The sequence below is a fragment of the Reticulibacter mediterranei genome (assembly GCF_016587455.1).
Map to the genome: position 1 here is coordinate 2750357 of NZ_BNJK01000002.1, position 114753 is coordinate 2865109.

Sequence of the window (114753 nt, forward strand, 5' to 3'; positions counted from 1 at the left end):
TACTCTATCATGGGGATGATGGAAGCAACGATGTGATCTTTGGCTTCATCGACTCAAAAGTGGACACAGGCGTTGACGGACGTTTTCTTGCCGCCGCAGATTGCTCGCTCTTTGGACGTTTGTATCCCCTCGTGAAAATGGCAGAGAGACCATTTCCCAGGAGCTACCTTTGGGATGTTTCGGGGGACTTCGGCAACGGTATTGGGAACCATCGCATGCTCCTCGCCAACAACGCCTTCTACGCTCTTGGATGGAACCATGGCTGGGGGGAGGATGCGCTAGTGGATGATGAGAGGGATGATGGCAGCGATGCGTTTTTATTCGCCCTTGATCCTCACACTAGCGAGATCCTCTGGCATGCTCCCTATGATGCCAGTTGCGCGCTTGCCGCGGCCTCCCATCTGCTCTTCGTGGTGAATCCCCTTTCGGGGGAGGTTGAGGCTATCGATACGCTGACCCAGCAGCGATGCTGGAAACGGGGAGAGTTGGGTGCTGTCAGTCACCCCTTGATCGCTGACGGACTGCTCTTTGTGTTTGGCAGAGAAGGTCAGATGATCGCGCTCGACGTGCAGACAGGAGCCTTGCGCTGGAAGCAACATGTGGAAGGCGAGATGATCGCGGCTTTCAACACCATCGACGATGGGACGCTCTTTGTTGCGACTCTCCATGTGCTCTACGCCTTGAGTGCTGGATGAGAAGCGAGTATCGCAAAACCGAGGAGACGGAGCACCAGGAACCTGACCAGGGAGGACATGACGCACTCCCATCAGGTAGAGATGCCAGTACAGGAGAGTGATCATCGATGATACATATAGCGAAACGTGAAATCACCTGTAGGATCTTATATTATGGAATTTTCGGCTGCGGAAGAATGTCGAATCTCCGCTACCTCCATCATGCGATCAATCCACGAGCCGTAGGAGAGAGGACCCCACTCGATAAAGAGACCGAACCTGCATACATTGACTGGGTGGAGTTTGATCTCGGCAAAGTTCATGACTTCACTCTTCGCTTTCAATTCTATCAGATGGTTGGACCTCTGATCTTTGATCTGAAAAACCAGATCCCGCTTCTGAAACGCACGGATGGTGTGATCTTCGTCGCCGATTCACAAGCAAGTAAACTGCAAGAGAATATCGTATGTTGGAACGACTTGCAGGAACTTCTCCGCGCAGCGGAGAAGGAACCCGCAGATGTTGTGGATGTCATGCAATGGAATAAGCGCGATCTGCCCGATGTGCTTCCGGTTTCTGCCCTGGAGGAAGCCCTCAATCCGTATCAGGTTCCTGGCTATGAAGCGGTTGCCGTGACAGGCAAAGGGGTGATCGAGTGTGCACGGGTCAGCATCAATACCACCTTACGAAGGCTCTTTCTAGAGAAAAAGGATGACAGCGAAAGCTGATCGTCCTCCCCCCTCGCATGCATCGGCTACTCTATGAGACTACTTGACGAGATGCAAAATCGACCGTTCAATGAGTTTCAAAACCGTCCGTTTTCTGCGACATATGGCGCTGCTTTTTCAGGGCCGTAGCGCGCCAGCTCCGCTAGCGTGAGATGTTCCTTGGCGAATCTCAAAAGTTGTCTCATAATTAAGAATCTCAAAACCTCCCCCTTTGACGGGAAAGATGAGACACAAAGAGGAGCATCTCATGAAAATCGGATATATTCGGGTCTCCAAGCATGAGCAACATGAAGATCTGCAACGGGATGCGCTGGCTGCGGCCAAATGCGAGAAAGTGTTTACAGACAAGCTCTCTGGGGCCGCTGCACAGCGCAAAGGCTTAGAAGAAGCGCTCGCGTATCTGCGACCCGGAGATACGTTTTGTCGTCTGGAAGTTAGATCGAGCTGAACGTTCCCTTGCCCACCTCATGGAACTGCTCAAGGAACTACAACATCGCGAGATCTCATTCGTCAGTCTCACCGAGCAGATTGATAGCACGACTCCTTCTGGCAAGCTGATTTTTCATCTGATGGCAGCCCTGGCCGAGTTTGAACGGGATCTCATTCGGGAGCGCACGAACGCAGGATTAGCGGCGGCCAGAGCTAGGGGAAATGTAGGGGGGCGTCCTCGTAAGCTCCAGTCAAATGCCAAAGTAGCGCTGGCTCGCCAGCTCTTTGCTTCTAAAGAGCATTCGATTCCAGAAATCTGCGCAGCGTTGGGAATCTCCCGTGCTACGCTCTATCGCTATGTCAAAGAGGCGAAACCAGCAGAATAATTGCCAAGAAATCAGCAGCTTAATCTCAAAATTTACAGGATACTGTCGCAAACTTGGGCTCCCGACATTTTCCCCCCGTTTTCCCCGCTAAGGATTCATCGAGGTGCTTCTGCCTGGTTTTCTCCCCGCTAAGCCTGGAAAAGATGGGGGAGAAAGCCCACCTCAGGCGGTTGTATTGACTCCAAGCAGGCTGTATGATACAACCAATGCAAAATTGGAGAAATCATTGGCAAAGGGCATCTATCCGTTTGGGAACCAGTGAGCGGATTCGTCGAGTGGTAATGCAATCAGGTGAGTTCGCCGTCTGCTTGCAAGCAGACGGCGAACTCACCTGATTGCTCAAAACGTGGCCTGTTACAGGCTTGCCGACCGCTCTGGCAGGCCGTCTGTTTCCTGCTGCTCGCTCGGCTTCGAGGGCATGCTTGAACGCGCGCTGGTTATGGCGCGCCTGCCGGGCAGCAGCATGCCAACGATGGCTCCCACAAGTGCCAGGGCAGCGCAGACGCTTATTGCCGGAACAAACCCATGACTGAATGCCTGGGGGGTGCTATAGCTTCCGACTCCAGCGAACACCGCCGCAGGGATCGCGACTCCGAACACTCCACCGAGAAAGCGCAACATATTGAAGGTGCCGGAGGCTTTTCCGATCTCGTGAGGAGCGACCGCGCTCACAACGGCGGTCTGAGCAGCAGGCATCGCCATTGAGACGCCTATGCCAGAGACGATCAGCGGTACGACAAGTCCAGTGTAGATGAGGTCGGGCCTGGCGATCAACGCGATCCAGGCCAGCCCACTGGCTTGTAGCAGCAGTCCGCCAACGATGAGTGAGTGCTCTCCAAGCCGATTGATGAGGGAACCGGCAATTGGTGCGACGACGAACAGCGTCGCGGTCGAGGGAAGCAGTCGTAGCCCGGAGGCGAGCGGCCCGTAGCCCTGCGCGGTCTGGAGAAACTGCGCTAGGAAGAAATTGGTGCCATAGAGCGATGCGAAGAGTAGAAAACCAATTGCATTACTGGCTGAGAAGGTACGGGAGCGGAAGAAGCGCATCGGCACCATGGGTACGCGGGAGCGCACCTCCCAAACGATGAAAGCCACAAGGAGCAGGGCTCCGATCACCAGGGAGACCTCTACCTCAAAGCTGCTCCAGCCAGCATTGTTCCCGCGCACCAGTCCCCACACACCCCCCAGAGAAGCACCCGTTACCAGGAGCAGGCCAACGACGTCGAGAGCCGTGCGCGGTCCGAAGCTCTCTGGGACGCGCAGGAGCACGAGCGCAATGACGAGCAGGCCAATGGGGACGTTGAGCCAGAAGATCCACTCCCAGGTAAGACCCTGAGCAATCGCGCCGCCCACCAGCGGGCCAGAGAGGACAGCCAGCCCGGTGACGCTCCCGAAGATTCCCAGCGCCCTCCCTCGTTGCGCGGGTTCAAACGCCGCCGAGAGCAGGGTCATGGCCAGCGGCATAACCAGGGCTGCCCCACTCCCCTGGATAGCACGCGCGGCAATCAACCAGCTCACATTGCGCGCCAACGCACAGGCGGCTGACGCCGCTACGAACACTCCCAGGCCTACGACGAACATGCGCCTACGTCCGAACCGGTCGCCCAGCGCTGCCCCTGTCATCAGCAGTACGGCAAAGCTCAACGTATAGGCGTTCACCGTCCACTCCAGTTGTTCGATGGAGGCACCCAGGTGCAAGCGGATCACCGGAAGCGTAGTCGAAACGACCAACGAGTCAAGCGAGATCATAAAGGAGGCCAGCGACGTAAGCGCCAGAATCCATGCCTGTGCCGCTCTCTCGTTTCTTTTTTGTATCATTCTTTTTCCTCTAACAAGACTGTAGCAGTTACCACAAAATGCCTATACCCCTTGAGTGGTTAGCGTATCCAAATCTTAGCGTACACTTTTCTGTTTTGGATACGCTGACCCCTATAGAGGAAGAAAAAATGGAGCGAGTTGCCGCGTACTCGGCTCTCGCGGTGGAACGATTGGTTGGGATCATCTCCTCATCCTCTGTGCGCGAACTAGCAGTGTTCTCTCCACCTGGAGGACTAGGGTACGATCTCCATCCCTTTTCCAGAAAGCAGGAACGACTTTCCTGCGCTCTTTTGCGGATCGCTGGCAAGCTCCATCAGGGCGCTGGCAACCAGGTCTGGCGTGACCAGAGGCTGCCCACCCCTCTGGAGAGAGAGAAAGTCCTCGATGGAAAGACCTCGAGAAGCAGCGTAAGCAGAGGCCCCAGTCTTCCCCATATCCGTTTCTGGCATCATATTGCCCGGTGCCAGCGCCAGGAAGCGTAAACCGAGATGCAAGCGATCAGCTTCTTCTTGGGCATACCTGGCAAGAAACATCAGCGTCCGTTTGGAGCCAGCATATCCCCCCGAAAGCGGCGAACCGCCAATGGCTGCCCCGCTGGACATCAGGACGACCGTTGAGCCTTCGGGCAGTGGCGTGTTCAGCGCCGCTTGCAAGAAGAACAGCGCTATCTTTACATCAGTATTCCAGTTGCGCGAGAATTGTTCGAAGCTTTGCTCTCCAAGCGGAGCCATATGAGGGACCGCCCCTGCGCAGACGAGTAACACATCAGGCGAAAGGGCGGCAAACACCCTGGCAGGAGCGCTTTCATGCGTGGCGTCAAGCGCGAGCACCTGGACCCCTGAGCGTTCCTCAGCGACCTTCCTGAGTTCCGCTTCCTGTCGGGCAACAGCAAGCACCTGCGCGCTTTCTGCGTGAGCCGCAGCCACAAGGGCACGTCCCAGCCCTCGACTCCCTCCAATGACGACCACGTTCTTGCCGTGGAGGCCTCGTTCCTTGATACTTTCGTCCATACATCCTTCTTTCTTGTTGTTTTGAAACAGAACAGCTCAATCTTTACTGCTCTTAGGAATGTGCCAGCTTCGCCAAGGCGTTGGCCAGCCCCTCTATCCACTCCTGGTGAGCGTTGAGCATGGGGTTGGGCTTTGTCCGAGCCATCTCCTGGGCTGGCTTCCCGATCTGCGACTCCTGCGTGAGAATCCGCACCCGCCCACCGAACAGATCCTCCAGCAGCCAGGCGTGGTAAGCGTTCAACGCCGTCTCTGCTGATCCGTCTATCCAACCATGCCAGGCGAGCCGTGCTGGCTTGTTGTCAGCGGGCGGCTCATACTCCATGACCTCAGCCTCAACAAGAAAGCCGAAGGTGGTAAACTGGAAGCGGGCACCCAGGTGCAATTCGGGCCCGGCGTCGTGGAAGCGGATGTCCGAGACGTTGCTGTAGTATGTCGGCCAGGCCGCAGTATTCGAGAGACACAGCCACACCGTGGCCACGGTCAGACCGGCCACAATGATCTCATTGGAAACAAAATTATCGGTTGTGCCCGGCGTATACCGCTCAGGCCAGATGATCTCGCTCATGGTATTCATCTTTTTCTCGTGGCGCAGAGAATGCCATCTCTCCCACTGTTTATTCGTCAGGCTTTTTGTAAGCCCAGACAATCAAAGATTGTCGAGAGCCTCATTGAACTGCTGATCCTCTACTCATTGAGGGGTCAGCGTATCCAAACCAGGAAATGGTACACGAAGATTTGAATGCGCTGACTCTCTGGGCAACACTGATCTATCAGGAAAACAGGTGTTGTCATCTATCGTGGTTTTACTGGAGCACCTGCCACTGATACTTGCCCTGAACAAAGGTCACTCGACCAAAGACGGCATTGGCGAAATGCGAAGCAATCCCAATCGTTGCAGGTTTTGCCAGTTCTTCAAGTATGTATTGGCGTGTTCTCTTCGCAAGGTCTGGGTCATGATCGTAGCAGCTCGCCCAATCGGGATGCTCAACCTGCACATTATTATGAAAGATGTCTCCCAACAGAATGGCTCGCTGCTCGCCTACAGAGATCAGGAGCGAGGCGTGTCCAGTCTCGTGCCCTGGTGTCGCCAGAACGGTGATTTCGGGAACAAGCAACTCATTCCCTTCATCAATCAGTTCAATACGCGGCTCCAGCAATTTGAGTGCATCTTCAACGCCGAACCGTGACTCATCAGGGTTCGCAAAGCGCAGCCATTCGGGCCGTCGTACCAGAAAGCGAGCATTGGGGAAGAGTAAGCCTTGTTCACCATCGACTTGCCGGCTAATCCCTCTCACATGGTCAGGATGCAGATGCGTAAAGAAAACGAGGCCGATATCCGCAGGGGTCAGTCCCGCGTTTTGCAGGCTCACAAGAAGCTCGCCACCTTGAAGCAAGGCGTTCCCTTCAATGGCAATTTGACTGGGACCATAGCCTGCATCAACGAGGATAGTGTGGTCAGATGTCTGGATACTATACGCGCCGACACTAGCGAGGATTTGCCCATCCTGATTGAGCAGGTGCCGATAGGGCTGCCAGTCTGCAAGTGTTGTTGCCGGGTACAGAAACGTAGGGTTGAAGAGCGCAGAGCCATCCGGCAGATACGTGACCCGAATGGAACCGAGCGTCATATGTTGTTGTGGTGCCGTTGTGATCATGTTTGCCTTTATCCTTGTCATGAGACCTCTTCCTTATCAGGAACGAGGATGCCCTTGCACGTCGAAGACCAACGTGCAAGGGCATCATACTGTCAAGGTAGCAAGACAATCTTGGAGATATGTGCGATTTTGTGAAAAATCTGCTCAGATGAAGAGATCTCGCTGATACGCTCGTGGAGTCAGACCAACATGGCGTTTGAAAATCTGAGTCAAGTGGCTCTGATCGGCGAAGCCACACGCAGTGGCGACTTGAGCAAGCGATACCTCCCTCTCTTTGAGCAGAAGCTGTGCTCGTTCCACACGTTGGCGCAGGACAAACTCGTGCGGACTGACTCCCGTTGTTAGGCGGAAGAGACGGGCAAAATAATATGGGCTAAAGCCGGTCTGCCGAGCCAGTTCCTCAAGGGAGAGATGCTGGTCAAGATGAGCCTGAACGAAATCGACCACTTGTCTCATCTGCTGAGACGTCAGTTGACCTTTCGGTTCCTCAATCGAAACATTTTTTGTCGTATAATGACGCAAAAGATGAATAGCGAGCATCTGGGCAGCAGTTTGCGCATAGAGGTTTCCCGCAGGAGCGCGCTGTTCCAGCTCTCGCCACAGCGCGAAGCCGATCTGCGCCAGCAGGGGGTCCTCAAACCCAAAGCGTTCCACCAGAGGGATGCGTGTGGGATCGTACCCTGCCACTTCCTCAACAGTGCGAGTAAACAGGTTCTGATTCAAAGTCAAATGGAGTGTCTGCGTTGGTTGAGGGGAGAGGCGTTGTTTGCACAGTTCATGGGGAATCCCAACAGGACGTAGGACCAGACCTCCCTGGTGGAGAGAGAACGCTTTCCAGGGACCTTGCGTGTATCGCTGTTCCACGCGCATAGCTCCGCCATTCGACAAAAGCAGGATAATATCAGATCGCTCTGGTGTCATCCACCTTTTGAGCTGAGTAGGCTCGCGGTAGGCCTCTGCTCTCAATCCTTCCCAACCCGCACCCTTGCTGGAAAGATAGAGAAGCGGAGTGTCATCTGTTTGTTTCAGCACACTGGTTTGTTGAGAAAGAGCTAGGTGCTCGGTCATGGTGATCGCTCCCTTCGGCCGTAGAAAGATAGGGAAAGGCAAGAACCTCATACAAAGCTTTGTTTTGATCCCTCATTTGTCATATGCTACTTGCATTTTGCAAGCGGTATACAAGAAGTATATCCCCTCTTTTTGTCTACAGCAACCTTGCTGCACAGCCCATGAGCATTTTAATATCTTCGAGGAAGAGGAGGGTATTGATAGACGTCGAATGGAGTTCTGCGGAGGAGCGCACGCGAAAGGTGAGTCCGAGTGCGGAAACCGCCTCTTCTGCTGGCGGACAGCGCCAACTTCCATCTCCCTGCGACTGGTAGCGAAATGGGGAGCGTGCAGCGAGCTGCTTGAGGTCATCTTCGGCCACCATGCCGAAAACTGTGTAAAAGAAGAGACATTTGATTGGGGAGATAGTTGTTGTGGTTGAACGAGGAAAGAGAGAAACACAAGAAACAGGACAAATAAGAGCGGGTGAGAGTGTGATACACAAGAAAGAAAGCAAGAAAAGAAGGAAGTTCTGTCTAATCAGCCTTGAAGCGTTAATTGGTTGCCCAACGATCAGCCTTTAGCCAACTGGAATCTTGGGCAAGCGAATATCCTGCATGACTGCCCACACGATAGTCAAACACGACGTTTCTGTCGTGAAGGTGTCAATGGTATCGGTGCGTTGAAAGAAACTTTCAATCGCATTGGTCGTGCGAATATAACGATGCATGACCTGCGGAAACTCGTAAAATGTGAGAAGATGCTCTTCATCCTCACACAAGCTGCGTACTACCTCAGGATAGCGCTTGCCGTATTTGCCTTTAAAGGCTGCTAATTGGGTGCGTGCTTCATCTACGGTCGAGGATTTCCAAATCCCTGCCAATTCAGCTGCCACTTCCTTCTGCTCGCGGCGGGAGATGGCATTCAGCACATTACGCTGCTTGTGGATCACACAGCGCTGGCGTGGTGTTGCAGGAAAAAGAGTCCCAAGAGCTGTGAGCAAGCCGTCATGTCCGTCGCTCACGATCAAATCAATTTGAGCTGCCCCTCGTGTACGCAGATCTTGCAGCAGACAACCCCATCCATCTTTGTTCTCTTCTGCACACGCCCACAAGGCGAGTACTTCTCGCTTCCCTTCAAGATCAACTCCCAATGCGGTCAAAACAATGGTCGCGTCGGATTTCTCCCCGTGTCGCACGGTGAAATGCACTCCATCGAAATACACGACTCGGTAGTGGCTTTGGAGATCACGCTTTCGCCAAGCTTCAAACTGTCCGGTCAACGTTTGGTTCAGACGACTCACGGCGCTTGCACTGGGGGCCACTCCCATGAGGGTATGAGCGACTTCTCCCACTTTTTGCGTACTCACCCCGGCGACAAACATCTGGGTTAAGCCTTCTGCCACCTGTGGTTCATAACGACTGTAGCGTTCAAAGACTTGGGTGTGGAACTGACCTTCTCGATCACGAGGAACACGAAGATCTTCGATGGGACCTGAGGAAGTCGCCAAGTCGCGTGTGTAGGTTCCATCGTTGCGTCATTTTCGCTGACGACAGAGCCATCAGGGCAGATAATTGCCACCGCCAGCGGCCAGGTAGTTCCCGGTCAGGTATCCAGCCTGCGGTGCGGCGAGGAGCAAGATCGCCCCAGCGATATCCTCAGGCTGCCCAAGGCGCCGCAGGGGCAGATTCTGGCTCATGGCTTCTTTGCGCACCTGGATGTACGGAGCCGAAGCCTCCGTCTCGACCGTACCTGGAGCTACGACATTGACTCGGATGCTATGTGGACCCAGTTCAGGCACGAGCGCTTTCATGAATGCCTCGACGCTCGCTTTGCCGGCGGCAAGGGCTCCCATACTTATGTACGGCGCTCGCGCGGCGGTGCTACTCACTGCGATGAGGTTGCCGCGTTTGCGCTCAACCATCAAGGGGACTACCGCACGCGCCGGAACATAGACCCCGACCAGAGAGCGCACAACGATGTTCTGGTATTGCTCCCATGTGGAGTCGAGGAAGGGAGTGAAGATCGACGGACCACGCGCAGCCGTTGACTTGCCGGAATGCTCAACCAGTTTGCTTCCAGCAATGGCGTTCAAGACCAGGGTATCGATTGGCCCCAGTTCCTGCTCCACCCGCTGCACCATTGCTCCAACCTCTTCCGCATTATCCACACTGGCCCGGATCGCGATGGCACGCCCGCCAAACGCGCCAATAGCCTCGACGACTTCTTGCGCCTGCCCGCTGCTATTGTAATAATTAACGCCTACGGCTGCCCCGTGTCGGGCAAACAATAAAGCTGTAGCTGCGCCAATACCACGGCTAGCTCCGGTTATCAGCGCAACTCGCCCCCGCAATAAAGATGCGCCAGGAATGGTTGTGTTTGTATCAACTGTTTCACCCATCGTGTTCTCCTTTTGTACTCTTCTTCGCCCAGTATGAGGCAGGCGGAAGAGGGATTTGGGGGCCCTCCTCGACCTGCTTTTCTGCAAACGATTCACGTGCGCTCGACCCGCCGAGCATGCAGCCATCCCGCTTCGGGATCAAGGCCCCACCCAATAATGCGTACTGGGGTAATGCGAATCATCGCCTCATCGACTGGATAATTCGCACCAAAAAGAGCGTTTCCTCCGGTCCCGACCGTGTCGGCGATCCCCCGGATCTCGACTCCACGCGGAGGCCCTGGAGGCAAGACGTCATCGATCACGAGAGCGACATGGGGGTTGTTCAGGATGTTGCGAAACTTCTTGCTCCGACTGAGATACTGTCCACCAATGTAAATCACGTCTTGCTCCGCATCATAGTGGAACCCAACCGGTGCGATCTGGGGGGTGCCTTCAAGCTGCACTGTGGCAAGACGCGCCAGGCGCTGGCTCCTCAGATACTCAATCTCCTTGTCAGTAAAGACGCTCATGCTTCGTTTCTCCTTTTCTCATTGGCAATATGCAGAACAATACGACCTCGCCCATGACCCGTTTCACTGAGGGCCTGGGCCTGGGCCGCCTCTTCCAGGGGAAAGACTTTGCCTACCTGGGGAAGCAAGAACCCAGACTCGATAAGTGTGGAGATCTCTCGGAGTGGTTCCGTCAAGTGGCCCGACGAGACACGTTGAGCTAAGACGGTGCTGGCCGTGCGAACTCCGTACTTCGCCGCCATCTCCTTCGCGCTCGGATGGCCAACGGCGACGAGTATCCCGCCCGGTTTGAGCAGCGGCCACGAGCGATCCTGGATCTCCCCACCAAGAGGGTCCACGACCACATCTATCTTATGGACCACTTGCTCCAAAGGCGTGGTCGCGTAATCAATCACGGTCTCAGCTCCAAGCGTACGTACAAACTCCAGGTTCTTGGAGGACGCGGTGCCGATCACATGCGCACCGATCCTTCTCGCAAGCTGGACCGCATAGTTGCCCACGCCACCTGCCGCGCCATGGATCAGCACCCGTTGCCCAGCGTGCAGATCGGCCAGACCGAAGAGGGCCAGCCAGGCAGTTGAGGCACCGACAGGGACGGAGGCCGCCTGATCGAAGCTGAGATGGTGAGGGATGCTGGCAAGCCCTTCTGCAGCGACCACGGCATAGTCGGCATAGGCTCCCATTGCACCTCGCCCGTAGACTGCCTGCCCGACTGTGAAGCCGGTGACGCCCGGACCGAGTTGCTCGACCGTTCCCGCCAGCTCGCTTCCCGGCGTGAAAGGCAGGGGGACAGGTCGTACATCCTTGAAGAATCCTTTGCGGATCTTCCAATCGATAGGATTGACGCCAGCGGCGTAGACGCGCACAAGAACCTCACCAGCAGCCGGTTCGGGGTGCGGGACATGTTCCAGAACGAGTTGCTCTGGACCGCCGTACGTATAGAAACGGATGATTCGCATCAGATCATCCAGCATACCTCCTCCTTCTCTGTGGTGAGCCCACTCAATGAGTGGGCAGAGCAGAACATTTTCAAATTAGCCGGCTAACTCCTGCGCAAAAAAAGAAGGTCACAACCTTTTTGTATAGGCTCTGTCTGATATGGGTCGATCAGGAACTGCTGGTCAAATTCTCGTGGACTTGCAGGAGCAAACGGCGCAGCACAATCCGTTCCTCAACGCTCAACCCTTGAGTCAGTCGCTGCTCCATGCTCGTCCAGATAGCGCGCACGTCGCGTTGGCAAGCATTGCCCTGCTCTGTGAGGTACACGCGGGAGAGATGACTGTTTTCTGCATCGGGGTGACGCTCGACCAAGCCTGCCTTTTCCAGACGATCCACCATTTTCGAAACGGTAGGTGGCTGCACGCACATGCGCTCTCCCAACTGTGATTGGGTGAGTCCCTCCTCTTGCCAAAGATGCCATAAAAACGCTTCCTGTCCTGCATACAAGCCGATTTCGGCCAGCGCATCGCTCATCTGGTTACGCTGAGCCTGACCAATTATACGGAGCAAGAAGGTAAGACTCTCATATTCGGGTTTGTCGTTCAAGATGACCTCCAAGTTAGCCAGCTAAATAGACTATATCCTCCCGTGGGGAATTTGTCAAGCCCTTCGGAGCGGATCAGTGAGGAAAGCGTTCTGTTTTCCGAAGAGAGATCATATGGTTGGAGAACCAAGGCAGAGGAACCTCTTTGAAAAGGCTTTGCTTTACACAACAATCGGTATGCGATCTTTTTTCCTCCCATTTTTGGTTCTCCGTCATCTTCTGTGCAAAAATCTCATCAACAGTATGCTGAAAAAAAGGATCTGCTCTGGAAGCGGACGGCGAAAGAGAGAAAGTTCTCATAAGCTCATCCTGCACACAAGATGACGGAGAACCCAAACTCTCGGTACGATGGCGTCTCGAAGTCCGCATCCGTCACTGGATACAAGAGGACCTGGAAATCGATTGGTGGTCCACCCCGTTCTTTGGCGAGCAAGGTAGTGACGGTCGCCAGGGTTCCTCCGGTCCCCTCACCTGCAACCGTCAGGTGGGATGGATCACTGCTGGCAGTTTCGCAGAAACTCGCGTGCGGAAGTTGGCAAGCAGGTCCAGAGAGGCGATCCATCCTGAGATTGGCACGCTTTGAGAAAGGTCAGAGTATGCGAGTCGAGTTGCATCTGATGGTGATCACCGGGCTTTGACATGGCCCTCATCCTTTCTGTACTCCGAGTTGAAATGGAGTCGTGCCTGTCCCTGTGGGCTTCCGAACAGCCTATCCGCGACGGCGGGAAAGAGACGGACACCGAGCAGCAGGAAGCGCCAGGAAGAGGGGACGACCAGCACACGCAGGGGATGTTCTAAAACGCTGGCAACGGCCTGAGCCACGATCTCTGGTCCAGGCAGTCTGCCTTTCATCTGGGCGGTGAGGGCGGTGCGGATGTAGCCGGGTTCGATCAGCGAGACGGCAATGCGTCTGCTCCACAGCTCTCGCCGCAAGGAGTCGCTGAGTCCTCGAATTCCAAACTTTGTGGCAGAATACATGCCATTGGTCCCCATCTCTCCGGCAATGGAGCCAATGTTGACAATGGCCGCACTCCCATCGTGCTTCATATACGGTAGGGCGGCCTGGATGAGGCGAGCGGGAGCGAGCAGGTTGACCATCACCATCGCTTCGAGCACCTCATCACTGGCGTGTTCAATGATGCCTGCCTCCCCGATTCCGGCGACATTGACCACCCCGTCGACGCGACCATATGCCGTGACAGTTTGGGTCACGAGGTGATCAATGCTCTCGCGGCTGCGTACATCGGTGGGAACTGCGAGTACCTTGTGTCCCAGTTGAGTGAGATCGCCCGCCATCTGGTTCAGTTCTTCGACACGACGAGCAGCCAGAACCACGGTTGCCCCCCGTCGCGCCAGTTCGCGTGCGATGGCTGCGCCAATGCCGCTTGATGCTCCCGTCACGATGACAATACTCTCGGCGATGTTCATGGAACTTCCTTTGATCGGTCGAACCCCATCTCGGCCTGTCATGATCAGAAGACGCTTCGCGATGTTCATGGGACCTCCTTTGTTTTCCTACAAGTCTGTGCAAGAAGAAGCCTCTTCAGCACAGGCTTATTCAACGGCAAGAACAAGCTTGCCGCGTACATGTCCACCCTCGCTCAGCTTATGGGCCTGAGCCACCTCTTGCGGCGGGAAAACCGCATCGATATGGACATGAAGTTGGCCGGTGTCAAACAATGGAGCCATCGCGGCCAGTTGCTCCCCCGATCGATGTACTGGGGTGAACACAAATGTCACGTCATATTGGGGCGCGAGTGGATCGCCAATCGCTTGTACTCCTGCATGACCTGGCAGAGAAACAATGATGCCACCGCTTTTCATCACCTGAAACGCTTGTCTGAGTACCTCCCCGCCAATTGGATCCAGCACGATATCAACACCCTTCACCCTCTCAACAAAAGACTGCTTCGTGTAATCGATCACGACATCCGCACCCAGATGATGCACAAAATCCATGTTGCGGGTTGAGGTGGTGCTCATCACTTTCGCTCCCTTCCATTTGGCAAGTTGGATGGCTAAATGACCAACACCACCGGCACCGCCAGGGATAAAGATGGTCTGTCCTGCTTGCAGATGCGCGGTCTCGAAGAATGCCTGCCAAACTGTTAGTGCGGCCAGTAGAGCGGCTGCCGCTTCCTGATGCGTCAAACGAGTTGGCTTAAGCGCAATATCTGTGACTGGGGCGCTGACATACTCACTATATACGCTTTCCCCTCCTGGGGGAAGCGGAGCATCCCATACACTTCATCTCCTGGCATGAATTGAGTGACCCCTTCTCCAAGAGCGACTACTTCGCCTGAAATGCCCCAACCCAGGATATAGTGCGGAGGCAACAGTTGAACGATCCCTTCAAGAAGAACGGAGAGCACAATGCCTACCATCACTGTCCCCAGGAGGAGATGAAGTCTGCCTGTTTCTCTCTCTTGTACCCGAAACTGTTTCATACCTTCTGGATCGAAGATGATATCCACGCCCCGTCCGTCGGTCAGCTTGTGGACCTCATCGACGAAGTTGGAGGTCATCCGATTCACAACATGATCAGCTCCAATGCGTGTGCAGAACGCAACCTTCTCTTCGCTGCTGGTTACTGCAATGACTGTGGTACCCAGTGCCTTGGCCAACTGGATCGTGGCTCCCCCAGAGCTCCCAGCTGCACCAAGCACAAGGACTACCGAGTCTGCGGTAACGGAAATGCGGTCGGTGAGGGCATTGTAGGCGGTTTTGAACCCGATCAGGAACCCGGCCGCCTCTTCGTCGCTCAATGTGCTTGGGATGGGTCGTGTAGACGCTTCGCGCACGTAGGCGTAATCCGAGTACCCTCCCCACGCTTCCTGAAAAGGGGTGATGCCCATGACTCGGTCTCCGACAGAGAATACCGAGCCCTGGGGAACGCTGACCACTGAGCCTGCGACCTCCTGTCCCGGTATCGCCGGAGGAGCGGTGAGTAATGGAAACTTGCCCTCAGTCGTCAGTAGATCAGGAAGTCCAACTTCACATGCATGCGCCTTGACCAGGAGTTGTCCCTTCGTTGGTGGTTGCCACGTCACGTTCTTGAGACGAAGTACCTCTTGTGGCGAGCCGAATGTCTCAGCTTGCCACGACCGCCCTTGATACGTGCTCATGTTTCTTCTGCTTTCTCGATCTTCAGCTTCAATCAGGCATGCCAGCGACATAGCTCTATGGCAGTTCGACAAACTCGATCTCGTACTTGGTCACCAGCCGTTGCAGCTTTTCCATATCAGGAGGCGATGGCGCAGGAAGAATGTTGGTCTCTGCCGGCGTTCCCATCTCTTCTACAAAATGTTCAAAGCCCAACGTCCCTCCAGGGGAGGTGATGATTAAGATTTTGAGCGGGGTGCTTCCCTCCACTTGAAAGGCATGTGGAACTCCTTGTGGTAGGAAGACAAAGGTCCCTGCCCCGCCTCGCCACTCCTGCTCTCCACAGCGGATGCTGACCTCTCCTTCGAGTACATACAAGGCTTCATCCTGGTGCCGGTGCCGGTGAGCAGGAGGCTCAGCCCCCGGCGGGACAATCTCCACGTGGAGACCGTATGCTTGTTGTGTCTGCTCACTCTTGGCCTTGATGATCGAGAGGGTTCCTAAAAACCAGACGGCTTGCCCTTCCTGATCAGCCAGCACATACCCTCGTTGTGTCTGTGTCATCTCTTTCTCCTTACATCCGTTTTTTTACAAAAATGCTTTCGACCTATCATCATCTCTCACTGTCCAATATTCCTTGTGTGAGCCGATCCGCAGACAGTTATAGCCTGTGCTCTCTCTGTAGGAGTTCAGCCGCACGCTCACCGATAATGACGCAGGGAGCCTGCGTATTGCCAGTGGTCACTCGTGGCAGGATCGAGCCATCCGCCACACGAAGGTGGCTGACGCCATACACTTTCAACTGGCCGTCTACTACCGACATGGCGTCTCGGCCCATCTTAGCCGTGCAGGTCTCATGCCAGACGGTCATAGTGGCATCTCGGATAAACTGTTCGAGAGCCGTGCCTTTCAAGTTGCCTGGCATCACCTCACGCTTGTTGAAGGGGCGAAGCGCGGCGGAGTTGCCGATCTCACGGCATAGTTCCACACTAGCTATTGCAGCCTTCATATCGTCTGGGTGCGACAGAAAATTGGCCTCAATCTCAATGGGGTCAAGTGGACCCGGCCCCGTCAAACGCAAATGGCCTCAACTCTTTGGGTGGACGACGCCACCACGTGCAGTCTACCCGACTTCCGGTAGGCCAAACCTTGCGCTATTCTCAGAGCTCGACAAAGGAACTTCAGCCTGGTTTGTCTGCAAGTCTGGACTTTCTAGCCGAGAATCGCTTTTCCAGAAGAAGGTGGCTTCGGCCAGGGTGTTGCGTGGCGGAAGCGCTTCTCGATACTCCCAAACACAGTCAAAAACCACATGATCTTGAAAGTTCTGCTGCTGCTCTCCTTTCATGGAACGACAAGGGGACATTTGTCTACCATTTCTCATGGTGGATATGAACCATAGAGTGCTGTTGCTTCACATCCACTACAAGAAGTATAGAGGGACGCCTGGCTGAATACACTATGCATCAACTCGCATGTCACCTCCCACCTCACGTTGCATCCTTCCCTGCTGCGAGTCAGGCAGAGCATTGATTTCACACGGGCGAGAGGCTCGTGATTCACCCGTAAATCTGCTATGATAGGGGAAAGAAGCAAAGAGGGGAGATGGAGTCGGCTAGCCACTTTTCCATCTCCTGACAGGCATTGACCCAAACGGCGCACATGCCCGACAGAGATCAGCAGAGCAAAGAAATTGGGGAACAGTACTGTCCATGACCTTCCATCTCAACTTCCCATCACCCTGCGTGTCCGTGTTCGGGTGGGTCGCACAGAAAGGAGCTTCCGGTGAAGAGATCTTCGTATGGAGAGCGAGACTATGCTTTCGGCCAACTGATGTTGAGGCTGCGCCTCACGATCAGACTCACTCAAGCAGGGCTGGCAGACCTACTCGGGGTCTCCCGGCATGCCATAGGAAAGTGGGAGGTGGGCGAGAGTTATCCCAAAGCCGAGCATCTCAAAGCTTTCATTGCCCTCTGTCGGCAACGACAAGCCTTTGCTGCTCCGCGCGAGGCCGAGGAGATCCGCGCGCTCTGGCATGATGCGCATCAGAAGGTGCTGCTCGATGAGTCGTGGCTGCACGCGTTGCTCAGCCAGCAGACGCCCCCTCGGAGAGCAGTCACGGTTGAGCAGACCACTGACGCAAACCCGCTCAGTGCTGGTGAGCCGCAGGTGGATTGGGGCGAGGCACTTGATGTCCCCAGCTTCTATGGGCGAGAGGAAGAACTGGCGCTCCTCTCCCGCTGGGTAGTCGAGGAGCACTGTCGGGTGGTGAGTGTGCTGGGCATGGGTGGGATCGGCAAGTCAGCGCTCTCCGTCACGGTGATGCACCAGGTGGCGACGCAGTTCGAGGTGGTAATCTGGCGTTCCCTACGTGATGCTCCCTCCTGTTCCACACTGGTGGAGGAGTGCCTGCAGGTGCTCGCCCCAAAGCTGATCCCAGACCGCTCGGAATCCCTGGAAGGACGCCTGCGCCTCCTGTTGGAGCAGTTGCGCGCTCGGCGGATATTGCTCGTGCTAGACAATCTGGAGACGCTCCTGGAGGAAGGGGAGGGCACAGGCCACATTCGTGCAGGTTTTGAGAGCTATGCTCGACTGTTGCAACAGATGGGGGAGACAGCGCACCAGAGCTGTTTGCTGCTGACCAGTCGAGAGAAACCGGCGGACCAGGTGCCGATGGAAGGGAGCCGCTTGCTGGTGCGTACTTTGCGCCTGGCAGGGTTGGATGGCCAGGCAGGTGCTCATCTCCTGGCAGAGAAAGAGGTGGTAGGGTCCCTGCAGGACCAGGTACACCTGGTCGAGGTGTACCGGGGCAACCCGCTGGCCTTAAAAATTGTCGCACAGACGATTGTGGACCTCTTCGGGGGCGAGATTGTCTCTTTCCTGGAGCAAGGCGAGGTGGTCTTTGGTGGAGTGCGCGAACTGCTGAACACACAATTTGAGCGTCTCTCGGCACTCGAGCAGAGCGTGTTCTATTGGCTGGCGATTGTACGCGAGCCGATGAGCCTGCAAGACCTGCTCTCAGCCCTCCGCTTGCCCAGGCAGGCCTCGCAGGTGCTGGAAGCTCTTGATGGGTTGGGCCGCCGCAGCTTGATCGAGCGAGGACAACGGGCAGGAAGCTTCACGTTGCAGTCAGTGGTACTGGAGTACGCAACGGCGCATCTCATTGCAGAGGCAGCCAGCGAGATCGAGCAGGACAGGCTCTCCTGTCTCATCTCTTATGGGCTGTGCCAGGCTCAGGCGAAGGAATACGTGCGAGCGATTCAGGAGCACCTGTTGGTAGTTCCTCTTCTTATGCAGTTGCAGAGCACATCCCCGGGGCACGCCAATCTGGAGGCGCGGTTTCTCTGGTTGCTCGACTCCTTACGTGACCTTCCCCAGACGTCTCAGGGATACGGACCGGCCAACCTGCTGTCGTTGCTGCGTCTGCTACGCGGGGATTTGCGTGGCCTGGATCTCTCACGTCTGGTCCTGCGAGGTGTCTATCTCCAAGGCGTCCAGATGCAAGGAACAAACCTTTCCAGAGCGGTTTTCCAGGACTGCATCTTTACTGAACCCTTCGATGCCATTACAGCGATCTCCATGAGCCAGAACGGACAGTACTGGGCCGCCGCCACCTGGCGGGGAGAAGTGCGGATATGGGAACGGAAGCAGGAAGTAGGCCAGAGTCTGCGCCTGGCCTGGCAGGCACATAGTGCTACGGTGCCCACGCTGGCTTTCAGCCCAGATGGATGCCAGCTTGCCAGCGTGAGTTGGGATAACACGGTCAAGTTGTGGGAGGTTACTAGTGGCAGGCTCCTGTGGACGGGCTGGCACACTGGCGGCATTAATTGGGTGGCCTTTTCTCCTGATGGTCGGCTCCTCGCCAGTTGCGGCAATGATATCCTCATCAAGTTCTGGGACCCTCAGAGCGGCACGAACGTACAAACGCTCTCCGGCCAGGACGGCATGGTGTGCTCTCTCGCCTGGAGCCCGGATGGAAAGATGCTCGCCAGCGGTTGCTATGATAGGAGCATTTGGGTCTGGCAGATCCATGAGGCTCAACCGGCGACCTGTACGCAGCACCTTTTGGGACATACCCACTGGGTGACAGGGCTGGCCTTTGCACCTGAGAGTACACACCTTGCCAGCGCGAGCGAAGATGGCACCGTCAAGCTCTGGGACCTATCGAGTGGAGAGTGTCTCCAGACGTTCTCTGAGCATACGGACAGGGTGCTACGCTTAGCCTGGAGCCCAGATGGACGGACGCTTGCCAGTGGGAGTTTTGATCAGGCGATCTGGCTCTGGGATCTTGAAGCAAGGAGACCTCGGACGATCCTGCGTGGGCATACCTCTATCGTCTACACGCTTGCTTTCACACCCGACAGCCATCACCTGTTTAGTGGAAGCGACGACGGCACAATACGTATCTGGGATGTGGAAAGCGGACGGTGTCTTCGCGTGATTGAAGGCCACGCGCCCTCCCTCTTTGACCTTGACTGGAGTCCGGAGAGCACCAGGCTTGCAAGCAGTGGCGCGGACACCCTGGTGACGCTGTGGGATGGATCTGGGACAAGAGCGCCCAGGATATTGCGTGGACATCGTTGGACCGTGCAGGGGGTGACTTGGAGTCCTGATGGTCGGTTCCTGGCGAGTGCAGGATATGACAATCGCGTAGCGCTATGGGACGCAGCCACAGGTGTGTGTCTGCATACGCTTGAGGACCCTGATGCGGTTGACACGATGTTTCTCGGGGTGGCCTGGAGTCCGGATGGACATCTTCTAGCATGTGGGAGCTATCTACGTGGAGTGCATGTGTGGGAGATGACGACCTGCACCCGCCTCTGGGTGGGGCAGACGCAACAGCCAACCTTGATCCGTCGGATTGCCTGGAGTTGGGATGGGAAGCGCTTGATTGGCGGGGGCGATGATGGGTACATCTATGTATGGGACGCCGCCGATGGGACACAACAGCACCAATTGGCGGGACACGGGGGAGCCGTCATGAGCATAGCTTGGAGCCCTGATGGGATGCGGCTGGCCTCTGGTGCTGGTGGCAGAGAGGGTGGGGAACTCTTCGTGTGGGAGACGCACAGTTGGAAGTGTGTGCAAGCGCTCTTCGGACATCCTGGGGTGATCTTTGCGGTGGCCTGGAGCCCAAGTGGAGAGATGCTGATCAGTGGCGATGGCGATGGCATACTCCGGTGGTGGGAGGTGCAGAGCGGAATGTGCGTGCGAGTGCAAAAGGCGCATCAGGGGACGGTGCACAGACTCAAAGTAAGTCCCGATGGGAGCATGCTTGCCAGTTGCGGAGATGATGGAGCCATCCGACTCTGGGATATCGAGAGTGGCGAGCCTCTGAAAACGCTGCGGCGGGATCGCCCCTATGAGCGCGTCAATATCACAGGCATCCAGGGTCTTACCGAAGCGCAAAAGGCATCACTACGCACTCTTGGAGCCTACGAGGAAACGAATGTTGGCGGGTAAAGGCTTTCGTTTCCTCTGGTGGAGACGAGACTATGAACATCAGACCAACGTGATTGGAAAGCCCCTGCTACGACGGAGTAGGCTGTTTCGGAGAGAGAGCTCAGTTCAATGACGATGGTTTACTGTACTGATTTCTTCTTTTGGGCACTTTCCTCTTCTTGTTGGAGGCGCAATGGGCGCAGATTTTCCAGAGAACGCCCAGACTGCGGTGCAAAATGAATGATAGTCACCGATCAAACGAATATGCTCCCATCCGAGTGGCGCGATGTGAGCCACGGTCGCTTCAGGAATATCCTCGCCCCGTTTGCGCAAGGTAGCAATGGCTTCGTTGAGATGGTATTGTCAACTTGGAAATAGAGCTGAACAATGTGCTAGAATAGCTTCATGAAAACGAATCCTTTTGTTCCAAATTACACAGGTTACCGCTTTCCCCTGAAATCATCAGCCATGCGGTATGGCTGTATTTTCGCTTCTCGCTCAGCTTTCGCGATGTGGAAGAACTTCTCTCACAGCGCGGGATCGTGGTAACGTATGAAACGGTCCGCCAGTGGTGTCTCAAGTTTGGGCAAACCTATGCCAACGAATTGCGGTGTCGCCGTCCTCGTTGTGGCGATAAATGGCATCTGGACGAGGTCTTTCTCACGATTCGTGGTGAGAGACATTACTTGTGGCGAGCGGTGGATCAAGAGGGGAACGTACTGGATATCTTGGTCCAGAGCCGACGCAGCAGACAAGCAGCCAAACGGTTTTTCCGGAAGCTGCTCAAAGGGCTGCAATATACTCCACGTGTGATTATCACTGATAAGCTGAAGAGCTATAGTGCAGCCAAACGTGAGCTTCTGCCTGGCGTGGAGCATCGCCGGCATAAAGGACTGAACAATCAAGCAGAAAATTCGCATCAACCCACGCGCCTGCGAGAGAAGAAAATGCGCCGCTTCAAATCCACCAAGCACGGCACAGCGCTTTCTTTCTGCCTTTGGCCCCATCTCTGGGCATTTCCAACCACGTAGACATCGTTTCAAAGCCTGGGAGTATCGTGTCCTCATGCAGGAAAGATTTCAGGTGTGGAGCGAGGTGACAGCGATGAAACCAGCAGCATAGCACCCCACTACTCCCCACTCTCACCACCATTTTTCTTTCCTCTCATCTTTTTCTGAAAACTCTTCATTTATGCTAATAAGTTGACAATACCCAAAGCGTACATCTACGGGGAAGAAGAGGAACTCATCGAGCATGAAAAGGAGACCAAGAAGCAGGGCCGAGCACTGTACTTCCTGGCTGAGGATGTAGAACAGTATCATCCAGCTATCCAGCGCCGCCCGCGAGGCAGCAAAAACAGCAGATATTTCGTTTAGAGCACGCGAATCATCTGCTGAAAATAAGGAAGAACCGTCATAAGGTCGCCTTGGACTCAGTAGCCTCTCGATGCGACAAGCCTCACCAGCACCGCCATGACGACTACTTCGCCGTTTCCTGAGACAGTTGTTGTGTTTGCTGCTGGAGGACCTGGATCGTGCGCCGAAGGAAATCTTCGATGGCAGCGAGGGCTTCGGGACTATATCTCTCAGCGAGTTCCTCCTCCAACGCTTGCCGCAACGACGCGTAGATCGGCTTGATCTGGTTGGTCTGCTCCTCATTGGGAGTGGGCTTGATGTAGACCCGACGCCGATCGGTCGCGTCCCGTTCGCGTTGAACCACCCCGGCAGTCTCCATGCGGTCGATCATCCCGGTGATGGCCCCGCCTGTCAGTCCCAACTGTTCGGCGAGTTGCCCGGCAGTCAGCGGCCCCATCCGATCAAGCATATCCAGACACCTGAGGTCCATGATGGTTAAGCCGAAGCGCTCAGCAACCACTTGATAAAATAACACCATCCCTGTGCCCAACTCGCGACCCAGCAGGATCGCCGAAGACAATGGTTCGCGTGCCATCATTCACCCCTTGACATTTTTTAGTTTACTAAAGTAAAATATTTAGTGTGCTTAAGTAGCTCACCTGCCCCTCAGTATAGCAGGAAATGCTCCGCAGTCAAGAGCACACGCTCGCAGGATATTGTTGGCTGGGAGAACGCTCTTCTCTCGCAGCCTTGATGTGAGGAGATATCACTCATGAAACTCAACCATATTAATCTGCCCGTTGCTGACCTGGAAGCCGCAGCCCTCTTTCTCGAAACCTACTTTGGATTACGCCGTCGGTTCAACCCTGAACAAAGCGAGGATGATTCGGAACTCATTATCCTTTTGGACGACAATGAGCTGGTCTGCACCTTGATGCAAGCCGATCGGGCGAGCTTTCCTGGCTCGTTCCATATCGGTTTTGTTCAATCAAGTGAGCAGCAGGTGAACGAGATCTATCAGCGCTTGCAAGCGGATGGGTTTCAGGTCAAGCCCCCCCGATGGGTTCATACCTGGACTTTTTATGTGCATGCTCCTGGCGGGTTTACCGTCGAAGTGCTTGCTTACAAAGAGCTTGCTTAGTCCGCTTGACCGATTCTCCAGAGCCTTCTCGTGGTGCGACTTCGGGATCAACCGCGAAGTTGATCCCGAAGAGCTTTCTCAGGGTGGAAGAAGCAGAAGAAAACGTTTTCTCTCCCTCTGTGTGTCAACCTTAGAACGAAACTGGTGGACAAGTTCTTTGAGGGATATTGTCCACCAGGATAGTTGTTGTATGTTCGCTAGAATACTGATTCTCCATCATCTTTCGTGGAACGAGATGATACCTGAAATACTGTTGTTCAGTAAAGCGTCTCTGTAGGCCAGAGGGAGTGAATAATTTCTTAACTACTGCTGTGTTTAGCACGAAAGATGATGGAGAACCAAATAGATGGCTCTCCCGCAGAAAAGGTGCTGCCTCATGCCGCCTTTAACACTTTTTTGGCGCAAGGGTGGAAATGCACTTCGGCCATACATCGAGCGTTTAATGGACTTCAATTTGTTCATTTTTCCTTCGACGGGGCCGTTGCTCCAGGGCAAAATCAGGCCTGCCTCAACGGCCTCAATGTCCGATCTGATGCCCTTTACAAAGGGGTGGAGGTCCGAAAGCGTGCTTTGGGTGACCGACTAAACCGCTGCGTTGGAGGTGCTACGAGATGTGTATGATCGCAGTCCGATGGGCTCCATCCTGGTAGGGATGCCAGGGTAGGAGAAGCGGTTGGCGTGGTATCCACAGCTGTATTCACGGGTAGGATTTGTGCATCAGTACCGAACGTTAGATCGAGAAGAACAGCAGGAGCTGATTGAGCAGCAGGTACGCTCTTTTGGTGGAAGGAGAGGGAACGAGCGAAAGATCGAGAAGGAAGCCCTGGTGCAGATTATCCGTATGACGGGGGAATTTTCGGCAAATGGAACGCGTGTTCTCGCAAATGGAACGCATTCTTGAGATTAATCCAGAGGTCGAACAAGTGAGCCGAGAAGTGGTAGAAGCGGCGCGAGAGCAATTGGTGTTTGGCAAAGGTGTCTCACCCAAGAGCAGGAGGAGGCAGCATTGTTGCCAGCGCGGGAGGCGCGCATTGCATCATTATTGATGCAATGCGCGCCTCTTGGTGTGCTCTTTCAAGACCGAGAAAGAAAGCACGTACCCTTCTGTCGTTCACAGATGCGGAAGTCGATGGCCTAGATGGTGTCTAAGAAGGCTCCAAAGGCTGATTCATACAGAGAAGGGGGATCAGGTGGTAGGAGAGAGGAGGGTGATGATGAACACGAGGGCGCATATGTGCTCGGAAAGGCTGCGAAGCCGATGGAAGTGTATCCTTCTGATCTTTCTGATGAAGAGTGGGCCATCCTTGAACCCCTCATTCCCCCTGGAAAGCCAGGGGGACGCCCACGAACGGTGAATATGCGTGCGGTCCTGGATGGCATCTTTTACATCCTTCGCGGGGGATGTGCTTGGAGAATGTTACCACATGAGTATCCCCCGCGATCAACAGTCTATTACTATTTTGCCCGATTTCGCGATGAAGGCAGCTGGGAGCAGATCATGACGACACAGCGAGAACGCTGTCGGGTACAGGCTGGACGGGAGCCGACCCCTTCAACTGGGATCATCGACAGTCAATCGGTCAGAACAACTGAGCGAGGAGGACCGCATGGCTATGATGGGGGCAAGAAGCTCTCAGGCCGCAAGAGACACATCCTGGTTGATACAATGGGTCTCTTGCTCAAAGTCGTCGTCCACATCGCCAGTATTTCGGACCGGCAAGGGGTCAAGTTGTTGTTGGAGCCACTGGGGGGCGCCTTTCCCCGCATGAAAAAAGTGTGGTTGGATGCGGCCTATGCAGGCAAAGGCCAAGAGTGGATGGAAGCCGCGAGATGGGGTGGGAAGCTGAGATCGTCAAGCATGCCTGGACGGGCCTGCGAGGCGTCTGGGTGCCCAAGGGGACCAAGGTCAATTGGGAGGAGATCATCCCGCCTGGCTTCCATGTCCTTCCGCGCAGGTGGATCGTGGAGCGAACATTTGCATGGATTGGGAGAAACAGGAGAATGAGCAAAGATTATGAGTATTTGCCCAAGAGTAGTGAAAGTATGGTGTGTCTGACGATGATCCGGCTGATGCTGAAACGACTTGCCAGGGCTGCTCAAACCGCCAGAGAGCAGGCATGGCAAACTCACGCCGCTTGAGGAGCCTTCTTAGACACCCTCTATACCATTGTGCAACCATATGCACCTGACCCAGGAGATGGTCCAGTCTGTGCTTCCTTACCTGCAGCAGTTTGCGCAAAGTGGGTGTCTGGACCCCCACATTCCGCGCGAGCTGCTTTATCTTTTCTTTTCGGATCGATATAAGCAGTCTGCAATAGTGTACGAGAGCAGGCACGAGAAGGGCCTTTCCATCCGCTTCGGCCTCGACCTGACGCCGCGTCTCGATGCTCGGCAGGCGCAGTTGGATGTTGCACGCCTCCAGTACTACACTCAGCTCTCGGAAGCGCGAAGTGTGCTCACGGGCAAAGAGGACGAGCGTCTCGATTACACAATGCACCTTTCTCAAGTGCATGTTGAAACGCTCCTTCCCTACCTGACGGCCTTTGTCGAATCTGGCCAGCTGACGACGGACGTCGAGCGCATCCCTGAACGAGGAAGGCCCGGGATACGCGGAAACCTCGTTCATAGTGATAGAGGGTTCCACGTATCCCGGGCCTTCCTCTCAGAAGAATCAAACCGTGATCGCCAATGGCTCGCCAGGTGCCAGAACCCGCACAGATGTTGCGGGGGAAAGCGTGGCGGTGGTTTGCTGGAATTGCTGCGTCAGCGCAGAAGGCTTGCCTGCGTACTTCAAAACCAGCGTATCCACGATAGGCCCTCCATTGAAGGTATAATGGATCGGCACAGCGTAACGAGGCTGAAGAATCCGGCAGAGTTCGGCAGCATCAGCCGCGTCCATGACCACCTTGCGATTGCCAGATGGGCGAATGCGCAGACCGTTGATGGCAAGCAGCGCCACATCGATCTGCGGACAATGCGCCGGAATCTCTGAGAGTTCAGGAATGAGCAGTGTGTCACCACCAAAGTAGACCGTTGCGCCACCAGCTTGCAGCAGATACGTGATCTCCGGCACGCCATGTTTCCCAGGCACGGCGGTTACGGTGATCGGGCCGAAGCTGGTGGTTTCCCAGGCGTCCATCTCAACCACATTGGTAAAACCGACCTGGCGCGCGGTCTTGGCAATCCCTCGCTTGACTGCCATCGGTACCTGCTTGTCGGGATAGGCCTGAAAGGCTTGCATATCATAATGATCGTAGTGTCCGTGGCTGACCACGACTCCAGCGAGGCGGGGCAGCTTCTCCAGCGTGATGCCATACGGCTCGCCATGATAGTAGCCAAATCGTTCTGAAAACCAGGGATCGGTGAGAACCTGGAAGCCGTCGAAGTCGATCAGGACACTGGAATGCGCGATGCGCACAAGGGTGACGGTTGCCATAACGATCTCCTTTCGTTGTCTTGCTTGTTCTTTCTCCTTCAGGATGGCTCTCTCTTATCAGCTTTCCTTTTCTCTGCATAGGCTCTCTGCAAAAAGTTGAGGCACACCCTGAATCAATCGATCTCAATCTGCTTTGTCGGCTACATTTTGAATAGTGGTACGATTGCTAGCTCTCTCACGTAAGGATAAAGCGGGAAGGACTCCAGAGTCTTTTGTACCTCATCCTGTGACTCTCCCCGTATCACAAGCCAGACGTGTGAACGGTCAGCACTGAGATAGAGTGTCTGTATCGTTCCTTGCTCTTGTAAGACATGAATATGCGCCTGCTCCTGGGGCAAACGGGCGAGAATCTCTTCTTGATCGTGTGGGTAAAAGCTGCCGCTCACCATAAATTCCATGTGTACGATTCCTCTTTCTTTTTTTGTTTTGCTACGCTACCGTTCGTCCTGGGAAGACACAACGGTGATGTCAGTTGCTGACATCACCATAATACCCTATACTAGAAGTGATGTCAATGACTGCCATGAAGGAGGGTGAATATATGGGCCGATGGGAACCCGATGCCAGGGGCCGACTGGAGCAGGCCGCTCTGGACCTGTACCAGGAACGCGGGTTTGAGCAGACGACGGTGACGGAGATCGCTGAACGGGCTGGTCTCACTGAGCGGACATTCTTCCGCCACTTCGTCGATAAGCGCGAGGTGCTGTTCGGGCAGCAGGACTTGCTGCGCACTATTTGTGTGCGTACCATCGAAGCTGCGCCTGCTTCCACTCTGCCGCTCGATGCAGTTGCCACAGCCCTGGAGGCCCTCGTGCCTGTGTTCCAGGAGCGTCATGAACTCGTCCGGCAGCGTCAGGCGGTGATCGCTGCAAACCCAGGGCTCCAAGAACGCGAACTGCTGAAAGAGGCATGGCTCACCTCGGCCATGGCCGAAGCGTTGCAAAGACGTGGCGTGACGAACCCTGCCGCGAGCCTTGCCGCAGAAGTCGGAGTCATCGCGTTCAAAACAGCGTTTGACCACTGGGTCAACGAACCCGACGCGCAAGATCTGTTACGACTGATCCAAGTATCCCGCGACCAGCTCAAGGACATCGTCGCTGGCACATAACCACGCATGCGCGTCACTCCCAGGATTCTGCGGAACCGGTCCACTCTTGGTGAAAGTGTAAGAAGAGCAGCTCTTTTGCTTTTCTTTCCCATGTGGAGACAAAAGGGGAGCAATCGTCAGAGAAACTCATCCTTCACCAAGTTTGTGCCAGATCCAGATTAAATGACAACAAAGCTATGCGGTACATCTCAAGGCATATACAGGCCACCATTGACCGTCAGATAGCTCCCTGTTATATACCTCGCTTCATCCAGAGCCAGCAGAAAGATTGCACCCGCCACATCTTCTGGACTGCCAATGCGGCGTAGGGGCGTCAGATTCGCCACCATACGCTTGCGCTCAGGTGGCCAATGCGCGTTTGCATCCGTCTCTATCATACCAGGAGCAATGATATTGACGCGTATACCATGTGGTCCCAGCTCTTGCGCCAGCACTTTTACCATCCCATCAACGCCAGACTTTCCCGTTGCATGCGCAATTGAACCTTCCCAGGGGCTACGTGAAGTACTACTTCCAACGGCAATCATGTTCCCATGCTTCCGCTCCATCATCAATGGAGCCACGGCCTTGGCCGGGAAATAGATCCCCGCCAATTCCCCCAGTACCGTATCCTGAAAAGTCTGCCACTCATAATCCAGGAACGAGCCTATGCTAAATTTTGGAACGGCAGCGGCGTTCATGACCAGCGTATCAATTGGCCCCAACGTTCTCTCTACTTCCTTGACCATTGTTTCTACGGCAACCGGATCGTTGACCGAGGCCTGCACGGCCAGCGCCTTGCCCCCCGCAGCCTCGATCTCCGCTACCACTTGCTCCGCCTCCTTGCGGCTGCTATAGTAATTCACCCCTACAGCGGCACCATGGGCAGCAAACAGCTTTGCAGCCGCAGCCCCGATGCCTCGACTGGCGCCTGTGATAAGAGCCACCTTACTGCTCATCCTCTGTCCTATTGCATTCTGTCGATTACTTTCTGACACTCTCTGGCTCCTTTTGTAGATCATTGGCGACCTTATCGCTTACAACTCCAATCCCTTTCCCGATTAATTGGTTATCACTTACTCCCTCTATCAAGACATGAGCTAGATCAATTCTCCTGGTAATTGGCTCCCTTGGATACCCTTCTGTTACTCGATAGCTGGAAAGGGCGGGAGCATCTATTAAGCGGGATGGTCGCACTATTGTCCAATCCAGCTCACTATCCATTACCTCTTGTTCCATAAACCGCATGTCCGCATATAATGTTCGCCCAATAATTCCTTTGATGATAACGTTAAAGACAAATCCACCATTCTCATCATTCCCAGGCTTGGTTCCTCCAGAAGTCACACAGATCAAGCGTTTCACTCCATTTTTTTTCATGCCCTGGATGATATTGGCCATTCCAGTTGAGAAGGCTGTAATCGGCTTAAAACTATAAGGAACACCATAGGTTGAGATGACGGCATCCTGGTTGGCAATAGCTTGCTCGACACGACCGGCATCATAAACATCACACTTGACTATCCGTAAGTGAGGATCTTCGATCTGTAGGGAGTCAGGGTTTCGTACCGCCGCCGTCACCATAAATCCTCTTTTAAGAGCTTCATCCAACACTAGTCTGCCAGTTGGACCAGCAGCTCCGAATAGAACAATACGCATCTTTCATCCTTTCTTTTCTCTCTTTTCGCTTAAGCTTCTTTGTGCTCTGAAGAACGAGCCAGTAAGTAAAGCATTATCAGGCTGTTGATAACGACTAACCCAAAGCGGGTGCGGTTCAGGTTAATAAGGTCTTGAACATCTTGAGCGCTGGCTTTTTGCTCACGGTGAATCCGAATATGGATCGGCACGAGCTGTCCAAAGGTATTCGTCACTGCCAGCACATTCAGAGCATTCATGATGAGCGGGTAGCGCAACGGAATATTTGAGGGCCGGATAAAAAGGAATAACAACGTCGTCAATAGATAGACGCTGCTGGGAAGATAGATGGGAACGCCAAGACGTTTGACATACTCTTGATGCACGGAGACAAACGTCTTTTCATCCAGTGTACGGATCTTCTTTAATACGGGATAGGAGATGAACTGTGTATCCCACACAAGCTGTTCCATCACAAAGGTGCTGAAAAGGGTGGCAATAAAAACTCCTTTTTGTAGTTTGGCGTTTTTCACTCCAGCCAAAAAAGAGGTATCGGTCGACTTCGGGGGAATAGGAAAGAAACTCCGCCCAATTTTGGGAAACATATGTACTCCTTCTCACATACGAAAGGCGCTTAAAAGAAGCGGCTATTGCAGTCGTCTCATCTCGGTCCAGGTCAGCTCAGGCCATAATCCATTGCTCCACCTGAGTGGCGATGCGCGAGATCTGATCGCCTTTTTCACTCCCCAGCTGAGAGCCCAGCCCTCTAATCAGGGTCGTAATCGCGATGGCTGTGGTCTGCACATCAAGGTCTGAGCGAAAGACCTTCTGAGTAACTCCGTTTTGGAGAAGAGCGGCCAGGTAGTCCTGCCAGGCTTGATACATTTCCTTGAGGATGACTGCAATAGATGAGTCTCTGAGGGAACGCAGCTCAAGTTCTGCGGCAACGATGAAGAGCTCTGGGAACTTCTCCATGCGATATGTTACGTCAGCAAATTCTTGCCGCAGCATAGCCAAAGGATCGGTGAGCTCTGAATTTTGTTCTCTTAGAGTCGAGAACTGCTCGGTCAAGTGCTCAACGACGGCCTGGACCATCGCTTCCTTGGTGGGAAAGTAATAATGAAGGGTGGCTCCATTTATGCCTGCGCGGCTAGCAACGTCGCGCACACGCAAACCTTCAAAACCTTTTTCAGCAATGATTGAATAGGCAAGAGCAATGAGCTCCTTGCGCCTCTGCTCGCCTCCCATTGGAGCCCTGGTATTTTGAAATGACCTGGCCGATGAATTTGTTGGCAATACCATATCCTCTAACCTTTCGCTATCCATCAAACACTTGTTTGACAAAAGGAATTATACGCGGGCCCAATAAATTTGTCAAGCAAATGTTTGATAGACATTGCCCTGCTCACCATTGATTCCAACAAATTCTCTTCGGCGATCCCATCCCCTGTCAGGTGCCGATGGTCATCGCGCGCAATACACATCAACCGAAGAATGGGAGAGCTTTCAGCATCCGTTTCTCAGCCAGGCACGCCTGAACGCATGCACGCACGCACCTGAAAGTGCAGATGTGCAAACATCTAAGAGTACTCAGAAACCTTGTAAATCAACAAAATAAATGAGGCGGGAATGGAGGGAAAGAGTGAGGGTGGAAAGCGTGGTGAAGAGGGAAAAAGGGAGAAAAGGTGGAAAATGGGTGGAGAAAGGAGAGGAAAGCCTCAGGAAGTCTGGAAAAAAGAGGAGCAGGGAGAGTGCGAAAGAGGGGCAAAAAGCTGTGGAGGGAAAAGGGAAAGGGAACTTGCAAAGTGGAGTGAACCCAAGTGACCGGTTCACGCCCACTTTCGATGATCAGTTTGTGGTATACTGAAGAACAAATGTCGTTTTCTACTCCTCTTCTGATTTAAGCCTAACCCATGATCCAACCAACCCTTTTTCTTGGTCTGCCCGCTCACCTGCATCTGGATCGGATCGAGATCACGCCACAACTGGTGATATTGTCTCTTGCAACGGAAAGAGCAGAAGCCACTTGCCCACTCTGTCAGCAGGCTTCTCATCGTGTTCACAGCCACTACGCTCGCACACTTACCGACCTGCCTTGTGAAGAAAAAGTCCTGCGACTCCTGGTGCTGGTTCGTCGCTTCTTTTGTGCGAACGAGGGATGTGCTCGAAAAATTTTCGCGGAGCGATTCCCTGATTTGACCAGTGTGTATGCACGGCGAACCACACGCTGCAAAGCAACTCTTGCAGAACTTGGCTTTGCACTGGGAGGAAAAGCCGCAGCTGCTCTCTGTACCCATCTTGGTCTGCAAGGCTCTCGTATGACGATTCTGAGAATCCTGCGCCAAACACCCGTTCCAGCCGTGCTGACGCCGACGATGCTTGGTGTCGATGAGTTTGCCTTGCGTCGCGGGAAAAATACGGCACCATCCTCATCCATTTAGAGGATGGTCAGCCGATAGATCTCCTTCCAGACCGCCAAGCTGTAACCTTGGAAACGTGGCTCAAGAATCACCCTGGAGTACAACTCATCAGCCGAGATCGAGCAGGGGAATTTGCGCGTGGAGCCAAGCAAGGTGCTCCAGAAGCGCTGCAAACGGCTGATCGCTTTCACGTGCTGCGCAATCTGACAGAAACAGTGGAACGTGTGCTTCAGCGGCACCGTAAGACTCTCAAAAAGAACAACGTCTGCTGCTCCAGCCTCTGTACTTCTTCGCCACCTGAGGCCTGATCGGGAACGCAAAAAACAGCATGCACGGGGGTTGTGTTGCAAGGAATAAACTGACCTGGTAAAGTGAGGAGAAAAAGGAAGCAAGAACCCACTATGACTGGGCAAACTCCGTTCAAATGGCGCCATTTCCAATCCGACATTATTCTGTTGTGTGTGCGCTGGTACTTACGCTACTCTTTGAGCTACCGCGACCTCGAAGAAATGATGCGGGAACGGGGACTCTCTGTCGATCATACCACGATCTATCGCTGGGTGCAGCGCTACGCTCCGGAATTAGAAAAGCGCTGTCGGCCCCATCTCAAAGCGTGCAATGACTCGTGGTGTGTTGATGAGACGTACATCAAGATCAAAAAGGTGTGGCGCTACCTCTACCGTGCAGTGGATTCAGATGGCCAGACCTTGGAGTTCCTCTTAAGCTCAACACGCGACGCTGAGGCAGCCAAACGCTTCCTCCTCAAAGCGCTGCACGGTGTGTGTTCAGTTCCTCATGCTCGTCTGCTTGAGAAGCCAGTGAGCCAGCCCACTGTTTTGGCTCACCCCACCACTACACCAACTCCGCGAGTGATCAACGTCGATAAAAATGCCGCCTACCCGAAAGCTATTGCTGACCTCAAAGCGGTTGGATTCCTTCCAGAAACTGTCGAACTGAGGTGCGTGAAATACCTCAACAATCTGATCGAACAAGACCATCGGCCCATAAAGCGATGGTCTTGTTCAATTCGATTGTTCAAGTATTTGACTTGCCGCAGTTCAACTGACGCAGGAAGCATACCACTGAATTTAAGTTCTGCAATGGCCTTGGGATACGCAGCGTTCTTATCGACATTGATGACGCGAGGAAGCGACCTAGCGGTTTGGGGAGTTGCCTTTTCCTCGAAAATACCAGAGTGAGGAACCGAACTGACGGAAACTCCAAGTGCTTTCACGAAGAAACGTTTGGCTGCCTCGGCATCTCGGGTCGGACTCAAGAGAAACTCGAGTGTGTTTCCTTCCGAATCGACAGCTCGATAGAGATACACCCAGACTTTCTTCACCTTGATATACGTCTCATCGACTTTCCAGGAGGTGGTGCAGGCTTTGAGATGAGGTCGACAGCGTTTTTCTAACTCCGGGGCATAGCGCTGAATCCAGCGAAAAATCGTGGTGTGATCTCCCTGCATTCCTCGTTCCAACATGATTTCCTCAAGGTCTCGGTAGCTGAGCGAGTACCTCAAATACCAACGTACACACAGCAAAATGATAGCTGCCTCAAAATGACGCCATTTGAAGGGATGCTGCTCTGTCATGGTTGGTCCTATTTTCTTCTTTTCCCACAATCCTAACAGATCAGCTTTCTTTTTACAACACGATCTTTTCAAGTACTCATTATTTTGATGAGCTTATAATTTTTTGCAACACTACCCCTTCTTTGAGCATCAAACAGAGCAAGCGGTCACGACAGCCAGTAGGATCTCCATTCGGCTTCTCTCCCATATGGATACTGTTGACAAAACTCTGGAAATCCTGCTCTGAGACTGTCGGAGGGAGCCGATCTGGTTCCTTGAGTTTGAGTTCCATCCAACGGATGGTTGCTTGCCCTCGACGAGTGTGAGCCAGAAAGTCACCTTCTTTGAGCCATTTTCCTCGGGGAACATCCACATACACGACAGGGGACTCTGCTAGCATGGCACGGCGCACCAGAAAATGATACAGCGCACCAACGGCCTGAAGAATGAGATTGACGCTGGTTGCTGTCAGAGCATCTGGCTGGTAAATGGGAGTAACCCTATGTTCCTCTCGATAGGGATTACAGAGCCAGATGACAAATTCTGTGAGATCGGCGGGTTCGGCTTCCAGCACACTCAGGTGACGATGCGCCAAGAAACGATAGTACCAGGACAAACGAAAGCAATATGCTCTCACTGTAGCTGGAGCGCGTCTGGTCGCGGCTTTCCAATCTAAGAACTCTTTGACCTCTGGGAGAAAATCACATTGGCTATTGACGAGGTAATACATGCGGCCTTGACCTGGAACATCTGCGGCCACCATCCTCACAGGAAACCCATCCACTACCACCACCACTTTCCGTTTCTTTCTGGAGAATCCATTCCTAAGAACAGTATACCGACAGACCCAAATCCTCCTAGAAAGAAACGTTCTTGCCGTTTTTTCGGGAGGATTTATTTTCTAAGGAACATCCAGGGCAGATCGGCGGCAATCCGTTGATAACGGGAATGCACCCGATTGGAAGGAAACTGACACACGGGACAGGGAGCAGTTGGGGCAGTTGTGATGACTACTGCTGTAATACGTTGTGGTTCTGCCTCCAGGTGGAGGAGATGCAGCATGTTCGGATCAGGGAGCAGGGCAGCACTCGTCATGGGCGAACTCCTTGCATTCGTCCATGCCGCTTTACCTTCCCTTAGTATACCAATCTCTTCCCTTCTCTTTCTAGCAAACAAGCAGCGTTTCATCAGAATTGCGGAAGAGCCATTCAGTGAGGTAATTTCTGTATAATTATCTGAGGTAATGACAGCGAACAGATCACTTCCTCTGTTCCGCTCGCGAGTCTGATGATGGAGTGGTTGCCTCTTTGACATATCGGTAAAGGGTAGCACGCGAGATCCCCAACGCAGCACAAATTTCAGGAATGGAATGGCTCTGGTCGTCGAACATCCGCCGAGCCAGGGCCACTTTCCCACTGGTCTTGAGCTTTCGTGGCCGTCCACCAGCGCGACCTCTCGCTCTGGCCGCTGCTAATCCTGCATTGGTCCGCTCACGAATGAGATCGCGCTCAAATTCGGCCAGCGCCCCCATCAGATGAAAGATGAGCTTGCCACCCGCAGTAGTGGGGTTTGCCCACAGTTGGAACAGAAAGTTGGAAGAGAAATCTGGGCCAAATAGGTTGCTGGCCCACTTTTGGCCCACTGACAAAATCGATGTTGCTGGTCGAATACCATTTCGTTTTGGCTGGTCAGAGGGTCCGGTAGGAGATACCCCAGGTAAACGACATACTACAATGGGGCAAAAGACAAGCACACTTGACAACTTCACCCATCACTCGCTATAATAAAGACAAGTACGCTTTACAAAAAGACATGTTTGCTTTACAATTCAAGAAATAGTTAGCATCTCGAAAGGACCGTTCTTGTGATGAACCAGTCAGCTTCAAAAGACCAGTCGGTTTTAAAAACCTATCTGCGCGAATTTCTTACTGCGATGTTCACCTATGCTGTGGTTGTTCTTGTCTCCGTCTCTCTGTTGGAACATAGCCCGTCCGAAGCCTGGTGGCGCATTCCACTGGCATTGACTCCGATGGTCCCTCTCTTCTTTGCGTTGCGGGCGTTTCTGCGCTATTTTCATCAGATTGATGAATTGCAGAAGCGTATCCAATTGGAAGCATTGGCCTTGAGCTTCTGTGTCACCTGTGTGGTGACGTTCGGCTACGGTCTACTTGAATATGCAGGTTTTCCAGCCTTGAACTGGACCTGGGTTCCTACTTTCATGATGACATTCTGGGGTATCGGTACAGCCATCGCATCACTACGCTATAAATGAGCCAATGGGGAATATGATGAAAAACCGATTAAAAGTGTTGCGGGCTGAGCACAACTGGTCACAGGCTCAACTCTCTGCGTTCCTGGGAGTTTCGCGCCAGACCGTCAATGCGCTCGAAACCGGGAAGTATGATCCCAGCTTGCCGCTGGCATTTAAGATTGCGCGCCTTTTCCAACTGCCTATAGAAGCAATCTTTCAGGACGATCCAGTGTGCGAAAGCGAGGCAAAAAATGATTGAAGCGCAGTCTCTTACAAGAATTTTTTGCATACTTTCCTGATCGAATTGGTAAATGAGGCGAAGAGTGGGCAGGTTTTAAGGGTCATGCACACTTTCGGTGGGAAAGCTCATCAATACATGAGTACGACGGTTCCGCCTGGTGCTCAAGAAGGGAAGGATTCCTTTCCAAAGCAAGCAACCTCTACCGAAAGTGTGCATGACCCCACGGGATGCGCAACGAGCTTGTAGCAAGCGAACAATAAAGGAAAGGAAGGGCTAGTTAAAAGCAGAGAGAGATTCTTAGCCCTGTGACTCGCTCAGAGGGAAGATGGATCTCGTTGAAATGGTCTCTTGGTTTGCCAGTTCCTCCTGTCTTAGTTGCTAGCGAGAAAGGCGGGGACGCCTGCTACAGTCACGCGCTGTTGTGGTGGTCCCCACCAAGCATTACGAGCGAGCCGGTCATGCCAACGGAAGCGATGATGGGAACGTACCGCACGTGGTGGACGAGGTGGCGGAAAGGTTTTCTCTGAGAGTGTTGTGAGTGGGATCACTTCGACGTATTGACTACGCCAGTGAGCCATCCAGGTGCGGCGAAAGGCTCGGCCTGCCACATCCACCCACCGCATTGCTCCAAGCACGACCGGCTTGTGCGAAACCTCAGTCGGTGCAGGCAAGAGGCGGCGCACCGCACTGACGCGACGAGCACGATTGCCTTTGGCTCCTCGTCCAAGACATTGCTCTTTGAGAGCACAAGGTTCACAGTCGCTTCGGAAGCCCAGGTAAATGGCACGTTGCGTGAATGCATTTTCTTGATGGATTTCGCTGAGCCAGAGACTTGAACCCGCTGGACAGCGCAGGGTTCCATTCTCTTGCAACACAAAAGCCTCAGCTCCGAATCGCCCAGTTGCCCCGCCGAATGCCGCAGCCCAGCGCCACGGGCCATACTCTTGGGGTGAGTCTTCCCGGCTTTTGAGTGAGGGAGGAGCTTCTTTGGGAGGTGCCCATTCCATCTCACGTACTCCGGCTCCTTGCATCGTCTTTCCCAGTATCAATCGCAAGTTCCACACCCACTGACAGGCAATTTGCCACAGCTCTTGGCCGCACTCGGTGTAGGAACACCAACGATCTGGGTCTTCTTCGAGGTCTTCATCAGCAAGCACCGCCTCGAAGGCTCCTCGTCCATGATACAGATCGAGCACATCCTCGACCAGGAACCCCTCGATAGGCAGGGTCGTAATGAAGAGCTCATAGACATACTCACCCACACGCTTACCCACCGGAACTTTCTTGTTTGGTGCAGGAGCGCGATGTCGAGCCACAATGATGCGGGTTTGAGATACACCTTCATCCAATGGCAGCCAGCCCCCGTCAAATAACTCGACCACTTCATCGCTGTTCGTCCTGGTCATCGTGGCTTGCGGTGGGTGAGCCAACACGCTCTGGATCTGAGGGTGTTCCAGAACTCGATACCCTCTTGCCCGCGTGACCAAATACACGCCTGCCTCAAGCAATTGAGCAATAGCTACCGTGTCACCATATTGCCCATCCAGACGAACTAGAGCGACCTGTGGGGTGAGGGCAAAGTGCTTCAAGTAGGTCGTAATGGCCTGGAGTGCCGAGACCAATTCGCTGCGGTAATCTCCATTGCCTCTGCCTGCATATGTCCCGATCCACTGACGGGTGTGCATCTGAAGTACGGTAGTGCGTGTGCGAACCACCTCCCCTCGTTTGCGTCCCTTGTAACCTGGGGCGCAAACAGCATCGAGTCGGCGTCGGGGGAGAGGGAGCGCCGGATCAGTGGGCAAGGCACGTTGCCGGGCAGCCTGGCGAGTGGCATCCACATCAAAGACGATGTAGCGGCGTTCCTGCCGATCCCAAATCCCGCCAATGGAGTCGCTTGTCCATCCCTCAGCAAAACTGTTCTGTTCGAAGAGCGTGCGAAACGCTTCCAAGCAGAGACGGTCTACGCTCGCTAGGAAACGGCTTACTGTGGCTCGATGGGGAAGGTGAGCACGTCCAAACAGAGCCATGAACACCGTTCCAAAGGGAGTTAAACGGTCAAAGAAATCGGCAAGCGTCCGTTCTCCGCTGATCGCATAGCCTAGTAACACAGCGAGAAAATCAAGCGCTTCATAACTGCCGAAACGGCCTCTCACTAATCGGACTTGATGAGCGAAGGCTTCAAGCAGTCCTTTTGCTGTGAGGTGCTGAGACGCGATGACCACTTCAGCGAACCACGCCGGAACAGAGGGGCGATCCACAGCAGTGGTTTGAACCTCGATGCAACGGTTCGGTATCATACCCAAAGAGACCTCCTTATGAGAGAGTATTGTGTTGCTCTCATTAAAGGTCTCTTTTCTCTTCTTGCTGCTAGCTTGCTGACAGCTCGTTGCGCATCCCGTGGGATGACCCGGTTTTAAGGCGACGAGTGAGCTGGTCACGCGTCAAGAGTGAGCGGCGCAGCCATTGATCGTTGGAGAAGCCGCTCCACACCTCAAGTATCAGTAAGAAGTATTGTCAATGGGGTGTAGTTCATGATGCTCGTTTTCAGTCCAGAGCTTTCCCGTTCTCTTTGTTTGCTGCCATACTCTCGCCATACTTTCAGCACATCTGCTGACTATACTTCTCTCGGAAACTGAAATGATGATGCGAAATTGGTCTTCACTCACTGCTTTTTTCAAGAAAGAGATGCATACCATGATCGATAAGAAAGAACAAAAGACAGAACCCAAAAATGATATTGCTCTTCTTCCACAATATAGCTTGCGCCACATCCTGCTGATCTGGGCAGCAGCGGCCATTCCTATGGGGATTTTGGGATGGGGTGTGGCTCCGGCGTTGGCACACCTCTCCCAGACGCCAGTGCTCGTCCGGCTGGCGGTGCTGACCATTGGATTAGTATGGCAGTTCCTCCTCGTCATGATTTTACTCTATCGAGAAGCAGGTAACCTGCGCTGGTCAACCATACGGCAGCGCCTCTGGCTCACGGCACCTCGCTCTCCACGCACGGGAACACCCAGGGCTCGCCTCTGGTGGTGGCTTGTCCCACTCATCCTTCTGATAGCGATCTACGACCTGGGACTCGGTGGAAGCGTTGATCACCTGTGGGTGTCTGTGTTCCCGTTCTTGGCTGCCCCCTCCGGTTCTGATCTGAGTACGATCCTGGCGACCCCACAAGCCCAGGCACAGTTGGCAGGAGCGTGGAATGTCTGGGGCTCTTTGTCCTGAATGCTCTGTTCAATACGTTTCTTGGGGAAGAGTTGTTGTTTCGTGGCTTCTTATTGCCTCGCATGGCGGGCGTCTTTGGCAAAGGAGATTGGGTGATGAATGCACTCTTGTTTGGTCTCTATCATCTTCACCAACCATGGGGCATTATCAGTGATGTCATTGCGGGTATAGTGTTTGCCTTTCCAAGCCGACGCTTTCGCAGTGCCTGGTTCGGAATCGTTGCTCATTCTGGACAAAGTGTCTATCTGGCTCTCCTGATCCTGGCGCTGGTGCTCAAATAAGCGGAGAGCAGACAAGCGCCCATCAGCTTCATCGATTTCAAGCCCGGTAATGGGAGAGCGCTCCCACCCATTCGGCGCTCAGGCTGCTTTCCGGTTCATACGAAAAGCAGCCCGCATGTATTTCCAACAGTTCATACTCATCCCCGGATGTGGAGCGGCTTCTCCAATGGTCGATGGCTGAGCTGCTCACCCTTGACGCGTGACCAGTTCACTCGCGGCCCTAAAACCTGCTTCCTCCTCATGCTTATTACCACCTGGCTGGAAGGGAATGGCAAAGCCGAAGCTCGTCACCGAGCTGCTCGGCTGGTTTGGAGGCATGGAAGCCCAACCTCTCGATGAGTTCTCGCATGGAGTTGAAGAGAAGCCTGAAACAGATCACTTTTGGGAGCATATCAAATGAATAGGGCCGATGGAAGGCGAGAAAACATGACGTCCGAACCGCCATCTCGCCTCTCAATGGATCGGCTGATCTGGGCGATGATTCCCATCCAGGAGTCAGATCATCTCCGATGTGGAGAAGAAAACAGACGAGCAGGAGAACACGAATATGGCAAGGAAAAGCTGCCGTGCGAAAGCCGCCCCAGAGCAAACGCTGACGTGTCTACAGACCCATTGTGGCTCTTGTGGTTATCCGATCAAGGTGGCATACCGTACGCAGCGAACGATTACTACGTTGCAGGGGAGTTGTCGGCTCATCCTGCGTGCCCGCCGGTGTCGCAACCCGGACTGTGCATGGTATCAGCGCCCCTATCGACCTGAAGAAGAGGGAAGATGGGCCTTACCCCACGGCGAATTTGGTCTGGACGTCATTGCTTTGGTCGGCAGGCTCCGTTACGCCTCTCACCGAAGCATTCCAGAAATCCATCAATCGCTCCGTGATCGAGGAGTGCTAATCGCCGAACGGACCGTGACCCATTTGCTCCAGCGCTATGAGGAATTAGTCGCCCTACGTCTTTGTGCAATGCCTCAGTTGCGCGAGCGGTTCAAGGAGCAGGGTCAGGTGATCCTTGCTATTGATGGGTTACAGCCTGATGCTGGCCATGAGGTACTTTGGGTGTTGCGCGACTGCCTCTCTGGAGAAATCCTGCTCGCTCGGAGTCTGTTGAGTGCTTGTGCAGCGGGCCTCGCTAAGCTCTTGTGCGAGATCCAACAGGGACTTGAGGTTCCCATCCAGGGGGTGATCTCGGATGGACATCGTTCCATCCGTAAGGCCGTGCGAGCCGCGTTGCTAGACGTTCCCCACCAATTGTGTCATTTTCATTACTTCCGGGAAGCAGCCAAACTGGTGTATGAAGCAGATCGACATGCTAAAAAGGAACTGAAGAAACACATTCGTGGAGCCCGTCCACTTGAACGAGCCGTTGAAAAGCGGGACGATGCAGAAGCTGAAGCAATCCGCGGCTATTGCCTTGCTGTCCGCAGCGCGTTGACCGACGATAGCCGACCGCCATTAGAAGCGCCCGGACTCAAGCTCTATGAACGTCTTTCTGCCATTGTGGCCTCACTCACAAAGGTCTCTGAAAAAGGGGCTTGCCGCGTGAGTTAGAACGCATGCGCACTTTTCTGGCCAACGGACTGACGCAGACCGCCGCATGCTGGTCAGATGTCAAACTGGGGTATGCGTGGGTCCGTCGTGCCGCACATATCCTCACCAATGACGAAAATCAGACATCTGCTTAGGTGCGTCAGACCTATGAAGATCTCCTCATAGAGATGGGGCAAGCACCCCTCTCCTCCGAGACCCTGACCGCTATGCTCTCGACGTTTCGCAAAGTCACCAGCAGCTATTGGCCGGGCCTCTTTCACTGCTACGATATGACCGATCTTCCACGCACCAACAATGAGTTAGAGCAGTATTTTGGCTCAGTTCGTTATCATGAACGACGCACGACGGGCCGAAAACAAGCATCTCCGACTCTTGTCGTACGCGGAGCCGTTCGAGTGGTAGCGTCTGTTGCTTCTCGACTCCATCCTTTTTCTGGGCCAGAGCTGTGTCCAGCTGATCTCTCCCAATGGCGGGCTTTGCAGCGCGAATTGAACCATCGTCACGAGGCGCGGAGTCTCCAACATCGCTTCCGCAAGGTACCTTTCAGGAGACTTGCGGCTTTGGAAGAGAAACTCAGCATTAAAAGATTACCGCCGTAGAAAAAAACAGATTTTCAGCGTAAGCGCGAAAAAAGTACATTGGGTTTGAATTGTTCTTCAACTCTTCTGTAGATGGCTCTATGGGTATTGATTTCACCTTTCAGAAGGGATGCGGAGTGGGCTTGAAGAGATGAGTGGAAGAAGCGGAGGTTCCATGAACCTCCCAGGAAAAAGAAAGGAGGAGTGGTGGAAGTTGGACCCATACTCTGTTCTTCCACCGTTGAGACGTATTTTGAGGAACGCTCTCACCTGCGAAGTTGGGGGCGATCCAGTCGGAATGGTGTGAGGACAGATGGAAGGAATCCGTCTTGTGCTGCTGTTGCTAATAATTGCCCGAAGCGCATCCCAAACGGCATCCCATGACCAGTAAAACCACCAACGAAGAATACCTGTGGCAACGCTGGTGCACAATCAACAATAGGATTCCTATCTTGCGTGCATCCCAGGAGACCTGCCCAGCGCTGTACTACACGCAGTTGAGGGCAAGCAAGGGGAAGAGCTGTGGCACGATCTGCTCAATGGCCCTTTGGACTGGAATGGTTGGCACACTTTCCCAGACCCCAATCCCTGCGTTTGGGGCAACCGATCCGCACCCTCCAATCAGAAGCGTGCCAGAAGGGGTTTGCTGCAGATATTCTCCTGTGTTCATGCGGACGCTGAGTGCCATCGAAAAAATGCGATCCATCGTCTGATAGGCTTGCATTTGCTCAAGAACCGGGACAATGATATTCCTCAGTTCTGGCAATAAGGTACTTGTCCAGGCATTGATCGCCACGATGACCCTGTGTGCAACGAGGTTTCCCTGCGACGTGCGCAGGCGTACCTTCTCTCCATCCCGCCCTATTTCAAAGACGTGTGCTTGATAGGCACGCGCCCCAAGGCGCAATGCTGCATGCAGGAGACCCTGAACGAGCCGAGCAGAGTGTAGGAGACCCTGTTCTGGAAGGAAACGCCCGCCAAGAATCTCAGGGGCAAGTGGCGTGTTGATCATCGCCTGAACCTGTGTTCGTTCAAGCCATTGTGCGCTAAATCCATCCTCGCGTAATGCCTCCACCTCCTGGTGTTGTTGCTCTCTGTGGACATCTGTCAGTGCCAATTGGAGCGCACCCGGCTCCCGGTAGTCACACTCGATCAATTCCTCCTGGATGAGTCTACGAAGCAAGGCCCGGTTCTCATACGTGATGTCCATTACGGCGCGGGCCGTTTGCGGTCCAAGGCGAGCAATAGCCTCTGGATAGGACTCGGAGGTCCCTGCTCGCACAAACCCGCCATTACGCCCTGTTGCACCATCGGCAAGTGCAGTGCGTTCAAGCAAAACCACACGGACGCCCGCTCGTGCGAGCCAATAACAGGTTGCAGCGCCTAACAGTCCTCCCCCAACAATAGCAACATCTGCCCCCGATGGCAGGTGAGTGGAGAGGGAGAACGGTGGGCACGTCGATTGCCAATAGGAGACAGATTCTCGGACCATCATACCCATCCTTTCACAGTTTCTGGCAGGAAGCTCTTCCTGCCATCTTTCAAACAGCTTTCATCGGATGCTCTACGTCCTACAGGTCAGGTTTCCCAATGCTCTAGTGTCCACCGAATGAGCGTGATCATATCCTCAACCAACGAACCACGTGGTTCTGGGGTCTGCAATAAGGTGCAGATATTGATCAAATCGAAGAGCTTGATGATCTTTTTCCAGTGAGGGGCAAGACCCCTCCGTGATCGGTAAACCCTTGCAAGCAGGCTGTTTTAAAGGTGTTAGGCAGGAGCCACTCGTACCGGAAGAGATTGGCCAGATCAAAGAGGGAAGAGCCCACAAAGGCAAATTCCCAATCCAAAACGGCCACCACAGAGAAGCGTCCCCTCTCTTGTCGAGCCAGGAGATTAGAGCCACCGAAATCGGCATGCACTAAGGAACGGCTGGCTGCGGTTGTCTGGAGAAGGTGAGCATGCTCAGTGACCAACGCCCATAGACGCGCCGTGAGGTCCGCACCCAGCCAACGCTCAGCCTTTCCTGCAAATAAGCAGGACGAAAGGTACTCCAAATACCCCTTTGCAGCGTTCTCCTCAGCCACTTCATCGATCAGATCATCAAGGTGAAGGCCATCGTGGAAAAAGCCAGGATGGGCAAAAGTATAGGAGCCAATGGTGGCGAGCATTGTCCCAACGCTATATCCTACTTCCACGAGATCCGCCTCTGCGTTGCCTGCCAGCAAATCCTCGACCAGGATGCCTTCGACCCACCGGGAAATCGTCGAGGGATAGGCATAGCTTTTGCCATCTTGATCGGCATACAGCATTTCTGCCAGTGGAACACGTGCATGCAGAAGATTGAAAAGCTCAACCTCTTTTTTACAAGCGGCAGGATCATCCTGAAAAAGGCGGAGAACCAGCGCCTCATAGCGGCCTTCTGCCGTGATTTTATATAAGGTATTATTGCGCCCCGCGTGCAAGAGTTCGGCTGACGCAATCGAGCTTCCCGCGAGCACTGGTTGTAGAAGTTGCCTCAACGTCGCTCGATCTAATTGGAGGAGAGGACGTTGTCTCTGCCAGGTTTCTCTCATGTGATAACTATTCCTTTCTTGCGCGACTCGGTCTCATTGGGGGAAAAAGATCGTTCTGGTCACGCGTCTTGCTGGTGTAGCGAGTCAGGAGACCCTCAGCCCATTCCATGACGCTCACCCGTAGTTCTCTCGGCTCTACCACCTCAGCTGTTGGCCCGAAGCCCAGTAAAGCTGCGCGAGCGGTCTCCATTGTTTCAAAGACCACAGAAACCGTTCTCCATCCAGAAACGTCTGGTTCTGAACGCAAAAGGTGGTCACGAAGTGCTTCTCCAAAAAGCTGGAGCAGGCGGGGAATCGCATCTTCCGAAATGAGGAGCTTAACTGGGTAAGATGGAAGAAAACGAGCACACCACGCGGTCCAGTACTCAGCGAGATGGAATTCCTCTGGTCGGTTAAACGTCTCCTGGAGCACTTCTATCTGCTGGATACGAGCAATTCTGAAGGGGCGGATGGTTTCGTGCGTGGCTCCAATAAGGTACCAGATGCCGGCTTTCACCACGAGTCCCAAGGGATGGACCAGGGGCGTCATGATATTCCCACTTTCCTGCCGATAGACCAGAGAGAGGCGGCGATTCTGCCAGACAGCCTGCTGAACAGTTGGCAAGTGAGGCACCTGATCAACCGGAAAATTCCATCCGGTTGGATCGACATGGAAGCGTTCCTGTATCTCTAGGGCACGTCTTTTGTCTCGCTCAGAGAGCGTGCTTAAGACTTTGGCGAGAGCTACCTCTCGTGTCGTATGCAGATCCAGATCGCCCAGTGGCCTCTGGCCTTCAGAGAAAAAAAGCGTGTGCAACTCATCTTCGTTGAGTCCGACGACGTGGAGATGGTAATCTGACAAGAGGGAATACCCTCCTCCCGGCCCTCCTTCTCCATAGATGGGAACGCCTGCCAAACTGAGATCATTGATATCCCGGTACAGCGTGCGTTCTGAGACCTGGAGCCGCTCTGCCAATTCCCTGGCTGTGAGATGTGGGTGCCGTTGTAGCAGAAAAACAAGAGCAAGTAAACGATCAAATTTCAGAATGATTCTCCTTTGTTGGAAGACACGCGAAACTGCGCTCAGTATAGCAAAAATCCCTGACAAAAAGTGTCAGGAACTGCCCGAAGAATCTCCAATGGATCTTTCTCAAGAACATGCGGAGGGTATGAGGTAAATCGAAGACAGGAAGTAGAGGTATAGACCTCTCTCGCTCAGTCCAACAAACCGTCGTTATTTCTCCTCTGCTCTTCACTGAAATGCCGTTCTAAGACCCTGCATTGTCAAAACGACAACAATTTACACATACAATGGCTATTTCGCGCTTACGCTGAAAGGTTTTTACCCTCCCAATGTACTTTTTTCGCGCTTGCGTTGAAATCCTTGCTCAGTTCGCGCTCATGTTGAAACTGACAAATGCGTGGTGCATGTTCAAGCGCTCCAGTTCTTTTGAGAGCTGTTGTGAGGGAAGTGTCAGCACTGAGAACAAGATCAAGGTAAAATCGCTCTTGTGGTATACTGACGGACATTGAGATCATCGTCATCAGGAGGGAACCATGAACTGCCCGCACTGTATGTCTCTAACCACGAAAGAACAGCAGAAGAAAACCGTGCTTGGCTATCGAACGTTCTGCTGTTCTGCCTGCCGACGTACCTTCAATGAACGAGGTGGTACTCCTTTTAATTACCTAGAATATCCGACAGAAATTGTGCTTCTTGTTGTTCTGTGGCGGCTGCGTTATAAGCTGAGTCTGCGTGATCTCGCTGAGATCTTTCTCGAACGTGGCTTTGTGTTTACCCATGAAGCAGTTCGGGACTGGGAAGCTCGTTTTGCGCCATTGTTGGCGGATCAACTCCGTATCAGGAGACACGGACAAGCGCGAACCTCCTGGTACATCGACGAAACCTACATCAAAGTCCACGGGAAGTGGTGTTACCTCTATCGCGCCATCGACCGGGACGGCAATCTCGTTGACTCCATGTTGAGCAAGAAACGAGATATGGATGCCGCTAAACGGTTTTTCCAGCAGGCAGTTGAGACGGTTGGTTATGCACCAGAACGTGTGACGACCGATGGGCATGATGCCTATCCACGAGCGATCCGTGAGACGCTCGGGAGTCACGTCGTCCATCGCTGTAATCCCTATCTCAATAATCGGTTGGAGCAAGACCACCGTGGCATCAAACAGCGGTACTACCCGATGCGTGGCTTCGGGAGCTTCACATCCGCATCACACTTCTGTCGTGCCTTCGATGAGGTGCGTCAGTTCTTCCGCTTTCGCACGACGATGAACCAATCCGTGCCTCTTGCCCAACAACGCATGCTGTTTCGCCAACGATTGGAGAGCTTTCAAGCTCTCAGAATGAGAGCCTAGCCACAAGGAGAGACGAGCAGCTCCCCCCAACAATGTTTTGCCTCCTCTGTTCTCAGTTCTGACGCATCCCTTGGCAGATCTCCTGAAGAATTGTGGACTCCTGATAAGCAATAAGCTGGAGAAACACACGTCGTTAAAAAGTGCGGCTCCTCTATTTGCCAGCTCATGGGTGATGGTATCGCGGCATTCAGGATCGTGACAAGGGCGAATGGTGAGATCGAAAATCGCGTAGGCACGTTCGGGACGGAACTGCGCACGGAAGCAATGGTGGCGGCTGTGTTGCAAAAAAGAAAGCTGATCTGGTAGGTAGTGTTGCAAGAAGTAAACTGATCTGCTACAGTTGGGAGAAAAGTGCAAAAAAGGACTCATCATGAACGAGCAGAATCTGTTTAAATGGCGTCACTTTGAATCGGAGATCATTCTCCTGTGTGTCCGTTGGTATCTGCGCTATGCACTTAGCTATCGGGACCTCGAAGAAATGATGTTGGAACGGGGCTGCACGTCGATCATACCACGATCTACCGCTGGGTACAGCACTATGCACCTGAGTTGGAGAAGCGCTGTCGGCTTCTTCTCAAAATCACCAATGACTCCTGGAGGGTCGATGAGACCTCCATCAAGGTGAAAAAAGAATGGATGTACCTGTATCGGGCTGTTGATTCGGAAGGAAAAACGCTCGACTTTTGGCTGAGTCCGACGAGAGATAGAGAAGCCGCCAAACGCTTCTTTGGGAAAATACTCGCTGCCTCTCATACGGCAGAACCACGCGTGTCGGGCGCTCGACAAAAACGCCGCCTACCCCAAAGCATTCAAAGACCTCAAAACAGCAGGTATCATTCCTACAAGCTGTGAACTGAGACAAGTGAAGTACCGGGGCAATCTCATCGAGCAAGATCACCGCTTCATCAAACGGCTCGTCAAGCCTGGGATGGGCTTTTTTTCGTTTCAGACGGCATGGCGAACCTTACAAGGATACGAGGTCATGCACATGATGAGAAAAGGACAAATAGATGGAGCGGCAAAAGGAGATAGCATGAGTCAAAGAGTATTCATCTCTGGTCTGTTTGGAATGGTGGCCTAAACTGAACAAGAGTGGAGGCATCACGCCCAGAGCATTCTCCCAGATTTCTTGAACACAACCGATTATGCGGTTAACCTTATATAGAGGAAGAATATATCCTCTTCTCTTCTACATTTCTAGCAGGATAGAGCTCTAAGGATAGTTTACCATCAGAGAAGTGGTAATGATAGAGCCTATTTGCAGAACTACGGACATGTCGGCGGTGGATTAAGCAAGAGATAAGCTGCAACAACATTTTTATTGTTATTGCAGGATCAGGATGATAATTTTCGCTTGCACTACGTCAGTGGAGGCGAAATCTCAATGTAGGGCAAACTAGTAGTATGAAAGTGTAAAACGATAATAGAATAGTCAACGATCTATCCAATCAGAATGCTACTGAGCAGGCAAGCCTCACCACTTGGCCAAGTGAGCATGAACTATTCTCGCTCATTAGTGCTCAGATGGCTCGGGTGCCTGGTCACTTTGACCCCTTTCTCTTCTTCCATGGTGCTTCGCCTTTTCACAAGAGGCCCGTTTTGTGTACCACTACAGGTACCCTTTTGTTTGTCCCCCTGGCATGGCTGGTGAGGAACCGGAACAGAACTATCTTATCGTTGGGCAAACTGGATGTGTGCTTCGCCATCGGGTTGGAGCAGCCAGGTGATGAAAGCGGTGCCGTCAGGCGAGAGGAGGGAGCGGGTGTGTCCCACCTCGTTCCCTAGCGACTGGTCGAGGAAGCACTCAGCTAGCTGTTCGGTGTCCTAGAAGACGTTGCGCCCTCGTTCGGCTTCGCAACCGCTTGACCCTTTGCGAGACGGCGCAGAGATCTTCCGCGATGGTGCGGCATCGAGACAACGGATGGAGGCAGGGTGAGGCGAGAACAGGCTTGCTCTACTCTGGCACGTGAGCGACGGCTTCGATTTCGAGCAAGAATGCTTCATGAGCTAATCTTCGTACTTCCACCAGCGTGCTGACAGGCGGGTTGATGGGGTTCACATAGCGTTCACGAACCTCACGAAGGATGGGAAGTTGGGAGATATCTACGACATAGATATTCAGCTTGATCACATCAGTGAAATCCGCTCCAACCGCAGCAAGCGCGGCTTTGAGATTTTCAAAGACCTGCTGTGCTTGAGCACGGAAATCTTGTGGGCCGACGATCTGCCCTGCGGGATCAAGAGCGACCTGACCAGCAAGAAAGATCGTTCGCCCCTGTCTGATCTCTACGACATGAGTATAGCCTGGGGGCGTTGCCAACGTCGATGGATTGATGAAGCGTCTGTTGGTTGGGTGTGTTGCCACGACGTTCCCTTTCTAGGAGGCTGGAAACCTTCACGTCCTTTTTCTCAGTGTCTGCTTTAGTATATCTCTTCTTCTTTGTGGAGAACAAGGGAAACATCTCTCGTGTATGGTGGTACCGTTTGTCTAGACACTAATCGGCCAATTTTGAGAGTGAACTCAGCAGGAAGGAAAAGTCATTGTGAACGATGGGAGCGATACACAGCAACGGGCGTTTGATAGTCTAGTGATTGATGATATCGCTCATGATTATAAAATTGAAAGTACTGTTTCAAACTGGATCTTGCTTCTGAAACGGTTTGATAGTCTTTAAGATAGACCTCCTCATATTTCACGCTTCTCCAGAGGCGCTCGACAAAGATGTTGTCTCATGCGCGTCCACGTCCATCCCAACTGATGCGAATGTGTGCAGACCGCAAACGCTCTGTAAACTCCTGGCTCGTGAACTGGACCCCTTGATCCGTATTGAAAATCTCTGGGCATGCAGCTCGCAGTGCTCGCTCCAATGCTTCCAAACAGAAGCTGGTATCCAAGGTGGTAGATAGTTCCCAGGCGAGCACAAAACGACTGAACCAATCGATAATCGCGACCAAGTAGATAAAGCCTCGTGCCAGGCGGATGTAGGTGATATCGCTGCTCCAAACTTGATCGATACGATCAATGCTCACATCTCGTAACAAGTAGGGATAGCGCACAGATGGCGAACCTGCTTGGCTCAACTGAGGCTTCGGGTAGATCGTTTCTAAACCCATCCTTTGCATCAGTCGCCTGACCCGTTTGTGATCCACGACATAGCCTTCATCCTGAAGGAACTTGACCATCTTGCGTTTCCCATAAAAAGGGGGACGCGTGTATTGTTCATCAAGCAGCCTCATCAACAGCACATCTTCCTCGCTTTCAGGTGCAGGCTCATAAGAGTAACTTGAACGGGCTAAACCCAACAATTCACATTGACGGACAATCGAGAGCTGGGGATGATCGGGTTCCACCTGAAGCCGCTTTTGCTCAGTGCTGGTAGGGGCCTGATTTTTTTTTCAAAAAGTCCAACTCCACTTTGAGTTGGCCGATTTGTTGATATAAAGTGGCGATGAGCGCTTCCTCGTTCTTGGCTCGCTCCGAGCCTGGTTGAGCAAAGATCTGTGGCAGTTCATCCAGCACCTGTTTCTTCCATTGCGTTATTTGGGTTGTATGCACTCCATATTCCGAAGAAATTTCATTAAGCGTTTTCAAGCCTTTGATAGCTTCTAACGCGACTTTTGCCTTAAAGTCGCTGCTGTATTTCTTTGGTGAACTTGCCACGGCGTTCCTCCTTGCGGATACTTGTCTCCTTCCTGCTCTTTTATCTCATTGGCCTGTCCAGTTTTCCGCCCCCATTATAATAGCTGCACCCCTACGCATCTTGCTTGAGGGGAGCAGGCACCACTTGGTACTCGCCCCCCGTGATTTCTTCTCCAGTCTGCGCGTGACTTATTCTCCTAGATGGCTAGCACGGAGAAACGGTCGTAGGATAGACTTGAGAAGAGCAAGGTCGGCTTGCCCAAGTGCTAAGAGCAAGAGCAGGCGTTGGAGATCACGAAAGTGGATATAATCCCAGACAGCGATGATTGCACAGGCTGCTACTTGTGGCCTGAGGAAAGACCACCACTGAGATGGGGATGAGAAAGAACTCATAGAACTCCTCTATCTAGAGAACAGAACATAAACAGTATCCGTTGGAGGCCGCTTCCATCTTGCCACTTTCTCAAATGAGGTATGATAGGACTAGGGACTGTGCTTGACCCTCTCAAAGGGTCAAGGCGATCCAAGAATGTGAAGCAACCTTGCTTTGCATGGAAAGAGCGGCGGGGACGTATGAGCGTATTACTTTGCAGGTAGAGACGTTCATGAGTTTTCTCGCCGCTCTTCCCCCTCTCACTTTAGAGAAGAACCTCCTTTCTTGCCATTTTGGCGAAGCTTTTGCATACATTGATTTTTCTCTGGGGAACTTTTTCTCACTTTGTAAGCGATCAGTGCCTTCACGATCAATCGCATCAGGAACACTGGCATGCTGCTCGTCTGCTAACTATACTATACATCTCGACACAAAGGCAGTAAAATACAGCGAGAAGAAAAAGGCTCATATAATGACGGAAACCTCTCCAGTGCATTCATGACAAAAGCGTGACCTATGAGGGGAGAAACGCTCTTGCTGCTTCTTGGTGGTGCATGCTTTGTGACAAAAGAGCACCAGCTTTATTTATAAGAAATCGAAATGAGATGGTTATTGTGGCTGTTCACGTGCGGTACAATTGCAGCGGGTGGCTCACCGCCTCTCTCGCGCTTTGCTGGGAAGTGAGGAGCCGCGCTGGCGTCTGGTTCTCTCTTTTTGCGGGCAGAACGGCAAGCGCGTCGCTGTTCACGTGGTAATGGGGAGAGGGGGCAACCCTCTCCCTGGTGTGCTTTCCAGATCTTCTTGTTCGTGCCACAGGCGGCGGCACTGGCTGCACAGCCATTGACCTTTCTTTCCTGGTGCCGGGCGCCTCTCCTTCACGCGCTTGCCACAGCGGGAACAGAGAAAACGAGAGGGCTGCTGATCTTCTGGGTCCAGGCCCTGGCGTTGTTGTTTCAAAATTGCGCCTCCTTTCGCTCCGCAAAACGATCATGCCGCCATGATACTTCTGCCTCAATTATCATGCAATAGGCGAATATGCATTTTATACATTTTATACCCGTTATTTTCTTTATTTTTCTTGGAATATTTCTGAATGCATTGTTCAAAAAGAATGGCTGGAGGGAATGATGTGATCTGGAGAGAGGAGCAATGAGAGGGAAGGGGGAACGGCAGAGGTCATCAGAAAAAACAGGGAAAAACCAGCCAGCTATTTCAGAAGGTGGGTGAGAGCAGAACGTCATGTCCACGCCATCCAGGAGGGCCGGGAAGGACGAAGTGGGAGGGAAAAGCGGTGAGAAGAAACAAGCAATTTGTTTGGAAATAGCCGGAAGAACAAATTGGGAAGGTGATCTTCAAGAAGAAGATATGAGATGCAAGATAGAAGATAAGAAGAAAGGACGTGCGGTCGTTCGTCATCTTTGATATGATGTGGAGCCTGTGGCAGGGCGGAGACGGTTTGGAGCGATCTATCAGTGTTGGTGGATGGAAGAGAGCAGGGGGCAGCCCTGAGAGGTGTGATGCTCAGGGCCGCTGGTGTGGTGTATCGAGCGATTGCGAGTCTGCGGGAATCCTTCCGGCCAAGGAGTTAGTTCCCATAGGGGGGGTCAGCGTCGTTGCAGGAACGCCAGCAACACGAGCAAGGATGCCAGAGGCAAGCCAAAAAGTCAAGCGAGTGTGAGACGAGATATACTCACACAAGAGATGAGACAGATATGAAATAATGACGACATGACGTATGGTTGTCCAAATTTTATGTGAGATGGGTGCAGGTGAAAAAGGACCGGACTGTGGTGGGGGTCCGAACAAGTGAAAGAAGTGCCAGATGGGGGAAGCATCAGGCGCGTATGCACGTGTTGTTTTTTTGTCAAGACGACTTCGTGCAACGGCAGTCTATCATAATAGGATGGCAGGAGTTGGAGAGGGGCGTTGACCTGGGCGAAGGGGGAGGCCGTTCAGGTTGGATGCGGGAGAGAGAGGGTGAAGGAGGTGTTACTGACGTTGGTGGGAAGGCAAGGGTATTCAAAGAGCGTTTTCCCCTCTGGCAACGGAAGAACCAGGCCGGTAGGAGTTGCCAGAGGGGATGTGAAAACTGCGGAGAATCTGAAGCAAGGTGCTTTGGAAGGATAGCACATCTATCTGCTTTGGAGTATACCAGGAGGTGAGAGGAGAAGCAAGGGATTGGTGTATCGTTCTGATGGCAGGGCAGCAAAGACATGCCTGATAAGCATCAGGCGCGTATGCACGTATGTTGTTTTTTTGTCAAGACGATTTCGTACAACGGCAGTAGAGCATAGGTGAAGATCGATGAACACACGTGGCTCGGACAGATCGAGAGGTGGATGTGCTGGCAGTGTGTACGTTCTTGGTGCAACCAGCGGCATGGAAGAGAGCAAGCAGGCGTCATGTCCTCATTGGGCACGTACAGAGCGTGTCATGGGTAGCGAGAGCGGTGAGGAATGGGAGCATGACCAGCGAGCCAGAGCCTTGCTGGTGAAGCGGAGCATCCCGGGGCCAATTGAGGAGAGTATTACGAAGAACGTCTAGGAGAGGAGCAAGATATGGAAGGCGTACAGGCGGACACCTCGCCGTATGATGCTTGAAAGGGGTGCACACTCAAATTGGGCAAAAAAGTTGGTGTCAGAGCCTCGGTTGAGAGAGGGCCTCTCACCTTTTCTGGGAATTGGTGCTGACTGTAGGAAGAGAAGAGCAAGATCGGAGAAGTTTTTTTCGAAGGGGAACAGGTAAGATTGGGAGAAGGAAACATCCACTTGTGCTCTGGATAAAATCAGTCGATCTAGCTTACAACCGATTGCATAACGTAATCAGGACCGCGCAGATGTGCCGTGTGAAGAAAGGAAGTAATATGGCTAAGCTCGTGTTTGGGATGAACCAGTCCCTGGACGGCTACGTCGATCATATGGGGCTTGGGGCGCCAAGCCCTATGCTCTTCCGCCACTTCATCGAGGAGGCTCAGGGGCAGGCAGGCAGCATCTACGGTCGCCACATGTATGAGGTCATGCGTTCCTGGGATGACGATCATCCTGAATGGGGTGCAGAGGAACACGCCTTCGCGGCGGCGTGGCGGAACCAGCCGAAATGGGTCGTCTCGCGCTCGTTGAAGTCGGTCGGTCCCAACGCCAGGCTTGTTGAGGGTGATCTTGAGCGCGCGATCCGCGAGCTGAAGGCCGAGCGCGACGGGGAGATCGAAGTTGCTGGCCCGAACTTGGCGCACAGCCTCACCGAACTTGGCCTGATCGATGAGTATCGAATCTACCTGCACCCCGTCGTGCTTGGTCATGGCAAGCCATATTTCGCCGGACCCCGACCGCCGCTCCGCCTTATGACTCATGATCGGATTGGCGAGGATGTGATCAGGTTGACCTACGTCCCTGCTTCATCTCGCAACTCGCCGGATGGAAATCGCCGCTGAAGTCTGGTCTCGGGTTTGGACCCAAAGCGACGGGGACGGCCCGCTTCAGCATAGAAGCGCCATCGGCGAAAACGAATATACCCTGATCGATCTAAATGGCGGGTAAACTCTGTCGCAAAGAAGATGCGGGCCAAAGTTGGCGCTGGAAGAGTCCGCGCCAGCACGCCGCGCAGCACATCCCGGGTCCAGGCGTTTTTTGCCCAATTTGAGTGCGCACCCCTTTCAAGCATCATACGGCGAGGTGTCTACAGGCGGGGCCGCTCCATGTGCGGTGGAGTGATGGGCGCTTACTCATCACGACCTCAATGGGGCAAGAGGTGTTAGAGCGGGCGGAGGCGGCGCTGTTGCGAGAGTATCTGGATCTCATTGTCGATCTGGATGCGGAAAGCTTTCAAATGGGAAGCCTGGAACAGGAGCGTCATCGCGCCGAGGAGTGAACTGGGTGATGGATGGGTGGACCTGAGAGTTTCCTGATAGGAGCCTGGTGCGTGGAGGAGAGTGGAGGCGACGCGGATTGGGCCGTGCGGCGCGGTGTGGAGCTGCTCAAATAAAATGGGCCTTCATTATGGGGAGAGAAAATGAAGCCGTAAGGAACGTACGCAACGTTTCGATGGTGAGCGTGGCACTCCACTCTTTAGCAGACCAGAAGGCGAGTGTACGTAACGTTTCAAACGCCTTGAGAAGGGCTATCAGCGTGTAACGCCACGAACGTTGTGAACGCTCACAAAGACGAAAATAACGCTAACATAACATTACTTACTCTCCATAACCTTCATACTCTTTATATACGTCATCTAGTCATTGGCTATGGTCAGCTCACATCGGCCCGAAGGGAGTTGTGTCCCTTCGTCCCTGCTGGCCCCCTCTCGGGAGAGTTGCCTGGACTATTCAGATCGGCTTTCAGGGAGGGGAGAGCGGAAAAAGGAACGGATGAGGATGAGGGCAACATCATGGTCAGTAAGATGGTCAGGTTCCTTTGAGGGGGAGCAGGCAGGAGAGATGCTGCTGTGCCTCGGCCGCTGCGTGTTGTTGGGCCTCGCGTTTGGTGGTGGCTTCTCCAATTCCCTCCAGGACGTGGAGACCAGCAATGGTGACAGAGCAGAGGCAGGCAAAGAGAGGGGCATGGACAGGAGCAGCGACAAGGCACGTATAAGCGACCTGTGCCAGTCCTCGTTGGTGGATCTGGTTCCAGATGCCTTTGGCGTTTGAGAGAGGGGGCCTGGTTGGTTGTTGCATGGTCCTGCTCCAGTGCTGTTTGAATACTTCAGAAAAGTATAGCAGAGGAATTACATGAAAGCAAGGTGATGTATTTGGTATGGGAAGCCGCTTCTCATATCTTCTGTGGTTCTGTTCTGTCGTAAATAGTCCGAAAAAGGCAGGGAGTGAGCCTCTCCCTCAAGGCTCTCAGTTGGTGGGAATCTGGCACCGTTTTGCCAGATCTCCATCAGAGAATTGTGAGATGCTCTTTTCCTTGAGAATGGGTGAGAGATGCTTGGAGGCAGTTCCTCTCTGGAGGACGGTGTGGAGGGTCGTAGCAATACTCTCGCTGGTATTGGCGATGGAGATGTTGTCTTGGATGTGATAGATCAGGCGGCCCGCCTCCGCAGTGCGCCCGAAAGGAGTGCGTTGGCACGAGGCGGGAAGGCACGACGTGATCTGAGTCAGTTGGTTCGTTTGGAACTGCTCCATAACAAGCCATTCAAAGGGTGCCCCCAGATTCGCGACGGCCTCCATTTGAGGCCCATGGTTGGGTGGTATGAGTCTGGTGGGTGCGAATGTGAGTGGGCCGACCTCAGCAGAACCGGTTTGACACGGCAGCAACTGGACAGCGTTTTTTCCTTTCGGGAACCACCTTGCCCAATGGGAGCAAGTGCAAGAGCGTTTCCAACGCGGAGCCAACGAATGGACAGAGACAAGCGGAGAATCGAGATGCCTGTTTAGCGAGGTGGTTTCTCTCCTAAGGCACGATGCTGGATCAGTGGCGGGGAAGCAACGAGCACATACTCTTGATAGAGCGGGAGTGGCACAGAAGACGAGGGAGCTAGATCGCCCTGCTCTCTCGTCTTCTGTGTGGAGTGACAGGGGGTCACATCACCAATGACCCTGACGTACTCAATGGCTAGCTGATGGAACTGGCGCGAACGGCAGTAAGAGCCAGTTCCAGCTGCGTCGTGGCGACTGGAGCGAACGCACAGAAATGCTGACAGGCTTTTTGGAAGGAGGCAGCGGCGTTGGGCGATCCCAGCCCCCAAACGATACCCCCATTGTGTGTGATCCGTCTGGCGATGGGAGCGAAATGTTTGTCGTTGGTCACCAAACAGATCGTCTGTGTGCTTCCGGTCTGCAAGAGCCGCTCGACGTGGCGAGCCAGGACAGAATCAGCGTCGCCTATGGTTGTCTTGGAGAGCCAGGAGACGGTGCTTTGTGCCTGCTTCCAGCCAGGGGCAGCAGGCGCACGGCTACAGACCATCCCGGTGCTGATAGGGCCAAGTTCAGAGAGCAGAGGTTCGATCTGGGTAATCCATTGAGGAGAAATGCAATCTCCGTCGATAAGGACCGTTACGCCTAGCGGGGCGGGCCAGCAGCCTGCTGGTCCAGGTGTGCTTGCCGGGGAGCCTCGGTCGTGTTCCAAGGCGTAAGGGGGAGAGGCCTGCTCCACCGGGTGTCCAGGCGACCAACCTGATAGCCGAACCATAAGGCCAGAAATTGCGCCAGTGCCAACACCCGGTTGCGCAAGGAGGGGTGATTGGGAACGAAGGGATGAGGCGTGAGATCGGTGGCGTAGCGTGTGGCAAGCGTGCGATTGCCTTTGCCATAGCGGAAAAAGCGGCAAACAAACGAACGAAGCGTTGGCTCGAAGGTATGCTGCACGCATGCAGAGGGAGCAAACGCGAGCGTGCTTTGCTCCCAGAGGCGCAGCCCGAGATCGATATCCTCGCCAGCAGCGTGGAGAAAATGGGTATCAAAACCTCCAGTTGCCCAAAAGGCAGGTCGCCAGACCAGCGCATTGGCGGTAATCAGATAGGCAGGTCGCTCATGTTCCTTGTACCACACGGGAAGGGGACGTAAGATTTCCTGTGTTTCATAATAGCGAGATAGAGGATCATCTTCGGCGGAACGGACGCATCCGGCATAAGCGACTGAGCCATCGAGGGCGTGACGATAGCCGTCAATGAGGCCTACCGTCGGGATGCAATCGCTATCGAGAAACAGCAACCAGGGGGTCGTGGCATGTCGCGCGCCCAGATTACGTGCCGCTGCCGCTCCAGGCTTTGTGCAGGTGAGCAGGTGGACCGGCAAGCCCCAGGTGCGATAGGCGGGCGAGAGGGTGAGTGGAGGCGACGACAGGTTATCGACGATGAGAATCGCTGCTGGATGCTCATCTGGGGAAAATAGGAGCATGCAGACGGAGAGCAGTCGTTGGATGCCCTGCGGATTGTTGTTGACCGGGACGATGATGGTCAGTTCAGAGAGCAAAAGGTGGCGCGGGCCGACCGCCTTACCAATGCTGCGTGGCCCAATGGGAAAAGCGGAAAGTAACGTCACGATTCGTTTCCTTTCACGAAGCGAAGCCTGAGATGCCCTCCTTTTTGTCGAGACAAGCGGGATGGGCATTTCAAGCAAACGGCGAGGAGCAACATGCTCCTCTCATCATTGCTATCGGCAGGAGGAGGGAAGGTGTACTGCTCATATGTCGCCGAAGGTGCGGGGTCGGTCTCTTCCTCACATGCTGGCATGCAGAATGCAATGGTGGCCTCGTTTGGCGTTTTCTGGGCAATGTCAATGGGAACGAAGCTCTATTCACAGGGAAGGACAGGGAGCATCCAGGTTGAGATGGTATCGATGTGGTGCCTGGATGCTCCCGGGTTTCATTGGGCGTGCACCCTCATGTCTACTGTTCATGGAGTATTTCAGAGAGTGCGGCAGCATCACAAGGGACGTAGGAAGCGATGGTCTCCACATCCTGTTGCCAATGCGTGAGACGTGGATGGGAACAGAGCTTCAAGCGCGCCAGACGCGCAACTGGGCTGCCCACACGCTCAGCCAATGCCGCGTCATCCAGATGGTGAATCAACCAGCGTTGGTGGGCTTGGCCTCGCCGAAGCGTGCGAGTCTCGGCGTGGAGGATCGCTCTGTAGAGAAGAAGCTATTGCTGGAGCGGCGCTCTTGGTCGAGCCAATAGGAAGAGCGTTCATTGATGGTGTCCTGGCCGCGAGTCTGTTGATGGTTCCTGGAGCGGTGCTGTGGGTATCGCTGTTGAGAGAATAGAAGGCTGGCTTTATGCATCCTTTGTATAGGATACCAACGGGGGGCAGCCCAGGGGAGAAATACTTTTAAGAATGAAGCGGACAAGATGAACCCATACGACATCTCTCGCACTTTTGGTTAATCGGTCTAACGGTTTGTCTGGAGAGTTCACTGGTTGAAATTGCCCCAGAAGCGATTCCTCGAAGAGACAAGGGCTAATGATAACAGGTAAAATAATAGTCCCCCAGGACACTGCTGCACGCAAGAGAGGAGGGAGTTCATTTTTAAGAATGAACGGAGAGGTTAAGAGATCTGGACTGACGAGCAGCACTGCAACTCTTGTATCTTGCAAAGCGGAGGCGACTTCTTGTTGCCAGAATGCTCCAGCCTGAATCTTGGTATGATCCCAGTAGATGATATGATTGTTTCCCTGAAGGCTATCGAGATGTGTTTTCAGTCGGTGAAGATATTTCCTATCTTCATGGCTGTAGCAAATAAATACCTTGTTTTTCTCCCCACTATCCGTCTCAACAGAGGTTGCTTCAGGTTGAGTTGTGATTTCTGATTGAGCAAACGCTGAAAGAGGCACCTGTTGTGGGAGCGACGAGATCGTCTGTTGAGCAGTAATATTCTGATCCCATATCGTTTCGATGGAATGGCGCAAGCTCTGGAATGCATTGGATAGAGCGCTTGTGTGCCAATATAGCGGAAGGCCGCTCAGAAGATGTAGATCGAGCAGACGCATGATATGAACATAACTGCCCATTTCTCCTGTGATAGTTTGTATTTCCTGAATAGGGGAATCGGAGAAAAGATATGCATGCACCTCTTCTTCGTTGACGAACCAGAGTGGTCCTTTATGAGTTGAGAGTAATGGATCAAGCTCTTGATCCCAAAGAGGATCATAGCCAACGATGACTATAGCATGGCGTGTAAGTACAGAGTGAATATAATTTCTGAGGTGTGCTACGGTGGGGTTTTCTGTGTCAATATGAAAAGTTTGCGAGAGAAATTGATTCGGCTGTTTGTAAATATGGATTTCTGAGGAGAACTCTCCATCGAGAGTATTGACCGTATACCTATGTGTTCCAGACCGTTTTAGAGCAGATTCTACGAGATTGTCAATATTTGTTGAAACAATCGTTGTAAAATACCCCTGTTTTATTAATGCTGCCAGAGATGTATCAGCAGGCGATATGGTAGCCTCTTTGAGGGAGCATTGCAGAAGAGTGTGTAGTTCCGTTTCGTTTCGCGAATTGCTTGTGAGAACCTGATAGCATTGCTGAAATTGCTCTATTCTTCTAGAATCAGTAACGTGTTTTGGGCTCTGTCCGAGGAGAGTATTGTAGAGAAAAGGACTTCGGAAGAGTTGGCCGGCTCTGCTCCCGAGAAGAAGCACAGAAGGAGATTGATACAGCTTTCTTAGCTGAACATGTTTAGCAAGAACAGCAATAGTTGCATTTTTCCCAATAATCATGTGACATCCTTCTCGTTTGCCGTTTACGAAGATATAAAATGATTTCTTTTATGAGAGCATACCATATCTCATGCAAAGCCTCAATAGCAGCGATAGCAAAGAATGAGAGAACGAGTATTTTGACTGTTTAAGCCGATTTCAAGATGAAATTGGATAACGATTCTGGTGAAAGCTAGATTCATCGCTCCAAGGTGTCAAGCGAATATGAGGGAGTAGTGTTGCACTCATGCAGTAAGGTGATGGTGTGTGTCTTTCTTTTCGATAAAGAGAGGAGAGAGGGAGATGTCGCAACTACGGGACTGGCTGTGGGGCTATTATCGGGAGCATGGGCAGGTGCCTGAGAATCTCTCTACGTTGCTGGAGATGGCGCGGCAAGAGGAGATGATGCCGCTGGTGGTAGATGTGACAGCGATGCAGATGGTACGTTCCCTACGAGGGAAAGGGCGCGACCTGACGGTGGAGCAACAGGCGCAGGGGATGGTGCCATAGATAAGAGAGGCGGTGCGATTCATTGTGGAGCATGAGGCGGCGAGAGAATGGCGGCCGATTGGATGAGGGGTACGAATGGGGAGTTGAAGGAGGCATGAGAAGAGGAACAGGAACACTCTGCTCAAGTACAGCCTGACTGAGCAGGCGCTCAGGCAACGGATCGCGCGATCTGGAGATCGAGGTGGAAGCGCTGCATCTGATCTTCAAGCAACGCAAGATGACGGAGACGATGCGTTGCTCCCGCGCTGGAACGGATAGAGCGGCGTGTGGAGAGGGTTGGAGCGTCGGCTGGATTGAATGGAGGGTGGTGAGAGCCAGGACGAATAAAAAGGATCAAGCCTCTCAAGAGTGGAGGCGTTGCTTTTTTGTACAAAAGTCGAAAGAGTGGAACGGAAAGCGAGGGGGAGGAGAGCATGAGTCACCACTGGATCTGCTGGACGGAGTTTCTGTGGAAGCGTCAGAACTGAGAACAATGAAAGGAGAAATCGCTCTTGTGGTACACTGATGAGCATCGAGAACATGAACACACCATTATGAGGAGGGAACCATGAACTGCCCACACTGCGCATCTTCTGCCACGAAAGAACAGCACAAGGCTACCGTGCTCGGCTATCGAACGTTCCGATGTGCAGCGTGCCGATGCACCTTCAACGAGCGGACTGGCACACCCTTCAATTATCTCGAATACCCTACTGATATTGCCTTTCTCGTTGTCCTCTGGCGGCTGCGCTATAAGTTGAGCTTGCGTGATCTCGCGGAAATGTTTTTAGAACGCGGCATTGTGTTTACACACGAAGCTGTTCGAGACTGGGAAGCGCGTTTTGCTCCGTTACTAGCAGAACACCTGCGTGTCAATCGATGCGGACAAGCCGGAACATCGTGGTACGTCGATGAAACCTATGTGAAGGTTCGTGGAAAATGGTGCTACCTGTATCGAGCGATTGACCGAGATGGGAACCTGGTCGATTCACGCGCTCCGCGAGAAACGGGATATGGAGGCAGCAAAGCGGTTCTTCAGCCAAGCAGTTGCCGTGGTTGGACATGCCCCGGATCGTGTGACTACCGATGGACATGACTCCTATCCACGTGCCATTCGCGAGATGATCGGCAATAATGTGGTGCATCGGACCAATGCCTACCTCAATAATCGCATCGAACAAGACCACCGTGGAATCAAACAACGGTATTATCCCCTGCGCGGGTTTGGAAGTTTCGCATCAGCGTCACACTTCTGTCGCGCATTTGATGCGCGTTCGCCAGTTCTTCCGGGTACGCACCACGATGAAACAATCGGTGTCCCTGGTGGAGCAACGTCGGATATTCCGCCAACGCCTGGAAGCCTTACAGGAAACGTTCCTCACTGCTTAAACCTTGAGACATTGATGAAAGGAATACCAACTGAGTTTTCATGTTCTCAGTTCTGACACTTCCGTGAATTCACCAGGTTACCATCAGCATCAATAGCCCGATAGAGATAACACCATTTTCCATGTACTTTGATGTATGTTTCGTCAACATACCACGATTTCCCGGCTTGTCCGCATCGATTGACACGCAGGTGTTCTGCTAGTAACGGAGCAAAACGAACTTCCCAGTCTCGAACTGTCTCATATGTGAAGGCAAAGCCTCTCTCTAAAAACATTTCGGCTATGTCACGCAAGCTCAATTTATAGCGCAGCCGCCACACGACGGCGAGCAGGACAATATCGGTAGGAACTTCAAGATAGTTGAAAGGGCTGCCTGTTCGCTCGTTAAACGTAGATTGGCATTGGGGGCAGAAGAAGATCGCATATCCGAGTTTGGTTTTCTTTACTCGTTGCTTGGTGGTAGTGGCAGCGCAACGGGGGCAATTCATTGGCCAACGCTCCTCGTTTTCAATATTCTTGCTGGCGTTAGCATAACAGAAGCGTGATCTCTAAGCCAAGCTGTGGTTTGAGTTCTGACAGAACCCAGGAGATCAGCATGAGCGAGAGCAGCAAAAATGCATGGAGTAGCAGAAGGGGTGAGCGTCGACTGGTGTGTCGGACCTCTGTCGATTGGAGAAGTGGTGAGGAAGAGAAGATCATCCTGCAATCCTTTCCCGGTGGAGACCTCGTGTCAACACTCTTTCCGTCTCTCAATGAGAGCGCCCGTAAGATCCGGGCGCTCGATAAGGCGGTATGGCGAATGGTGTGGAAATTCCCAAAAATTGAGCTCGGCCAAAGCCGAATTCCGCACACATTGAGATACTACCATACTCCTGCGGCGGTGGGTTTGACTTTGATGGAGTTGATCGGAGTTAAGTTATACGTCCCAAGAGTGAGGGGGGCAAGCATCTGGTGACAGGTAGCTCCCTGCCAGTCAGTGCAGAGAGACGCCCATGCTTTATCGACCTGGTTGTTGATGATTTCGTGTTGGCCGTACTGGTTCGAGAGCTGGTAGACCCCATAATAGTAGTACTTCTGCGTCGGGGTCGTGTCGTTCACGCCATTGGTTGAGCCCTCCGGGTAGATGCAGACGTAGCCTGGCGGGCATCCATGACAGGTCTGGCCCGCTGTGCAATCCATCGGTTGAGTGGGAGCGGCATGCGCCGCGGGCACAGGAGAAAACCCTGCAAAAACCAGTCCCGTTGCAAGAAGCAGTGCTACCAAAACCACTCGATATCTTTGCTTGAGCAAAAGCGTAAAAGAAGCTATTGACAGTTCCATTGTTCTTTATACCTTCCTACGAAAATGAGAATCCATCTTCTGGGGTGGGGCTAGGCGACCTCCTTGGGAGTCAGGGTCACGCTATAGCCCAGCCGCTCCAGACGACGGATATGATGCTGTTGGACCCGACTGGTATCCAACTTGTCAAAGTAATCAACTCCCAAGTCTGTGTACGGTTTTTTCGTGCGTAAAACGTGGTAGATAATCACCAGCACGCTGTGAGAGAGAGCGACAATCGCTCGTTTTTTGCCGAGGCGACGAGCAAATCGGTGATACTGCTCACACAGATAGTTGTTTTTCGTGTGAGAAATCGCCCAGGCCACTTCTGAGAGGACGGCTCGTACATACGGATTCCCTTTTCGGATCGCTCCGCTCAGCCGCTTGCCTCCGCTTTGTCGGTTGCCCGGACCGTAGGATAGGCCGCAGGCGAGGTACTGCATAAGCAGCCCTTTTCCCCCGGCCCTCCTCCGAACGCCGCATGCGAGTTTCCAGGCACGGCGCTCTCCAGTGCTTCTCTGTTTCCAGCGAGTCTTCCTTCAGTTCTGGCAACAGCGCATCTCGCGCACCTCTCTGAGAGGAAGATTCTCAGCACCTGCTTGGCTTCCCCCTGTGACCAGCTCTCCTAGCCTCCCTGGTCGGGCGTGACTCCGACGAGTACTATCCAAGCTCCGTAACCATGAGGGTCTCCCCTTTTAGGTTATCCTGCATTCCGTCGCTTGAGTACGTACGAGCACAACGTAGGTGATCCACTCATTCCCTTCAAGAAACTCACTGCCTCTCATCTTGCAACACAACCAGGCAGGCTTTGCACAGGAAGCGTATCGGCAACTCCAGAGAAACTTGCCATAATGAATATCCCTTTCCGTTTCAAGAGTAATTGATCTCAGACACAATGCCTGTTCTTGTGAAAGAGAGTGTAAAACGAAAAGGGATGGAAGATGTGACAGAAGTATGACGCGAGCAAAAATAGAGCGAGTTCACACATCTGCCACATCTTGTCGATCTGATCGGCTATAATGGAAAGCAGGATCATAGATTTGGATGCTCTCGCCCGTTGGGGCCATGTTTATCGCTGTGAATCGAGGCACTGGAAGATCAATGACAGAACAGGTGGGGCGCGGCAGAACCATTCTCATCATTGAAGATGACCGTGAGATGGCACGCCTCGTACGAACGTATCTGGAACATGCAGGTTACACTGTTGAGCATGCCGAGACCGGCGAGGAGGGAATCGCCTGCACGCAACGCATTCATCCTCATCTCATCCTACTCGATCTGATGCTTCCCCTACGGTCGGGGTGGGAGATCTGCCGCGTCCTACGAGCCTCTATCAGCGCCCCTATCATCATGGTGACAGGGCGGGGTACGGAAGATGACCGTTTGCGCGGTTTTGCGGAGGGAGCCGATGATTATGTCACCAAGCCATTCTCTCCACGTGAGTTAGTGGCGCGGATCGGCGCTGTCCTTCGACGCAATCATCCTACAGTCACACGCATCATCGAAACAGGCTTCCTCAAGATAGATCCTGCTCAACGCATCGTCTTTGTTAGGAACAAAAACGTTGCCTTGCGAGAACGTGAGTTTGATCTGCTGCTCTATCTAGCGTTGCATCCAAACGTCGTCTGTTCGCGTGCAGATCTGCTCGATCATGTGTGGGGCTACGATTTTGCGGGCGACGAACGCACGGTTGATACCCACGTGCGTCGTGTACGCGAAGCACTTGGCCCGGCAGGTTCTTTGCTCAAAACAGTCTGGGGCATCGGCTATAAATTGATAGGTGATGAAGTATGAAACGTCAGAACAGTAGTCCACGGAAGCGGCAACCCCAGCGTCTGTACACTCAGATCGCTATTACCTTCGCCGTTATTGGCTTCATCGCCATCGCGCTCAATGCTGTGCTGGTGGGCGCTCTCCTGAAAGAGTATTTCGTCGAGCGACAGGGCAACCAGATGATAATGCAGACCCAGGCGCTCAGTCAGTGCTGCGGAGAAGACGCAGCCTTTTTGCTCCATACTACGCCTCAAACGCGCACCAGCCTGTTAGAGGCAGCGCTGGCTGATTCTCCCCACCGTTACGCCCTGTTGCTCGATGAACACGGCAACCTCGTCTACGCCTCTCCTCAACTGGCTCAGAACCAGCTCCCAACGCTGCTAGAGCATGCCCGCTCTGATCTCGCCCATCCCGGCTCTTCCAACCAGTCGTGGACCTGGCTGAACGATCAGCTGATTACCGATACGCCTCTGACCACTGCCAGAGATGCGAACCAGCCACATACGATTGTTGGCGAACTGCTGCTCGGTGAAAATCAATCGCTCGCTACGACGAATTGGCGACGCTCGCTTGGCCTCGTCATGTTTGCCGCTGGCATCGCCGTTGTCCTGGTTTTCTTTGGGGCAGTAATCGCCGCTCAAAGGCTCGCGCATCCTCTGCACACTATGACGCTCACTGCCCAGGCAATTGCAAAAGGAGAATATCAACGGCGCGTAACCCCCGCTGGCCCCTACGAACTGCATACATTAAGCCTCTCGTTTAATCATATGGTGGATACCGCCCTTGAGCAGCAGCAGGCCGAACGCGACCTGATTGCAAACGTCTCACACGAACTCGCCGCCCCCCTCAGCCTCATTCGAGGCTATGCCGAAGCATTACTCGATGGCATCATCAACGACAACGCTCAGCGTCTCCGCGTCCTGCGCACGATCAGCGCTGAAGCCACGCGACTGGGACGACTGAGTGGCGACCTGCTCGATCTTGCCATGCTGGAAACGGGACAAAGTACAATCTACTTGGAGTCGGTTCCCATCGCAGAGTTGCTCACTGCTCTCCACGACCGCTTCCTCCCCTATGCTCAACAGAACAATATGCAGATACATCTCGACCTTGTTCCAAACCTGCCCACCATAACAACCGATGGTTCACGACTGGAACAAGTGCTAGTCAATCTGATTACAAACGCCCTGCGCTATACGCCCCCTGGAGGCACCATCACCATCAAGGCGACGACCGGACACAGAGAGGTCTGCCTGATGGTCGTCGATACAGGCAAAGGGATTCCCGCTGACGCTCTTTCCCACATCTGGGAACGCTTCTACCGCATCCATGAGGGCAACCAGCCGCGCGAAAAAATAAAGGGGTCCGCTGGTGTTGGGCTTGGCCTCGCCGTCTGCCATAATATCGTGACGCTGTTGGGTGGCCGCATCGACGTAACTAGCACTGTAGGAGAGGGAACAACCTTTATCATTCATTTGTCCACAACCACTCATGCAGGATGACTCCTTTTCCGATCTTCTGAGATTGGCATGGCTGAGATTGACGAGGCTGAGAATGGCTCCACTGAAAGCTGCATCTTGGAGGTCGGTTCCTCGAAGAGGCTGTGTTGCAAAAAAGCTAACCATCTGGTAAGTTCTGCTTCTCTACAAGATGAGCAGAGGAGTTTCCTTCATGATGAACCAGAGTCTTTTTAAATGGCGTCACTTCCAAGCCGAGATCATTGTACTCTGCGTGCGTTGGTATTGACGCTATTCCTTGAGCTATCGAGACCTGGAAGAAATCATGATCGAGCTGGGCTTGAGTGTTGATCATAGCACTATCTACCGTTGGGTGCAGCACTATGCCCCGGAACTGGAAAAAACGCTGTCGGTCTCATCTGGAAGGGGGCAACGACTCTTGGAGAGTTGACGAGACCTCCATCAATCCTGGTCGAAGTGCTCGTGCCAGAAGTGAAGGAAGCAAGCGATGATGTTCTTGGGCCGTGTTCCCTCACCTGCTTGTAGACTGACGGGGAGAAGATGAACGATCATACGCGTTTGTCGCATGTCGCACGGCACTTCATTTGGCTTCTCCTCCCATTGGCCGGGTCCAGATGTATGGGATTCTCGTTCATCTGCTCATCACACATAGCCAACGGGCAAGGAGCCAGATGGATGAACACTTGGCCCCCATTGCCTTTTAAGGTTCGTTTTCGAGGACTTCCCGCAGGTCGCTGGTCAGCTGCGACAGGTTTTGACCAGCTAAAGGGGGTTTTAGTCTGATTGAAGGAGTTGGAAGCACAAGAATGCCACGGCGGTCATCGCCCTGCGCGTCAGCAAGTAGATCTATGCCTGCTGGTGAGCATCTTCCGTCGTGGCGCGAACTCCCTCGTGTTTGGTAGAACTTTCAGTCATGTATACTTGATAGGCAAAAAACGATGGTGCTCTCGCATCCCTGCTGTCAGGGCCGCAATGGCTTGCTCCTGTGTGGCCTTCACTCCTGGGTGCATAAGTCGAGCCAAGCAAACTGGGTCGTTTTCTCCCGCACAGAGGGCTTGTAAGATCCGTTTCTCTGAGAGGCCAAGGATGTCACTCACCACTCAGGGCTTTCCAGTTCTCCGCTCAAAGGGGTGCAGGGTCTCCCTGCCGGGGTCTGGGGTGTCCCCAGTTTCCTTCCCTCCTTCGCGCGCCGCCGCAGGCGGCGCGCAAAAGAGAAGAAAAAAGGTTTTTTGCGGGGACACCCCGCACCCCGGCAAAGGGCTGCCGCCCTCTGCACTCCCGCTAGATGGGAGAATTGGAAAGCCCTGCTCACCACTGCCGAGAGTTGACATCCAGCTGCGTCAAGCACTTTGTGGACGCGATTGATGAGCCGGGTTCGCTCCTGAACTAGGCTGACACGCAATCGAGTCAGATCTCGCAGATCTTGTTGTTCTTGACTGGGAACAAAGCTGGCAGTAAGCAGGCCATGCTGCAACAAATCAGCGATCCAGTCGGCATCCTGCACATCAGTTTTCCGACCAGGGACCGCCTTGATGTGTTGCGCGTTAGCGACAATCAATTCGAAAAAACCTTCCAAGCGCCGGTAGACCGGCATCCAATAGACTCCGGTGCTTTCCATGCCGACTGCGCAGCACTGCTCTTGCAGCAACCAGGCACGTAACGCCAAGAGATCTGCCGTCTCGTTGCGGAAACGGCGAATCTCCTTGCGTCGTTGGCCTGCTTCCACGATACTCAGGCACACCACGAGAAAGCGCTGATGCACATCCACGCCGACGCACCGTTGATAGACTACTTCCATGATGATGACTCCTTTCTGTCTTCAGCAACCATCTGGTGGGTGTCTGCATGTTCAGTATCTTCTTCGGGCTCTCACACTGTTGGAGCAGCGGAGGCCACAAGGAGTGGTTCGTCCAAACACCTGAGCACAGTTTCAAACACACGCTTCTCTGCGTATGCCGCTGATCGTCTTCTCTCCAGGTAGTTGCTTCTTCGATTCTATCCGTTTTCATCAGGAGTGGTGCGCTTGTAGCGCATGACGTTTCAAATTCGAGATGAGTCATGTTACTCTGTTCTATTGGTGGAGCGATCCAACGCAGTTACCCTGGTGGGCTGCGCTGGGCGAGAGTGTCAATGTCTTTCATGGACGTGGTGCGTCTCCCATGATTACAGCGCTGGCTCATCCAGTGAGCTTTATCCTCTTGACCGTCGTGGAGGCTGTATTTGGATTGGTTATCGAGGTGGTCTTTGTCGCTACAATGGTGCAACGGCTCTTTGGGAAATAATGTTCTCCTTGCTGCTGCATTGAGTCTATAAAGAAGACCCTGGAGAATACATGACTTTCCAGAGCCTTACTTTGTTCGACTAGTGTTATTCGTCGCTTTCTTGTTGCTGTGGCTGGGCAAAGCGCTTCTGGGAGCGTGCAATCACCTCTTGATTTCCAGTGACCCACTCAGCAAAAAAGGTCACACTGCGAATCTTCCATCCTTGTTCGTTGCGGGCCAATGTGATGGTATATCTGCCTCCCAGTGTCCAGGTGACTTCTCCACTCTCGGGGAGAAAATGGTGCGCCTGCATATATGCTGTATAGGTGGCCTCATCTCTCTGGAGCACGATTTCCTGATTGGTCAAAAGATGTCGGAATGCATGAGATGTACTCACTTTACGCCACCGTGCAATCACCTGATCTATTGGGAGATGCTCAGGCTCACCTCCATGCAATGAGGTATAATCCAGGTCAATTTCCTCGGTAAAGCAAGCACGGAGATCTTGCCACTTCCCCAGATCGACTGAAGTGATAAAACGTGTGACGACATCTGCGATGCATGCCCGATCTAAGAGCAAGCGCAGCGTCGCCTCAGAGGGTTCCTGGTTCATGGAGCGTTCCTTTCAGAGAAGAGATGGATGCTCCTGTATTCTACCATGCCAACTTATGATGGTTCTGACAAGTATTTTCACAGATTGTTAATACAGGACACAATTTGCCTTTAATTTAACGTCAATTCGAAACATCATGCGAGGCTCTCGCACCACGCCGCATGACCAGAGCACGCCAGAGCAGAAGATTCGGTCAGTACTCACTTGGTCAGAAGAAATGCCATGCGCTCTTCGAGCGCACCGCTCCCAATGAAAAAGCATATACTGAAAGGTGGCACCCTCCCAGAGAGAAGACGACCAACAGTATACTGCCCTGGAGCGTGCAGAAAGAAATTGTACTCAGGTGCCTGGACGAACCACTCCCTGTTGCCTTACCAGTTCAAGGCTGCATGTGAGAGCACGAAGAAGATATTGAACACAACAGACACCGCCTGGGAGTTGCCGTATCAAGGTGAAAGAAGCACGAGAAGGAGGAGAGCACATGCAGGTGATGTTACGAACGGTGTGCAGGCATTGATGTGCATCAACGCTTCCTGGTGGTTTGTCTCAGTATTGTAGAGGCAGGGCGGCGCAGCAAAGAGATCCGCACGTTCCGCCATGAGACAGCAGATCTGCTCGCCCTGCGAGAATGGGTAGTGCAGCAAGCATGTACCCACGTCGGGATGTGACGCCCGTAAGGGTTCTGTCAGAACTCAGAAGGTAATTTGGCAGAAAGGCCACTTATGGAGTATGCTGGTGAGATGTAACCGTCTGATGAGGAGTGACCTATGAATTGCCCACACTGCGCTTCCGACATCACCAAGGAACAGACCAGGAAAACAGCGCTCGGCTCTCGGACGTTCCGTTGCTTCGATTGTAGGCAAACGTTCAATGAACGCACAGGAACGCCATTCAACTTTCTGGAATATCCCACCGATATCATCCTCCTGGTTGTTCTGTGGCGTCTCCGGTACAAGTTGAGCCTGCGAGATCTCGCTGAAATGTTTCTGGAGAGGGGTGTAACGTTCACTTATGAGGCAGGACGGCGAGTGGGAAAGGCGCTTTGCTCCGCTCATGACCGAGCAATTGCGGGCCAAACGACGCGGACAAGCTGGGCAGCCGTGGTACGTGGATGCGCACGTATGTCAAGGTCAAAGGAAAGTGGTGCTATCTCTATCGGGCCATAGATTCCGATGGCAACCTGATAGATTCACGACTGAGTGAAAAACGCGATATGGAAGCAGCCAAACAGTTTTTCAAACAAGCGCGTGCCGTAGTTGGTCACGCACCCGAACTCGTGACAACTGATGGTCATAGCACCTCACCACGAGCAGTGCGTGAAACGCTGGGCGAGCATGTGCAACATCGAACCAGCAAATACCTAAACAATCGCCTGGAGCAAAACCATCGAGGGATCAAGCAACGGTATTATCCCATGCATGGCTTTGGAAACGCGCGACTCAGCAGCCCGCTTCTGCTCTGCCTTCGATGAATTACGGAACTCTCTCCGTCCTCACTCCAGCAAGGGAGATCCGTCCTCACGTTTAGAGCAACGACAAGCTTTCCTTGACCAGCTTGCAGCTTTAAAGGCATCAATACAAGTAGCTCTCTAGCGCAAGGACGCACTATCTCAGATGAGCCCTGAGCTTTTGTGCTTTCAATTCTGACAGAACCCACATCGTCGTCCAGCGCCGTCAGTATCTTGTGGCGAAAGGAGGAACCATTGCACGTCAGGAAGCGCTTCGTTCTCAGTGGGATGCTCCAGAACTGCGGTATCAATTGGTCGATGGAGATACAACGTTGCTGCCGGGAATCGAGCTGATTGAAACCAGTGGCCATTCCCCAGGGCATCAGTCGGTCCTTGTACGCTTACCACAAACTGGCCCAGTTCTGCTTGCCATTGACGCTATTCCGTCCGCCGGGTGTCTGGACCCAGACACCCGTCCTCTGACCCCGTTTGACATGGATGAAGAAGAGGTGCGAGCCAGTACGCGCAAGCTGATCGCTCTTGCCGAAAGAGAGCGTGTGACCTTGATCGTTCATGGACATGATCGTGATCAGTGGCAACAATTGAAGTGCCTTCCTGAATACTACACCTAATCGCTCTAAGTCAGTTTGAGAAGTACTCGTATGTCGGTATCGAAGGGTCTTTTACTGTTCACAAAGCGCGTGTGGAAAATTGCTTTTACCATTGTCTCATGTTAGGCTTCTCTCTCCAATGCTCACGGCAGAATTATTGAAATAATGAAGATGCATGCGCTCCCCTTCCTTCTCTTGCCAATCAGGGTGTATCTTCGCGCAGAACGACACGCGGCTTGTATGCTTCTGGCGACTTTGTTATACTTCCTCCTGTTGGGGGTGTTGGGGGAATACAAACACAAAGGACACCTGTATGCAGCCAAAGCATGCTTCGTATGTGCTGGCCTGGTCTCCCCAGGATCGCGTCTATGAGCTTTTTCTGAATGACACACTGCAACAGCGATTTCGTGTCGAGGATGAGCAAGCATGGCAGACCTGGTTGAAACTCCAGACCAGCTTTGCTTTTCGAGGGCAGCACGGTCATCTCTCTCTCTTGAAAGAAGCCCGCTCACGTGGTGATGGATACTGGTATGCCTATGCCTATCGAAACCGCCGTAAACAGAAACACTACCTTGGGACCACCAGAGCGCTGACACTCGCCCATGTAGAAGAAACATGCACCAGGCTTTGCCACCAGGAGACCTACACTCTCATGGAAACTGGGAGCAAAGCACAACCAGCACCCCCTGCAGTTTCACCCCCTTTTTTCTCGGTCCCTACACCGTTTCCTGACGTTTTGCTCTTGCCGAAGCTTATACCACCTCATTTGCCTGCGACACTCGTCACGCGTGAGCGCCTCTTTCACGCCTTGGAACAAGCTAACACACATCCGCTCACACTCGTTGCTGCCTCTGCTGGATCTGGCAAAACGACATTACTTGCAGCATGGGTGGCTCAGAATCCGTCGCTATTTTCCCGCTTCGCATGGCTGTCGCTCGATGAACGGGATAATGATCCGGTCCATTTTTGGGCCTATATCATCGCGGCCCTACGTGTGCATTCTGGCATCGCCTCACAGCATCAGAGAGAACCAGGGGAAACAGCATTGACCATGCTCTACTCTCCTCAGCCACCAGACGTGCTCGTTATTCTGACCTCACTAATTAATGATCTGATGATAAGCCGGGAAAAGATGATGCTTGTGCTCGATGATTACCATATCATCGATGATCCCGCTATCAGTCATTCACTTCAGTTCTTGCTCGAGCATCTTCCACCAAATCTTCATGTGATTCTGGCTGGGCGCGGTGACCCGCCGCTGTCTCTGACGCGTTTGCGCGCGCGAGGACAGATGATCGAGATACGAGATCAGGACTTACGCTTTACCCGAACCGAAACCGAACAATTTCTTGCTCACACAGCGCTCTTTCCCCTGACGGATGCGGAGATCGATGTCCTCGAACACCGTTCTGAAGGCTGGGTTACTGGTTTACAACTGGCGGCACTCGCTATGCGTACACGGCCTGATCGCGCGACGTTTCTCCACCAGTTCAACGGCAACCAACGCTTTATTTTGGAGTATATACAAGAAGAGATTTTGCAGCACCAGCCTCTGGAAGTACAGGATTTTCTCATGAAGACGGCTCTTCTCACTCGCCTGCATGCGTCGCTCTGTCACCATGTCCTTGGAGACACGACCGAACTCGCTTGCCAGCATATGCTCACAACGTTGGAGAAAACCAATCTCTTCCTCACCTCTCTTGATGAGGAACAGCGCTGGTATCGTTTCCATAGTCTCTTTCGAGATGTGCTTCTGGCGCGCTTGCACACGCTCTCCCCCGATATGGTATCAACCTTGCATCAGCGTGCGGCTCGATGGTACGCCCAACAGGGCGATCTCTATACAGCGGTTGTCCATGCGCTCAAGGGAAGCGACTACATCTTTGCTGCGACGCTGATGGAGCAGTCTTCGGAGCAGATGTGGCTCAATGGGAAAGGAATCACATTATATACCTGGATGACGCAACTGCCCGATGACGTACTGCTTGCTCATGCCAGTCTCGCACTCACATCAGTTCTCCATCTCTTTTTGCTGGCCTCCTCTGCTTCCGATGAACAATGGCAGCAGGCGGTTAGCAGAGCAGAGCGGATGACTGAGCGCATTGAAGCACTTGTAGAGCGTCAAGATGTGATGCTTTCTCCAGAGGAAGATCGCTTGCTCCATAACCGCCTTGCATTCCTGCATCGTTTGCTCGCAAGCAGAGAGCTCTATGTCCAGGGGAAGCTCGCCCACATGCAAGAGTTTATTGTCAGAATGTTGGAGCTTGTCAGAGAAGATGTCGTTGTGTGGCAAATGTTCCCGGTCTCTGCCTTCTCTCTCTTACAGACCAATCAAATGACGTTCATTCCTCTCTATTCCAAATTGCAGCGGCAAGCAGAGCAAGAGAAGCAGGGCTATGAAGCGGCCTGGTGTCTGTACCTGCTCAGTCGAGCCTATCATCACAATGGGCAATTAGATCTGGCGTATCGCATCGACCTGCAGGCGTTACAACACCTGCAGCAGGTGGGAAAAGCAAGGTCACTGTTTGGGTATGTTCACCTCCATCTGGCTCGATATCATTGGACACGGAATCGACTTGTGGAGGCTCAAAGCCATCTGGAGACTGCATTACAGTTTGCCCAGACCTGGCAACAGAGAGAATTACAAATTGAGAGCTATTGCCAGCTTATTCCGCTTCTCATTGCCGAGGGGAAACTGGCAGAGGCCGCAAAGGCGCTTACAGAGGCGCAACGTCTCAGCCAGCAGGGGGTGGAGAGACGGCATCATATGCACTTAGAGTTCGCTCAGATGCGCCTCTGGCTGGCTCAGGGCAAGCCAGAGGCGGCAAAACACTGGGTGGCTCACTGCGACCTTGATCCACAGAAACGTGCCTTCTACACTGATCCGGCGTCCATCGATTTTATCACTCTGCCTCTCATACAGGTCTATCTCGCGGCAGGGAGAGAGAACGACGCTCACGAACTGCTGACTTCATTGCTTCTTCATGCGGAGCGAAACCAGGATATATGGAATCTGATGCATATCTTGGCGCTACAAGTCCTCGTGTGGCAGACATCCGGCGAGTTTACGCGAGCCCAAGCGTGCGCGCTTCATCTGCTCCAATTGGCCGAGCCAGCAGACTACCTCCGCATTTATCTGGATATAGGTGTCCCTATGCAACAGGTGCTTCAGAAAATTTTGCATGATGTTAAGCTGCCACTGAAGCAGCAACACCCCCAGATTCCTCTCGATACTCTCAAGACGCTCCTGGCAGCCTTTGAGCAACAGATGAACGGTCAGCACATCCCTGTGGGCCAACCTCCTAACTCATTTTCCAGATCATCCCTTGCCGCTCTCACCGCACGTGAACAAGAGGTGTTACATCTCCTGGCACAGGGGGCTACCAACCAGGATATTGCCAGCGAGCTTGTCATTGCACTGGCAACGGTGAAGAAGCATGTCACGAATATACTGAATAAGCTAGGAGCTGAGAATCGCATACAGGCCATTGCTCGTGCTCGCGATTCCAGGCTCCTCTAGCACAATCAACATCGGCATCCTTTCTCCTGCTCCACTTCTTCAGGAGTGTTATTCTTCCACCCCCAACCTTTGGGACATTTACACCCCAAGAGGTATGCTTTCGGCTACCAACGAGCGCGCAACTTTTCCCTATACTCTGCATATGCAAGCACAAAAGTAAACATCTTATGGTTCACTGCTTAGCAGAGCATATTCCTGGTGCATGACCAGAAGCAGAGAGAAGAAGGAAACCATTGTAATGAGATACCGACTGTTAGGAACAAGTGGGTTGCGCGTCTCAGAAGTCTTTCTTGGCGCGATGACCTTTGGCGAGGAATCAGGTCCGGGTGCCTCACTGGAGGAATCCCGCCGGATGCTCAACACGTACGCTGAGGCTGGCGGCAACGTCATCGATACCGCCATCAATTATAGAAACGGTGACAGCGAGCGCTTTGTTGGAGAACTCCTCGAAGGGCGAAGAGATCGCTTCGTGCTGGCAAGCAAATACACCGTGACACGCGATCGAGAAGATCCTAATGCCGCTGGCAATCACCGCAAGAATCTTATGCTCTCCCTTGAGACCAGCTTGAAGCGCTTACGTACCAACTATATTGATCTCTACTGGGTGCATATTTGGGATCATCATACTCCCATTGAGGAAACTTTGCGAGCCCTTGATGATGCTGTACGAGCAGGAAAGATCCTCTACGTGGGTATCTCGGACGCGCCAGCCTGGATTGTTTCACGTGCCAACACACTTGCCGAATGGCGCGATTGGAGCCCGTTTGTTGCTTTACAGGTTCCCTACCACCTCCTCAAACGCGACATCGAGCGCGAGTTATTGCCTATGGCTGAGGCATCTGGAATGAGTGTCGCCACCTGGGGACCGCTCGCAGATGGCGTGCTTTCAGGGAAATTTACGCGCGCTGAACGCGTTGAAGGACGAACACGAGTAGCACCCACTGCGATCAGCGAACGTAGCCATACCGTTGTTCGCGTGGTTCAAGATGTGGCAAATCAGCTTGGCGTTACCCCCGCTCAAGTAGCTATTGCCTGGATACGCAGCCGTTCACGCGCCATTCATCCTATTCTTGGAGCACGCAGACATGAGCAGTTGGTGGAGAATCTTGGGGCGCTCACCGTTGAAATTCCCCCCGAACTGATGACTCACCTGGATACTGCCACGGAATTTGGCCCTGGTTTTCCTACCAATTTTATCAATGCCACCGCACCCTGGATCTATGGAGATAAGGGGCAACTCGTGGATGGGCGCTTATAAGGAGGTCTGTTGATGAGTATATGACAATTTAACATGTAATACAAGATATTGAGCATATTGAAGCAAAAAAGGAGCACGATTGTGACACAAGCGGAGATACAAGCCACTACCGAAGGGATAGACATCCTCACACCTCATATCGTTGTACGAGACGCAGGGAAAGCCGCTGAATGGTATAAAGAGGTCCTGGGGGCCGAAGAACGGGGGCGAGTGCCTGTTCCGGGTGGGAAGTTTATGCAAATTGAGTTGTGGTTTGGAAACTCAGCGGTGATGCTGGCTGATGAGTTTTCCGATATGGGTATTCTCTCGCCCTTATCAATCGGGGGAACGCCAGTTGTCCTCCACCTCACAACAAAGAAGGTCGAAGCACTTTGGCAACGCGCAATAGATGCGGGGGCTGTGATCTTACAGCCATTGCAAGAACAATTCTGGGGCGACCTGCATGGGCAAATCCTTGATCCGTTTGGCTATCGTTGGAACCTCGCGCAACATCTACGAGATGTTCCCTCCGAAGAGATTGCACGTATCGCAGCCAGTATATTCGGTGGTCAAGCATAACAGGTTCTTATGATCTCAATGAATGGAGTACTCTTACAGCTCATCCGGATGAGTTTGGTGCTGCTCTCACTCGAAACAAACCAGGCGGAGGGTGACGAGGAGGACGTACGACCCTCTTGAAGGATATGCGCCTTCCGCCAGAAACCAGGAGCACATGTTCTGCGCATTGAACCAGTTCCTAACATAAGGGATTGTGCGCATTTAGATCGCAAACAAGCAGTTTCCTGATAGGTATTCTATTGATCACAAGATGCACTTTTTACAGGTGACGTTTTTGGAGGAAACTATGACAGTTGAAGACAACAAGAAAAACGATGAAGCCGAAATCAAAAAGGTTATCGAGCGGGGTGTCGAGGCGCTGCGCGTGAAGGACCTCGATGAGGTTATGTCCATGTATGCACCCGAACTGGTGTCGTTCGATATCGTGCCCCCGCTGCAATATGTGGGAGCAGAGACATACAGGAAACATTGGGGAGAGGCGCTCTCGTCGTTTCCGGGTCCGATCAACTATGAAGTTGTTGATCTGTCCATCATGGTGGGCGATGACGTGGCATTCGCCCACAGTTTCAACCGGCTGAGCGCAACTATGGCCAATGGGCAGAAGTTCGGGAACTGGGTGCGTTGGACTGCCTGCTTCCAAAAGATCGATGGCAAATGGCTGATCGTGCATATGCAGGCTTCGGTGCCAGTCGACATGGCGACGGGCAAAGCGGTGCTCGACCTCCAACCATAGCTATTCCTTGGGATGTTTCGGCAGCAGCCTGCGAGAACATGAGAGAGCGTGCCCAGAATGGTCAACGCATGATGCCGCAGTGTCATAACGCTTGAACGACCTGGATAAGATCTCCTATGTCAAGAGGGGAAAGCTCATCAGGAGAAACTGAGTGAAAGATCGGAAAGAGCAAGCCGCTTCAATCAGGCATGAGCAAGCGTACCACACCACTCAGCGGCGTGGTCTGAAGAAAGCACGCCAGATGGAAAGCGAAAAAATGAAGGTTTTTTTCGCGTCTCAAATGGATGCGCCGGAATTGTGCAGGAGGATGAGAGCTTCAGGCAGCTCGTCGAGCATGTTCAAGACGGGCTGTTTCAAAAGTAGCCGCCTGGTAGCACTCCTGCTTGAACCACATCGCATGGATCAGCCGGACCCAAACGTTGGAGAGGGCGCGCACGGCAACACTGTGACTTTTCCCTTCCTTGCGCTTGCGCTGATAGTACTCCAGCGCCCAGGGTTCGGAGAGGGTAGATTGCCAGGCAAATTGATGCAGAGCATTGCGCAGCGGCTTGATACAGGCATGGCGTCGATGAATCCTGGTATAGGTCCCGCTCTGAAAAATCACCGGAGAGGTGCCTGCCAACGCTTGCAATCTCGTCGCATTGGCGTAGCGTTTGCGATCATCCCCAATTTCTGCCAACAGACGAGGAGCGAGACGTTTGCCTGCACGAGGCAAACTAGAGAAGATCTCGCTGTCGGCGTGACTCAAAAAAAGCTGGCCAATTTCCTCGTCGTACAGAGCAATTTGCTCGACCAGTGGCAAGAGCTGAGCCACCAACGCCAACATCAGGCGCGACTTGGTACGAGTGGTGATGTCGGAGGCTTTCAAATGGGGCTGGTGCAACGCCTCAAAGATCTTGGTGGCCGCTTTCTCAGCACTCCTATGCCCAGCTTGTCTCAGGGTTTCGGCAATCTGTTCACGCGAGGCTCCCATCGCGATCTCAGGGGTCGGATAGGCTTGCAAAAAGAGCAACGTCGAGCGCTGCTGGAGCTTAGCGAACAGCGTCATTGCGACAGGGTAGTACGCCTTCAAGCATGCGGTGAGCTGATTGACCAAGCGTGTTTGCATCTGAATCAGCGTGTCCTGGTCACGGGTGAGCGCTTTCAGTTCAGCGATTTGGTCGCTATCAGGAGTCAAGCGGCGCAATTCTACGAAGTCGGCTCGTCCAGTTTTTGCCAACAAATAGGCATCTATCGCGTCTGTCTTGGCACCGGAGGCAGCTCGCCGACGATCCACCGTGGTTGGATGGACCGGGTAAACAGGCCAACCACGCTCCAGCAAAAATGTGATGAGGAGTCCATAGGAGGTTTCGACGATACAAGCCATATTCTCTTTGCCGTCTGGACCTGTTATCGCTTCCAGAAACGCATGCAACTTCTCCAACCCTTGAGCCGTGTGGTCAACCCTGATTGGGGAATGGACTTGGCGACCAGCATCATCAACGACCAGGGCGTCGTGGTGAGTATCACTCCAATCAATGCCTGCAAAGAACATGAGCGACTCCTTCTCAACAAGAACGTTCCTGGGGGCAACGTGTACTTATCCTGTGGTGCTCAATCAAGGCACAATCTCCTAATAATCGGTTTACCCAGGAACACCACCAGAGAAGCGAGGACTTTCTTAATAGGTCGAGCCTCGTGTGAGAAAGATACTTTCTCTGGTAGGTTCGATAGATCACATGAGCAAGTGTATCGCTTGCTCTGACCCTTTGTCGAGAGGGTCTGTGAATATATTAATGGATAAGTGAGCAAGCCCTTCCCCCGACAGAGGTACTCGAGCGCCTTCGTACATCGGCTCAGGGGTTAAGCAGTGTTCAAGCGCAGCAACGCCTCAATGAAGTTGGCCCCAACGAGCCGTCAAACGTGAAACGGCGTCCTGCTCTCCTGCAATTTTTGCAGATGTTTACTAATCCTCTTGTAGCAATTCTGCTCATCGCCAGCTTCATCGGTAGTGTTGCAAAAAATTATAAGCTCATCAAAATGATGACTACAATGAAAGCAGGAATAGATATTATCGAAGAAAAAGAGCGCTCTTTTTACATGTTTTATCGACAGAAATTTCTCAAGTATCCATCATTTTGATGAGCTTATAATTTTTTGCAACACTACCCTCCAAACTGAGTAATGTTCCCTGCACCTCATCGACAGCAGCCAGGGGTACAGGTAGCTGCGAACCAGAGACGACGGCGACACAGGGTGTTCGGCTTTGTTGCACCATCGCAAGCAGAGCAGCATCGCCGGGAATATTGCCGAGCAGGAACACCCCATCAAACCAGTGATTGAGGTTCTGTCAGAACTGAGAATGCAAGGAACAAATAAAATGTGTTGGTTGGTTCTAAGCTCTTCTGTCTATGAAGCTGTCTGTACCAAAGTTTGCAACGCAACCAATCGCTGGCGAAACATCTCGCGTTGTTGTTGGAAGGAGGCAGGTTGCTTCATGGTCGTACGAATCCGGAAAAACTGACGCACTTCATCGAAAGCACGGCAGAAGCGCGATGCCGCCAGGAAGTTCCCAAATCCACGCATGGGGTAATAGCGTTGCTTGATGCCACGATGATTTTGTTCCAGGTGATTGTTGAGATACTGATTCCATCGATGGAGAACGTCTGTGCCAAGTACCTCGCGGATCGCACGAGGGTAAGAACGGTGCCCATCCGTGGTCACTCGCTCTGGCGCAGAGCCGACGATCTGAAAGGTAGTGTTGCAAAAAATTATAAGCTCATCAAAATGATGGATACTTGAGAAATTTCTGTCGATAAAACATGTAAAAAGAGCGCTCTTTTTCTTCGATAATATCTATTCCTGCTTTCATTGTAGTCATCATTTTGATGAGCTTATAATTTTTTGCAACACTACCGCAGATGCAGCCTTGCTCGGCTGAAGGAACGACGACAGGCCGCTTCACTCTTGCCCAGCATACTGGCAATCTCAGCAAACTCGTATGCGAAGACTTCGCGCAACAGGAAGACGGCTCGCTCGAATGGTTGGAGTTGCTCCAGCAGGATCAGGAACGCCAGAGAGATCGACTCTTCTGTCTCAACCCGCGTTTCGGGATCAGCTTCGTCTGGCGTCTCTTCGGTGAGAATTGGTTCTGGGAGCCAGGGGCCGACATACACTTCTCGCTTTCGGTATGCAAGCTTGAGGTGATCCAGACATAAGTGGACGATGATGGAGGTGAGATAGGCTTGCAGCGAGTGAATGGTCTCTGGTCTGGCAGATTGATAGCGCAAATAGGTCTCCTGCACCATATCTTCAGCATCCATCGCGCTGCCGAGCATACGGTAAGCAAGAGCAAAGAGAGGGCGCCGATAGGTTTCAAAGGATTCCATGCGCTTTCCTTTCCAGCATAAAGATCGGATAGGTGAGTATCGTCCATTCGCAATAAAGACGAGTGAATAGTCTGGTTTGGGACAACTCTCTCCTGGTGTCAGCATAGATCTGATCAGGGCAGATCCACGCGAAGAGGGAAAGGCAGAAGCCGCCTGCTCGTTCAAATAGACGTGAAATTTCACAAAAAGTGTGAAACAGCAAGAGCAAATGGGATAACACAACCAATCCACAAAAATTATTAATTCTTTACGTTTGTCTTATAGATAAGTAACTACTCAGGTAGACTAGAAAGCAGGAAAAAGGGGATGGGTTCTGTCAGAACTGAGAACACAGGTGCCAATCAGAAAATAATTTGGCAGCTTGCCTATCGTTTCTTTGTATTAAGCACCCAAAAGTATAACGTTGAAGTTTTTCAAGCGCTGTCGAAACAAATCACGTTGTTGCGCGAGAGAAAGACCCTGGGACAGGGTCGTACGGCATCGAAAGAATTGGCGCACTTCCTCAAAAGCTCGGCAAAACCGTGACGCAGACGCAAAGGTTCCGAAACCGCGCATGGGGTAATAGCGCTGTTTGATTCCGCGGTGATCCTGTTCTCATACATTATTGAGGGAATGGTTGGTTCGGTGGTGAATATCACCGCCAAGCGTTTCACGGATAGCATGTGGGTAGGATCTGTGACCATCAGTCGTGACTTGTTTTGGACTGTGCCCAACTGTTTCATGCGCCTGCCCAAAAAATTGTTTTGCCGCATCCATGTTTCGTTTCAGGCTTAACAGAGAATCAACAAGGTTCCCATCACTATCTATGGCTCGGTAGGGATAACACCACTTCCCTTGCACTTTCATATACGTCTCATCAACATGCCAGTAACTTCCCGCCTGCCCACGTCGTTTCGCTCGTAATTGATCCGTTACCAACGGAGCAAATCGCGCTTTCCAGTCTCGCACGGTCTCATGCGTGAACACAAAGCCTCGCGTTAAAAACATCTCGGCAATGTCACGAAGGCTCAGCTTCTAACGGAGTCGCCACAACACGACAAGGAAGACGACGTCTGTGGGAACCTCAAGGGAGTGAAAAGGGGTGGAAGTCGCGTTCGTTGAAGGCTCGTCGGCAGGCTAAGCAAAAGAAAGTCGCATAGCCCAGTTCCGTTTGCTTCGTTCGCTTTTTGGTCGTGGATACGGCACAATAGGGACAATTCATGGGTTGAGGCTTCTCTTTCACTATTTTTCTCTGGAGAAGGATAACAGAAGTCTGACTCTGTGCCAAGATGTTGTTTCAGTTCTGACAGAACTGGTAAATTGGGCGAATGTTCGACGGCTTTTAAGGTCAATGGTAGGAAATCGGCGTGAAACATGGGAATCAATCATCCATCACCCGAGAAAGCTGCTCTACAAGCGGGCATGTACTTGCCGTTTCTGTACATTCACAGCAACGTTATTCGCTTCTTTGAGCTTCAAGGAGAGAGTGAGAGCAAACGCGAGTCGTCTTCGCAGAAAAGTCTAAACAGTCGAGTTTTGACCTACAGTAGAAAGTAGTATCTGCCACGAGTTTTCTGCTGCGAGTTGATAGCGAGTGATGGGGCTTGAAAGGCTCAGTGAAAGCCATCAGTAGTAGAAGTTCAGCAAGGCAGGGTTGCACTTCATGGTAGCCTCACGCATTTCCTCCCAGAAGAAAACCTCTTCTTTTCTTCTGGGGGAGGCAAAACGCGCCGGTCCTGGTGGCGAAACAGAGGGGTAACTCATGTTGCGAGAGCCCAGAGGGCGCGGCGCACCTGGCGATATGAAGCGATCAGGTGGACACAGAGGGGCGGCAAAAGATATGATGAAGGTATTCCATTTTGAGGAGGGAAGATCTATGTCAATCTGGTCCCAAGGCGATCTGCAATTCGACGATGTTCGTATTCATTATTACCGCACAGGAGCGGGAGAGAAGCCGCCGCTGGTCTTGCTCCATGGCTTCACAGACAATGGGCTGTGCTGGAGCGAGGCGGCTCAAGAATGGGACGGCGACTTTGATATCATTCTGCCCGATGCGCGGGGGCATGGGCTCTCTAGCGGCTCGGCGAGCGGAAACTATCGGCAGCGAGCTATGGCGGAGGATGTGGCGGCGCTTCTCCGGGCGTTGAATCTCGGTCCGGTCAGGTTGGGTGGTCATTCGATGGGAGCTGGAGTGGCGGCGGCAGTGGCCAGCATGTGGCCCGAGCTGGTGAGCGCGGTCATGCTGGAGGACGGAGGGCTGTTTCAGCCACGCGAGCAACGGACGAGTTCGCCAGAGGAGACCCAGCAGCGCTTCAGTTGGTTGTTCAAGGTACGTGGACAGAGTCTGGAAGAGCGCAAGGCCGCTTGTCAGAAGAATACCGGCTGGTCGGAGATGACAGTCGAGCAGTGGGCCATTTCAAAGGAGCAACTCAATGCGGCTCTCCTGTCTGTCGGCCCCGCGCCCGTCGTCAGCGAACGCCCGCCCCTGGAGATCCTGGCTGCCATCCGCTCTCCTTTGTTGCTGGTGACAGGCGATCCTGCTCGCGGAGCTATGATCACGCCGGAGCAGGTGACGCAGGTTCTGGCTGTCCAGCCCCACGCCCGTGAGTTGCATATCCCCGAGACCGGACACTGCATCCGCTTCGATCAGCCACGGGCATACGCGGAGAGCGTGGGTGAATGGTTGCAGCATGTTTGATCTGCTGATGCCTGTAGGTCAAAACTCGACTGTTTAGACTTTTCTGCGAAGACGACTACGGGCAAAAGCCGTAATGACAGGCGAAAAATCGCAGCAGAAAAGTGAAAAGCTCAAAGTGACGACACACTTTGCACCTGGTAGCACCCTCGCGCATTTCACCCTTTAAAGGCGCGGGTTCCATTTCCTGCGGGCGAATCAGAACTCTATGAGTTGACGGAAGCAATTGAAAAACGCTTCATACCTTCTCATATCGTCAATGCCCGCTGCTCTGCCCCTGGTGACAGCCAGCGTAGCGATGCCCCTTTTTGTGTAGACAAGTGCAAGTGAAGCCTGAAATGCTCTCTCAGCTTCGTGCTCGAATTTACAGATAATGAGTGCTGCGAGCCGCTTCTGGAGCCATGTGCTCAGGCAACCAATGCTCGATTCCTAACATTCGCGCCGATTTCCCAGGTTTCGGCTCAAAAATCGTCGAACATTCATACGATTTACCAAGAACCCGTGACTGAAATCGCCTCGTTTGCGATCTCTCCGCCCATTTCAGAGAGCGATTTTAAAGCACTCATACAACCGTATTCACTCTGTTGCAAAACAACCACCTCATCAGCTATCTCTATGTCAGCGAACTGGTGCGTAATCAACAGCGTTGTACGCCGACAAATAAGCTCCCGCAACATCTGGCGGATGTCCTGTGCGGTCACAGCATCAAGATTGGCCGTAGGCTCGTCCAGCAAAAGAATGGGAGCGTTTTTCAGCAGAGCACGGGCAATAGCCAGGCGTTGGCGCTCACCACCACTCAAGCGTACTCCCTGTTCACCCACCTCCGTATCATATCCGCGTGGCAGCGAGAGAATGAACTCATGAATATGCGCCCGCTGTGTGGCCCGTATCATCTCCTCCTCGCTAACATCCTCGCGGGCAAGCAGGAGATTCGCGCGAATGGTTGTGTGGAACAAATGAGTATCCTGCGAGACGACACTGATGAGTCTGCGTACCTCATCCTGGTCGTAATCGCGCAATTCACGCTCCCCAAGCAGGATATGCCCTTCGTGATAATCCCAGAAGCGTTGTAACAGATGAACAATCGTTGATTTACCTATCCCGCTCGCGCCGATCAAAGCAACACAGCATCCTTCCGGCACACTAAAGCTCACATCGTGGAGAACATCGGCTTCGTCGCTCGTATAGCGAAAGCGGAGATGCTCGATGCGCAACTCATAGTTTTGTGGTAAAGGAGCGGGCTGCTGCGACTGCTGAAGCGCTGGCTTGGCATCGATGAGGGCAAAGAGACGATGAGCCGCCGCCATACTGCTGCTCACCTGCTGGAAGGCCGCCGGGAGAGGTAAAATTGCCTCAAAGCTTGACAGCGCCGCCAGCACGAGCAGCGCCAGAAACACTCCGTTGAACTGGCCAGTTCGTACGCATTGAATGCCCAGAAGCAACATCAGAAGAGCCGTCATCTGCATACATATCATGCTCAACGCTTCCTGCATGCCACCAATCTGATCCAGAGACGATTGGGCTTTGTTATACTTTTTATCAAGTACATCCAACTCTTTTCTGGCCCGCTCTTCTTGTCCAAAGGCCAGCACATCAGCCAGCCCCTGTACATGATCAACGAGCCGCACATGCAGCGCCGCACGTGCCTCCACCAGTTGTTGTCCGGCCCTCCGACTCAACAGATACGTCACCAGCGGGATACCAATTGCCGAGAGCAGGAAACAGCCAACAAACGCCAGTGCCATGCGGGGATCGAAGGCTCCAAAAAATAGCCACATGCCCACAGCAATGAGGGCTGCAACGCAGGGAGGAGCTAACACACGGACATAGAAATTTTGTAACATCTCGATATCCGAGACAATGCGACTCAGAAGATCGCCACTGCTATGGCTCGCCTCGCCTTGATGCACATACTCAAGGAGACGCGCTGGTGCAAGGGGTTCGAGCGCAGCATAGAGCCAGACACGCAAGCGGGCAAGGAGGCGAAAGGTCGCCTCATGCGTGATGAGCCGCTCAACGTAGCGCAACAAACCACGAGCAATGCCAAAGAAACGGACACCAACAATAGCGACCTCCAACGCGGCAATAGATGGATGCAGAGCCGCCTCAGAGATCAGATAGGCCGAGGTCGCCATTAACCCAATACCGCTGGCGACTGTCGCCACACCAAGCAACACAGCCAGCAAGAGCCAGCCAACAATGGGCCGCGCCAGTGTCAGCAAACGCCAGAAGGGAGCTTCCATATGGCCTCCTTTCGTTGATAGGCGCTCGCCATACGCTGGTAAGCGGGAGATTGTGCCATCAACCTCTCATGAGGCCCATCAGCAACAACGCGCCCTTCCTCAAGCATCACCACACGATCCACCTCCCGCAACGTATGCAACCGATGCGCAATAATCAGCGTCGTGCGATTCTTGAGGAATGTCTGAAGGGATTTCAGCACCACTTGCTCGCTCTCCTCATCCAGATGAGCTGTCGCTTCATCAAGAATGAGCAAGGGCGCATCCTTCAAAAAGACCCGCGCCAGGGCAAGGCGCTGGATCTGCCCACCACTCAGTCGCACGCCACGTTCGCCTATCTGCGTATCGTAGCTGCAGGGAAGCGACTGGATAAATTCATGCAGATGCGCCTGTTGCGCGGCTCGAATGATCTGCTCCATCGTTGCAGTAGTACATCCTATACGAATATTTTCAGCAATGCTCCCATGAGACAGGTAAGGGCGCTGTGGTATCCAGGCAATTTGTCGCCGCCACACCTGCACAGGAATCGTCTCCAGCGGTCTCGTACCAACCACTATTGTCCCCTGTTGCGGCTCGATAAAACGCAGCAAGAGATGGGCCAGTGTGCTTTTGCCAGCGCCACTCGCTCCAACCAGCGCGATGGTCTGTCCTTGCTCCAGTATAAGAGAGACATCGCGCAAGGCCTGGCGCTCGTCTCCTGCTTGATCTTGATAGGTATAGCTGACGTTCTGGAACCGAACGGTTGGCATCGGTTGCCCCTCTGGATATGCAACTTCAGAGGCGGATAGCGAGGCCACAGGTGTATCCAATAACTCGTAGATGCGCTTTGCAGAAGCCGCGCTATTCATACTGGCATGAAATTTCGTGCCCAGCGTGCGCAACGGCAGATAGAAGTCCGGGGCAAGCAATAAGACGAAAAAAGCAACGGAAAATGGTATCTGATTATAGAGCAGGCGTAGTCCGATCTCAACCGCCACCAAAGCCGTGCTCAGCGTCGCCCCCAGTTCAAGCACCAGCGAGGAGAGAAAGGCAACGCGCAACACGCTCATAGTCGTTTTGCGAAAATGATCGCTGATACGAGCGATCGTCTCCTGCTGCCGATGGCTACGACCGAACATTTTGAGGGTGGTCAATCCCTGGAGCACATCCAGAAAATGAGCACTCATACTGCTGAGCAGGCCCCACTGCTTTTTCGTATGAGTCTCGGCCAGGGTGCCAATCAAAAACATGAACAGGAGCAGGATCGGCGTCGTAATCAACAGGATCAGGCCGGAGAGGGCATCAGTCAAGAAGACCACCAGACCAATAATGCAGGGAATGAGCAACGTCGCGCAGACCTGGGGCAACATCTGACTAAAGAATGCATCGAGCGCCTCAACGCCCTCCACCAGTGTCGTCGTCAGTTCACCGCTGCGTTCCTTGCTGAGAGCAACCGGTCCCAACGCCTGGATATGGGCGAACAAGCGCTGGCGCAGGGACGATTTGACAGTGGTGGCGGCATGAGCGGCCACGACACTATTGCTCCAGATGAGTATGGCTCGTCCAATCACGACACCCACCAACATACTGAGCAGAGAGACAACCTGTGCCAGAGCCTGCCCCTTGAGAAACACGCCGTCGATGGCTCGGGTTAACAGACGGGCCTGCACAATGATGAGCAGACCCATCGTGGCAGCGAAGAGCGCCGTCGCAGCCAGATAGATGTGTATATGCCGGATCTCATGCAGCAACCGCTTATTCATGTGCCACCGCAACCGTCTGGTGAGATGAGAGGCGCTTCCTAAAGACCCAATAGTTCCATGCCTGATATGCCAGTACGAACGGAACCAGCGTAATCGCGATGATGCTCATCACGGTCAGCGTGTACGGGCTGGATGAGGCGTTATAGATGGTCAAATTCCAGGCAGGGTTGAGGCTGGAGATCATGACATTGGGGAACAGACCAATGGCGATAGTGGCCGCCGAAAGCACGATGGTGAAGCCCGTCATCACGAAGGCCCAACCAAAATGCCTGTTCTGGATCAGCCAGCCACCCAGCAACAGCGCCATACCCGCCCCTAGCGGCGCAATGCCAGGATCAACGCCCAGGCGCTCAAAGACGCTGGTTACAAAGTAGCCACTCCCGATAAAGAGACCGATCAAAATGACGGTGGGGAACCAGATCTGCCGCGCGATGTTCTCCGCTCGCTGCAATAGCTTATCCTCCGTTTTGAGTGCCAGGAAAATGGCACCGTGCAGCAGGAACATAGCAACAAAGGCCAGGCCGCCAAGCAGGGCAAACGGATTGAGCAGATTGAAAAAGCCACCTACATAATTCATATGGGCATCAATCGGCACGCCTTCAATCAGATTCGCCAGTGCCACGCCCCAGAGCAATCCGGGAATTGCACTGCCAACAAAGATCATCCAATCCCAGAAGGAGCGCCACTCCGGGCGGACATCGCGATGGCGAAACTCAAAGGCCACACCACGCACGATCAACGCGACCAGCATGAGCAAGAGCGCCAGGTAGAAGCCGCTAAACATCGTAGCATACCAGTTCGGGAAGGCAGCAAACATCGCGCCACCAGCTGTGAGCAACCACACCTCGTTCCCATCCCAGAACGGGCCGATGGTGTTGACAATCGCGCTGCGTTCCTCTTCGTCTTTGCCCAGGAACGGGAGGAGCATCCCGACGCCGTAGTCGAACCCTTCCAGAAAGAAGAAGCCAATAAACAGCACCACAATCAGGATGAACCAGAGTATATTGAGATTCATTTTTCACTCCTCCTTGCCTGCTAATATGCGTGTGCCAGCGCGTCATCTGATGTTCCCGCAATCTCCGGCTCGTCCTGTGCATCTTTGCGGGCATATTTGAGCAGCAGATATACATCGGCGACAGCTAGAGCGCCATAGATGAGCGTGAAGACGATCAGCGAGGTGAGTACTGAGGCTACACCCACGGTTGGAGATGCGGCATTACCTGTCTGCAGGAGGCCAAAGACGATCCAGGGCTGGCGTCCAACCTCGGTCATAATCCAACCAGTCGAGTTGGCAAGGTAGGGCAGGAAGAGCGCAAAGACCAGTCCCCAGAGAAACCACCTCTGCCGCTCCAACGAGCGCCTCCAGAGGAAAAAGAGTCCCAGGAGGGCAAACAAAATCATCAAGGCTCCCGCACCAACCATGATGCGAAACGTCCAGTAAATGATTGGGATCGGCGGCACATAGTTGCCGCTCCCGTATTGCTGGACATACTGCGCTTGGAGCTGATTGATGCCCTCAACTTTCCCAGTGAAGTTGTTATAAGACAGGACGCTCAACAGGTACGGAACGCGTATGGAGAATACCTCGCTGGTGCCGTTGAGATTGCCAATCGTAAACAAGGAGAATGAGGCGGGTTCTTCACTATTCCAGAGGGCTTCTGCGGCGGCCATCTTCATCGGTTGCACCTGCACCATATGCTGAGCCTGCACATGGCCCGTCGTCGCGATCAAGATGCTCGTGACCAGCGCCACGCCCAGGCCGATGTAGAGCGAGCGACGAAACACCTGTTGATCGCCAACCTTTTTCACCAGATGATAGGCGCTGATCCCCAGAATAAAAAAGGCTCCGGTAGCCCAGCTAGCCAGAACCACATGTGGAAACTGCACCCACAGGTTGGGGTTGGTCAGCAGCGCAAAGAAGTTGGTCATCTCAGCGCGACCGTTGCGCACGACATAGCCCATCGGTTCCTGCATAAACGAGTTCGCCACCAGAATCCAGAAGGCCGACACATGCGATCCAAGCACTACCAGCCAGATTGTTGCCAGGTGCAGCCCCTTCGAGAGCCGTTCCCAGCCAAAGATCCAGATTCCCAGAAACGTCGATTCCATGAAGAAGGCGAGCAGTGCTTCAATAGCCAACGGTGCGCCAAAGATATCGCCCACGAAGCGGGAATAGGTAGACCAGTTCATGCCAAATTGAAATTCCTGCACGATGCCGGTCGCAACGCCCATTGCGAAGTTAATGAGAAACAGGCGTCCCCAGAAACGAGCCATGCGTTTATACGCCTCGTCGCCGCTGCGCACATAGATCGTCTCCATGACAGCTACCAGAATGACTAATCCCAGGGTTAGCGGAACGAAAAAGAAATGATACACAGTGGTAATCGCAAATTGGAGGCGAGCAAGCGTAACTGCATCCATAAAAACACTCTCCTTTGATACACCTCACCATCAAATGATCAAAACCTACAATCAAATGTAGCTCATCAATCTCCCAAAGCCATCACAACACAGCACGATCGCCTCACAGTGCCCTCACGTGCTCTGTTAAAGAGCGGGAAAACATGTATGGGCACGATAGTGCGGACATGATGGTTCTGTCAGAACTGAGAACCCAGGAAACCAACACGCGAGGTTGGCTCTTCTCGCCTAAACCCTCTGTCTGTTAGGATACCCGCACCAGAGCCTGGAGAGTAGCCAATCGTTGGCGAAACAGTGCTCGTTGCCCGGCAAGAGGCACCGATTGGTTCATTGTGGTGCGAAAGCGGAAAAACTGGCGGAGTTCATCGAAGGCGCGACAAAAACGCGCTGCCGAGGAGAAGCATCCAAACCCACGCATTGGATAGTATCGCTGTTTGATGCCACGGTGGTCTTGCTCCACCTGGTTGTTAAGATAGGGGTTACAACGATGGAGAACCTCATTGCCCAGCATTTCGCGAATTGCTCGTGGGTAGGAATCATGTCCATCGGTCGTCACCCGTTCTGGGACATGACCAACGGTTCCAACTGCCTGCCTGAAAAAGCGCTTGACCGCCTCCATGTCTCGCTTTTGGCTGAGCATTGAGTCGACCAGGTTGCCATCTCTATCGATGGCACGATAGAGATAACACCACTTCCCATGAACCTTCACGTAGGTTTCATCGACATACCAGGAAGTTCCCACTTGTCCACGTCGTTTGGCCTGGAAGTGCTCTGCTATCAGTGGAGCGAACCGTGCTTCCCACCCTCGAACCGCTTCATGGGTGAAGACAAAGCCTCGCTCCAAAAACATTTCAGCAAGATCACGCAAGCTTAACTTATAGCGGAGTCACCACAGCACGACAAGCAAGACGATGTCGGTGGGATATTCGAGGAAGTTGAAGGGAGTACCACTCCGTTCGTTGAAGGTGTGTTGGCAAATTGAGCAGCGGAACGTTCGATAGCCAAGTGAGGTCTTCTTGTTCTGTTCTTTAGTGGTTGCTGAGAGGCAAGACGGACAGTTCATGGGATACTCCTCATCCAAACGTTTGTGTGGATAGGGCTACCTGTGTACGATTCGAGGCAACAGTGCCAGTTTGAGGGCCAAACCAGTAGAGATTTCGGGTCAATGACCAGCTATCAGTACGACACAAGGTATGGATGTTACTGATTCAACGATTTCAACATGCTATAGAGCAAGGTCAAAAGGCGTGTAACGCCGACTCTCACGCGACTTCGGATCATTTTCACATCGATGTGAAAATGATCCATCATAGGAGCAGGAAATCAGATCGGAAGAGCAAGTTTGTAGAAGAAAGGGACCTGCCCTCAATCACGTGAGGCGAATACGGATCTGTGCAGTATGTGCCGCGGCCCGACGTATGTCTTCCGGGTTTGGTTGGCCATTGGCGTCCAAACTTATGCGATACATTTTTCGCAACTGCTGCGATTTTGGCGCAAGGGCCATAATGGCTTCGACAACGTTTTCGTCGCCATAAAATGCTTCGGCGATGCCACTGTGCTGCTGGCCCTTCAGCCAGAGGGTCACGGGAACGTCTTTGCGCAGATTTTTCCACCAGCCAGCACTAGAGACGATCTTTACCAGATTGCCATTGAGGGTATATCCGACAGGAATCGTGTAGGTCTTTCCGCTTTTCTTGCCCTTAAAAGAGAGGAGGATAAGGGTATTGCTGAGGATGCCGTGCAGAGGAGAACGTAATAATCCCGACACGATACCATTTGCCAGCTTAAAGACAAATGTTGAAGGTGGTTTGTTTGCAGATGGAGCGGTATTCGTAGCCATACAGTGTGAACCTCCAGATGATGAACGATAATTTTATGCTCTACTTGAAGCACACGAGAGACAAAGAGAAAACAGGCACTATGAGCGGAGCCAGAGTCAGGGTAAGTCTAGCTATCATTTTAATACTAACAACACTTCAGATGGCTGCGCACCTGAAATGCCATACGTTTCGTCAATCGCAAAAAACGGCACCCCTCCAATCCCCAATTGTCTCGCCCTCTGGGTATCTGCCCGCACCTCTTTGGCATAGGTCTCACCCGTGAGAACGGCACGAGCTTCCTCGGTATCGAGGCCGGCTTCGACCGCAAGCTTCACCAGTGTCTCAGTCTCCCCAAGCGCTGCCCCCTCGGTAAAGTACGCGCTTCCAGAGCCGTTCCTCCATTTCACCCTGAAGGTGATGGGTGGCGGCGAGGTGAATCAGTCGGTGGGCATCAAATGAGTTGCCATACCGCGTCCGTTCGAAATGATACTCCAGCCCCTCCTGGGCAGCAACCTCGGTCATCTGGTTATGGAAGCGCGACAGCTCGTGTTATGCTCATGCCGTGTTTCTCTGCAAGCACCTCATTGAGTGTTTTCTTTGAAGTGCGAGGTGCATCGGGATCAAGCTGGTAGCTGCGCCAGGTGACGTTCACCTGGCCTCTATGCTCGAACTCGGCCAAAGCGGCTTCAAAGCGACGCTTGCCAATATAGCACCAGGGACAGGCTATATCTGCCCAAATCTCAACATTCATGTCTGTTTCCCTTCAGATAGAATCATCTATCAATCACTAATGAGGAGCTTCCTTTCCAAACGTGTCGTGCTGGCGGAGGTGGTAAGATCAGCTGTTTTCAGCGACCTGCAACCTCCATTTTTTCTACTTCTGGAATGATCCAAGTGGCCAGCAGATCAAATGGCTCCAGATCGGTCACATTCGGCAGCGCAATAATTGCCTGGTCAATGCCAAGTTCCGCCAATCCTCTGAAATGCTCGATGGCGGCCTCTGGTGTCACACTATTATTGCGACCGTCTCTGGTAATGGAGAGAAGAGCGAGCGTGGTTTTTTCAATTTCTTCGTAGGGGCGGCCTATCGATTGGCAATGGCTGCGGAGCACATTGAGCTTGCGTTGCAATTCCTCTTTGCCCAGGTGCGCAAAGAGATTGCAAGCGTCGCCGTATTGAGCCACCAGACGCAGCGTCTTGCGCTCACCTGAACCGCCGATCAGGATGGAGGGATGGGGTCTTTGCACGGACTGCGGCGAGTTCAGCGGTCGCTCAAGCTGATAGTATTTCCCCTGGTAGGGTTTCTTGTCACCTTCCCACATCTGGTGTGCAATCTGCAGCGTCTCTTCCAAACGTTCAAAACGTTCCGCCAGGGTTGGGTATGGTACACCCAGAGCACGATGTTCCTCTTCATACCAGGCCGCGCCTATGCCCAGGTAGGCGCGACCATGCGAGAGCACATCGAGCGTGGTCGCGGTCTTCACCAGTAACCCGGGATGGCGATAAGTCACGCCGGTCACCATCGTACCCAGCTTGATGTGATTCGTTATCCCTGCCACGAAAGCGAGTGCGCTCCAGCCATCCAGCATCTCATGCTCCGCAGGGCCGACCATAGGGATCTGGAAAAAGTGGTCCATCACCCAAAAACTAGAGAAACCGGCCCGCTCAGCACGCCGCGCTATAGTGGCAAAGGTGTCACCAAGTTGTCCCTGATCATCTGACCAGGTAAAGTTCTGTACCTGTAATCCTACACGCATAAACAATCTCCTTCTTCATCTATTTCCAGATAGCAATGATGATCTTTGACAGGCGTGCGTCGCTATACCTCGAAAACGTGTTCTCCCTGTTCTCGCTGTTCATACATCTCGTAGATGCTGGCCGCAATACGGGCAGGCGTTTCATCAGTGTTTTTAAACCACCCCATGACAGACATGGTTCCGGCATAGATCCCTTTTGGTTTGAGTACCTCATGTAAGTTGGAGACATAGTTGCGTAAGCCGGCCATTGCAATGCCAACATTGCCCATCATCGGAGTTGGGGTGATGGAAGCCCCGCCCATGGTGAAGATGAGCCCCCCATCACCTTTGGCCAGCATATCAGGCAGGACTGCTCTGACACCTGCAAGGGCACCACGCACAATATAGTCAAACTGAAACTGGGCATTCTCCGGAGCCACATCCAGGACTGAGGCCACATCGGTGATACTGGGTGTCGGGCTGTATTCCAACACATCTACCGGGCCAAAGGTCTCTTTGACGCGGGCAAGTGCCGCTTCCAGTTGTGCTGTGTGTAAGACATCAGCCGAGAACCCGGCGGCCTCAACGTGCATTTCTCGCAACTGTTGCATGTAGGTATCCAGTTTTTCTTGATTGCGCGCAATCAGCGCGACGCGAAAATCGTGTTGTCCAAATGTTTTTGCAAGGGAAAGGCCAAGTCCTGGTCCTGCTCCGACAATGGCTAACGTCTTCATAGAAAAAGTATCCTTTCGGTCATACGTCACTCAACGAGGCTCCCCATGTTCTCCGGGCAAGCTTGGAGCACCATGGACAAGCACTGCGCTTCTTTTCATCATCTGTTGGATACTGGATTCTTGTTGCTTAACCAGTATCCGTCGTCTATAATGCTACTATGTGATGACCCACGAATCAATAATCAATCAGGCGCTTTTGTTGGGTAGCCAACACGAAAAAGGAAAATGTTGGGAAAGTGGGAATGAGAACCGAGCCTGGCATTGGCACATGAGACAAAGAGAGAAGAGACTGCTATGACGACATCGACCAGCTATGTTGATCCCCGTGTCAAACGCACCCGTCAGCTCTTACAGAACGCGTTCCTGGAACTCATGCAAGAAAAGGGCTTTTCGGCCTTGAGCATCCAGGATATCACGGCGCGGGCGACGGTCAATCGAGGCACCTTTTACGCGCACTTTCCTGACAAGTTTGCCCTGCTGGAGGCTGTCATCCGCGAACAGTTTCACCAGGCCGTCGCGCTCAAGCTTCCATCTCTCTCCAGGTTGGGAAGAACCACCCTGCGCCTGCTCATCCAAACGGTGTTCGAGTATTTCCGCGAGATCTATCACCGCTGTCCCCCATCTGAAACGATGACTCCGTTCCTTGAGCAGGCAATTCAAGAGGAATTGACCAGACTCCTGGTGACCTGGCTCAAGCAGGAGCGGGTCCGAGAACAGGTGCCGGTGGAAACGATGGCGGTGATGGTGAGTTGGGCGATCCTTGGGGCCGTGGTGCAATGGTGTCGGGGGACGAACACGATCTCAGCAGAACAGATGGCGAATCAGGCGCTGATCGTGATCACGGGGGGGATGGAGCGGATGACCCCTGATGCGTTTGGGGACAGCTAAGACATCGATCAATCCAGGAGTCCCTCGACTCGGACTGACCATCACCCTCCGCTCTCCGGTCGCCGTTTTTCACGGTGACTTTTTGCCATGTTCCAATCTCGGGGTGATAACATTTTTTCGTGCCATTTTTCCCGCTAAGACTTCCCCAGGATTAAAATCACCCGAATTCTTCCCGGCTTCGCCATCTATGAGCTTTGTTCGCGAAGTTGGCGTTTGGTAATGTAGGTGTTAAACGCGTGATGGTTCGTATATCCCAAAAGGGTGGCGATTTTGCGTACCGAGAGTCCCAATTTGAGGAGCTCCTTGATGCGTGTCAGATCGGCGTCAAATGCATGCGTCAGAACTGAGAACAAGTCGCAATGGAGAGATCTATCTTGTGGTATACTACCGATCACCCAACCCATCTTCAGAAGGAGTGAACCATGAACTGCCCATACTGTCTCTCTTCCGCAACAAAGGAGCAGCAGAAGAAAACCACCCTTGGATACCGAACATTTCGCTGTTCGGTCTGCCGACGCGCCTTTAACGAACGCACTGGCACTCCTTTTAACTTTTTGGAATATCCCACTGAGATCGTTCTGCTCGTTGTACTCTGGAGGCTACGGTATAAGCTGAGTTTGCGTGATATTGCCGAGATGTTCTTGGAGCGAGGCTTTGTGTTCACTCATGAAGCGGTTCGCGACTGGGAGGCTCGGTTTGTTCCACTGATGGCAGAGCAATTGCGTGCTGGGCGACATGGGCAAGCAGGTCTGTCCTGGTACGTGGACGAAACCTACGTCAAAGTGCATGGAAAGTGGTGTTATCTCTATCGCGCCATTGATGCTGATGGGAACTTCGTTGATTGCATGCTCAGCCAAAAGCGAGATATGGATGCAGCTCAGCGCTTTTTCCAGCAAGCGCTCAAGATGGTAGGCCACGCTCCAGAACAAGTGACGACCGATGGACATGGCTCCTATCCTCGTGCGATTCGCGAGACTCTTGGTAGCATGATTGTCCATCGCTGTAACCCCTATCTGAATAACCGTCTGGAACAAGATCATCGTGGCATCAAACAGCGGTACTACCCGATGCGCGGATTTGGAAGTTTCACATCCGCATCGCGCTTCTGTTGCGCCTTCGATGAGGTGCGTCAGTTCTTCCGCTTTCGCACCATGACGAACCAATCAGTGCCTCTTGCCCAACAACGTGCGCTCTTTTGCCGACGACTGGACAGCTTGAAGGCTCTCACTATGAGAGCCTGACCTCAAGGAAAAAGAGGGCGAGAAGCCATCCAGCCATTTTGTCGCTTTCTCTGTTCTCAGTTCTGACACATCCGATCACCTCGCTCACATCAACACCCCGGCTCGCGAGCGCTTCGCGGGCCTCGTGGATGCCCACTACGACCAGGTGCAGTGCCTTGTGCGATCCAGGCTGCATTTCTGAAATTTCGCCCAAACCGGTTCCAATGGCAATTGAACAGGCCGACCAGGGTGGGGTGAGTTGGATTATTCTCACACCGTTCCCAGGCTGCATATCAAAGTCTACGTGAAATCCAACTTTCTCAGCATAAAATGTTCTGGCGCGATCAAGATCAGAAACCGGGATCGGCACCAGCTCAAGCTTCATTTCCATATTGCTCGCCTTTTCCTTCTTAATATTCTACGGTCAAAAATAGAGCGAAATGCCCTGTAACGTTTCTGCCCGCACAGCGAGACGCACCTAAGCCGGGGCTATGCTCGTGGCCATCTTCTTGAGGCACTGCTCCAGGCCCAATCTGGACATCTCCATCATGTGACCTACCGTCCAGTCGTATTCCATCACGGTCATTTCCGTCCTGCCGTTCCCCAGGTCTTTGAAGGTGGCCTCATGACGCTGATCCTGCGGGAAATCTGGCGGCATCCCCACTGAGACCGGATCGACCTTCTTTCCATCTTTGTCGGCTAGGTTGTGGATGTATTCAATCCGCCGCATCGGCACGATTTTCTCATACCGCCAGGTGCTGTAGTACTCTCCGAGGTCTGGCGAACGCATGCAGACGAGCGATGTTCCGCCTTCCCGAAAATCCATGCGGGCAAACGGCGATGTAAAGCCCTCTGGCCCCCACCATTGCACGACATACTCAGGGTCGGACCAAGCTTTCCACACGAGCGAAAGTGGTGCGTTGAAGAGACGGGTAACGACGAGATCGCGTAGGCTTCCATTGGTCATGATGTTCTCCTCTTTTTCGTATCCACAATACTGCTTGCATATTGCAAGTAATACAAGGATAGAGCAGTCGAACAGAGAAAACTTCTCTGATCTTGCTCAATTGTCAACGGTTGTGAAACGAGCATTGAGAAACGTCAAAGAGGTTCTACGTTCGTCTTTCATCGTTCAAAAAAGAAAATCCGACTCTCCTCAGAGCAGGAAGCCCGGCTGTAAATCATTTTATTCTATGGGCGAAAATCGGATAATTAAGTGGGCAGTAAAACGGGTAAGAATGGGTTGAAAATGATAGTAATCATGAGCTCAATTATCTCTCATGGCTCCACAGGCTCTTTCCTGACGCACGTTTGCTTATCCATTTAATTATCCAATTTTTTAACAATCCGCCCATTTAATTATCATATGTACAGCAAGCCTTTGGCGAAAAAGCACCTCCTGTGCGCCATACCTAATAAAAGCTGTTTTTCTCTGTCTTATTTTCCGCGTATCTCGGCCCTGGGTCCAAAAGGTGTTTCGTTTGAAAGATTCCTGATGCTTACTTCACGCCACTCTTCTGATCAGGGGTATAGGCATCCAGCGGAGTGGTGACAGCTATACGGCGCGTCCCGTCCGATACCGTCACCACTTGATAGGCATTGTGCTCCTGACCAACGGGCGAACCCGAGGGATCGCGATTTTCGAGCACGAGATGCCCTACCCAGATACCAGGCACCTCGACCTCGGTGACAATATCGCGAGCGCGCACCCCAGAGATATGGCGAGAAAGGTAAAATTGCCGGCCTTGCTTGAAAAAGTCGCGGGTTTGCTGCGGCGAGCTTATGGTCTGACAGCCCAGAGCCGTTACAGCTAACGCTGGATAGTTGTAGATGTCCGCCAGACCATCAAAGTCACCCTCTGTGAGATACTTCGTGTAACGAGCAAAGAACTCCTCAATGGATTCCGTTGCATGAGCGATGTGTTCCATACCCATCCTCCTTTGTCTTTTCACACCGTCGTGTCTTCTCACAATGTAGCACAGAAAGCGGTGAGAAGATGTCCTAATAGCGAGCGTGCGAGCAAGAGATGTGAAGATCAGGGGAGATCAATTGGGCCTTGCTTCACTCATTATCTGCATCACCCTGCCTCCGTCGAAGCACTCAAGCTGGAAAGTGACGATCCACCACGGCTTTTCGCGTGGGGTCAACGAGAGTGTTTGGAGAAGCCGAGGAACGGGAAGGCGAGCAACGTTGTAGCGCGAAGGTGTGGGCAAGCGTTGGTAGTTTATTTCCACTCTTGCATTTATATGCAAGAGGTGAGAAGTGGTTTCTCAAGTCGTGAATGGTTGTGCTGCTCGCTCTACACGCTGATTGCTCACTCTTGGGCTCTGTCTCGCTTTTGGTGATATCGTGTGGTGGTCACAAAAATCTGGGAGCATTTTTTGTCGCAGGTGCTCCCATTTTGGCAGGGCAAGCCGATACGCTTCATCCTTGATTGTACGACATTTCGCTCTGATGCGACCATCGTCTATCTCGGTTTGCTGGTTCATTCGCGGGTTTTGCCAGTGGCATGGGCAGTAATGCCAGCTCTGGAGAAATGGGAAGAAAAACAATGGAGCATCGTAGCACGTCTGCTCGATCAGATCATCCCGTATCTGGGAGAGGCAGATTGCACCTTGATTGCCGATCGAGGATTGACCGGTTTCCCATTGGTGAAGATCTGTCGTGATCGAAAGTTTCACTATCTGTTGCGGGTGTGTAAGGAACATACGTGTCAACGCAAGATGAGCAAAGGCTGGGCTTCCTGGTGCCGTTTTGATGCGTTTCTATAGAAAACGGGACAGCAGTGGTATGGCTGGGCCAAAGTCTGGCAAGAGGACATGATTGAAACCTATGTGAGCGCATGTTGGATGCAGGGTTGCGAGGAAGGTTGGATCTTGATTTCCGATCAAAAAGCAGGCAAACGGTGTATAAACGAGTATGCCTGGCGCATGCGTGTCGAGTCAACGTTTCAGGACAGCAAACGTCGAGGATGGAACCTGGAAGCCAGTCTGGTTAAGGAAGAAGCCCGTTTAGACCGTTTGCTCTTAGCCCTCTTTTTGGCGATGTGGTGAGTCAGCCATCTAGCAGCCTCCTGTATGCATCATGGCAAACGTGATCGTTTTGATCGCAGAGATCGCCGCGACAAAGGGATTTTTCGTCTCGGACGCCTCTGGCTTCTGGATATTCTGCGTCGAACCTGCAACCAAGCTGACCTGGTTCACTGCTTACCTTTTCGCAAGCTCGCTACTGGATGGCACTTTTCCATGCGCTTTTAAAATGTGTCAGGGAGAGAGGGGGTATGGGCGGGAATCCTCTTGGGCCTCTGGCTCGCGGTGGCGGCCTGTACAGTCGTGGCCTTGTTGCAAGGAGGGTTGGCTTGTGTCTTGCATTGGATGCTCCGATATATTCTCTGGCGCGTTGGATGTATCCCTTGGCAGTACGTTCGTTTCCTTGAATATGCGACTCAGCGCATTCTTCTTCTACGAGTTGGAGGAGGATACATGTTTCCTCACCCGCTGCTTTGCGATTATTTTGCCTCACTGCCAGGTGAAGAGGCCTCTTCACCTCCTACAAGATAGGCGTTGCAAAGAGCATATGGCTGTGGAACATGATCCAGAGCTTGTGATGTTCCTGCTCCTTTGTATTGAGAGACTACTCTCGTGGCAGATCCGTCTGCTCAGTGAAAACAACGTCTCTTGCTGCTGGAGGCAAGCACACTGAGAGAAGTGTGTTCCCATGTGACACAGGTTGAAGCCATGCGAGGACGCTTGTCGGTCACACCTCGATCCTCGCGGAACTGCCGATCGTTTTCGGCACTGAATCAACTGGTGATGTTGGTCGTGCATCCTCTTTCTGGGGAGGGAGATATTGATGCCTTTCATGCCGATGCAGATCGTTTTTGCGTGATGCTCTCGCGGCATTGATTTGCCTGCATCCCTTTCTGGTGGTGTGGGGGGGAGACGATGATCAAGCGCAATCCGCCTAGAAGGGATCGCATGCTGAGAAGCGGAGAAGATCGAGCGTATCTTGCTTGGAAGATGCATCGCTCTACGCTCGAAGAACCTGCGCTAGTGTGGATGCAGAGTCGTCTTTCCCTCCTATTGGTTGTTTCAGACACGCCTGTTTGTAGGAGTCGGTAAGAGAAGGGAGAACCTCTCTCAGAAGAAACTTACGCTGATCTGGGAGAAGCGGATGATCTGGTAAAATATCCCTCAATGTATTTCTTTCCTACTAGAGGCAAGATTGAGGGAAGGTGTTCTGGGAGAGGCGCTATTGAGAAAGTGGACACAGGAGATGAGTGAGGAATATGGTTTACGGAAACAATGGTGTCGTGTTATAATACAGCTGTATCTCTAAAATCCCCACAGTGATATTTTCTTGATGGAGTGTTAGCATTTACTCATTTGAATGCTCTATACAGACCGTGAGCTATAAATGCAAGATGCTTTTACTAATTCATCTCCTATAAGCATTTTTTATTCCTATGCACGGGAAGATGAGAAGCTTCGTCGTCGTCTGGAGCAACACCTGAGCCTACTTCGACAGCAAGGCGTGATTGCAGCATGGCATCATCGTCAAGTACTCGCAGGAACCGAATGGGAACAGGACGTTCATGCTCATTTGAGTACCGCATCCGTTATCCTTTTGCTCGTGAGTCCAGCCTACTTCGCATCAGACTACTGCTCCAGTATCGAGATGCACTACGCCCTGGAGCGGCATGCAACGAAGAGCGCACGGGTAATTCCAATTCTGCTCCGCCCTGTTTACTGGCAAGTAGCTCCTTTTGCCCATCTTGAGTGTCTACCTCGGAATGAAAAACCCGTGACGCTGTGGGAGAATCAAGATCAAGCGTTTGTAGAAATCGTGCAAGCTATTTGCGCTGTTATCGCCGACCTGCGAGGTGGCACCACTTCCATTCGCCAAAGAGCCACCAGACCTGCGACAATGAGCTCACGTGTGACAGCACGTGGTGAGGAGAAGAATCGATACCACTTTCTCAAAAGAGTCCATGCTCTTTGGATCGATGGGATGCTCAAGCGATCGATCGCTCCTGCTGGAATGATTCGAGGTCCTCTGTATGAGCAACCTCATACTATCGTGAACCCCTGGAAACCACTCGTCCAGGAAATAGAAGAAAGAGTTCAGCCAGTTCCTCCTGACACCTCTATTGAACACCTCTACGATAATGCTCAGCATGCGCTCCTGATCCTGGGCGCTCCTGGGGCGGGAAAAACAACCCTGCTCCTGGAACTGGCCAGGACGCTCTTAGCGCGCGCCCACCGAGATGAACACGCTCCGCTCCCGATTGTCTTCAACCTCTCATCCTGGGCAGAGAAACGAGCGCCGCTTTCACACTGGCTCATCGAAGAGGTAGCGATCAGGTATCAGCTCCCGCATCCCCTTGCAGCCCAGTGGATTGAAGGTGAACAGGTCATTCTTCTGTTGGATGGCTTGGATGAAGTGGAAGGGGTGCATCGTCGGGAGTGTGTCAATGCGGTGAATGCCTATCGCCGGGAACATGCTTTTGTCCCCGTGGTCGTGTGTAGTCGCACAGAGGCGTATTTGCTTCAGCCGTCTCGGCTGACCCTTGCCAAAGCCATCAGTGTGGAGCCACTTTCCTTCCAGCAAGTCGATGCGTATCTTGAGCGTGTCGGAGAGCAGGTGGAAGCCATCCGCCATGCCCTCTCCAGTGACCAGGATCTGCGGGCAGTCGTTACGACTCCGCTGCTGCTGAACATACTGGTCGAGACCTATCGAGGAACATCGCTTGACGATCTGTTCGCGGTTCCCCCTGAAAAAAGACAACAACGGCTGTTTCAAGCCTATGTTGATCGCATGCTTGCGCGGAGAAAAGTGGAGCAGCAGTATACAAAAGAGCAGACGATCCAGTGGCTGACGTGGTTAGCGCGGCAGATGCAACAGCATGACCAGACGATTTTGTATCTTGAGCAGATGCAACCGAGTTGGCTTGCTGAGCAGTCGCTTGTTCGCCTCTATACGCTCCTTGCCGTCAGGCTTCCTGATATGGCGGTCGGATGTATCATCAGTCTGGTGGTTGTTCATCTCTTTTTTCGGGTTGCTCTCGGCATTTCTTTCGATCTTCGTTATGGCCTATTGGGGGCGTTGGTTGGTGGGCTCCTCAGTGGTAGGCAGCAAGAACTGGTGGTGGAAGAGGAGCGTTCCCCACCTTTCTGGAAACAGATACGCAACACCAGACTACAACGTAGCTGTGTGGTCAATGGGTTGCTGGTGGGCCTGAGCTATGGCTTGCTAGTCGGTTTCTATGAGCACAATAGCGCGATTGGGTTCTGCTATGGTCTCGGTTATGGATGTGCTAGCTATTGCCTCAGTTTTCTCCTGTGGCGAAAGCAATGGCCACCAGCACGAATGGGCATGCTGGTACGCTCATGGGAAACCTTTTGGCACCAGGTCATCAGTGCCAAAAACATCCGCATAGGACTGACCGTGGGCTGCTGTCTGGCATTGGGCTATATAGTCAGCACTGAATTGGCTCATCATTTTCAAAACACGCAAAGTGATGTCGTCGCCTATGCTCTCGCCGATCTGTTGAACTATACTCAGGTTGGCCTGCTCCTTGCTATCCTGCTGGAAAGAAGAGTACCTGACATCCGACCTGCTGAAATTGTTACCTGGTCCTGGAAAAATCTCTGGTATAGCTTCCACAAGGTACAGCGTCTGAGGCAGGCAGTGCTGATTGGCATCCTGAGTGGGGGAGTGACTGGCGTCAGTGCCTGGTTACGAGGGACGCAGGGTCCTGGGCTCGATTATGGGGTCAGCGCGGGCGTTATTATTGGCCTCTGTTCCTGGTTATTTCATGGACTTTCGGAGGGATTATCAAGTACTACCCTGGAGGCCAATCAACGCCTGAGGCCCAATCAGGGGATCTGGTATTCAGCCAGAAATAGTCTTTTCATTGGGGTCTTTAGTGGAGTGATGAGTTGGGGACTGTATGTCCTGAGTACGCTCATCTTCGATGTGAGCAAATTCCTCTCAATGCTCAATTGGATGGTGTGGTCAACGATCTGGTCTGTCGTCTGGTGGCAGATTGCGATGAACTATGCTGTGTTGATTGCACTCGGAGTAGGAGTCCTTGGAGCCATCTGTAACGGCGGGCTTGCGTGCCTCCAACATATTGTCTTCCGTTGGCTGCTTTGGAGGTCGAAATCTCTTCCCTGGCGCTCCGCTCGCTTCCTTGATTATGCTGATCGGCATATCCTGTTACGCAAGGTGGGTGGGGGGTACACCTTTATTCATCGTTTGCTTCTTGACTATTTTACTTCCTGTGGATCTCGCCCCCAGCAAGGAGAAGATGCGTAATACTGATAATCTTGAGTGGAAAAAGTAGCATGAGGAGGAAAGGCAGCAGCAATCTTGATACAAGCAAGAGCGCTGCTGCAGGGTGATTTTGTTTATGGTGTGGGTGTGGATGTAGAAACTGCTGTAGAAGTAGGGTATGTCGTGTTAGTAGTAGAAGCAACAGCGGTCATCGTCTGTGCAGCGGAGGCTGTTTGAGTGGCAGAGATGTTTGGGGGATTTGGAGTAACAGTTGGAGTGGAGTATGTAGGATGAGAAGCAGAAGCAACAGCGGTCATCGTCTGTGCAGCGGAGGTTGTTTGAGTGGCAGAGATGTTTGGGGATGTAGGGGTGAGATGAACGTGAGTTGCCGTAGGAGTTGGAGTTTGGACTATCTGCACAGGAGTCTGAGTCGTCACTGTCGCGTTGATGGTACTGCCATGCCCAGTATCATCTGTCGTGGTTGTACTGGCACTGGTGGTTGTGGTGGGAGGGACGCTGATTGTCCCTGTCGAGGAAGTCGATTGTGGAGAGGGGGCACTATTCGTCGCTCCAGCACTCCCGCAGGAGGCACTGATGAACACGACGACACTGAGCAATAGGAGGGCACACCAGGTGATAGCTCTCACTCGTAAAAAATACATCTTTATCACCTCTACGCTTGAATGCCGTAAATAATTTTTGAATATTCACTATAGATTAAACGATTGGAACAAACATTTTTTGTAACGAAAATAAGAGCAATAGAGCGAAAATAACGATCAATGCGCTTTGTTTGTTCATGGAGGAATACTATGACTCCGCCTGTCTGTCTCGTGCTGTGAAGCCTTGTTCTCGTCAATCAGATGGTTAAACATCGTGAGCGCTCAAGCATGCGGAAAATAACTGGACGCCTGACCACTGGAGGAATTGGGAGGAAGGGCTATGGAAATGCATGTGTGACCATGTGATCCTCACCATGGAGAAAACATGTATGATAGGAATGCCTGCTTGCCACCGAAGAATGGTTCTTGCTTGTTCCATAACACTACGTGCAGGGGGCTGCCGTACTTCAGGCACCAGGGGAATGTGCCCCTCCTTTCTGTTTTTTCCTGTTGGAAGGACAGTTGAGTAGAATGGAACTACTGTCAGTCAACAGCGCGGCCCCTTGTTGATGCCTCATATGACACCTCTGGTAGTTTCACGACTGAGACTCCTGCGCTCGCCCTCGTCCAACATGCCAGGATTGGTAGAAAGCCTCGTGACAATGTGGAACGTGAAGAATTATGTGCTAAAAAGCATCTCTTGCTTCCTATTCGTCGCCGGATGTTCCTGTTTTTTTCAACCGGAGGAGGCTGTGAAGACATGATGAGTGCGCATGCGTGGATTGTCCCCGTTTCACTGCTTATGCCCCGTATCACCTGCTCTCGCTCAGGAGGAAGATGCGTTCCATTGGTCTTGCTCGCACCCTGGATCCCTCTCGGGGTGTGGAGAGAGGGCTGTGACCATACTCGTTTTTTCTCCATTTTTTGAGAACTCCAGAATCGTTCCTGGCCATCCGTGTTTGACACTTTCCAGATGCGTGATCATCACAATCTGGTCAAAGATGCCTCGACGTTGCACATCAGCAAAGATGTGTTTGACCGCATCACAGCGTTCTTTATCCAGGGCTGAAAGCACTTCATCGAGGACCAGAAAACGAATTTTGCCGGTGGACATCAGCCGTTGGGTTCTGTCAGAACTCAAACAACACCTTGGTATGGAAATAGGCTTCTGTTATTCTTCTTCAAGTAAGAAATAGGAAAGAGAAGTTGCCCCATGAATTGTCCCTATTGCGCAGCATCCACCATCAGAAAACGAGGAAAGAAGACAGAACTTGGTTATGCAACCTTCTTCTGCTCAGCTTGCCATCGCACCTTTAATGAACGAACTGGTACTCTTTTCAATTCTCTTGAGGTTCCTACCGATGTCGTTTTTCTGGTTGTTTTCTGGCGCCTACGCTATAAGTTGAGTCTTCGTGATGTAGCTGAGATGTTTTTGGAACGCGGCTTTGTATTTACCCATGAAACGGTCCGAGATTGGGAAAGCCGTTTTGCTCCTCTGATTGCAAATCAATTGCGGAGAAAGCGACGAGGTCAAGCCGGGAGTTCTTGGCACGTTGATGAGACCTATGTAAGGGGTCATGGAAAATGGTGCTATCTCTATCGAGCCATTGATCACGATGGCAATCTGGTTGACTCTCTGCTCAGCGAGAAGAGAAATATGGAGGCAGCGAAGCGTTTTTTCCAACAAGCAGTTGAAGTTGTAGGTCACGCACCAAAACAGGTGACGACCGATGGCCATACGTCCTATCCGCGTGCCATTCGCGAGACGCTGGGCAATGAAGTTCTCCATCAATGCAATCATTATCTCAATAACCGATTGGAGCAAGATCATCGCGCCATCAAGCAGCGCTATTACCCTATGCATGGTTTCGGAAACGTTGAGTCAGCAGCTCGTTTCTGTCAAGCGTTTGACGAATTACGAAATTATTTTCGCCCACGCAGCATTATGGGAACATCGATCTCACTCTCCAAACGACGACGAGCTTTCCTCGATCTGCTTAGAGCCCTGCAAGTGCTGTTGCAAGTAGCCTCATAGCAAGAGAAGGGCAGCAATAAGCACTCCATAGAGGGGCCTTGATGAGCTTCCGTTGTCTCAGTTCTGACAGAACCATCGAAATTTACTGCTGTTGTGCTCTGGAAGATCAATCAATGCTGGCAAATCTACAGAAGCAATCGAAGAAGGGTCAGCCATTATTACAAGAATGGCAATGAGCCGTTTTATTCGACAAACAACACTCATTCTCTCTACATAATGGAATCCTCCTGTTCAAATCTCATAACAGGCGCAAAACACGCAACCTTACGACTGAGCCACGATGGGCTGAGAGAGAAACAATCTGGGCTGTGATTGGGAAGGAGTAGGGGCGCCTTTTGGCCAAAGAATCGGCTTTCCTTGCACAACCAGAAAAATGCTGGAGGAACAAGCCATGCCCACGATCACTGGGTAAGCATGGAAAGAATTTCACACGCTCCTGCTCCAGTTCATCCTCCGCCGTGTACCAGATGAAGCTACGGCGAAGGATGGGTTGCAAGAGGTCCTTCTCAAAATCCATCAATTGAAGAGACTACCTCTCTCAATCCATTGAGTGAAAAGAGAAAAGAGGCCGAAAAAATCTTCTTACAACGTTTCGTCCGGCGTACCGCATTCTTTCATCACCACCGTGCTGACAGGCTCATTGCCACCATGAAACCGTCCAAATTGGCGCGCTGTTATCGTACCAAAGAGAAGTACGCCTAATCCTGCAGCAATGAGCTGATCTGTAGAGCGCAGATTAAAATTCCCAACGCGACAGAGCAGAACATACGCAATAACCAGATTGAGAAAGCCCCAAAGCACATTGACAGTCGAGGACGACAGTCCTTCCCCTGGCGGTTTCGCAAATGGACTCTGAAAAGGCCGACCCATCAAGCCACTGATGAAATGCGGGAGTGCATTGGTGAGAAATACACCTCCAAAGAAATAGGCAACGTCATATAACCATTGCATGATGCTAAAATCCTCCTATGAGCCTCATTTTCCAGGTTTCAACCTGCAACACTTCCGCCTGCCGTGGAAAGACTTTCGTGAACAGGACGCGCTGGACTTCTTCATCGTTATCGAAGCAGCAATCGGCTAAGACCGTTAACTGATAATCCTTGTCAGCCGCTTCCCGTAAGGTTGATAAGACCACTCCACTGGTTGATATACCACAGAGCACCAGATGCGAAATGTTCTGTGCTCTTAACACCACTTCTAGATCACTGCCGCTAAACGCACTCACGCGACGTTTCGTGACCACAATATCCGTTGGTTGTGGAGCAAGAGCAGAAGCGATCTCCATTGCTCTCCCTGTCAAGAAGGAAGATGGTTGTTCTTTCTGTGCAGAGAAAGATTTATTGTTTGGACTAATTTCGGGATATCCTGGGCGAAAGGTCACAGCTACATAGATGATGGAAATTGACGCGGCACGAGCAGCGTCGATAGCTGTGTGTACAGGGGTGAGAACATCACTCTGTCGTGCAAGCCTAGCGACAATTCCTTCTTGCATATCCATGACTAAAAGAGCTGTATGCGCATGTGTATCAGGCATCATTTTCCTTTTCTCTTGCAAAACGATATGTGCTTGTTTTTCTGTCAACTACTCGCCTTCCGTCGCTGTAATTGACGCTTCAAGGCTTTTCTCTGCTGGTTGACGCAGAAGCCAGGCAGTAATAGTGACGATGAGGCAGAGAGCTCCTCCAAGCAAGAAGGTTATTGAGACGCCAATGCGTGTCGTTGCGGCACCTGCTAAGAAGTTCCCTAATGGCAAGGCCCCTGCGTAGACCAGGAGATACACACTTATGATCCTGCCACGAAGATGATCGGGTGTGATGGTTTGAACTGCGGTAGCCGCAGCGGCTGTCACGACAACCTGTGCAAATCCTATGCCGACAAGTAAAGGAAACGCGAGGATGTATAAGGGAGAAAGCGCAAACGCGATCTCAAGTGTGCCGAACGCAAATGCTGCGATCAGCAGAAAGCGAATATTCGGTTGGCGATTTCCCCAGGCAACCCATAGTGCTGAGATGAGAGCACCAAGTCCATAGGCTGCTGCAATGAAGCCATACCCCGTCGCCCCAATGTGGAAGACCGAAGTTGCAAACAGCGGCAGCATCACATTGAAAGTGATACCAAACAACCCGATGCCACCAATGAGTCCGACAATGAGAAGAACGGCTGGCATGTGCCAGGAATAGGATAAACCCTCACGCAAGCTCTGGAACATGCCGAGTTTCTTCTCGTTCGTTCCTTTGCCGGACACGGTGTATAACCTGCGTGTGTTGATCATGAACAGGCCGATAATCACGGCAAGAAAACTCAGCGTGTTGAGGAGAAAAAGTGGTGCAACACCGAGCCATGCAATCAGCACACCACCAAGTCCTGGTCCTAGCACACGAGCCATATTGGCGAGCGAAGAGTTCAGGGCGACGGCGTTTGGTAAGTCTTTGCGACCCACCATTTCATGAATAAAAGCGTTGCGGGTAGGGCTATCAAGTGCATTTGTGATGCTGAGGAGTGTTACCAGAAGCAGGATATGCCAGACCTGGACCACTCCCGTTATCACCAGAAGCCACATGACGGCTGACTGGACAAGTGAAATAGATTGTGTCACGAGCAGCAGCGTGCGTTTGGGAACGCGATCAGCGAGTACCCCACCGTAGAGTGAGAACATCATCGCTGGCAAGTATTGGAGCAAGCTCACTACTCCAAGCAGCAACGCGCTATGTGTCAGTTGCAGGACCAACCATGCCTGTGCGGTTGTCTGCATCCAGGTCCCAACCAGCGAAATCATTTGCCCAAAAAAGTACAGTCGATAGTTACGATGGCGCAGGGCAAGAAATGTTCTTCCTAAGCCCCTGGTTTGTGTACTGGCTGACGCACTTCGCTGCTCCTCTTCGAGAAGGGTGTGTTTCTGAGTGCTGGAATCAATGGGTTGCATGGGTGTTTTCTCCAGGGAAGACCAATGTGAGCAGAGAGACGCAAGTGAAGAGGTTTCTCTCAGCAGGGATCGCTTCTTGCGGGAAAGCCAATCAAAGTTCTTCCTCACTGAGATGGCGTAGGGCGGGCAGTGCTCCTCGTAAATGCGTCACCTCTTCCTCACTCAGACGCTTGAGAAGACGGTTTAAGTGCGTTCGCCAGAACTCCTCATAGAGTGATACCACACGCTGACCGCGTTCAGTCAGTGATACCTGCACCACCCTCCAGTCTTGTTCATCGCGAGTCCGTGCGACGAAGCCCTGGGCCAACAGGCGTTTCACCATAGCAGTGATAGCTGGCGGCGCAACGTCTAGTTGCTCAGCTAATTCTTGCATGGTGCATTGTTGACACGTCATCAGCACACGCAAGAACGTGAATTGTCCTTTGGTAGCCCGGAGCACTAGAATGTCGCGCCATTCCGGGGCAACCTCATCTGAGTCGCGGGGAAGCTCCGCACGAACGCGCTCCAACAAGCGGGGAATAATATCAAACAACGCGTCGGCAATATCCAGGGTACTCTCAGAAGAAGGCTCACTCATACCGATCCTTTCTCTCTTTTATTCATGTGCTTAATATCTAATGTATTTATTAGTTAAACAGGTTAAGTAAATGATACAGCGCCCTGTTCCCCCTGTCAAGGTCGCATGTTTCCTCCATTTCGCCCGATACCGATCAAAATGGGTTCAGGCTTGGGATCATCTCCCACTCTTTTCTGCCCGAATGGAGCCACTATTTACAAAATGGCGAGGGAAGAAGCCAGGTGTGAAGCGGTTTCTCTAGTGGTAGATGATCCTAAGACTGGGTCATTTACTAATACGCGCCATTTTACGGTGACAAATCTGGCCAGTATATTCTTTGTGAGGAGTGCCAAATAGATGAGATAAGATGTCACGTCATTTTATGGTTCAGTGCCTCTTTTTGGGTCAGATAAGGCTAGGAGTGATTCTAAGTCCTACAGACGCCATCGCTTACTGGCAGATACGTGCCATTAATCTCGACAGACGACAGTACCACATGTCATCAGTGTCGATAAGAATGCCGCTTATCCCAAAGCAATTGCTGAACTGAAAGCTGCTGGAGTCCTCCCTGAACAGATGGAACTGAGGCAGGTGAAATATCTCAACAATTTGACCAAACCTGGAATGGGTTTCTTCTCTGATCTGACCGCCAGGCGAACCTTACAAGGATATGAAATCATGAATATGATGAGGAAAGGGCAATTCCATGGCGTGGCAAAGGGAGATGTGGAAGGTCAAGTCGCATTCGTTGCCACGTTGTTTGGGGTGGTTGCCTAAACTGAGCGAGGAGAGGCACTCCATGCTCAGTTTATTTTCTTTCTATTTCTTGCAACACAACCATTTTTCTTACCTGAACACTATTCGATGAGAGACGTGCTTCTCGACCGTTGTGGTGTTGCAGGATTCATACATGGTCGTATGTCCTTTTCTTTGCCTGAGCTTAACTCGTTGCACATCTCGTGGGAGGAGGCAGGATCGCACACCTTCCCCATTCTGTTTGGCTGTCTGATTATAGCTGCGTATCCAGCTATGAACAGCTTGACTCTTGTGCCAAGAGGCGTTATCCCAGATCAATACGAAGTAGCTTGCAGTGTAAGGAGGCAATGCTCACGCATCAAGGTTACAACGGTTGCTGAAATGATGGCGCTTATCCGCCAACAGCAACACTCATCTCTTGCTCATTGATACAACCCGTGTCTACGCCAGGAGCTATTCAGAATCGAGGTAGTTGGTCCGGTGTCTGTTAATATCCATTTGAAAGACTCCGCAACGTTGCGTAAGGCCGCGAAGCACGATACATGTGTTTTCGCGGCCTTAGCTCACATTGACGGTCAAGCTAGTTTGAGGGTTTGCCAACGGGATCAAACAGTCGAAATGTCTGATCTCTTGAGTTTACCCTCGCGATGAAGCTCCTCAATCTCCCGATTGCATGAAGAGTCAAGGCAGAGCTATATAGGAAAGACTAGAGAGCAGATGGAACGAGAACAACTGGTGCCACCCACAAGGCCGAGAGTTCCACGCCCTTCCCCTTGTCAACATGCTTCATTGCGGCAAGCTCTGCGAGAATATAACCTGCAACAATTCCGCCTACGGGAGCTAGAGCTGGTATTGACACAAAGGGGGCCAGGAGGGCAACAATAGTTGTTGCCAGATTCTTAGCCGTCAAGAACTCCTGCATGATTTTTTCGGGAACGAAGACCTCATATCCCCACCAATGAGCTTCGCCGGTGATATGCGGCTCGGCTCGTGCTGCTGCTTCCCGCGTTGAAGCCGTGAGGGTAGCCTCAACCTGCGCTAATCCCTCAGGAGTTGAACCTGCCGCAAGTTTCTTCATGACCTGCTGTTGTGCGTCCAAATCAGCCTGCATAAATTTGAGTATCGCCTGATGATCGTACTGCTTTCCAGCCAGCGTCTCGCGGAAATTGGTAGTGACACTATCCACGGTAATGGGATCAAATGAAATTGCCATTGTTGGTGCTCCTTATTCTTAAACATCCTTTTGTAACCGAAGGGAAATGCATTTCTTATCTTCCCTGATGTACACAAACAAGAAAGGGACAGGGAACCATTTTTTAGAAAGGCCTGACCAGAGTGCTTCTTGTAACGCAAGCGGCATTCATCATCCGATGCTTAAGATATACTTCTGATCAATGAGGCCGCCTTACATATACCCGCTTTTTCGACTCGCCGGTAACAACACTTGAATTCTGTGATTTGACATGGATATCGTCTGTGCCCTTAAACCATATCCTGTCCTACGACCTGCCTGAAAAGCAGATTCTTTGCAAGCAGGCAGCGTAGCAAGTGTTGAGCTTTTGACGCATAACTGTGTTTGCAGTCCTATTTCGGAACCATAAAACGTTCTTTGGTCCAGCATGGATAGGAAGCACGCACAATACTCCCGATGGATGGACTCATGCACGTCTATATGGTTCAAACGGGACATGTTATGGTCCGATAGCCATTTCAGCGGCAGAAGCATCCAGTGATCCACAACGGAGCAAACTGCACAACTGGTCATGAGTGTTTTAGCTCTGCTTTACAAACTGGCTTTCCGTCTGGATGGACCAATGAGCGATTTTGGACCTTAAAGTGTCCTGGCTCTCTTCGGACCATAAAGATTCCGAAGAGGACGATATCCATGTCAAATCACAAATTACTGTGTGAAGTATAGAAGGTTTCTTCATCTGAAGCATCGGCAAAAATGCCAATTTCTTGCTCTGCAAAAAAATACAGTAGCTCTCGTTTACCATATAATGGATATATAAGGCAATAAGCCCTTATTATTAGCATTTTATTCATTTCATCGAATGGCATATAGATATGGTAGAATCACCTGTGCAGATAGCACCATGTGCAGATCCGCCTTTCCCACAGGCCATCATGCCCAACACGCTGAAAGTGCCTTCTTTTCACATATCGGCTTGGTTTCCTCCATTTCTTGGACATGAACAAGAAGTAAAGAAGGTATGTGAGCTTTTGAGGTCCTCAGATATCCATTTGTTAACCCTGACGGGTATCGGAGGTGTCGGCAAGACACGCCTGGCATTGAAAGTAGCAGAAGAGTTGCTGGAGACATTCACGGATGGCGTCTACTTTGTCCCCCTGGCGTCCGTCAGTAATCCTATGCTTGTACTTACTACCATTGCTCAGGTGTTTGAACTTGGTGAGTTTGGAGAACGGAAGCTGCTAGAGCGTTTGAAAGCACATATACAGAAAAAGTGCATTTTGCTACTATTAGATAACTTTGAACAGGTGATACCAGCAGCTCCATTGCTTGTAGAAGTGCTGGTTGCATGTCCATCCGTAAAAATGCTCGTTACAAGTCGAGAGGCCCTTCGTATCCACGGAGAGTATGAACATGTTGTATTACCTTTGCCCCTACCTGACCCCAAGCATGTCCCTGATCGTATGACTCTTACAAGCTATACTGCAATTCAGTTATTTTTACAACATGCACTAGCTGTAAAGCGTGATTTCCAGCTAACCGAAGAGAACGTTCACGCGATCGTCAAACTATGTGTACATCTCGATGGTCTTCCGCTCGCTATAGAACTGGCGGCAAGACATCTAAAACTCTTCTCACCACAAAAACTCTTGACGCGAATGGGACGAAGGCTACCAGTCTTGACGGGTGGGATGCGCGATATCTCTGAACGGCAAAGCTCGTTGCGTAATACTATCAAGTGGAGCTATGACTTATTGAATCTCCAGGAGCAACGAGTATTCAGGCGTCTCTCCGTTTTTGCTAGCGGTTGTCTTCCCGAAGCTATAGAAGCCCTATGCGCTACCATTGATGATGCTCCCGTCACTATCGTCGATAACACGACCTCTTTGCTTGACAAGCATTTAATACAATCACGAGCCGGGGGAGATGGTGAAACACGTTTGTTGATGCTAGAAACGATTCGTGAATATGCCCAGGAATGTCTTGAAGCAGGCGGAGAAGAGGATATAGCCCGGTCTGCGCATGCCGAATTCTACCTCACATTGGCAGAAGAGGCGGAACCAGAACTGCGCAAAGCTCAACAGGTTCTCTGGTTAGAGCGCCTGGAGCAGGAGCATGATAACCTGCGGTCTGCGCTCCACTGGTTGACATCACAGGAAGATGATGAGAAAGCATTGCGCATCTGTGCTGCTCTATGGCGGTTCTGGGTAATGAGAGGACATTTGAGCGAAGGAAGCCAATGGCTTGAGCGTATATTAGCTGGCAGTCGGGACAAAGTAACGCAGATCCGTGCAAAAGCGCTTGAAGGGGCTGGGCGAATAGCCATCTATCAGAGCAATCTGGATCGCGCAACCTGCATATTCACAGAGCTTGCAGCACTGTTTCCAACGTTAGGTGATAAACGTATTGCAGCGCTCTCATTCAACGCTATGGGATACGTACAGCGTCATAAAGGCGAATATACTGCGGCACAAGCAAAGTTTGAACAGAGCCTTGCCCTCTACCAGGATATCCAGGATCGCTGGGGAATCGCTGAGACGTTATGGCTCATGTCAGATAGAGCTTATTTTCAGGGAGATTGTCGTACCGCACTGGCTCTGGGACGGGAAAGCCTGTCGATATACCAAGAGCTAGGAGACAAAGCGAATATGCCCACCGTACTCTTATCCCTCGCAACCATTCTTACATTCCAAGGTGAATACGAACAAGCACGCATACTGCTTGAGGAGAGTATTGCTATCTCTTATGAACTGGGAGATAAACACGGCTTCAATTATGCGTACGGTCTCAGCATCATTGGGAGAATCACCTTCTACAATGGCGATTGTATAAAGGGGCTGGCTCTCTTACAACAAAGTTTGCAGATATTTCGAGAACTAGATATCCAGCGAGGCATTGCCCACGCACTTGGTTTTCTCGGTCACTTGACTCTCCATCGTCGTGATCCTGCCGCTGCTCGTACATTTCTGGAGGAAGGCTTGAGCAGATCCATGAAGCTGGACGACAAATGGATAATGACTATCTGTCTGGATGGATTAGGAAAAGTACTTGCTGTACAGAAACAAACGAGGTGGGCCGCACTTCTTTGGGGAAGATCAGACGCTCTTCGTGAAACCATTACGACATATTCACGGCCTGTTGAGCGCATCGACTATAAGCCTTTGATCTCTTGTGTGCGCACAGCACTTGGTGAGAAAGCATTCATGACAGCTTGGGAGGAGGGACGCAGAATGTCACGTGGTGAGATATGGACCGCTCTTGTTTCCTCTATCCCTTATACAGCACAGCAAGATGAAAGCATGCTCTGCTCCGATACTCATTCTTGCTCAGACAAACCAGCATCATCCGTACTGGAGCAGATTGACGAATTAACGGCTCGTGAACAAGAAGTCCTGGGTCTGGTCACATTAGGGCTTACCGATGCTCAGGTTGCTGAGAGACTGATTATCAGCACGCGCACAGTAAATGCACACCTCTGCTCAATCTACAATAAATTGGGCGTTACATCACGAAGCGCGGCAATATATCGTGCTA

The 114753-nt window shown here is 52.5% G+C and carries 106 protein-coding genes and 21 pseudogenes (2 of these 127 only partly in view); 50 read left to right on the forward strand and 77 right to left on the reverse strand.

Annotated elements, in window-relative coordinates; translation table 11 throughout:
- The 3 genes and pseudogenes from K3T83_RS51050 to K3T83_RS57640 all read left to right on the forward strand — a co-directional run.
- Positions 1–695: the 3' portion of an outer membrane protein assembly factor BamB family protein gene (locus K3T83_RS51050; RefSeq protein WP_220210793.1), read on the forward strand. It extends 619 nt beyond the left edge of the window; only the last 695 of its 1314 coding nucleotides appear in the window; its start codon lies off the left edge, out of view; the stop codon is at positions 693–695.
- Positions 696–802: 107 nt separating this feature from the next.
- Positions 803–1402 (forward strand): ADP-ribosylation factor-like protein, encoded by a 600-nt coding sequence (locus tag K3T83_RS51055; RefSeq protein WP_220210794.1) that lies wholly within the window; start codon positions 803–805, stop codon positions 1400–1402.
- A gap of 247 nt (positions 1403–1649) precedes the next feature.
- Positions 1650–2217 (forward strand): annotated as a pseudogene (locus tag K3T83_RS57640) (recombinase family protein).
- Positions 2218–2571: 354 nt separating this feature from the next.
- On the opposite strand, the gene K3T83_RS51065 reads toward K3T83_RS57640, so the two are convergent.
- The 17 genes and pseudogenes from K3T83_RS51065 to K3T83_RS58405 all read right to left on the reverse strand — a co-directional run.
- Positions 2572–4035 (reverse strand): DHA2 family efflux MFS transporter permease subunit, encoded by a 1464-nt coding sequence (locus K3T83_RS51065; RefSeq protein WP_220210795.1) that lies wholly within the window; start codon positions 4033–4035, stop codon positions 2572–2574.
- 233 nt (positions 4036–4268) lie between these two features.
- Positions 4269–5045 (reverse strand): SDR family NAD(P)-dependent oxidoreductase, encoded by a 777-nt coding sequence (locus K3T83_RS51070; protein WP_220210796.1) that lies wholly within the window; start codon positions 5043–5045, stop codon positions 4269–4271.
- Positions 5046–5097: 52 nt separating this feature from the next.
- A complete protein-coding gene (locus K3T83_RS51075) occupies positions 5098–5619 on the reverse strand; it encodes an SRPBCC domain-containing protein (RefSeq protein ID WP_373324758.1) in 522 nt (173 codons plus the stop codon).
- Positions 5620–5848: 229 nt separating this feature from the next.
- The gene (locus K3T83_RS51080; protein ID WP_220210798.1) at positions 5849–6721 is read right to left on the reverse strand and encodes an MBL fold metallo-hydrolase; all 873 of its coding nucleotides are present in this window, start codon (positions 6719–6721) and stop codon (positions 5849–5851) included.
- Positions 6722–6844: 123 nt separating this feature from the next.
- Complete coding sequence (locus tag K3T83_RS51085) at positions 6845–7768, reverse strand: AraC family transcriptional regulator (RefSeq protein ID WP_220210799.1); 924 nt, start codon at positions 7766–7768, stop codon at positions 6845–6847.
- 136 nt (positions 7769–7904) lie between these two features.
- The gene (locus K3T83_RS51090; protein WP_220210800.1) at positions 7905–8132 is read right to left on the reverse strand and encodes a hypothetical protein; all 228 of its coding nucleotides are present in this window, start codon (positions 8130–8132) and stop codon (positions 7905–7907) included.
- Positions 8133–8327: 195 nt separating this feature from the next.
- Positions 8328–9278: pseudogene (locus K3T83_RS51095) on the reverse strand (IS256 family transposase); the annotation flags it as partial.
- Between the two features lie 30 nt (positions 9279–9308).
- The gene (locus K3T83_RS51100; protein ID WP_220210801.1) at positions 9309–10148 is read right to left on the reverse strand and encodes an SDR family NAD(P)-dependent oxidoreductase; all 840 of its coding nucleotides are present in this window, start codon (positions 10146–10148) and stop codon (positions 9309–9311) included.
- A 92-nt stretch (positions 10149–10240) separates the two neighbouring features.
- Complete coding sequence (locus K3T83_RS51105) at positions 10241–10657, reverse strand: PPOX class F420-dependent oxidoreductase (protein WP_220210802.1); 417 nt, start codon at positions 10655–10657, stop codon at positions 10241–10243.
- Positions 10654–11631 (reverse strand): NADP-dependent oxidoreductase, encoded by a 978-nt coding sequence (locus tag K3T83_RS51110; RefSeq protein ID WP_220210803.1) that lies wholly within the window; start codon positions 11629–11631, stop codon positions 10654–10656. Before K3T83_RS51110 ends, K3T83_RS51105 begins: the two co-directional genes overlap by 4 nt.
- Positions 11632–11764: 133 nt before the next feature.
- Positions 11765–12202, reverse strand: coding sequence for a MarR family winged helix-turn-helix transcriptional regulator (locus tag K3T83_RS51115; RefSeq protein WP_220210804.1), 438 nt, complete (start codon positions 12200–12202; stop codon positions 11765–11767).
- Between the two features lie 332 nt (positions 12203–12534).
- Positions 12535–12696: pseudogene (locus K3T83_RS58400) on the reverse strand (alpha/beta hydrolase fold domain-containing protein); the annotation flags it as partial.
- Between the two features lie 128 nt (positions 12697–12824).
- Entirely contained in the window at positions 12825–13697 is an 873-nt protein-coding gene (locus K3T83_RS51125; RefSeq protein WP_220210806.1) for an SDR family NAD(P)-dependent oxidoreductase, read from the reverse strand.
- Positions 13698–13754: 57 nt separating this feature from the next.
- Positions 13755–14351 (reverse strand): NADP-dependent oxidoreductase, encoded by a 597-nt coding sequence (locus K3T83_RS51130; RefSeq protein WP_220210807.1) that lies wholly within the window; start codon positions 14349–14351, stop codon positions 13755–13757.
- Entirely contained in the window at positions 14348–15325 is a 978-nt protein-coding gene (locus K3T83_RS51135; protein ID WP_220210808.1) for an alcohol dehydrogenase catalytic domain-containing protein, read from the reverse strand. Before K3T83_RS51135 ends, K3T83_RS51130 begins: the two co-directional genes overlap by 4 nt.
- Before the next feature lie 55 nt (positions 15326–15380).
- A complete protein-coding gene (locus K3T83_RS51140; RefSeq protein WP_220210809.1) occupies positions 15381–15866 on the reverse strand; it encodes a cupin domain-containing protein in 486 nt (161 codons plus the stop codon).
- A 97-nt stretch (positions 15867–15963) separates the two neighbouring features.
- Positions 15964–16629 (reverse strand): annotated as a pseudogene (locus tag K3T83_RS58405) (GMC oxidoreductase); the annotation flags it as partial.
- Between the two features lie 455 nt (positions 16630–17084).
- On the opposite strand from K3T83_RS58405, the gene K3T83_RS51150 reads away from it, so the two are divergent.
- Positions 17085–20762, forward strand: coding sequence for a WD40 domain-containing protein (locus K3T83_RS51150; protein WP_220210810.1), 3678 nt, complete (start codon positions 17085–17087; stop codon positions 20760–20762).
- Between the two features lie 105 nt (positions 20763–20867).
- Here the strand turns inward: K3T83_RS51150 and K3T83_RS58410 are convergent.
- Positions 20868–21086 (reverse strand): annotated as a pseudogene (locus K3T83_RS58410) (Tn3 family transposase); the annotation flags it as partial.
- Positions 21087–21146: 60 nt separating this feature from the next.
- Here K3T83_RS58410 and K3T83_RS51160 point away from each other — a divergent pair.
- Positions 21147–21863 (forward strand): annotated as a pseudogene (locus tag K3T83_RS51160) (IS6 family transposase).
- Between the two features lie 357 nt (positions 21864–22220).
- On the opposite strand, the gene K3T83_RS51165 reads toward K3T83_RS51160, so the two are convergent.
- Positions 22221–22694 carry a MarR family winged helix-turn-helix transcriptional regulator gene (locus K3T83_RS51165; RefSeq protein ID WP_220210812.1) on the reverse strand — a complete coding sequence of 158 codons (474 nt, stop codon included), beginning with the start codon at positions 22692–22694 and terminating at the stop codon, positions 22221–22223.
- 174 nt (positions 22695–22868) lie between these two features.
- Between K3T83_RS51165 and K3T83_RS51170 the strand changes: the two genes are divergently transcribed.
- Positions 22869–23237: a VOC family protein gene (locus K3T83_RS51170; protein WP_220210813.1), complete on the forward strand. Its 369-nt coding sequence runs from the start codon at positions 22869–22871 to the stop codon at positions 23235–23237.
- Positions 23238–23630: 393 nt separating this feature from the next.
- Here K3T83_RS51170 and K3T83_RS56860 read toward each other — a convergent pair.
- Positions 23631–23804: pseudogene (locus tag K3T83_RS56860) on the reverse strand (ISL3-like element ISMdi2 family transposase); the annotation flags it as partial.
- Positions 23805–24100: 296 nt separating this feature from the next.
- Here K3T83_RS56860 and K3T83_RS51180 point away from each other — a divergent pair.
- The gene (locus K3T83_RS51180) at positions 24101–24283 is read left to right on the forward strand and encodes a hypothetical protein (protein ID WP_220210814.1); all 183 of its coding nucleotides are present in this window, start codon (positions 24101–24103) and stop codon (positions 24281–24283) included.
- A 212-nt stretch (positions 24284–24495) separates the two neighbouring features.
- Positions 24496–25376 (forward strand): IS5 family transposase gene (locus K3T83_RS51185; RefSeq protein WP_373324726.1). Its coding sequence is split into 2 segments (ribosomal slippage): positions 24496–25065 and positions 25068–25376, totalling 879 coding nucleotides; the frame shifts between segments, so codons are not numbered across the junction.
- 532 nt (positions 25377–25908) lie between these two features.
- Here the strand turns inward: K3T83_RS51185 and K3T83_RS51190 are convergent.
- Together K3T83_RS51190 and K3T83_RS51195 are read right to left on the reverse strand one after the other, a co-directional pair.
- Positions 25909–26673 (reverse strand): MBL fold metallo-hydrolase, encoded by a 765-nt coding sequence (locus K3T83_RS51190; RefSeq protein ID WP_220210815.1) that lies wholly within the window; start codon positions 26671–26673, stop codon positions 25909–25911.
- Positions 26674–26813: 140 nt separating this feature from the next.
- A complete protein-coding gene (locus K3T83_RS51195; RefSeq protein ID WP_220210816.1) occupies positions 26814–27071 on the reverse strand; it encodes a muconolactone Delta-isomerase family protein in 258 nt (85 codons plus the stop codon).
- Positions 27072–27214: 143 nt separating this feature from the next.
- On the opposite strand from K3T83_RS51195, the gene K3T83_RS51200 reads away from it, so the two are divergent.
- Positions 27215–27781: a TetR family transcriptional regulator gene (locus K3T83_RS51200; RefSeq protein WP_220210817.1), complete on the forward strand. Its 567-nt coding sequence runs from the start codon at positions 27215–27217 to the stop codon at positions 27779–27781.
- Between the two features lie 188 nt (positions 27782–27969).
- On the opposite strand, the gene K3T83_RS51205 is transcribed toward K3T83_RS51200, so the two are convergent.
- The 4 genes from K3T83_RS51205 to K3T83_RS51220 all read right to left on the reverse strand — a co-directional run bounded on the left by K3T83_RS51205 (position 27970) and on the right by K3T83_RS51220 (position 30697).
- Positions 27970–28758, reverse strand: coding sequence for an SDR family NAD(P)-dependent oxidoreductase (locus K3T83_RS51205; RefSeq protein ID WP_220210818.1), 789 nt, complete (start codon positions 28756–28758; stop codon positions 27970–27972).
- A complete protein-coding gene (locus K3T83_RS51210; RefSeq protein WP_220210819.1) occupies positions 28745–29419 on the reverse strand; it encodes an NAD(P)-dependent oxidoreductase in 675 nt (224 codons plus the stop codon). Before K3T83_RS51210 ends, K3T83_RS51205 begins: the two co-directional genes overlap by 14 nt.
- A gap of 29 nt (positions 29420–29448) precedes the next feature.
- A complete protein-coding gene (locus K3T83_RS51215; RefSeq protein WP_220210820.1) occupies positions 29449–30000 on the reverse strand; it encodes a hypothetical protein in 552 nt (183 codons plus the stop codon).
- A 76-nt stretch (positions 30001–30076) separates the two neighbouring features.
- Positions 30077–30697 (reverse strand): TetR/AcrR family transcriptional regulator, encoded by a 621-nt coding sequence (locus K3T83_RS51220; RefSeq protein WP_220210821.1) that lies wholly within the window; start codon positions 30695–30697, stop codon positions 30077–30079.
- A gap of 327 nt (positions 30698–31024) precedes the next feature.
- Here K3T83_RS51220 and K3T83_RS51225 point away from each other — a divergent pair, with 327 nt between their 5' ends.
- The 4 genes and pseudogenes from K3T83_RS51225 to K3T83_RS51240 all read left to right on the forward strand — a co-directional run.
- Positions 31025–31219: a hypothetical protein gene (locus K3T83_RS51225; RefSeq protein WP_220210822.1), complete on the forward strand. Its 195-nt coding sequence runs from the start codon at positions 31025–31027 to the stop codon at positions 31217–31219.
- Positions 31220–31308: 89 nt separating this feature from the next.
- A complete protein-coding gene (locus K3T83_RS51230) occupies positions 31309–31836 on the forward strand; it encodes a transposase family protein (RefSeq protein WP_220210823.1) in 528 nt (175 codons plus the stop codon).
- Between the two features lie 14 nt (positions 31837–31850).
- Positions 31851–32123, forward strand: a complete 273-nt coding sequence (locus tag K3T83_RS51235) for a transposase (RefSeq protein ID WP_236065329.1) — start codon at positions 31851–31853, stop codon at positions 32121–32123.
- 93 nt (positions 32124–32216) lie between these two features.
- Positions 32217–32828: pseudogene (locus K3T83_RS51240) on the forward strand (IS6 family transposase); the annotation flags it as partial.
- On the opposite strand, the gene K3T83_RS51245 reads toward K3T83_RS51240, so the two are convergent.
- The 4 genes and pseudogenes from K3T83_RS51245 to K3T83_RS51260 all read right to left on the reverse strand — a co-directional run.
- On the reverse strand, positions 32711–33409 hold the full coding sequence (locus tag K3T83_RS51245) for an IS6 family transposase (protein WP_236065275.1): 699 nt from the start codon (positions 33407–33409) through the stop codon (positions 32711–32713). The pseudogene K3T83_RS51240 and the gene K3T83_RS51245 sit on opposite strands and share 118 nt — an antisense overlap.
- A gap of 79 nt (positions 33410–33488) precedes the next feature.
- The gene (locus K3T83_RS51250) at positions 33489–34184 is read right to left on the reverse strand and encodes a site-specific integrase (RefSeq protein WP_220210824.1); all 696 of its coding nucleotides are present in this window, start codon (positions 34182–34184) and stop codon (positions 33489–33491) included.
- 98 nt (positions 34185–34282) lie between these two features.
- The gene (locus K3T83_RS51255) at positions 34283–34483 is read right to left on the reverse strand and encodes a hypothetical protein (protein WP_220210825.1); all 201 of its coding nucleotides are present in this window, start codon (positions 34481–34483) and stop codon (positions 34283–34285) included.
- A gap of 163 nt (positions 34484–34646) precedes the next feature.
- Positions 34647–34952 (reverse strand): annotated as a pseudogene (locus tag K3T83_RS51260) (recombinase family protein); the annotation flags it as partial.
- Positions 34953–35252: 300 nt separating this feature from the next.
- Between K3T83_RS51260 and K3T83_RS51265 the strand changes: the two are divergent.
- Positions 35253–35660 carry a hypothetical protein gene (locus K3T83_RS51265; protein ID WP_220210826.1) on the forward strand — a complete coding sequence of 136 codons (408 nt, stop codon included), beginning with the start codon at positions 35253–35255 and terminating at the stop codon, positions 35658–35660.
- 16 nt (positions 35661–35676) lie between these two features.
- Positions 35677–35898, forward strand: coding sequence for a helix-turn-helix transcriptional regulator (locus K3T83_RS51270; protein ID WP_220211135.1), 222 nt, complete (start codon positions 35677–35679; stop codon positions 35896–35898).
- A gap of 353 nt (positions 35899–36251) precedes the next feature.
- On the opposite strand, the gene K3T83_RS56865 is transcribed toward K3T83_RS51270, so the two are convergent.
- The gene (locus tag K3T83_RS56865) at positions 36252–38177 is read right to left on the reverse strand and encodes a transposase (protein ID WP_236065277.1); all 1926 of its coding nucleotides are present in this window, start codon (positions 38175–38177) and stop codon (positions 36252–36254) included.
- A 397-nt stretch (positions 38178–38574) separates the two neighbouring features.
- Between K3T83_RS56865 and K3T83_RS51280 the strand changes: the two genes are divergently transcribed.
- The 4 genes and pseudogenes from K3T83_RS51280 to K3T83_RS51290 all read left to right on the forward strand — a co-directional run bounded on the left by K3T83_RS51280 (position 38575) and on the right by K3T83_RS51290 (position 41531).
- A complete protein-coding gene (locus tag K3T83_RS51280) occupies positions 38575–39105 on the forward strand; it encodes a hypothetical protein (RefSeq protein ID WP_220210827.1) in 531 nt (176 codons plus the stop codon).
- On the forward strand, positions 39078–39386 hold the full coding sequence (locus tag K3T83_RS51285; RefSeq protein ID WP_220210828.1) for a CPBP family intramembrane glutamic endopeptidase: 309 nt from the start codon (positions 39078–39080) through the stop codon (positions 39384–39386). Before K3T83_RS51280 ends, K3T83_RS51285 begins: the two co-directional genes overlap by 28 nt.
- 268 nt (positions 39387–39654) lie before the next feature.
- Entirely contained in the window at positions 39655–39786 is a 132-nt protein-coding gene (locus K3T83_RS57540; RefSeq protein WP_268963597.1) for a hypothetical protein, read from the forward strand.
- Between the two features lie 234 nt (positions 39787–40020).
- Positions 40021–41531, forward strand: a pseudogene (locus tag K3T83_RS51290) (transposase).
- A gap of 245 nt (positions 41532–41776) precedes the next feature.
- Here the strand turns inward: K3T83_RS51290 and K3T83_RS58415 are convergent.
- The 4 genes from K3T83_RS58415 to K3T83_RS51310 form a co-directional block, all read right to left on the reverse strand.
- On the reverse strand, positions 41777–42007 hold the full coding sequence (locus K3T83_RS58415) for an FAD-dependent oxidoreductase (protein WP_220211136.1): 231 nt from the start codon (positions 42005–42007) through the stop codon (positions 41777–41779).
- A complete protein-coding gene (locus tag K3T83_RS51300) occupies positions 41998–43005 on the reverse strand; it encodes an NAD(P)/FAD-dependent oxidoreductase (RefSeq protein ID WP_220210829.1) in 1008 nt (335 codons plus the stop codon). Before K3T83_RS51300 ends, K3T83_RS58415 begins: the two co-directional genes overlap by 10 nt.
- 184 nt (positions 43006–43189) lie before the next feature.
- Positions 43190–44086: a phosphotransferase family protein gene (locus tag K3T83_RS51305; protein ID WP_220210830.1), complete on the reverse strand. Its 897-nt coding sequence runs from the start codon at positions 44084–44086 to the stop codon at positions 43190–43192.
- Positions 44087–44093: 7 nt separating this feature from the next.
- Positions 44094–45173, reverse strand: a complete 1080-nt coding sequence (locus tag K3T83_RS51310; RefSeq protein ID WP_220210831.1) for a helix-turn-helix transcriptional regulator — start codon at positions 45171–45173, stop codon at positions 44094–44096.
- Positions 45174–45622: 449 nt separating this feature from the next.
- Between K3T83_RS51310 and K3T83_RS51315 the strand changes: the two genes are divergently transcribed.
- Together K3T83_RS51315 and K3T83_RS51320 are read left to right on the forward strand one after the other, a co-directional pair.
- Entirely contained in the window at positions 45623–46441 is an 819-nt protein-coding gene (locus K3T83_RS51315; protein WP_220210832.1) for an IS6 family transposase, read from the forward strand.
- Positions 46442–46811: 370 nt separating this feature from the next.
- Positions 46812–47522, forward strand: a pseudogene (locus K3T83_RS51320) (IS6 family transposase).
- 873 nt (positions 47523–48395) lie between these two features.
- Here the strand turns inward: K3T83_RS51320 and K3T83_RS51325 are convergent.
- The 4 genes and pseudogenes from K3T83_RS51325 to K3T83_RS51340 form a co-directional block, all read right to left on the reverse strand.
- Positions 48396–48806, reverse strand: a complete 411-nt coding sequence (locus K3T83_RS51325) for a RidA family protein (RefSeq protein ID WP_220210833.1) — start codon at positions 48804–48806, stop codon at positions 48396–48398.
- Between the two features lie 173 nt (positions 48807–48979).
- Positions 48980–50102, reverse strand: a pseudogene (locus K3T83_RS51330) (IS3 family transposase).
- A gap of 168 nt (positions 50103–50270) precedes the next feature.
- Complete coding sequence (locus tag K3T83_RS51335) at positions 50271–50474, reverse strand: hypothetical protein (protein ID WP_220210834.1); 204 nt, start codon at positions 50472–50474, stop codon at positions 50271–50273.
- A gap of 724 nt (positions 50475–51198) precedes the next feature.
- Positions 51199–51411 (reverse strand): hypothetical protein, encoded by a 213-nt coding sequence (locus K3T83_RS51340; RefSeq protein ID WP_220210835.1) that lies wholly within the window; start codon positions 51409–51411, stop codon positions 51199–51201.
- A 282-nt stretch (positions 51412–51693) separates the two neighbouring features.
- On the opposite strand from K3T83_RS51340, the gene K3T83_RS51345 reads away from it, so the two are divergent.
- The 4 genes from K3T83_RS51345 to K3T83_RS51360 all read left to right on the forward strand — a co-directional run bounded on the left by K3T83_RS51345 (position 51694) and on the right by K3T83_RS51360 (position 54321).
- On the forward strand, positions 51694–51876 hold the full coding sequence (locus tag K3T83_RS51345) for a hypothetical protein (RefSeq protein WP_220210836.1): 183 nt from the start codon (positions 51694–51696) through the stop codon (positions 51874–51876).
- A gap of 882 nt (positions 51877–52758) precedes the next feature.
- The gene (locus K3T83_RS51350; RefSeq protein ID WP_220210837.1) at positions 52759–52998 is read left to right on the forward strand and encodes a hypothetical protein; all 240 of its coding nucleotides are present in this window, start codon (positions 52759–52761) and stop codon (positions 52996–52998) included.
- A 319-nt stretch (positions 52999–53317) separates the two neighbouring features.
- Positions 53318–53884: a dihydrofolate reductase family protein gene (locus tag K3T83_RS51355; RefSeq protein WP_268963610.1), complete on the forward strand. Its 567-nt coding sequence runs from the start codon at positions 53318–53320 to the stop codon at positions 53882–53884.
- Positions 53885–54150: 266 nt separating this feature from the next.
- Complete coding sequence (locus K3T83_RS51360) at positions 54151–54321, forward strand: hypothetical protein (RefSeq protein WP_220210839.1); 171 nt, start codon at positions 54151–54153, stop codon at positions 54319–54321.
- Between the two features lie 529 nt (positions 54322–54850).
- Here the strand turns inward: K3T83_RS51360 and K3T83_RS51365 are convergent.
- From K3T83_RS51365 to K3T83_RS51380, 4 genes are all read right to left on the reverse strand, one after another.
- Positions 54851–55120 carry a putative dsRNA-binding protein gene (locus tag K3T83_RS51365; RefSeq protein WP_220210840.1) on the reverse strand — a complete coding sequence of 90 codons (270 nt, stop codon included), beginning with the start codon at positions 55118–55120 and terminating at the stop codon, positions 54851–54853.
- Positions 55121–55288: 168 nt separating this feature from the next.
- Positions 55289–55705 carry a hypothetical protein gene (locus K3T83_RS51370; RefSeq protein ID WP_220210841.1) on the reverse strand — a complete coding sequence of 139 codons (417 nt, stop codon included), beginning with the start codon at positions 55703–55705 and terminating at the stop codon, positions 55289–55291.
- A gap of 298 nt (positions 55706–56003) precedes the next feature.
- Positions 56004–56516 carry an NYN domain-containing protein gene (locus tag K3T83_RS51375; RefSeq protein WP_220210842.1) on the reverse strand — a complete coding sequence of 171 codons (513 nt, stop codon included), beginning with the start codon at positions 56514–56516 and terminating at the stop codon, positions 56004–56006.
- Positions 56450–57430, reverse strand: a complete 981-nt coding sequence (locus K3T83_RS51380; protein WP_220210843.1) for a glycosyltransferase — start codon at positions 57428–57430, stop codon at positions 56450–56452. The genes K3T83_RS51375 and K3T83_RS51380 overlap by 67 nt, the downstream gene beginning before the upstream one ends.
- Positions 57431–57868: 438 nt before the next feature.
- Between K3T83_RS51380 and K3T83_RS51385 the strand changes: the two genes are divergently transcribed.
- Positions 57869–58153 (forward strand): hypothetical protein, encoded by a 285-nt coding sequence (locus K3T83_RS51385; RefSeq protein ID WP_220210844.1) that lies wholly within the window; start codon positions 57869–57871, stop codon positions 58151–58153.
- A gap of 10 nt (positions 58154–58163) precedes the next feature.
- Here the strand turns inward: K3T83_RS51385 and K3T83_RS51390 are convergent, their stop codons facing one another.
- Positions 58164–59609: a toll/interleukin-1 receptor domain-containing protein gene (locus K3T83_RS51390; RefSeq protein ID WP_220210845.1), complete on the reverse strand. Its 1446-nt coding sequence runs from the start codon at positions 59607–59609 to the stop codon at positions 58164–58166.
- 282 nt (positions 59610–59891) lie between these two features.
- Between K3T83_RS51390 and K3T83_RS51395 the strand changes: the two genes are divergently transcribed.
- Positions 59892–60098, forward strand: a complete 207-nt coding sequence (locus tag K3T83_RS51395) for a hypothetical protein (protein WP_220210846.1) — start codon at positions 59892–59894, stop codon at positions 60096–60098.
- Positions 60099–60246: 148 nt separating this feature from the next.
- On the opposite strand, the gene K3T83_RS51400 is transcribed toward K3T83_RS51395, so the two are convergent.
- Positions 60247–60444, reverse strand: coding sequence for a hypothetical protein (locus K3T83_RS51400; protein WP_220210847.1), 198 nt, complete (start codon positions 60442–60444; stop codon positions 60247–60249).
- 201 nt (positions 60445–60645) lie between these two features.
- On the opposite strand from K3T83_RS51400, the pseudogene K3T83_RS51405 reads away from it, so the two are divergent.
- A pseudogene (locus K3T83_RS51405) lies at positions 60646–61466 on the forward strand (IS6 family transposase).
- 61 nt (positions 61467–61527) lie between these two features.
- Here K3T83_RS51405 and K3T83_RS51410 read toward each other — a convergent pair.
- From K3T83_RS51410 to K3T83_RS51420, 3 genes and pseudogenes are all read right to left on the reverse strand, one after another.
- Positions 61528–61953: pseudogene (locus tag K3T83_RS51410) on the reverse strand (IS6 family transposase); the annotation flags it as partial.
- Between the two features lie 373 nt (positions 61954–62326).
- On the reverse strand, positions 62327–62785 hold the full coding sequence (locus K3T83_RS51415) for a hypothetical protein (RefSeq protein WP_220210848.1): 459 nt from the start codon (positions 62783–62785) through the stop codon (positions 62327–62329).
- A 50-nt stretch (positions 62786–62835) separates the two neighbouring features.
- A complete protein-coding gene (locus K3T83_RS51420; protein ID WP_220210849.1) occupies positions 62836–63225 on the reverse strand; it encodes a transposase in 390 nt (129 codons plus the stop codon).
- Between the two features lie 658 nt (positions 63226–63883).
- On the opposite strand from K3T83_RS51420, the gene K3T83_RS51425 reads away from it, so the two are divergent.
- Both K3T83_RS51425 and K3T83_RS51430 read left to right on the forward strand, forming a co-directional pair.
- Positions 63884–64576 carry a response regulator transcription factor gene (locus K3T83_RS51425; RefSeq protein WP_220210850.1) on the forward strand — a complete coding sequence of 231 codons (693 nt, stop codon included), beginning with the start codon at positions 63884–63886 and terminating at the stop codon, positions 64574–64576.
- Complete coding sequence (locus K3T83_RS51430; protein WP_220210851.1) at positions 64573–66057, forward strand: sensor histidine kinase; 1485 nt, start codon at positions 64573–64575, stop codon at positions 66055–66057. Before K3T83_RS51425 ends, K3T83_RS51430 begins: the two co-directional genes overlap by 4 nt.
- Positions 66058–66081: 24 nt before the next feature.
- On the opposite strand, the pseudogene K3T83_RS58420 reads toward K3T83_RS51430, so the two are convergent.
- Positions 66082–66180, reverse strand: a pseudogene (locus K3T83_RS58420) (pentapeptide repeat-containing protein); the annotation flags it as partial.
- A gap of 46 nt (positions 66181–66226) precedes the next feature.
- On the opposite strand from K3T83_RS58420, the pseudogene K3T83_RS51440 reads away from it, so the two are divergent.
- Positions 66227–66476 (forward strand): annotated as a pseudogene (locus K3T83_RS51440) (transposase domain-containing protein); the annotation flags it as partial.
- A 650-nt stretch (positions 66477–67126) separates the two neighbouring features.
- Here K3T83_RS51440 and K3T83_RS51445 read toward each other — a convergent pair.
- Complete coding sequence (locus K3T83_RS51445; RefSeq protein WP_236065279.1) at positions 67127–67831, reverse strand: IS110 family RNA-guided transposase; 705 nt, start codon at positions 67829–67831, stop codon at positions 67127–67129.
- 253 nt (positions 67832–68084) lie between these two features.
- Here K3T83_RS51445 and K3T83_RS51450 point away from each other — a divergent pair, with 253 nt between their 5' ends.
- Positions 68085–68315 carry a hypothetical protein gene (locus K3T83_RS51450; protein WP_220210852.1) on the forward strand — a complete coding sequence of 77 codons (231 nt, stop codon included), beginning with the start codon at positions 68085–68087 and terminating at the stop codon, positions 68313–68315.
- An 85-nt stretch (positions 68316–68400) separates the two neighbouring features.
- Here K3T83_RS51450 and K3T83_RS51455 read toward each other — a convergent pair whose 3' ends face one another.
- The gene (locus tag K3T83_RS51455) at positions 68401–68907 is read right to left on the reverse strand and encodes a nuclear transport factor 2 family protein (protein ID WP_220210853.1); all 507 of its coding nucleotides are present in this window, start codon (positions 68905–68907) and stop codon (positions 68401–68403) included.
- Positions 68908–69425: 518 nt separating this feature from the next.
- Between K3T83_RS51455 and K3T83_RS51460 the strand changes: the two genes are divergently transcribed.
- The 7 genes and pseudogenes from K3T83_RS51460 (at position 69426) to K3T83_RS51490 (ending at position 77034) form a co-directional block, all read left to right on the forward strand.
- Positions 69426–69575: a hypothetical protein gene (locus tag K3T83_RS51460; protein WP_220210854.1), complete on the forward strand. Its 150-nt coding sequence runs from the start codon at positions 69426–69428 to the stop codon at positions 69573–69575.
- A 99-nt stretch (positions 69576–69674) separates the two neighbouring features.
- Positions 69675–70499: pseudogene (locus K3T83_RS51465) on the forward strand (IS6 family transposase).
- 91 nt (positions 70500–70590) lie between these two features.
- Positions 70591–70986, forward strand: coding sequence for an MBL fold metallo-hydrolase (locus K3T83_RS51470; protein WP_236065280.1), 396 nt, complete (start codon positions 70591–70593; stop codon positions 70984–70986).
- A gap of 292 nt (positions 70987–71278) precedes the next feature.
- Positions 71279–74485, forward strand: a complete 3207-nt coding sequence (locus K3T83_RS51475) for a winged helix-turn-helix domain-containing protein (protein ID WP_220210855.1) — start codon at positions 71279–71281, stop codon at positions 74483–74485.
- A 238-nt stretch (positions 74486–74723) separates the two neighbouring features.
- Entirely contained in the window at positions 74724–75743 is a 1020-nt protein-coding gene (locus K3T83_RS51480) for an aldo/keto reductase (protein ID WP_220210856.1), read from the forward strand.
- 81 nt (positions 75744–75824) lie between these two features.
- Positions 75825–76301: a VOC family protein gene (locus K3T83_RS51485; protein ID WP_220210857.1), complete on the forward strand. Its 477-nt coding sequence runs from the start codon at positions 75825–75827 to the stop codon at positions 76299–76301.
- A gap of 286 nt (positions 76302–76587) precedes the next feature.
- Positions 76588–77034, forward strand: a complete 447-nt coding sequence (locus tag K3T83_RS51490; protein WP_220210858.1) for a YybH family protein — start codon at positions 76588–76590, stop codon at positions 77032–77034.
- 316 nt (positions 77035–77350) lie between these two features.
- Here K3T83_RS51490 and K3T83_RS51495 read toward each other — a convergent pair whose 3' ends face one another.
- Entirely contained in the window at positions 77351–78568 is a 1218-nt protein-coding gene (locus K3T83_RS51495; protein WP_220210859.1) for an IS110 family RNA-guided transposase, read from the reverse strand.
- Positions 78569–78813: 245 nt separating this feature from the next.
- Between K3T83_RS51495 and K3T83_RS51500 the strand changes: the two genes are divergently transcribed.
- A complete protein-coding gene (locus K3T83_RS51500) occupies positions 78814–79155 on the forward strand; it encodes a cation-transporting P-type ATPase (RefSeq protein WP_220211138.1) in 342 nt (113 codons plus the stop codon).
- Between the two features lie 267 nt (positions 79156–79422).
- Here the strand turns inward: K3T83_RS51500 and K3T83_RS51505 are convergent.
- The 3 genes and pseudogenes from K3T83_RS51505 to K3T83_RS51515 all read right to left on the reverse strand — a co-directional run.
- Positions 79423–79764 (reverse strand): annotated as a pseudogene (locus K3T83_RS51505) (DDE-type integrase/transposase/recombinase); the annotation flags it as partial.
- Between the two features lie 161 nt (positions 79765–79925).
- A complete protein-coding gene (locus K3T83_RS51510) occupies positions 79926–80402 on the reverse strand; it encodes a sigma-70 family RNA polymerase sigma factor (protein WP_236065281.1) in 477 nt (158 codons plus the stop codon).
- A 381-nt stretch (positions 80403–80783) separates the two neighbouring features.
- Positions 80784–81603: pseudogene (locus K3T83_RS51515) on the reverse strand (IS6 family transposase).
- 654 nt (positions 81604–82257) lie between these two features.
- Here K3T83_RS51515 and K3T83_RS51520 point away from each other — a divergent pair.
- Positions 82258–83079: an alpha/beta fold hydrolase gene (locus tag K3T83_RS51520; protein ID WP_220210860.1), complete on the forward strand. Its 822-nt coding sequence runs from the start codon at positions 82258–82260 to the stop codon at positions 83077–83079.
- Positions 83080–83564: 485 nt separating this feature from the next.
- Here the strand turns inward: K3T83_RS51520 and cydC are convergent, their stop codons facing one another.
- The 11 genes and pseudogenes from cydC to K3T83_RS51575 all read right to left on the reverse strand — a co-directional run bounded on the left by cydC (position 83565) and on the right by K3T83_RS51575 (position 93769).
- Entirely contained in the window at positions 83565–85319 is a 1755-nt protein-coding gene (gene cydC, locus K3T83_RS51525; protein ID WP_220210861.1) for a thiol reductant ABC exporter subunit CydC, read from the reverse strand.
- Positions 85292–87058, reverse strand: a complete 1767-nt coding sequence (gene cydD / locus K3T83_RS51530; protein ID WP_220210862.1) for a thiol reductant ABC exporter subunit CydD — start codon at positions 87056–87058, stop codon at positions 85292–85294. The genes cydC and cydD overlap by 28 nt, the downstream gene beginning before the upstream one ends.
- Positions 87051–88073, reverse strand: coding sequence for a cytochrome d ubiquinol oxidase subunit II (cydB, locus tag K3T83_RS51535; RefSeq protein ID WP_220210863.1), 1023 nt, complete (start codon positions 88071–88073; stop codon positions 87051–87053). The genes cydD and cydB overlap by 8 nt, the downstream gene beginning before the upstream one ends.
- 20 nt (positions 88074–88093) lie before the next feature.
- A complete protein-coding gene (locus K3T83_RS51540; RefSeq protein ID WP_220210864.1) occupies positions 88094–89479 on the reverse strand; it encodes a cytochrome ubiquinol oxidase subunit I in 1386 nt (461 codons plus the stop codon).
- Positions 89480–89723: 244 nt separating this feature from the next.
- Positions 89724–90542 (reverse strand): annotated as a pseudogene (locus K3T83_RS51545) (IS6 family transposase).
- Between the two features lie 306 nt (positions 90543–90848).
- Complete coding sequence (locus K3T83_RS51550; protein ID WP_220210865.1) at positions 90849–91319, reverse strand: nitroreductase/quinone reductase family protein; 471 nt, start codon at positions 91317–91319, stop codon at positions 90849–90851.
- Between the two features lie 114 nt (positions 91320–91433).
- The gene (locus K3T83_RS51555) at positions 91434–91634 is read right to left on the reverse strand and encodes a DsbA family oxidoreductase (RefSeq protein ID WP_236065282.1); all 201 of its coding nucleotides are present in this window, start codon (positions 91632–91634) and stop codon (positions 91434–91436) included.
- A gap of 7 nt (positions 91635–91641) precedes the next feature.
- Positions 91642–91821, reverse strand: coding sequence for a DsbA family protein (locus K3T83_RS58425; protein WP_220210867.1), 180 nt, complete (start codon positions 91819–91821; stop codon positions 91642–91644).
- A 4-nt stretch (positions 91822–91825) separates the two neighbouring features.
- Positions 91826–92050 (reverse strand): DsbA family protein, encoded by a 225-nt coding sequence (locus K3T83_RS51565; protein ID WP_220210868.1) that lies wholly within the window; start codon positions 92048–92050, stop codon positions 91826–91828.
- A 97-nt stretch (positions 92051–92147) separates the two neighbouring features.
- On the reverse strand, positions 92148–93056 hold the full coding sequence (locus K3T83_RS51570) for an LLM class F420-dependent oxidoreductase (protein WP_220210869.1): 909 nt from the start codon (positions 93054–93056) through the stop codon (positions 92148–92150).
- Between the two features lie 62 nt (positions 93057–93118).
- The gene (locus K3T83_RS51575) at positions 93119–93769 is read right to left on the reverse strand and encodes an SDR family NAD(P)-dependent oxidoreductase (RefSeq protein WP_220210870.1); all 651 of its coding nucleotides are present in this window, start codon (positions 93767–93769) and stop codon (positions 93119–93121) included.
- Between the two features lie 294 nt (positions 93770–94063).
- On the opposite strand from K3T83_RS51575, the gene K3T83_RS51580 reads away from it, so the two are divergent.
- Entirely contained in the window at positions 94064–94657 is a 594-nt protein-coding gene (locus K3T83_RS51580) for a TetR/AcrR family transcriptional regulator (protein WP_220210871.1), read from the forward strand.
- Positions 94658–95079: 422 nt separating this feature from the next.
- Positions 95080–95898 (forward strand): IS6 family transposase, encoded by an 819-nt coding sequence (locus K3T83_RS51585; protein WP_220210872.1) that lies wholly within the window; start codon positions 95080–95082, stop codon positions 95896–95898.
- Here the strand turns inward: K3T83_RS51585 and K3T83_RS51590 are convergent.
- The 3 genes from K3T83_RS51590 to K3T83_RS51600 form a co-directional block, all read right to left on the reverse strand.
- The gene (locus tag K3T83_RS51590; protein ID WP_220210873.1) at positions 95885–96268 is read right to left on the reverse strand and encodes a VOC family protein; all 384 of its coding nucleotides are present in this window, start codon (positions 96266–96268) and stop codon (positions 95885–95887) included. The genes K3T83_RS51585 and K3T83_RS51590 overlap by 14 nt on opposite strands.
- An 87-nt stretch (positions 96269–96355) precedes the next feature.
- Entirely contained in the window at positions 96356–96844 is a 489-nt protein-coding gene (locus tag K3T83_RS51595) for an SRPBCC domain-containing protein (RefSeq protein ID WP_220210874.1), read from the reverse strand.
- Positions 96845–97376: 532 nt separating this feature from the next.
- The gene (locus K3T83_RS51600) at positions 97377–97805 is read right to left on the reverse strand and encodes a DUF6841 family protein (protein WP_220210875.1); all 429 of its coding nucleotides are present in this window, start codon (positions 97803–97805) and stop codon (positions 97377–97379) included.
- Positions 97806–98258: 453 nt separating this feature from the next.
- Here K3T83_RS51600 and K3T83_RS56870 point away from each other — a divergent pair, with 453 nt between their 5' ends.
- Positions 98259–98648: a hypothetical protein gene (locus tag K3T83_RS56870; protein ID WP_236065283.1), complete on the forward strand. Its 390-nt coding sequence runs from the start codon at positions 98259–98261 to the stop codon at positions 98646–98648.
- Between the two features lie 105 nt (positions 98649–98753).
- A complete protein-coding gene (locus K3T83_RS56875; RefSeq protein ID WP_236065284.1) occupies positions 98754–98930 on the forward strand; it encodes a hypothetical protein in 177 nt (58 codons plus the stop codon).
- A gap of 9 nt (positions 98931–98939) precedes the next feature.
- Here K3T83_RS56875 and K3T83_RS56880 read toward each other — a convergent pair whose 3' ends face one another.
- Positions 98940–99080: a hypothetical protein gene (locus K3T83_RS56880; protein ID WP_236065285.1), complete on the reverse strand. Its 141-nt coding sequence runs from the start codon at positions 99078–99080 to the stop codon at positions 98940–98942.
- A gap of 516 nt (positions 99081–99596) precedes the next feature.
- Between K3T83_RS56880 and K3T83_RS51610 the strand changes: the two genes are divergently transcribed.
- Positions 99597–99782 carry a hypothetical protein gene (locus K3T83_RS51610; protein ID WP_220210876.1) on the forward strand — a complete coding sequence of 62 codons (186 nt, stop codon included), beginning with the start codon at positions 99597–99599 and terminating at the stop codon, positions 99780–99782.
- 511 nt (positions 99783–100293) lie between these two features.
- Positions 100294–103197, forward strand: a complete 2904-nt coding sequence (locus tag K3T83_RS51615) for a TIR domain-containing protein (RefSeq protein ID WP_220210877.1) — start codon at positions 100294–100296, stop codon at positions 103195–103197.
- A gap of 92 nt (positions 103198–103289) precedes the next feature.
- Here K3T83_RS51615 and K3T83_RS51620 read toward each other — a convergent pair whose 3' ends face one another.
- Both K3T83_RS51620 and K3T83_RS51625 read right to left on the reverse strand, forming a co-directional pair.
- Positions 103290–103817, reverse strand: coding sequence for a RodZ family helix-turn-helix domain-containing protein (locus K3T83_RS51620; RefSeq protein ID WP_220210878.1), 528 nt, complete (start codon positions 103815–103817; stop codon positions 103290–103292).
- A gap of 766 nt (positions 103818–104583) precedes the next feature.
- The gene (locus K3T83_RS51625) at positions 104584–104898 is read right to left on the reverse strand and encodes a P-loop NTPase family protein (RefSeq protein ID WP_220210879.1); all 315 of its coding nucleotides are present in this window, start codon (positions 104896–104898) and stop codon (positions 104584–104586) included.
- A gap of 72 nt (positions 104899–104970) precedes the next feature.
- Between K3T83_RS51625 and K3T83_RS51630 the strand changes: the two genes are divergently transcribed.
- The gene (locus tag K3T83_RS51630) at positions 104971–105792 is read left to right on the forward strand and encodes an IS6 family transposase (RefSeq protein ID WP_220210880.1); all 822 of its coding nucleotides are present in this window, start codon (positions 104971–104973) and stop codon (positions 105790–105792) included.
- 582 nt (positions 105793–106374) lie between these two features.
- On the opposite strand, the gene K3T83_RS51635 is transcribed toward K3T83_RS51630, so the two are convergent.
- The 4 genes from K3T83_RS51635 to K3T83_RS51650 all read right to left on the reverse strand — a co-directional run bounded on the left by K3T83_RS51635 (position 106375) and on the right by K3T83_RS51650 (position 109292).
- Positions 106375–106743 (reverse strand): hypothetical protein, encoded by a 369-nt coding sequence (locus K3T83_RS51635; RefSeq protein WP_220210881.1) that lies wholly within the window; start codon positions 106741–106743, stop codon positions 106375–106377.
- A 4-nt stretch (positions 106744–106747) separates the two neighbouring features.
- Complete coding sequence (locus K3T83_RS51640) at positions 106748–107329, reverse strand: cysteine hydrolase family protein (protein ID WP_236065286.1); 582 nt, start codon at positions 107327–107329, stop codon at positions 106748–106750.
- Positions 107330–107374: 45 nt separating this feature from the next.
- The gene (locus K3T83_RS51645) at positions 107375–108715 is read right to left on the reverse strand and encodes an MFS transporter (RefSeq protein WP_220210882.1); all 1341 of its coding nucleotides are present in this window, start codon (positions 108713–108715) and stop codon (positions 107375–107377) included.
- Between the two features lie 91 nt (positions 108716–108806).
- On the reverse strand, positions 108807–109292 hold the full coding sequence (locus tag K3T83_RS51650) for a MarR family winged helix-turn-helix transcriptional regulator (protein WP_220210883.1): 486 nt from the start codon (positions 109290–109292) through the stop codon (positions 108807–108809).
- Positions 109293–109760: 468 nt separating this feature from the next.
- Here K3T83_RS51650 and K3T83_RS51655 point away from each other — a divergent pair.
- A pseudogene (locus K3T83_RS51655) lies at positions 109761–110048 on the forward strand (transposase family protein); the annotation flags it as partial.
- A 685-nt stretch (positions 110049–110733) separates the two neighbouring features.
- Here K3T83_RS51655 and K3T83_RS51660 read toward each other — a convergent pair.
- Positions 110734–111240, reverse strand: a complete 507-nt coding sequence (locus K3T83_RS51660) for a hypothetical protein (protein ID WP_220210884.1) — start codon at positions 111238–111240, stop codon at positions 110734–110736.
- Positions 111241–112154: 914 nt separating this feature from the next.
- Here K3T83_RS51660 and K3T83_RS51665 point away from each other — a divergent pair.
- On the forward strand, positions 112155–114753 hold the 5' portion of the coding sequence (locus tag K3T83_RS51665) for a tetratricopeptide repeat protein (RefSeq protein ID WP_268963611.1). 50 nt of this gene lie beyond the right edge of the window; the window shows 2599 of its 2649 coding nt (coding positions 1–2599); the start codon lies at positions 112155–112157; its stop codon lies beyond the right edge, outside the window.

Bases quoted from the DNA above. Each gene is read 5' to 3' on its own strand.
- K3T83_RS51055 (WP_220210794.1), top strand. From the start codon at position 803: ATGATACATATAGCGAAACGTGAAATCACCTGTAGGATCTTATATTAT.
- K3T83_RS51065 (WP_220210795.1), bottom strand. From the start codon at position 4,035: ATGATACAAAAAAGAAACGAGAGAGCGGCACAGGCATGGATTCTGGCG.
- K3T83_RS51070 (WP_220210796.1), bottom strand. From the start codon at position 5,045: ATGGACGAAAGTATCAAGGAACGAGGCCTCCACGGCAAGAACGTGGTC.
- K3T83_RS51075 (WP_373324758.1), bottom strand. From the start codon at position 5,619: ATGAATACCATGAGCGAGATCATCTGGCCTGAGCGGTATACGCCGGGC.
- K3T83_RS51080 (WP_220210798.1), bottom strand. From the start codon at position 6,721: ATGACAAGGATAAAGGCAAACATGATCACAACGGCACCACAACAACAT.
- K3T83_RS51085 (WP_220210799.1), bottom strand. From the start codon at position 7,768: ATGACCGAGCACCTAGCTCTTTCTCAACAAACCAGTGTGCTGAAACAA.
- K3T83_RS51090 (WP_220210800.1), bottom strand. From the start codon at position 8,132: ATGGTGGCCGAAGATGACCTCAAGCAGCTCGCTGCACGCTCCCCATTT.
- K3T83_RS51100 (WP_220210801.1), bottom strand. From the start codon at position 10,148: ATGGGTGAAACAGTTGATACAAACACAACCATTCCTGGCGCATCTTTA.
- K3T83_RS51105 (WP_220210802.1), bottom strand. From the start codon at position 10,657: ATGAGCGTCTTTACTGACAAGGAGATTGAGTATCTGAGGAGCCAGCGC.
- K3T83_RS51110 (WP_220210803.1), bottom strand. From the start codon at position 11,631: ATGCTGGATGATCTGATGCGAATCATCCGTTTCTATACGTACGGCGGT.
- K3T83_RS51125 (WP_220210806.1), bottom strand. From the start codon at position 13,697: ATGAACATCGCGAAGCGTCTTCTGATCATGACAGGCCGAGATGGGGTT.
- K3T83_RS51135 (WP_220210808.1), bottom strand. From the start codon at position 15,325: ATGAGCACGTATCAAGGGCGGTCGTGGCAAGCTGAGACATTCGGCTCG.
- K3T83_RS51140 (WP_220210809.1), bottom strand. From the start codon at position 15,866: ATGACACAGACACAACGAGGGTATGTGCTGGCTGATCAGGAAGGGCAA.
- K3T83_RS51165 (WP_220210812.1), bottom strand. From the start codon at position 22,694: ATGATGGCACGCGAACCATTGTCTTCGGCGATCCTGCTGGGTCGCGAG.
- K3T83_RS51170 (WP_220210813.1), top strand. From the start codon at position 22,869: ATGAAACTCAACCATATTAATCTGCCCGTTGCTGACCTGGAAGCCGCA.
- K3T83_RS51180 (WP_220210814.1), top strand. From the start codon at position 24,101: ATGGAACGCGTGTTCTCGCAAATGGAACGCATTCTTGAGATTAATCCA.
- K3T83_RS51190 (WP_220210815.1), bottom strand. From the start codon at position 26,673: ATGGCAACCGTCACCCTTGTGCGCATCGCGCATTCCAGTGTCCTGATC.
- K3T83_RS51195 (WP_220210816.1), bottom strand. From the start codon at position 27,071: ATGGAATTTATGGTGAGCGGCAGCTTTTACCCACACGATCAAGAAGAG.
- K3T83_RS51200 (WP_220210817.1), top strand. From the start codon at position 27,215: ATGGGCCGATGGGAACCCGATGCCAGGGGCCGACTGGAGCAGGCCGCT.
- K3T83_RS51210 (WP_220210819.1), bottom strand. From the start codon at position 29,419: ATGCGTATTGTTCTATTCGGAGCTGCTGGTCCAACTGGCAGACTAGTG.
- K3T83_RS51215 (WP_220210820.1), bottom strand. From the start codon at position 30,000: ATGTTTCCCAAAATTGGGCGGAGTTTCTTTCCTATTCCCCCGAAGTCG.
- K3T83_RS51220 (WP_220210821.1), bottom strand. From the start codon at position 30,697: ATGGTATTGCCAACAAATTCATCGGCCAGGTCATTTCAAAATACCAGG.
- K3T83_RS51225 (WP_220210822.1), top strand. From the start codon at position 31,025: ATGGAGGGAAAGAGTGAGGGTGGAAAGCGTGGTGAAGAGGGAAAAAGG.
- K3T83_RS51230 (WP_220210823.1), top strand. From the start codon at position 31,309: ATGATCCAACCAACCCTTTTTCTTGGTCTGCCCGCTCACCTGCATCTG.
- K3T83_RS51245 (WP_236065275.1), bottom strand. From the start codon at position 33,409: ATGACAGAGCAGCATCCCTTCAAATGGCGTCATTTTGAGGCAGCTATC.
- K3T83_RS51255 (WP_220210825.1), bottom strand. From the start codon at position 34,483: ATGACGAGTGCTGCCCTGCTCCCTGATCCGAACATGCTGCATCTCCTC.
- K3T83_RS51270 (WP_220211135.1), top strand. From the start codon at position 35,677: ATGAAAAACCGATTAAAAGTGTTGCGGGCTGAGCACAACTGGTCACAG.
- K3T83_RS56865 (WP_236065277.1), bottom strand. From the start codon at position 38,177: ATGATACCGAACCGTTGCATCGAGGTTCAAACCACTGCTGTGGATCGC.
- K3T83_RS51280 (WP_220210827.1), top strand. From the start codon at position 38,575: ATGATCGATAAGAAAGAACAAAAGACAGAACCCAAAAATGATATTGCT.
- K3T83_RS57540 (WP_268963597.1), top strand. From the start codon at position 39,655: ATGGCAAAGCCGAAGCTCGTCACCGAGCTGCTCGGCTGGTTTGGAGGC.
- K3T83_RS51300 (WP_220210829.1), bottom strand. From the start codon at position 43,005: ATGATGGTCCGAGAATCTGTCTCCTATTGGCAATCGACGTGCCCACCG.
- K3T83_RS51305 (WP_220210830.1), bottom strand. From the start codon at position 44,086: ATGAGAGAAACCTGGCAGAGACAACGTCCTCTCCTCCAATTAGATCGA.
- K3T83_RS51315 (WP_220210832.1), top strand. From the start codon at position 45,623: ATGAACTGCCCGCACTGTATGTCTCTAACCACGAAAGAACAGCAGAAG.
- K3T83_RS51335 (WP_220210834.1), bottom strand. From the start codon at position 50,474: ATGAGTTCTTTCTCATCCCCATCTCAGTGGTGGTCTTTCCTCAGGCCA.
- K3T83_RS51345 (WP_220210836.1), top strand. From the start codon at position 51,694: ATGTCCACGCCATCCAGGAGGGCCGGGAAGGACGAAGTGGGAGGGAAA.
- K3T83_RS51350 (WP_220210837.1), top strand. From the start codon at position 52,759: ATGAACACACGTGGCTCGGACAGATCGAGAGGTGGATGTGCTGGCAGT.
- K3T83_RS51355 (WP_268963610.1), top strand. From the start codon at position 53,318: ATGGCTAAGCTCGTGTTTGGGATGAACCAGTCCCTGGACGGCTACGTC.
- K3T83_RS51365 (WP_220210840.1), bottom strand. From the start codon at position 55,120: ATGCAACAACCAACCAGGCCCCCTCTCTCAAACGCCAAAGGCATCTGG.
- K3T83_RS51390 (WP_220210845.1), bottom strand. From the start codon at position 59,609: ATGATTATTGGGAAAAATGCAACTATTGCTGTTCTTGCTAAACATGTT.
- K3T83_RS51395 (WP_220210846.1), top strand. From the start codon at position 59,892: ATGTCGCAACTACGGGACTGGCTGTGGGGCTATTATCGGGAGCATGGG.
- K3T83_RS51415 (WP_220210848.1), bottom strand. From the start codon at position 62,785: ATGGAACTGTCAATAGCTTCTTTTACGCTTTTGCTCAAGCAAAGATAT.
- K3T83_RS51420 (WP_220210849.1), bottom strand. From the start codon at position 63,225: ATGCAGTACCTCGCCTGCGGCCTATCCTACGGTCCGGGCAACCGACAA.
- K3T83_RS51425 (WP_220210850.1), top strand. From the start codon at position 63,884: ATGACAGAACAGGTGGGGCGCGGCAGAACCATTCTCATCATTGAAGAT.
- K3T83_RS51430 (WP_220210851.1), top strand. From the start codon at position 64,573: ATGAAACGTCAGAACAGTAGTCCACGGAAGCGGCAACCCCAGCGTCTG.
- K3T83_RS51445 (WP_236065279.1), bottom strand. From the start codon at position 67,831: ATGGAAGTAGTCTATCAACGGTGCGTCGGCGTGGATGTGCATCAGCGC.
- K3T83_RS51450 (WP_220210852.1), top strand. From the start codon at position 68,085: ATGAGTCATGTTACTCTGTTCTATTGGTGGAGCGATCCAACGCAGTTA.
- K3T83_RS51455 (WP_220210853.1), bottom strand. From the start codon at position 68,907: ATGAACCAGGAACCCTCTGAGGCGACGCTGCGCTTGCTCTTAGATCGG.
- K3T83_RS51475 (WP_220210855.1), top strand. From the start codon at position 71,279: ATGCAGCCAAAGCATGCTTCGTATGTGCTGGCCTGGTCTCCCCAGGAT.
- K3T83_RS51480 (WP_220210856.1), top strand. From the start codon at position 74,724: ATGAGATACCGACTGTTAGGAACAAGTGGGTTGCGCGTCTCAGAAGTC.
- K3T83_RS51490 (WP_220210858.1), top strand. From the start codon at position 76,588: ATGACAGTTGAAGACAACAAGAAAAACGATGAAGCCGAAATCAAAAAG.
- K3T83_RS51495 (WP_220210859.1), bottom strand. From the start codon at position 78,568: ATGTTCTTTGCAGGCATTGATTGGAGTGATACTCACCACGACGCCCTG.
- K3T83_RS51510 (WP_236065281.1), bottom strand. From the start codon at position 80,402: ATGGAATCCTTTGAAACCTATCGGCGCCCTCTCTTTGCTCTTGCTTAC.
- K3T83_RS51520 (WP_220210860.1), top strand. From the start codon at position 82,258: ATGTCAATCTGGTCCCAAGGCGATCTGCAATTCGACGATGTTCGTATT.
- cydC (WP_220210861.1), bottom strand. From the start codon at position 85,319: ATGGAAGCTCCCTTCTGGCGTTTGCTGACACTGGCGCGGCCCATTGTT.
- cydD (WP_220210862.1), bottom strand. From the start codon at position 87,058: ATGAATAAGCGGTTGCTGCATGAGATCCGGCATATACACATCTATCTG.
- cydB (WP_220210863.1), bottom strand. From the start codon at position 88,073: ATGAATCTCAATATACTCTGGTTCATCCTGATTGTGGTGCTGTTTATT.
- K3T83_RS51540 (WP_220210864.1), bottom strand. From the start codon at position 89,479: ATGGATGCAGTTACGCTTGCTCGCCTCCAATTTGCGATTACCACTGTG.
- K3T83_RS51550 (WP_220210865.1), bottom strand. From the start codon at position 91,319: ATGGCTACGAATACCGCTCCATCTGCAAACAAACCACCTTCAACATTT.
- K3T83_RS58425 (WP_220210867.1), bottom strand. From the start codon at position 91,821: ATGACCGAGGTTGCTGCCCAGGAGGGGCTGGAGTATCATTTCGAACGG.
- K3T83_RS51565 (WP_220210868.1), bottom strand. From the start codon at position 92,050: ATGAATGTTGAGATTTGGGCAGATATAGCCTGTCCCTGGTGCTATATT.
- K3T83_RS51570 (WP_220210869.1), bottom strand. From the start codon at position 93,056: ATGCGTGTAGGATTACAGGTACAGAACTTTACCTGGTCAGATGATCAG.
- K3T83_RS51575 (WP_220210870.1), bottom strand. From the start codon at position 93,769: ATGAAGACGTTAGCCATTGTCGGAGCAGGACCAGGACTTGGCCTTTCC.
- K3T83_RS51580 (WP_220210871.1), top strand. From the start codon at position 94,064: ATGACGACATCGACCAGCTATGTTGATCCCCGTGTCAAACGCACCCGT.
- K3T83_RS51585 (WP_220210872.1), top strand. From the start codon at position 95,080: ATGAACTGCCCATACTGTCTCTCTTCCGCAACAAAGGAGCAGCAGAAG.
- K3T83_RS51590 (WP_220210873.1), bottom strand. From the start codon at position 96,268: ATGGAAATGAAGCTTGAGCTGGTGCCGATCCCGGTTTCTGATCTTGAT.
- K3T83_RS51595 (WP_220210874.1), bottom strand. From the start codon at position 96,844: ATGACCAATGGAAGCCTACGCGATCTCGTCGTTACCCGTCTCTTCAAC.
- K3T83_RS51600 (WP_220210875.1), bottom strand. From the start codon at position 97,805: ATGGAACACATCGCTCATGCAACGGAATCCATTGAGGAGTTCTTTGCT.
- K3T83_RS51615 (WP_220210877.1), top strand. From the start codon at position 100,294: ATGCAAGATGCTTTTACTAATTCATCTCCTATAAGCATTTTTTATTCC.
- K3T83_RS51620 (WP_220210878.1), bottom strand. From the start codon at position 103,817: ATGTATTTTTTACGAGTGAGAGCTATCACCTGGTGTGCCCTCCTATTG.
- K3T83_RS51630 (WP_220210880.1), top strand. From the start codon at position 104,971: ATGAATTGTCCCTATTGCGCAGCATCCACCATCAGAAAACGAGGAAAG.
- K3T83_RS51635 (WP_220210881.1), bottom strand. From the start codon at position 106,743: ATGCAATGGTTATATGACGTTGCCTATTTCTTTGGAGGTGTATTTCTC.
- K3T83_RS51640 (WP_236065286.1), bottom strand. From the start codon at position 107,329: ATGATGCCTGATACACATGCGCATACAGCTCTTTTAGTCATGGATATG.
- K3T83_RS51645 (WP_220210882.1), bottom strand. From the start codon at position 108,715: ATGCAACCCATTGATTCCAGCACTCAGAAACACACCCTTCTCGAAGAG.
- K3T83_RS51650 (WP_220210883.1), bottom strand. From the start codon at position 109,292: ATGAGTGAGCCTTCTTCTGAGAGTACCCTGGATATTGCCGACGCGTTG.
- K3T83_RS51660 (WP_220210884.1), bottom strand. From the start codon at position 111,240: ATGGCAATTTCATTTGATCCCATTACCGTGGATAGTGTCACTACCAAT.